Here is a 114,340-nt window from a genome sequence, read left to right on the forward strand (position 1 = left end):
CCGGGTCACCGATGCGCCCTTCGGCGCGGAGCCGCTGCGCCGGCACGAGGTGCTGGCCTGGCCGAAGCCGTTGGACCTGGCGGCGCTGAACGCCGCCGCGGCCGGGCTGGTGGGCGAGCACGACTTCGCCGCGTACTGCCGGCGCAAGGAGAACGCGACCACGTTGCGCGAGGTGACCCGGCTGGACTGGCGCCGTGATCCGGACGGCATCCTGGTCGCCACCGTGCAGGCCGACGCGTTCTGCCAGGCGATGGTGCGCAGCCTGGTGGGGGCGATGCTGGTGGCCGGGGACGGTCGCCGCCCGGTCGAGTGGCCGGGCAATCTGCTCACCCGTCAGGACCGCTCCAGCGAGGTGACTGTGGCTCCCGCGCGTGGGCTGACCCTGGTCGCCGTCGGCTACCCCGCCGATCCGTCCGAGTACGCCCGCCGGGCCGACCTCACCCGCCGACTGCGGGTCCCGGTCGAGGGCTGACCGCCGAGGGGTGGCGGGCCTCACTCCCCGGGCAGCTCGCCGTCGGCGCTGCCGGCGGTGGATTCCGGTGTCGGCTGGGCGGCGGTGCCACCGTCGGCCCGCTGTTGCAGGACGCCCCGGCTGAGGTGCAGCTCGATCATGTCGAACAGGATCTCGCGCACCGTGGTGTCGCCCGCCTTGATCGCTGCCCCGTCCGCGCGGACGACAAGCGCGTATGCCAGGTAGTGGCCGCGTACCTGCCAGCCGACCCGGGCGGGGGCGCTGGTCAGCACGTCGGTGCCGTCACCGTCGCCGGCGGTGAGGCCACGGAACCGGCCCTTCCGCTCGTCGAGGAGTGGGCGGATCCGGTCCCGGGCCCGTTCCGCGCTGACCTTGTCGGTGAGGTTGAACAGCCCGGCGGTGACCAGGTGGTCGCCGTCGGGCGTCCGCAGTGTGGCCCGGACGACCTGGTTGCAGCCGAGGAGGGCCAGCAGGTCGGCGACCTCACCGGTGGCGGCGACGGCGCAGCTTCCGCTGGACTGCGTCTTGAGCACCTGGTAACTCGGCTGGCCGTCGGTGAGTGTCAGCTCCTTGCCGGGGAAGAGTTCCTTGGCGGTGAGCGGGGCCTGATCGGATTCCCGGGAGTCGAGTGCCGGTCGTTCCGGTCCGGCGGTTGCCGGGACGTAGTTCGGCTGGTTCGTCGGGTTGGCCGCCGGTTCCCCGTCGCGCTCGTCGAGCAGCGCGGCGGCGCCGAGGCCGCAGAGTGCGAGCAGCACCAGGACGGCCGCACCGCCGATCAGCACCTGCCACAGCCGGCCATTCCCGCGCCCGGCTCCGGGCTGCGCGGCGGTGGCGGAGGTGTAGACCTGGCTGCGGGGCTCCTCGGGCGCGATGTGGGCACGGGCCGGCGCCGGCTGCGTCGACGGCAGTGCGAGCTGGTTCGCGCGGGGGAGCGACGGAGTGGGGAAGCGGGACGGAGAGGGCCCTGCCGGCGGGGGCGGACCGGCGCCGAACACCGACAGGTCGGACCCGGGCTCCGGGTACTCCTCGAAAGCGTCCTCATCGGACTCGTACCGATACACCATGTCGCCCAGAGTAGGAGCGATTGTCCCTTTAGGGGGTAATATCGGGTAAATGTGTGCGTGGGTCGCGTCATGGCCGGCCCGGACCGGTGCGAGAATTGCCGGCGTGACCGGCGACCACTACTTCAGCGCTCAGCCCGCCAGCGACGCTCCGCCGCGCGAGGTCGAGTTCTCCGTCGCCGACCGCGACTACCGGCTCGCCTCGGCCGGCGGCGTCTTCTCCGCCAGCCGCCTCGACCCGGGCACGGCCGTACTCCTGCGCAAGGCCGAGCTGCCCGCGGCCGACACCGCCGGCGACCTGCTCGACCTCGGCTGCGGTTTCGGCCCGATCGCGTGCGTGCTGGCCGACCTGGCACCGGCGAGCACGGTCTGGGCTGTCGACGTCAACGCCCGCGCCCGCGAGCTGACCGCCGCCAACGCGGCCCGGATCGGAGCCGCCGACCGGGTCCGGGTCCACGCCCCGGAAGACGTGCCGGCCGACACCCGGTTCGCCCAGATCTGGTCCAACCCACCCATTCGGATCGGCAAGGACGAGCTGCACGAGCTGCTGCTGCGCTGGCTGCCCCGACTCGCACCGGACGGCGTCGGCTGGCTGGTCGTCGCCCGTCACCTCGGTGGCGACTCGCTGCAACGCTGGCTCACCGAGCAGAGCTGGCAGGTCGAGCGGTACGCCAGCCAGAAGGGCTTCCGGGTGCTGCGGCTCACCCGGTAATTGGATGTCCCTCCCGCCCTCGCTGGGGCAGGATCCCGGCGTGGGATACGTGGATGTGGCAGCGGTCGGGCACGTTCTGCCCGACGGTCGGGAACTCTTCGCCGACGTGTCGTTCCGGGTGGGTGAGGGCAGCAAGGTCGCCCTGGTCGGGCCGAACGGCGCGGGGAAGACGACCCTGTTGCGGATGGTCGCCGGTGACCTGCCGGTGCGCAGCGGCGCCGTCGCGCGGGCCGGTGGCCTGGGCGTGATGCGGCAGTTCATCGGCATGATCGGCGACGAGTCGACGCTCGCCGACCTGGCATTGTCCCTGGCCCCGCCGTCGTTGCGCGACGCCGGCCGCCGACTCGCCGAGACCGAGGCGGCCATGCGGGCGGCCGAGGCCCACGGCAAGTTCAGCAACGCCGCGGGCAAGGCCCAGTTGGCGTACGCCGGCGCGCTCGGCGCCTGGGGCGAGGCCGGCGGGTACGACGCCGAGGTGCTCTTCGACACCGTCGCGACGATCGTGCTCGGCCAGCCCTGGGACGCAGTCCGGGACCGACCGGTGCGCACCCTCTCCGGGGGCCAGCAGAAGCGGTTCGCGTTGGAGCTGCTGCTGCGCGGCCCGGACGAGGTCCTGCTGCTCGACGAACCGGACAACTTCCTCGACGTACCCGGCAAACGCTGGCTGGAGGCGCGACTGCGCGAGTCGACGAAGTCGGTGCTCTACGTCTCGCACGACCGCGAGCTGCTGGCCCAGAGCGCCGATCGGGTGGTGGCCGTCGAGGGTGGCAGCGCCTGGGTGCACCCGAGCGGCTTCGCGAGCTGGTACGAGGCTCGGGTGGCTCGACACGCCCGCCTCGACGAGCTGCGTCGACGCTGGGACGAGGAGCACCAGAAGCTGCGCGAGCTGATGCTGATGTACAAGCAGAAGGCCGCGTACAACGACGGGTTGGCTTCGCGCTACCAGGCCGCGCAGACCCGGCTGCGCAAGTTCGAGGAGGCCGGGCCGCCGCCCGTACCCCCGAAGGACCAGGACATCCGGATGCGGCTGAGCGGCGGGCGGACCGGCAAGCGCGCGGTCGTCTGCGAGCAGCTGGAGCTCGACGGCCTGACCTTCCCCTTCGACCTGGAGATCTGGTACGGCGACCGGCTGGCGGTGCTCGGTGCCAACGGCACCGGCAAGTCGCACTTCCTGCGGCTGCTGGCCCGGGGCGGCACCGACCCCGACCCGGCCAACGGGCCGGTCGACGGGGCGGGCGCGCTCGCGCCGGTGGCACACGACGGTACGGCCCGCCTGGGCGCCCGGGTCCGCCCCGGGCACTTCTCCCAGACCCACGACCGACCGGAGTTGATGTCGAAGACGCTCGTCGAGATCCTCTGGCGGGGCGACGAGCACCGCACCGGGATGGATCGGCAGGCGGCGATGGGGGTGCTCAGCCGCTACGAGTTGGCCGCCCAGGGCGACCAGCGCTTCGGCACGCTCTCCGGTGGTCAACAGGCCCGGTTCCTGGTGCTGCTGCTGGAACTGTCCGGAGCGACGCTGCTGCTGCTCGACGAGCCCACCGACAACCTCGACCTGGCCAGCGCGGAGGCCCTCGAAGCAGGCCTGAACGCGTTCGAGGGGACGGTGATCGCGGTCACCCACGACCGCTGGTTCACCCGCTCCTTCGACAGGTTCGTGCTGTTCCGAGGCGACAGCGAGGTGGTGGAGACCCCGGAGCCGGTCTGGGACGTGGGCTGAGCGGTCCGTGGGTCCGCCGCGGCCGACCGGCATAGGGTGGATCACGTGACTGACATGACCTATCGCCGGCTGGGCGACTCCGGGCTCGTTGTGTCCGTGGTCGGCATCGGCTGCAACAACTTCGGCCGCAAGCTCGACCTCGACGGCACCCGCGCGGTGGTGGACGCCGCCCTGGACGCCGGGATCACCCTGTTCGACACCGCCGACATCTACGGCGAGCCGCAGGGCAGTTCCGAGGAGTTGCTCGGGCAGGCGCTCAAGGGCCGCCGGGACGACGTGGTGGTGGCCACCAAGTTCGGCATGGACATGAACGGCCTGAACGGGCCGGACTTCGGCGCCCGGGGTGCCCGGCGCTACATCGCCCGTGCCGTCGAGGCGTCGCTGCGCCGGCTCGGCACCGACCACATCGACCTCTACCAGATGCACGAGCCCGACCCGGGCACCCCGATCGACGAGACCCTCGCCGCCCTGGACGACCTGGTCCGCGACGGCAAGGTGCGCTACCTGGGCAACTCCAACTTCGCCGGCTGGCAGATCGCCGACGCGGACTGGGTGGCCTCGTCCAACGGCCGGTCCCGCTTCATCAGCGCGCAGAACCACTACAGCCTGCTGGAGCGCTCGGTCGAGACCGAGATCATCCCGGCCTGTGAGCGGTTCGGCCTCGGCATGCTGCCGTTCTTCCCGCTCGCCAACGGGCTGCTCACCGGCAAGTACAAGCGCTCGGGTCAGCCGCCGGCCGGCAGCCGGCTCTCCGGCGGAGGCCGGTACGCGGAGCGGCTCGCCGCGGCCGACTGGGACACCATCGAGGCGATCGAGGCGTACGCGGCCGAGCGGGGTGTGAGCATGCTCCAGGTGGCGATCGGTGGGCTGGCCGCCCAGCCGGCGGTGACCTCGGTGATCGCCGGTGCCACCACGCCGGAGCAGGTACGCGCCAACGCCGCCGCCGGCACCTGGGAGCCCAGCGACGAGGACCTGGCGGCACTGCGCGCCATCCTCTGAGCCTCCTCCTGATCAGACGCAACCGGGCCGGGCCGCTCGTCGCGGCCCGGCCCGGTTGGTGAAACGCCTGTCGGTCAGTCGCTCGGCGTGTCGGTGCGGCGGCGGCCGAACAGCATGGCCACCCCCATCGCGCCGGCGACGAGGACCAGGCCGGCCGCCGCGTACAGCCACCAGCCGGCACCCGCCCCGCCGCCGCCGTCAGTCGGCTCGTTGACCGCCACCGGCTTGGGCGCCGGCGGAGACTGCGCGGCACGGGCCTGCACCGTCGCGGTGGCCTTGGCCGGCAGGGGAGCCGGCGAGTTCACCGTCACCTTCCACGTGCCGGCGCTGAGCACCTTTCCGCTGCTGTAGAAGCCCTGCCCCTCGGGCTGCGGCTCCAACTGCACCGGGCCGACCTTCTGCCCGTCCGGGCCGGTGGCGGTGAGCACCAACCGCACCACCCGGTCCAGCCGTCGGCCATCGGCGTAGGTGGCCTGGATGGTGACTCCCTCGGCCCCGTCGCCGGCCACCGTCAGCTTGAGTGTGTCGGCCCGGGCGGCCGCCGGGGCAGCGGACAACAGGGTCAGGGCCAGCCCGGCGAACACGGCGGCCAACACCTTGCGGATAACCGTCACGGACATCTCCTCGACTACGAATGAGGGAGGCCCCTCCCCGACGCCGAAGCGTCGGGGAGGGGCCTCGTCGGATCAGAGCTGGCGACCGGGTGCCAACCGGGTGGCATCGCCACCGAGCCGCCCGGTGCCCTTGACCGGTTCGCCGTCGTTCGCCTTGACGCCGGCCTTGCTGGCCGCGCCGCCGAGACGAACGATCATCGCGTCGGTGTCCCGCACCAGGACATCCCTGACCTCCGCCTCAGCCACCAGGGTGGCGTCGGCGGCGAGCGTGCGGAACGCGGTCAACTGCTTGATCGCCTTGTTGTCGTTGCCGGCAGCCTCGGCCTGACGGGCCGCGTCGAGCTTCGCCGTCAACTGCTTGTGCGCCTTGGCCGAGAGCCGACCCGTCGCCTTGAACCGGTCCAGCAGGTTCTGCATGTCCCGGAACGAGGTGGTGACGAAGAAACGGACCGCCGAGGTGGTCTCATTGCCCGCCTTGTCGGTCGCGGTCACCGTCAGCTCGTGCAGGCCGAGCGGCAGCTCGTACATGGCCTGCAGGGTGCCGCTGGTGTACGCCTGACCGTCCAACGTGCCGACCACCGCGGCGATGCCCGAGGTCGGGTCGACAGCCTGCCAGGACACCCGAACGTCCTGGCTGTCTCCGTAGAGCTGGCCGTCGGCGATCCCGGACACCAGCAGCGTCGGCTTGGTGCCGTCGATGCGCACCACCGCCGACTTGAGCGTCTCGACGTTGCCGGCCTTGTCGGTCGAACGGAACAGCAGCTCGTGCTGCCCGTCACCGGTCACCTCGACCGGCGCCGTGTACGGCGTCCACGCGCCACCGTCCAGCGACCACTCCACCGTCTTCACGCCGGAACCGGCGTCGGTCGAGGTCAGCACGACGGGGATCGTCCCGTCGTGCCAGCCGGCGTCGTTCGCCGGAGCGAACGTCGCCGAGGTCACCGGCGCGGTGGCGTCGATCTTGGCGGAGACCGTCTTCGTCTCCTCCACGTTGCCGGCCTTGTCGGTCGAGCGGAACCGAAGCTCGTGCTCGCCGTCGCCGGTGATGGCCACCGGTGCGGTGTACGCCGTCCAGGTGGTGGCCCCGTCCAGCTGGTACTCGGTGGTGGCGAGACCGCTACCGCCGGCCTCGTCGGCACCGGTGAGCGTGACCGTCACCGGCCCGGTGTACCACCCGTCGGTCGGGGTGCCGGAAACCGCAGCCGTCGTGACCGGAGCGGTCTCGTCGGCCACCTTCGTGCTCAGCCGGAAGTAGTCGAACGAGGCGGTCTTCGACGCCGTCTGGTTGGCGCCGAGGGTGAACAGACCGACCTTCGGGGTGGCCCCCACCGCGCTGTTGGTCAGTGCCTCCAACGCGGTCCAGGTCGTCCCGTCCGCCGAGTACGACGCGGTGAACGTGTTGCCCGTGCGGGCCAGCCGCAGGTGCCACACGGCCGAGGTGAGGCTTGTCGCCTCCGGCTGCGGGGTCTGCACCACCCCGGCGATCTCGCTGCGGAACTCGATCCGCCGCGTCACCGCCTGGCCGGCCTGGTTGTCCGCGATGAAGTCGAACTTGACGTAGTTGTCGTCGTCCGCCTGCACGAGCAGACCGGCCTGCTGGTACTGCTCGTTCAGCAGGCTGCCGTCGACCTTCGTCTCCAGGGTCCAGTCGCCGGTCGGCGCGGTCTGGAGGATGAAGTTCTTCGGCCCGGTGTTGTCGGTGCCGTAGATGTCACCGTTGGGCACGTCGATCCGCAGCGCGCCTCCGGAGACCCGGTAACCAGCGGGGTCTTCCCGCGTGACGGCGTCCCACCGGCACTTGTCCAGCGAGCTGCCGGTGAACTCGTCCGACGGCTCGACCGGGCCGGCCGGAGCGTCCGGCGTGACCACGAACGAGTCGAAGGCCGCGTCCACAACAGGTGCCTCGGTGCCACCGTTGAGGGCGAAGACCCCGATCCGCGGGTTGGTGATGCCGGCGAGCGCGGCCGAACGGCCAACCGGGGTGAAGGTCTGCCCGTCGCCCGAGGCGGACGCGGTCAGGTTCGTCCCGTCGCTGGTGATCCGCAGGTACACGGTGTCACCCGCCGGTGCGTTGGTGGCGTCGGCGGCCTCGTTGCGTGGCGTGGCGGCCGTCTCCCGGATGAACTCCACCCGGCGGCTGCCGTTGTACAGCAGGTCCACCTTGGCGTAGTTGTCGTCGTCGCCGTACACCAGCAGGCCGGCCTGCTGGTAGTTGGCCGTGACCGGCAGGGTGACCTTGGTGGTCATCTCCCAGGCGCCGGTCGGAGCCGCCTGGAGCACCAGGTTCGTGGCGTCGTTGCGAGCCCCGTAGAGGTCACCCACCCCGGTGGGCAGCCGCAGCGCGCCCCCACTGAGCGAGTAGAGCTGGTTCTCCCGAACCACGCTGGTCCAGCGGGCCTTGTCGAGGCTGTTGCCGTTGAAGTCGTCCGAACGCGCCCCGAAGCAGGACGTGTCCGGAGCGTCCACCCGCACCGGCACCGTGGCGTACGCCTTGGCGCCCTTGCTGTCGGTCACCGTGAGGGTGGCCGTGAAGGTGCCCGGGTTGGTGTAGGTGTGGCTGGCGTCCAGGGTGGTCGCCGAGCCGCCGTCACCGAAGTCCCAGGCGTACGTCAACGGGGTGTTGCCCTCGGCGTCGGTGGCCGTGCCGTCGAAGGCGACGGTGACCGGCGCGGTGCCGGTGGCCGGGGTGGCCGTGGCACTGACCGCAGGCGGCGCGTTCTCGGTGACACCGCGGCCGACGAAGTCCATCCAGTTGACGTTGAACAGCGAACCCGTTCCGCCGTTCGGGTCGCGGGCCACGAAGTACAGCGAACCGCTCGCGGCACCGGTGACCGGCGCGCTCACGTCCGTGTACGTCTGCCACGCTCCGGTCGACGGCACGACGGCCGTGGCGACCACCGGTCCGTCAACCGCACCGGCGCGGACCTCGATCCGACCGCCAGCGGCGGCCGAGGCGGCCCGGAACCGGATCTCGGTGATGTTGGTCAGGTCCGCCGGAGCGACCGACCACCAGTCACCGTCCTCGATGAACGCGATGCTCTGGCCGCCACCCGCGGTGTCGGCCCCGGCCTCCCGCTGCACGCCGGCGTCTCCGCCGCCGGTGCTCACCGGCGTCCGCCCGGTGGCGGTGAAGTACTCGGCCTGCTTCTGCTTGGGCTGCAGGATCTCGATCTGCCGACCGGTGAGCGCACCGGCGCCGCCGGCACCACCCTCGTCGGTGTAGGTGGCCTCGAAGACCGCGAAGACGTTCGCCTCGGCGCCGTGCCCGGAGGCGAGCGACGTCTGGACGGTGCCGGTGCAGCCGGTGTGCTGCTCCAGCGGGTGGGCGTGCTCGTCGTGACCGAGCAGCACCTGGAGGTTCACCTTGGCGCAGTCGATCTGCCCGTCCTCGGGGTCGGTCACCTTGATCGTGTACTTGACCTGGTCACCCCAGTTGAAGAAACCACCGTCCGGCGGGAACTCGATGGTGACCGTCGGTGCGGTGTTGCCCACGGTGACCGGCACGTTGGCCACCGCCGTACGGCCCTTCGGGTTGGTCACGGTGAGCTGGGCGGTGTAGTTGCCCGCCGTCGCGTAGGTGTGCGTCGGGTTCGCCTCGGTGGAGGTCTGCCCGTCGCCGAAGGCCCAGGCGTAGGTGAGCGCCCCACCGTCCGGGTCCCGGGAGCCGGCGCTGGAGAACGTGACGGTCAACGGCGCCGGACCCGAGGTGGGGTTGGCGGACGCCGCCGCGATCGGCGCGCGGTCACCGGCGGTGTAGTCGATCCGGTAGATGCCGGAGTTGTCGTTGTTGCCGCCGAAGCCGCTGCCCCACTCGATCAGGTACAACGCGCCGTCCGGGCCGAACTCGAAGTCCATCGGCCGGATCATGCTCATGCCGGTCAGCAACTGGTTGATGTCCACCAACGACTTGCCGTCGGCGGTCACCTGCATCGTGTACATCTTGTTCTGGTTCCACTCGCCGAGCAGCGCCTTGCCGTCGTAGTAGGCCGGCCACTTGCGGGTGGAGTTGAGGTTGGGGTCGTACCGGTAGGCCGGGCCGCCCATCGGCGCGCCACCGCCACCGATCTCCGGGTACCGCGCGTCACCGGCGTAGCCGTAGTCGACGGTGGCCGGGACGACCGGTGGGAGGTTGGTCAGGCCGGTGTTGTTCGGCGAGTTGTTCACCGGCGCCGCGCAGTCGAACTTGTCGCCGCTCGGACCGGACGGGAACGTGTAGTCGTTGTAGGCCTCGTTCGTCCCCGTGCAGTACGGCCAGCCGTAGTTGCCGGGGGTGACGATGTTCCACTCGACCAGACCGCGGGGGCCACGGGTCGGGTTGTTCGCGTTGGCGTCCGGTCCGTAGTCACCGACGTAGAGCGTGTCGGTCTTCGGGTCGGTGCCGATCCGGAACGGGTTGCGGAAGCCCATCGCGTAGATCTCGGGACGGGTCTTCTCGGTGCCCGGTGCGAAGAGGTTGCCCGTCGGAACGGTGTACGTCCCGTCGTCCTCCGGGTGGATCCGGATCACCTTGCCGCGCAGGTCGTTGGTGTTCGCCGACGTGCGCTGCGAGTCGTAGTCCTGGCGGCCCGGCCGCTCGTCGAGCGGCGAGTACGCGTTCGACTCGAACGGGTTGGTGTTGTCACCGGTGGCCAGGTAGAGGTTGCCGGCGCTGTCGAAGGTCATGCTGCCGCCCGCGTGGCAGCAGGTGTTGCGCTGCGTGTCGACCCGCAGCACCTGCTTCTCGCTCGCCAGGTCGATGGTGTCGCCGGTCACCGTGAACCGGGACAGCAGGTTGCGGGTGACGTTGTCGTTCGGGGCGTAGTAGAGGTACACCCACTTGTTGGTGGCGAAGTCCGGGTCGAGCCGGATGCCGATCAGGCCGTCCTCGTTGCCGGTGAAGACGTCCAGGTCGACGGCGGTGACGGTGTTGCCGGTGTCCGGCTTGATGACCTGCACCCGGCCGTCGCGCTCGATGTAGAAGACCCGCCCGTCGGGGGCGATGTCCAGCTCCATCGGGTTGCTGGTGTTGCTGTCCAGGGCGATCTTCTCGAAGTTCGAGGTCTTCGTGGCGCCGCAGTCGGCGTCCTCGACACCGGCTGCGGTGCGGATGCCGCCGAGCAGGTGGGACAGGAACTCGGGCTCGGCGAACGACTCCCGGGTGTGTCCGCCACCGGTGTACCAGGAGCGACCGCCGTCGAAGTCCTGACACCAGGAGGTCGGGTGGTCGGCGCCCATCGCGCCCGCGCCCGGGGTGTAGCTCTTCTCGTCCAGGCTGGCCAGCACGTGCACATCCGGCCGCGGGTTGGTCTGGAAGTTGTACCACTCGTCGAACCGGGACCAGCGGTCCGGCAGCTCGGCCGTGGACGGGTGGGCGTGGTCCTCCACCTTGACCGTGGCCTGCTGGTTCTGCGGGTGGTTGGCGAAGTACGCGCCGACCAGGTCGCCGTACCAGGCCCAGCTGTACTCGGTGTCCGAGGCGGCGTGGATGCCGACGTAACCGCCGCCGGCCTTCACGTAGCGCTCGAACGCCGCCTGCTGCTCGGCGTTGAGGACGTCACCGGTGGTGGAGAGCCAGATCACGGCCTTGTACTTCGCGAGGTTGGCGTCGCTGAACGCGGCACCGTCCTCGGAGGCGTCCACGGTGAAGCCGTTGGTGGCGCCGAGCTGTTGGATGGCGGCGACACCGGTGGGGATGGAGTCGTGCCGGAAGCCGGCGGTCTTGGAGAAGACCAGGACCGAGAAGGGATCGTCGGCGGCCTTCTGGGGCGCCTTGGGCGCCACCTGGGTGACCGGGGTTCCGGCCGCTGCCTCCCGTGGGGGGACCTGTGCGGCGGCCGGCGCGGCCTGCGCGGGCGTGCCGAACAGGCTCGTCGAGGCGAGAGCAAGGGAGATGAGGGTTGCGGTGATTGGTACGCGGGCACGACGAGAACGGGACACGCCGCCTCCTGTGTCGTAGTGACGGAGATCGCGGGAGTCGGCACGCCGAAGGCCGTCCCTGATGGAGCCGGTGGTCACACCGTGCCAAGGTGCCCCCACCGACATTTTGTCGAATCGCTAAACAAATTAATTCGACTGGCTCGATGTCCGGCAAGATGCCGGCGGGTAACGGTTCTGCAACGGCAGGCGACATTCCGAACAGGACCGCATGAACCGCCACACAGATCTAGCTCGATTCGGTGCGTTCCGGCCCACCGGCCGCCGCCGAACCTCGCCTTGGCAGACCGACGGATCTGTCGTACGGTGACACGCAAGTAACCCACGGGAGCCCGGTGTACCGGGCTGAGAGGGGGGCTGACAGCCCCCGACCGTCGAACCTGATCCGGATAATGCCGGCGCAGGGAGGAGAGTTGCCGTGCCGTCCCTGGGGCGACTGCATCTGATCACCGACACCCGACCCGGTCGGGACCCGCTCACCGTGGTCCGGGCCGCCCTCACGGTGGCCCGCGCCGACCTGGTCGTGCAGGTCCGGGTCGAGGACTCCGCCACCGACCGCGAGGCGTACGAGCTGGCCCGGCGGGTGCTGGCGCTCTGCCTGTCGTACGAGGCGACTTGCCTGGTCAACGACCGGCTGCACGTGGCGCTGGCGGTGGGCGCGGCCGGCGGACACATCGGAGCGGACGACCTCCCGGTGGCCGCCGCCCGTCGGGTGCTCGGCCCCACCGGTGTGCTGGGAGCCACTGCCCGCGCGCCGGAGACGGCAACCGAGGCCGTCGCGGCGGGCGCCACCTACCTGGGTGTCGGCCCGTGCCACCCCACCAGCACCAAGTCCGGCCTGCCGGACCCGATCGGGCCGACCGGGGTCCGCGCCGTGGCCGACGCCGTCGACGTGCCGGTCATCGCGATCGGTGGCGTGACCGCCGCGCGGGTGCCGGAGCTGCGGGCCGCCGGGGCGTACGGGGTGGCCGTGGTCGGTGCGGTGTCCGCCGCCGCCGACCCGGCGCGGGCGACCGCCACGCTGATCGAGGCCCTGACGTGCTGACCGGCCGGTTCCCGTCGGCGCCGTCGATCGACCGGACCCGGCCGGACGTGGCGGTGGTCGGGGCGGGGCCGATCGGGCTGGCGATCGCCTGGCGCTGCGCCGCCCGTGGGCTACGGGTGGTGGTGCACGATCCGGCACCCGGCTCGGGGGCGTCGGCGGTGGCCGCCGGCATGCTCGCGCCGGTCGCCGAGGCGTACTTCGGTGAGCGGCAACTGACCGAGCTGCTGCTGGCGTCCGCCGCCCGCTGGCCCACCTTCACCGAGGAGTTGGCCGAAGCGACAGGCACCGACATCGGCTATCGCACCGAGGGCACCCTGCTGGTCGGGTTGACCGGAGACGACCTGGCCGAGGCGCGCCGGCTGTGGGCGTACCAGCAGGGGTTGGGCCTGCCGGTGACCCCACTGCGCCCCAGCGAGCTGCGCGACCGCGAACCGGCGCTCGCCCCCCGGGTGCGCGGCGGCGCGCTCGCGCCCACCGACCACCAGGTCGACCCCCGGCTGCTGGTGCCGGCGCTGCGCACGGCCGCGCAGCGGGCCGGCGCGGCGCTGGTGCCGCACGGAGTTCGACACCTGTCCGACGTGGACGCGGGCGTCACGGTTGTCGCCGCCGGCTGCGGGTCCGCCGCACTCACCGGCCTGCCCGTGCGGCAGGTGAAGGGCCAGATCCTCCGGCTCCGCGCGCCCGGCGGCGTCGCGCCGGGCTTCCGGCACGTGATCCGGGGGTACGCCGACGGCGAGCACGTCTACCTGGTGCCCCGCGCCGACGGTGAGGTCGTCCTCGGCGCGACGGTCGAGGAACGGTCGGACACCACGGTCACCGCCGGCGCCGTGCAGCGGCTCCTCCGCGCCGGGGTGGACCTGCTGCCCGAACTGGCCGAGTACGACCTGGTCGAGGCGGTCGCCGGGCTGCGCCCAGGAACCCCGGACAACGCGCCGATCCTCGGGCCCCTGCCCGGCCGACCGGACGTGCTGGCCGCCACCGGTCACCACCGGCACGGCATCGTGCTCACCCCGATCACCGCCGACCTGATCGCGGACCTGTTGCTCACCGGCGTACCCGATCCGCTGCTCGCGCCCTTCCGGCCGGACCGGTTCGCCGGCGCGGCGGCGGACGGTGGACCCGAACCGACGATGAAGGGGGACCTGTGGAGTTGACGGTGAACGGGGCCGGACGAAGCGTCCCGGCTGAGATGTCCGTGGCTGACCTGGTCGGTGTCGTCGCCCCGCAACCCCGGGGGGTGGCCGTCGCGGTGAACGGCGAGGTGGTGCCCCGGGCAGGCTGGGCGACCACGGCGCTGCGCGACGGCGACCGCGTCGAGGTGCTCACCGCGGCGCAGGGCGGGTGACGGGCGTGTCGTTCGAGCTGGGTGGGGAGACGTTCACCTCACGGCTGATCCTCGGCACCGGTGGTGCCGCCAACCTGCACGTGCTGGAGCAGGCCATCCGGGCGTCCGGCACCGAGCTGGTCACCCTGGCCCTGCGCCGGGTGGACACTGCCCCGGGCACCGCTGGCGGGCTGCTGGACCTGCTGGACCGCTGCGGGGTACGGCTGCTGCCCAACACCGCCGGCTGTTATACGGCGACCGAGGCGGTGAAGGTGGCCCGGCTGGCCCGGGACGCGTTCGACACCGACTGGGTGAAGCTGGAGGTGATCGGCGACGAGCGGACGCTGCTGCCCGACGGGATCGAGTTGCTCCGCGCCGCCGAGGAACTGGTCGCCGACGGCTTCACCGTGCTGCCGTACACGAGCGACGACCCGGTGCTCGCCCGCCGTCTCGCCGACGTGGGCTGTGCCGCGGTGATGCCGGCCGGCTCGCCGATCGGCTCGGGGCTGGGCATCGGCAACCCGCACCACATCCGGCTCATCCGCCAGGGTGTCGACGTGCCGGTGATCCTCGACGCCGGCATCGGCACCGCCTCCGACGCGGCCCTGGCCATGGAGTTGGGCTGCGACGGGGTGCTGCTGGCCAGCGCGGTGACCCGGGCCGCGGACCCGGTGGCGATGGCCACCGCGATGCGGTACGCGGTCGAGGCGGGCCGGCTCGCGGCCGGCGCCGGCCGGATCGAGCGCCGCTTCCACGCGCTCGCCTCCACCCCCGACGAGGGAAGACCCGACCTGTGACCGGCCCGCCGCCACCCGCAGGCCCACTGCCGCCGGGAGGCCCGCTGCCACCCGCAGGCCCACTGCCGCCCGCAGGCGCGCTGCCGCCGGGAGATCTTGGAAGCAAAGTGCCCCTGGAGGGGCCGATTCCTTCCAAGATCTCGTTGGGGACCGTGCCGTCGGGGGTTGTCGTTCTGACCGATCGTCGGCTGGTTGCTCGCGGTGGGATTGAGCGGGTTGTTGCGGGTGCGGTGGCCGGGGGAGTGCGTTGGGTGGTGCTGCGCGAGATGGACCTGCCCCGCGTCGAGCGCGCCGCCCTCGCCGCCGGCCTGCGCGCGATCCTGGCCGACGTCGGCGGGACCCTCGTCGTGGCCGGCCCCGACCCGCTCGGCGGCGACGCCGTCCACCTGCCCGCCGCCGGCCCGTACCCGCCGCCGACCCACCGCCTGGTCGGCCGCTCCTGCCACGACGAAACCGAGCTGAACCGCCTGACCACCGAAAAATACGCCACCATCTCCCCGATCTGGCCCACCAAGACCAAACCGGGTTACGGCCCACCCCTGGGACCGGACGGCCTACGGAAGCTGACCAGGATCAGCCCCGTCCCGGTACTGGCGCTGGGCGGCCTCGAAACCCCAGAACAGGTAACCGCCTGCGTAGAGGCAGGAGCCGCAGGGGTGGCAGTGCTGGGCGCGATCATGCGCGCAAGAGACCCAGCCGAAACAGCCACCGCCCTGACCAGCGCCTATGTCGAGGCGGTCACCCCAAAGCTGACCCAAACCCGGCGCGGGGTCACCCAGGTCTCCACGTCAGGGCTGCGGCTGACCGTGCCCACGCAGGGATCAAGCCTGACCGCCCGGAGTGGGCACGGTCGGCCGCAGCCCCCAACCGCAACCAGCAACGGTCCGCCGCAGCCCGCAACCGCAACCAAGAACGGCCAGCCCCCAACCGCAACCAAGGAGGAGAAGTGACCCCAACCACCATCCTCACCATCGCCGGCTCAGACTCCGGCGGCGGCGCGGGCATCCAGGCCGACCTCAAGGTCTTCGCGGCGCTGGGCGCGTACGGCACGAGCGTCCTCACCGCGGTCACCGCGCAGAACACCCGTGGTGTCGACGCCGTGCTGCCGCTGCCGCCGCGCACTGTCGTCGAGCAACTGGAGAGCGTACTCACGGATTTCACCGTGCGCGCGGTCAAGACGGGGATGCTCGGCACCCCGGCGGTCGCCGACGCGGTGGCCGAGGCTGCCCGGGACGGTCGGCTGCCTCAGCTCGTCGTCGATCCGGTGCTGGTCGCCACCAGTGGACACCGGCTCGGTGTGGTGGGTGCGGTGGAGCGGCTGCTGCCGTACGCGAGGGTGGCGACGCCGAACTGCGCGGAGGCCGCGGCCATCACCGGACGCCCGGTGGACGACGTGGCCGGGATGGTCGTGGCCGCCGAGGCTCTGGTGGCCGGCGGCCCGGAGTACGTCGTGGTCACCGGCGGTGACCTGGACGGCGGCGAGGCGGTCGACGTGCTGCACGGCGGCGGGGTGACGACGCTGCTGCGCGCCCCCCGGGTGGACACCCGGCACACGCACGGCACCGGGTGTTCGTTCTCGGCGGCGATCGCCGTGCGGCTCGCGCTGGGCGATCCGGTGCCGGCGGCGGTAGAGGCCGCGAAAAAGTACGTGCTCCGTGCGCTGACCGGCGCACGGAGTTGGGAGCTGGGCGCGGGGCGTGGACCGCTGGACCACTTCGGCTGGTCCGCTTGATCACCAGGGAGGCTGTCATGCAGGCACGAGGCAAGGTGTACGTCGAGGGTTCACGGCCGGATGTCCGGGTGCCGTTCGCGGAGGTGGGGCTGACCGGGGATCTTCCGCCGGTGCGGCTCTACGACACGTCCGGTCCCGGGTCGGACCCGGAGGTGGGGTTGCCCGCGTTGCGCGGCCCGTGGATCGCCGAGCGGGGTGACGTGGCCCCGGTCCGGGGCGCGGGCACGCCGCTCGCCGGCGCGGACGGTCGCCGTCCCACCCAGCTCGCGTACGCGCGGGCCGGGGTGGTGACGCCGGAGATGGAGTTCGTGGCGATCCGGGAGAACGTCGACCCGGAACTGGTCCGGGCCGAGATCGCCGCCGGCCGGGCGGTGCTGCCGCTCAACGTGAACCACCCGGAGTGCGAGCCGGCGATCATCGGCAAGGCGTTCCTGGTCAAGGTGAACGCCAACATCGGCACCTCGGCGGTCAGCTCGTCGGTCGCCGAGGAGGTGGAGAAGCTCACCTGGGCCACCCGCTGGGGCGCGGACACCGTGATGGACCTGTCCACCGGGAAGCGGATCCACGAGACCCGCGAGGCGATCGTGCGGAACTCGCCGGTGCCGATCGGGACGGTGCCGATCTACCAGGCGTTGGAGAAGGTCGGCGGCGACCCGGTGAAGTTGAGCTGGGAGGTGTTCCGGGAGACCGTGATCGAGCAGGCCGAGCAGGGCGTGGACTACATGACGGTGCACGCCGGGGTGCTGCTGCCGTACGTGCCGCTGGCCGTGGACCGGGTCACCGGGATCGTCTCCCGGGGCGGCTCGATCATGGCGGCGTGGTGCCTGGCGCACCACGAGGAGAACTTCCTCTACACCAACTTCGCGGAGCTGTCCGCGCTGCTCGCGCGCTACGACGTGACGTTCTCGCTCGGCGACGGGCTGCGTCCCGGTTCGATCGCGGACGCCAACGACGAGGCGCAGTTCGCCGAGCTGCGCACGCTCGGCGAGCTGACCAAGATCGCCTGGGAGCACGACGTGCAGGTGATGATCGAGGGACCCGGTCACGTGCCCATGCACAAGATCAAGGAGAACGTGGACCTTCAGCAGGAGTGGTGCCACGAGGCGCCCTTCTACACGCTCGGCCCGCTGACCACCGACATCGCGCCCGCGTACGACCACATCACCTCGGCGATCGGCGCCGCGATGATCGGCATGTTCGGCACCGCGATGCTCTGCTACGTCACGCCGAAGGAGCACCTCGGCCTGCCGGACCGGGACGACGTGAAGGCGGGCGTGATCGCGTACAAGATCGCGGCCCACGCGGCAGACCTGGCCAAGGGGCACCCCGGCGCGCAGGACTGGGACGACGCGTTGTCGAAGGCCCGGTTCGAGTTCCGCTGGGAGGACCAGTTCAACCTCTCGTTGGACCCGGAGACGGCGCGTTCGTACCACGACGCGACGCTGCCGGCCGAGCCGGCGAAGACGGCACACTTCTGCTCGATGTGCGGCCCGAAGTTCTGCTCCATGAAGATCACGCAAGAGCTCAAGGAGTACGCGGCACGCGGCATGCAGGGCAAGTCGGAGGAGTTCCTCTCCGGCGGAGGCAAGGTCTACCTGCCGCTGGCCTGACCTGCGCCGGGCCGAGCGCGGCGAACCCGCCGTCCCCGAGGTGATCCACTCGGGTTCACTGGTATTGCGGTATCCGGGCGGCTAGGACAGCCCGAGACCAATGAACCCGAGTGGATCAGGCGCAACCGATCGGGGTTCCGACCCCCCCGGCCGGCGGCCGGTCGCGGTGCCGGCCGGTGGGTCAGTCGCGGTGGTGCCGGCCGGTCGAGCGCAGCGAGCGTCGGCCGCTCTCCTGCTCGGGCTCGTTGTCCGACACCGGCTTGCCCAAACCGGCGACCCAGTCGACGAACTCCTCGTCCTGGCTCGGCAGGGCCTCCGTCGCGTCTGACGCCTCGGCGCCCTTCTCGTCGCTCCGGGACCTGTTGCGGCGGAACAGACCGCCGAGCCGTCCGCGCCGGGAGGGTTGCTCGGCCACCTTCGCGTCGGTGCTCGCCGGGTCGTCGGTGCTCACCGGATCGCTGGTGTCGGCGATGCTCGCCCGGTCGCCGGTGGTGGCCGGGCCGCTGGTGCTTACCCGGTCGCCGGTGGGCGCGCCAGCCCAGCCCGGTACGACCGGAGATTCCGCCGGGACCGGATGTCTGGTCGGAGCGGCCAACTCGCTGGCCACGGTCGGCACGGTCGTCGCCGGCCGGGCCGTCGAGCTGTCCGACGACCCCGTCGGGGCGGCGCGGCGGGTGGTGTCGAACGCGTTCCAGGTGCCGGCCTGGCTCAGATCCGGCAGCGGTACCCGGTGCCGGGGCTTCGGCGCCGGCCCGGTCGGCTCGTCCGGCCCGGTCGGCGGCTCCGCTGCGGTGGCGCCCGACTCGGACGCCTGTGGTGGCACCGCTGCCGTGGCTCCCGACTCGGACGCCTGTGGTGGCACCGTCCAGGCCGGGGTGACCGACCAGGACGACGAGGTCGGCGTCCAGAGGACCGTGTCCGGGCCGCTGGCGACGGGACCGTCTTCGGCGGGCCGCGCGCTGGTGGTCTCGCCCGCCCCGGCGGCGGCCGACCCTCCGGCCGGTTCGGCCGCTCGCGCCGTGGGACCGGTGCCGACGACGTCCGGGGTACGCGGCGGATCGACCGCCTCTGCCCTGGTGCCGGCCGGGGTAGCCGGTGCCCCGGCCGGACCGCTGGTGGTCGGGATGGGGGCGAACGCCGGACCGGTGGTGGTCGGGACGGGGGTCTTCGTCGGACCGGTGGTGGTCGGGACCGGTGTGGCGGTCGGACCGGTGGTGGTCGGGACGGGTGTTCTCATCGGACCAGTGGCGGTCCGGGTCACGGGGGTTCTCGTCCGACCGGTTCTGGTCGCCGGGGCCGCTGCTTCCGTGGAGGTCGCGGCGGTCGGGGTGGCCTCGGCGGTCGGGGTAGACGTGGTGTCCCGGCCCTCTCTGTCCGGCACGGCAGTGCCGGCACCCGGCTCGTCGGAGGTCGTCGACCCCGGCGTGCTGTCGGCGGGCTTGGTGGTGGCGTCGAGCGGGCCGGCCTTCGGCTTGCGGGCACGACGCGGCTTGACCGTCAACGGTGCGTCGGCCGTGCCAGGCTCGACTCCGCCCGTGCCGGTGGTTGCCGTGGTGGCCGCGCCCGTGTCGGTGGTCCCGGCGCTGCCCCTGGTCGCGTCGGTGGTTGCGGTGCTGGCCTTGTTCGCGTCGGCAGCGGTCGCGCTGGCAGCGCTCGTGCTGGGCGTGCCCGTGCTGGCGGTGCCGGCGCTGGGCGTGCTCGTGCTGGGCGTGGCCGTGTTGGGCGCGCTCGTGCTGGGCGTGGCCGTGCCGGGCGTGGCCGTGCTGGCGTTGCCGAGGGTGGGCGTGCTCGCACCGGCCGTTCCGATGCTGGCGGTGCCGGCGCTCGGCGCGCTCGCCCCGGCCGTTCCGGTGCCGGCGCTCGGCGCGCTCGCCCCGGCCGTTCCGGTGCCGGCGCTCGGCGCGCTCGTGCTGGGCGTGGCCATGCTGGCGGTGCCGGCGCTGGGCGTACCCGTGCTGGCGGTGCCGTCCGTGCTGGTTCGGGCCGTGCTGGTCGGGGCGGAGGTGGTGGTGTCCCTGCGGGTGCTGCGTCCACCGCTCGTGCCCGTCGCGGTGGGGGCGGTCGGCGCGTCGGCTGCGGGACCATCTGTCGGGGTCGCGCGCCCGGCCGTGGTGCTGGTCGGGCTGCTGGCGGCGGGGGAGATCGGTGCGGACATCGCGGCGGTCTCCGCCGGAGAGGTGACGTCGTCCCGGCTCGCCGTGGGCGTCGGCCTCCCGGCGGTGAACTCACCTGTCGGATCGGTCCGCCAGGTCGCCGAGGTCGCCGGAGCGGCAGGCGTCGCACCGTGCTGGCCGCTCGCGGTGGTCGTCGGCCAGTCCCAGTGGGCCGGCACGGTGCGGACGCCGTCGGAGCCGTCCGCGGCACGCGGACCTGGGGTGGTGTCGGCAACCTTTCCGCCTACCAGTACCCCGCCGGCTGGCGACCCGCCGGCCGAGGGCGCGTCGGTCCGCTCGGCGGCGTCCGGGTCGTGCTCCCGACTCGGCGACGCGGCGTTGGGCAGGGCCGGGCCGGTGGGGAGCGGGCGCAGGATGGCGCTGGGTTCGATCGCCTGCGAATCCGGGGTGCGAGCGCGTGTCGGCCAGCGCAGCAGCGCGGCGGCGGCTGCGCCGAGCGCGCCGGCGAGGATCGCGATCAGCGAGCCGTAGTAGGGATTCACCTGGTAGCGGTCGACGGAGTCGCCGGGGCCGGCGGTCAGGTAGGCGAACGCCACCAGCACCGGACCGGCCACCCCGGTCGCCCCGCTGATCAGGGGCTCCTGCCCCCGCCAGCGAGCCAGCCCGGCGGTCGCGGCCCCGGCCAGCAGCGCCACGATGGGCAGCAGGAGCAGCGCCAGCCGCTGGGCGGCAGAGTCGCTCAGCCAGCTTGGCTCGAGCACACCGAGCCGGACGGTCGGCAGCGGGCCGGCCGTGCCGAGCGACGGCAGGACGGAGATCAGTGCCAGCAGCCAGACCACGCCGGCCACCGCCGTCATGTTCCAGCCCAGCTCGGGCCGGAGCAGCACCGCGATCGCGGCGCCCGCCCCGATCACCGCGCCCAGTACGGCGCAGATGCCCACCGCCCAGACCGGGTCGACGGAGATCAACTCCGCGGCGCGGGCGGGCTGCATGCAGAGCGGGGCGATGACGGTGGCGCCGAGCGCCGCCGCGCCGCCGATCGCCAACTGTCGGCCGGTGCTGGCCGCGGGTGCATCGCTGCGCGCGAGGCGTCCGGTCAGGACAGCACCGACGACGGCGGCGTTCGCGGCGAACCAGCCCACCCAGACGAGCTGGGCGGGCCACTGGTTGACGGTCGTACCGGTGAAGGCGCCGGTCAGCCGGACGATGCCGAAACCGTACGCGACGCCGAGCTGGCCGGCCCCGGCCAGCACGCTCACCCCGAGCGCCGTGAGCAGCAGTCTGCCCCAGGTCCGAAAGGCCATGTCCGGCACGTTACGCACCCCGTACACCCGACCGCCACCGGCGCGCCGCGCGGCGCGTCGGCTCGCCGCTCGGCGGGTCTACTTGAGTTCGACCAGTCGGGCCAGGTAAGTCGTGTCTCCGACATTGGTGAGCATGTGTACGGCTCCGGGGTCGCGGTAGACGACTCCACCGGTGGGCTCGTCGGCGTCGATGCGCGTGCCGTCGATGGTCTGCACGACGTTCTTCGCGCCCTCGATCGCCACCACCAGGTACGGGTGGTCATGCCTGTGCAGCGGTTGGCGCTCACCCGGCTCGAGCCGGATGTGCCAGACCCGGACCCGGTCGTTCTCGTACACGATCTCCTGGCCCACCGGCCCGAGTTCGGTTCCGTCGATCACGTCGGTCATCGTTCTCCGTCCAGTTGGGGGAGCACCTCGGCGGCGATCAGCTCAAGGTGGTCGAGGTCTGCGAAGTCGATCAGGCGCAGGTGGACGCGGGTGGCGCCGATCGCGGCGAACTCGCCGATCCGCTGCGCGAGTTGCGCGGGGGAGCCGACCACCGGGTCCTCCGGCGGCAGCGCGCTCTTCTCGTGCAGAGGCGCGGCCCGACGCTGGGCCTCGGCGTCGGTGCGGCCGATGGCCACGACGAGCCCGGCGGAGAGCACCAGCGGCGGACGACCGGACTCCGTCCGACCGGTGCGCTCGCACGCCTCACGTACCCGGTCGAACGCGGTGGCGGTGTCCGCCACGGACTTGAACGGCATGTTGAACTCGTCGGCGTACCGGGCGGCCAGCTCGGGGGTGCGCTTCGGGCCGCGTCCGCCCACGATGATCGGCGGTCCGGGCACCTGCACCGGCTTGGGTAGGGCCGGCGCGTCCACCAGGCGGTAGTGGTCGCCGCTGAAGCTGTAGGTCTCCCCGGCCGGGGTCTGCCACAGCCCGGTGATCACCTCAAGTTGCTCGGCCAGCCGGTCGAAGCGCTCGCCGACCGGCGGGAACGGGATGCCGTACGAGGTGTGCTCGCGTTCGTACCAGCCGGCGCCGATGCCCAGGTCGACCCGGCCGCCGCTCATCTGGTCGACCTGCGCGACCATCACCGCGAGCGGGCCGGGCAGGCGGAAGGTGGCCGACGTCACCAGGGTGCCGAGCCGGATCCGCTCGGTCTCCCGGGCCAGCGCGGCGAGGGTCAGCCAGGCGTCCGTCGGGCCGGGCAGTCCCGGGTCGGCGCCCATCGACTGGTAGTGGTCGGCGCGGAGGAAGCCCTCGTACCCGCAGGCCTCGACCAGTCGGGCGAACCGGAGCTGCGTGTCGTAGCTGGCGCCACGGTTCGGCTCGGTGAAGACCGACACCCGCATGGTCATCGTCCTTCCGCGCCGGCCGTGGCCGGCTGGTCGCGTTCCATCAGCAGCTCGTGGAGGTCGGCGCTGACGCGTGCGACATCGGCCAGGTGGGAGTTGCGGCCCAGGGTGCGCGGCCGGGGGATGGTGACGTCCACCACCTTGCGGATCCGGCCGGGGCGGGGGCTCAGCACGACCACCCGGTCGGCGAGCAGCACCGCCTCGTCGATCGAGTGGGTGACGAAGACGATCGTCGGCTTGTTCTCCATGTGGACCCGCTGGAGTTCGCCGGAGAGTTCCTCGCGGGTGAGCGCGTCCAGCGCGGAGAACGGCTCGTCCATCAGCATCACCCGGGGCTCGCCGATCAACGACCGGCACAGCGACACCCGCTGCTGCATGCCGCCGGAGAGTTCGTGCGGCAGCCGCTTCTCGAACCCGGCCAGCCCGGCCACGTCGAGCAGTTGCCGGGCGCGCTCGCGGTGCTTGGCGCGGCTCCAGCCGAAGATCTCCACCGGCAGCATGACGTTGTCCAGCACGGTGCGCCAGGGCAGCAGCGCCGGCTTCTGGAACAGCATGGCGATGTCCTGGCGGGGACGGGAGATCGGCGTGCCGGCCACGGTGATCTCACCGGCGGTCAGCGGGAGCAGCCCGGCGATCAGGCGCAGCAGAGTGGACTTACCGCAGCCGGAGCGGCCGAGCACGGCGACGAACTCACCCTCGGCGACGTCGAGGTCGATGCCACGCAGCGCTTCGACCCGGCCTGATCGGCCTTCGAAGGTACGGGACACCCCCGCCAGTTGGATCATCTCCGGCGTACCTCCGCTGAGTGGACGGTCAGGAATCCGGCAAAGGCTAGCTGGCCTGCCCTCGTATCGCACTGTCCGGGGTGGTCATGAGGTTGTTTCCGTTCCGCAACCCGATACGCCTGGCGTCGCAACTGTGGCTTTCTCGTACGCTGTGCCCGCGAAGAGTCCCCCCACGACGGCGGCGCCCGGCTTCCACCCCTCCCGCCGGCCCGTCATGACAACCCCCTCCGGCGGCCTGTCGGCCCCGGCTGGAAAGGACATGGTGCTACTGATGAGAAGGCTGACCCGTACGGTCGCGACGGCCGCGCTGGCCACTGCCCTCGCTCTCGTTTCCGCCTGCAGCAGCGGGTCGGACTCGTCTGACGCCAAGGGCGGCAAGGGCGGGGGACTGGAGAAGGTGACCTACCTCACCTCCTTCGGCAACTTCGGCCGTGACTCCTACGCCTGGGTGGCGAAGGAGAAGGGCTTCTTCAAGGACGCCGGCTTCGAGGTCGAGATCAAGCCTGGTCAGGGCACCGGCGGCGTGATCCAGACCATCGTCGGTGGCCAGGCCGACTTCGGCCCGGTCGACCTCACCGGCAGCCTGCTCCAGGTCGGCAACGGCCAGGCGAAGGACTTCACCGTGGTGGCCGCGATCCAGCAGCGCACCATGGCCGGCATCGCCTCGGTCGAGGGCAAGAGCATCGCCACGCCGAAGGACCTGGAGGGCAAGAAGCTCGCCGATACGCCTGGGTCCGTGGTCCGCAACCTCTTCCCGACGTACGCCCGGCTCGCCGGTGTGGACGCGAGCAAGGTGACCTGGGTCAACGGTGAGGCGCAGGCCCTGATCGGCACGCTCGCCTCCGGCGCGGTGGACGGCATCGGCCAGTTCGTCGTCGGCCAGCCGACCATCGAGGTGGTGGCCAAGAAGAAGGCAGTCATGCTGCCGTACAGCAACGTGATGCAGGACCTCTACGGCAACGTGCTGATCACCTCCTCCAAGATCGCCAAGGAGAAGCCCGAGATGGTGAAGAAGTTCACCGCGGCGCTGCTCAAGGGTCTGGATTACAGCCTGGCCAACTCCAAGGAGGCCGGCGAGATCCTGAAGAAGAACGTCGACGCCGCCAACCCGGTCGCCGCCGCCGCCGAGCTGGAGCTGATGGCCGCGTACGTCCGCTCCGGCAACACCGGTACCGCGATCGGCACCCTGGACAGCGGTCGGGTCGCCAAGAGCATCGCCATCCTGCAGGGCGCGGGCGCGCTCAAGCAGAACATCACCCCCGAGCAGATCATCGACTTCAGCCTCGCGCCGAAGGCCTGATCGTCCGGTCGTCACCAGGGGGTGCGTCCCGCCGGTCTCCGGTGGGGCGTACCCCCGTCGCTCGTCGGCCCCCGGGGGGCCGTGGGACTTCGAGGAGGACAAGATGACCGACGTCCGGTCGGTGGACCCGGCGGTGGCGACATCCCCACCCATGGGTGTCGGACCCGAGGCGGGGCGGGCGGGTCGAGGTGCCGGTCTCCGCGCCGGGGCCGGGGCGGCGCTGCTGCCCGCGGCCGGCCTCCTGGTCGCCCTGGCGGCGTGGTGGCTGATCGCCCGGCTGGAACTGGTCCATCCGGCGGCGCTGCCACCGCCTGGCGATGTGCTCACCGCGTTCGTCGACAAGCCCGCCCAGATGCTGGAGCACACCTGGGACACCCTGCTGGAGATCCTGATCGGCTTCGCGCTCTCGGCGGCGGCCGGCATCCTGATCGGACTATCCCTGGCCAGTTCCGGCACGGTGGAGCGGATGTTCACTCCGCTGCTGGTCGCGGTGAACGCGGTGCCGAAGATCACGTTGGGCCCGTTGCTGGTGGTGGCGCTCGGTTGGGGTCAGAAGCCGATCCTGACCATGGTGTTCCTGCTCTGCTTCTTTCCGATCGTGCTCTCGACCGCGACCGGGCTGACCACCACGCCCGCTGATCTGGCCGAACTGGTGCGTTCCTGGAACGCCTCCCGCTGGCAGGCGTTCCGCAAGGTGCGCTTCCCGGCCGCGCTGCCGCAGATCTTCGTGGGGCTCAAGGTGGCCATGCCGCTGGCCGCGATCGGCGCGGTGATCGGTGAGTTCCAGGCCGGCGAGAGTGGCCTCGGCTACGTCATCACGCAGTACGCCGGCGTCGGCGACACCGCCACCGCGTGGGCGGCGATCATGTTGGTGGCGTTGGTGAGCATTCTGCTCTACTCGGCGCTTCTGTTGATCGAACGGTTCGCGCTGCCCTGGGTGCGCGAAACCACGAGCAGCCGCTGACCCAGGCGACAAGATCAAGATTGGCAATGCGCAGGGCCGGCCTCCCGTCGGGGAGGCCGGCCCTTTTTGGTGGTCGACTCGGTTAGAGCGAGATTGATGACGCCGAGTTGATCATGCGTCAACCGGTGGCCCGGCGGTCGTCACCCGGCCAGGCGCCAACGGCCGTTACGGGCGACGAGCGTGGTGAGCGCCTGCGGCATCAGCCCGCTGTGGTTGTCCGGCGTCATTCGGATCGGGCCCGACAGGCCGTCCATCTGGGACGTTTCGAGCACGTTCCGAATGCCGTCACGGTCCACCTTCCCGATGTCACCACCGGCCCGAAGTTCCGCGTCGGCGATCAACTGGACGGCGTCCGCCGCAAAGGACGAGGACCCGTTGTAGCCACCGAAGCGCGCGGTGTAGTCCTGGAACCACTGCCGCCGCGCCGCCTTGGCCGGTGTGGTCGCGATGACGTCGTCGATCACCATCGTCTGGGTGTAGATCAGCGTGGCCCGTTCGGTCGCCCTGGCCGCCGCCCCGAGGAAGAGGTCGCCAGCGGCACCCGCGTCGAAGTAGAGCGACCCGCGGAAGGTGGTCTGGGAAGCGCTGGTGGCAGCCAGTGTCGCCTGCTCCGGCGGGGTCCAGAAGATCAGCGCGTCGGGCTTGCCCGTGGCGAGCTCTCGGATCTGCTGGCTGACGTCCGTGTCGGTGGTCTTGACCCGCTGTTCACGGAACGTGATGTTGGCCTTGTCCAACTCGCTCTTGAGCGCGGTCGCGCCCTCCTGGCCGTAGGCGTTGTCGCTGACGAGCACGCCCACCTTGCGCATGTTGTTGCGACGCAGTTCGGTGGTCAGTGCGGCCGCGCTGTCCGGGGCGTTGGGGCCGAGCTTGAACATGTAACGCCGTTCCGCGACCGGGCTGGTTATGGCGCCGGAAGCGGCGAGCGCAATGGTGGGAATCCTCTTCTCGTTGATGGTTCCGACCGCACCGACGGCGCATTCGTTGCAGCCACCCATGATGATGGCGCTGACCTTGGAATCGCTGCTGGCGTCGACGATGTTGCGAAGTGACTCGGCCGAGTCGGAACGGTTGTCCATCACTCGCAGTACGATCTTCCGGTTGTTCAGTGCTCCGGAAGAGTTCAACTGGTCCCTCTTGAGTTCCAGTGCGCGCTTGTACGCCTGCCCGACGGGGGCGGCGGCGCCGGAGAGTTCGAGGTCGGCGGCGATCACGATCGGACTCGTGTCCTGCTCCGCCCCGCCGAACTGGCAGCCGGTGAGCGTGGTGGCCACTACGGCCGATGCGAGCGCCGCGATGGTCGCGGAGCGGATGGGGCTCAACTCAGTCCTCCAGGTGCGGGCGCGGGCGCTGCCCGGTCACCGCCGCTAATCCGTCCTCAGTGGAAGACGGGATCTCCTCTGCCGTACGGTGTGCGCGAAGCCTGCAAAACCTTGCCAATGGCCGGCGCTGTGGTCAAGCGCGGACCCCGGTAGCATTTTCGGGACGGTCATCCCACATGCTGGGGTAACGCAATGTTTGCAAAAGCTCACTTTGCATACACGCGTGACCACTCAGGAGTTACATGCCCTGTTCAGGGGCTTGCGGAAATGAAGGTATCAGTTGCCCGGATCACGGGATGCGCTCCATCCGACCGTTTCCTACCTCACTGCGGCTTCCCAAACCCGATCTTCTCTGATGAAATCGCGGCCGTGCCGCGCGTGGTCCCCTCCGCTTACGGCATGGCTCGGTGGGTCAGGCGGGGAAGAAACGACGGAGGCGATGTCGTGAGCACCGGACCGACGACCCTGCCCGCGCTCGGTGACAGCGCTGGGCGTACGCCCCGGCGAGTGCCGAGGCTGCGGGACACCCGGATCCGGTCCAAACTGGCGATGATCCTGGTCGTCCCGGTGGCGGCCGTGATCGCGCTGGCCACGGTCCGGTTGGTCTCCGTCGGCGAGGGTGCCTTCGACGCCACCCGCGCCCGGGCACTGACGGCCCTCGCCGTCGACGTCAGCGCGCTGACCCAGGACCTCCAGGCCGAGCGAATGGCCGCGGCGGCCTACCTGGCCAATCCGCAGCAGCCGGCCGACGCGTACAACCTGCGGGTCCGCCAGACGCAGCAGCAGGTGGACGAGTACCGCGCCGAGCGGGGCCGGGTCGGCGGAGTGCCGGCGGCCCTGCGGGACCGGCTGACCGCCATCGACGACCACCTGACCACTCTGGACGTCACCCGGCAGAAGGTGCTGGACCGTCGGCAGATGGCGGTGGCCGAGGCCGTCCTCCGCTACGGCGTCATCCTCACCGACCTGGTCGGCTACGGCGACGGGCTGGCCCAGCTGCCCGGTGACGAGAGTCTGGCGGACAGCCGCCGCGCGGTCGCCGCCTTCGCCCGCGCCAAGGCTTCCGTCGCCGAGGAGGAGGCGGTCGCGTTCACCGCGCTGACGGCGGGCCAACTCGACTCGGAGCAGTTCTCCTCCTTCGTGGCCACGCTGACCAGCCAGCAGGAGGCCCTGGTCTCCTTCTCGCTGGCCGCCGACCCGGTGCAGCGTGCCCTGGTCGACAGCACCGTCTCCGGTGACGCGGTCGGCCTGGCCGACCGGGTCGCCAACGACATCACCCGGTCGGTCGGACAGCGCCCGCTGGTCACCGCACAGGACGCCACCGCCGCCATCGGCGCCGTGAACGACCTGATGCGCTGGGCCGAGATCCAACTGCAGGACCGACTGCTCCAGGAGGCCGACGAGGCGCAGTCGGATGTCATCCGCCAGGCCGTGATCGAGTCGATCCTGGTGCTGCTGACCCTGATCATCGCCGTGTCGCTGGCCGTGGTGCTGGCCCGCTCGCTCAACCATTCGCTGCGCCGGCTGCGTGAGGGCGCCCTCTCGGTGGCCAACCACGACCTGCCCGACGCGGTGCGGCGGCTGCAGAACATGGGCAGCGTGGGCGACGGCGGGGTGGACGAGATCGTCCGCCAGGTTCGGGACCCGATCCAGCTCAACAGCCGCGACGAGGTCGGCCAGGTGGCGTTGGCCTTCAACGTCGTCCACCGGGAGGCGGTGCGCGTCGCCGCCGAGCAGGCCGCGCTGCGTACCAGCGTCTCGGCGATGTTCCTCAACCTGGCCCGCCGCAGTCAGACCCTGGTCGACCGGATGATCGGCGAGCTGGACGCGATCGAGCGCGGCGAGGAGGACCCGAAGCGGCTCGCGCAGCTCTTCGAGCTCGACCACCTGGCCACCCGAATGCGCCGCAACGACGAGAACCTGCTGGTCCTGGCCGGCGCCGACTCCGCCGTGCCGCGTCGCGACGACGCGCTGGTCGTGGACGTGCTGCGCGCCGCCCAGTCCGAGGTGGAGCTGTACAACCGCATCGAGTTCGGGACGGTGGACACCGACATCTCGGTCGCCGCCCACGCCGTCAACGACGTGGTCCGTCTCGTCGCCGAACTGCTCGACAACGCCACCCGCTTCTCACCGCCGAACACCACGGTGGTCGCCGACGGCCGCCGGATCCGCGACTACGTCCTGATCCAGATCGAGGACCGCGGGCTCGGCCTCACCGACGAGCAGCTCGACTCGCTCAACCGTCGGCTGGCCGCCCCGCCGAGCGTCGACGTCGCCGCGTTCCGGCTGATGGGTCTGGCCGTGGTCAGTCGGCTCGCCTCCCGCTACGGCATCCGGGTGGAGCTGCGCCGCAACGTCGAGGGTGGCACCGTCGCCCAGGTGACGTTGCCCGCCGCCACCGTGGTGCTGCCCAGCAACCGAGGCCGCGAGCAGGTGCTCACCCGGCCGCGTCAGCCCATGGCCGTGGAACAGACGCCGCTCACCCCGGCCGGTCACACCGAACAGTTCGCCGGTGCCGCGACCTCGGCGGCGACGCTGCCCGACCAGTGGCGCACCAGCACGCCGGCCCCCGCCCAGTGGCAGTCGCCGCTGGAGTCGCGGGACACCACCCCGGCCGTACAGGCGGGCGGCTACGGCGCTGCCCGCCCGACGGCGCCGCCCGCGCCCGCCCCGGCACCTGTCACCCCGGTCCCACCGGCGCGACCCGCGTACAGCACGAGCGCGGCCGCCTCGTCGGGCGGCCCGACGGTGGCCTACCCGACGATCGACCCGCTGCCCCGGCGCGGCTCGACCGCGGACGCCGCCGACGGCCGCAACGCACCGGGTCTGCCGGTCGGGCCGGTTGCCGGCGCCGGCGCGGTGGCACCGCCTCCCGCGCCGTCGGTGCCCGCCGCACCGGTCAGCACCCGGCCCGAGTTCCCCGCCGAGGCGCCGATCTTCCGGGAGATGGAGGCGGTCTGGTTCCGGTCGCACGGCGACGACGCCACCGCGATCTTCACCCGGCCCACGTTCGACGAGCCGCCACCGCCCGCCACCGCGCCTCCGGCCGACGCGGGACCGCGCGCTCAGCCGAGCGCCGCCCCCGCGCCGACCAGGGCACCGGCCCGACCGCCCCTGCCGACCCGCACGCCGGGCAGCTCCAACACCGACAGCGCCACCGCGCCGGGCTCCTCGGGCCGGGGTGGCGCGACCACCGGTGTGCCGGCGACGCCGCCGTCGTACACCTCGCCGCCGGCCGCCCGGCCGGCCCCTCCCGCACCTCCCGTCGCACCCGCCGCTCCGCCCGTGGACCCGAACGCCTGGCGGACGGCCGCGGACGAGGGCTGGTCCCGGGCCAGCCGGGCCGCCGAGCCGGCTCCGGCCGGGACCACCCGCTCGGGCCTGCCCAAGCGGGTGCCGCAGGCGCAGCTCGTGCCGGGTGGCATCGAACAAAAGAGCGGACGGGACCGCAGCCGGCGGACCCCCGATGAAGTACGCGGTCTGTTGTCGGCCTACCACCGCGGTGTACAACGTGGTCGGACGGCCGGAACGGACCTGAACAGCACCTCGACCAAGGAGAGCCGATGAACAGGCCAGCTGCCATGCAGGACATGGGTTGGCTGCTCACCAACTTCGCCGACAGCGTGGCGGGCATCGCCCACGTGGTGGCGGTGTCCGCCGACGGGCTCCTGCTCGCGTCCTCCCGGGATCTGCCGGGGGACCGGGCCGACCAGCTCGCCGCGATCACCTCCGGTGTGGTGAGCCTGACCGAGGGCGCTGCCCGGATGTTCAGCGCGGGTGGGGTGTTGCAGACAGTCATCGAGATGGACAGCGGGTACCTCTTCCTGATGTCGATCAGCGACGGTTCGTCGATGGCCGTGCTGGCCGCTCGCAGTTGCGACGTGGGCCAGGTCGGTTACGAGATGGCGCTGCTGGTCGAGCGGGTGGGTGCCGCGCTGGTGCCGCTGCCGCGGGACGCAGTCCGCTCGTAGCACCACGGGGCGGCGCTCGGACCAGGCGCCGAGTCAGGGACGGGAGGCGGCACACACCGGCTCCACCGGTAACGAGGAGGTGATCAGGGATGGACCAACGACGCGCTGACCCGCGCGGCGCACTGGTGCGTCCGTACGCGGTCACCCGTGGTCGGACCGAACCTCGTCAGGACATCGCCCTCGAGGCAGTCCTCACCGCGTCTCTCACTCAGGTCGCCGAGTCCCGCTTCGCCGGGCACGACAAGCACCGCATCGCCACGGTCTGTGAGGGCCGAGCACAGTCGCTGGCGGAGATCGCCGCGTACACCCGGATGCCGCTTGGCGTCGCCCGGGTGTTGGTCGCCGACATGGTGGCCGAGAGCCTGCTGACGTTACACACTGCTGCTCCCGCCGAGGGGTTCGAGGAGCGGATGGAACTGCTTGGAAGGGTGCTAAGTGGACTTCGCAGGCTATGACCCCGCTGGGGGGCGGCCAGGCCGGGGAATCGTCTCCGCGAAGATCGTCGTCGCGGGCGGCTTCGGCGTCGGCAAGACGACACTGGTCGGGGCGATCTCCGAGATCACACCGCTGACCACCGAGGCGTTGATGACCGCGGCAGGTGTCGGCATCGACGATCCGTCCAAGGTCCCGGGCAAGGAGACCACCACGGTCGCCATGGACTTCGGCCGGATCACGATGGCCCAGGACCTGATCCTGTACCTCTTCGGTACACCCGGTCAGACCCGGTTCTGGTTCATGTGGGACGAGATCATCCGAGGTGCGGTCGGTGCCGCCGTGCTCGTGGACACGCGCCGGATCACCGACGCGTTCGCCCCACTCGACTACTTCGAGAACCGCAACCTGCCGTACGTGGTGGCGCTGAACCGGTTCGACGGCGCTCCCCAGTACGAGCTGGAGGAGGTCCGCGAGGCGCTGGCCATCTCACCGCAGGTGCCGTTGGTGATGACCGACGCCCGGCACCGGGACTCGGTCAAGCAGGTGCTGGTGACGGTCGTCGAGCACGCGATGCTGCGGCTCCAGTCCGAGCACGGGCGGGGCTTCCCCACGCCGGTCGGCTGATGCGTCGCGTCACGGCCGGCGCACACCGGCCGGCCGTGACACACGCCCTAGTCGACCCGGAGCCGGTAGCCGCGCTTCACGATGGTCTGCACCACGCGCGGCGCGCGTAGGCCGGCCCGGAGGCGGGCCACCGCCATCTCCACCGCGTGCTCGTCCGCGCCCCGGGGCAGCGTCCGCAGCAGTGCCGTGCGGGACAGCACCCGGCCGGGAGACTGGGCGAGTGCCCGTAACACCGCCATCGGGGCGGGGGCGAGCGGCCGCAACTCGCCGTCGATCACGGCGGCGTGCCCGCGCAGGGTGAGCAGGTGCCCACCGGCCTTGAACGTCATGGTCCTGCGGGGCAGCTCGTCGACGATGGTCCGCACCAGCGCGCCCAGCCGGGCCCGGGCCGGCGCGCTCACCGGCACTCCGTGGCGCAGCAGCGGCTCGGCGGTCACCGCGCCGACGCAACTGGCCAGGACGTCACCGCGCAACGCGGACAACACCGCGTCGCTACGGTCCCCGGCCGCCCGGAGGAGGGCCTCCACCGCGGGTGCCGAGGTGAAGGTCACCGCGTCCACCAACCGGCCGGTGATCAGGTCGATCAACCGGTGCAGCGGCGCCGGGTCGGTCGGCGGCGCCCACCGGTAGACCGGCACCTCGATCACCGTGGCGCCGGCCGCCTCCAACGCGAGCGTGCAGTCGGGCTGCCGCTCACCGTGCAGCTGCATGGCGATCACCTGCCCGGCCACGCCGCGCCGGCGCAGGTGGTCGACGACCTCGTCGCAGCTCTCCGAGACCGGCGACCACTGGTCGTGGAGCCCGGCCGCACGAATCGCACCGCGTGCCTTCGGGCCGCGGGCCACCACGTACGAGCTGGCCAGCACCGAGCGCAGCGGCTCGGCCAGCCCCCAGCCCTCGGCCGCCTCCAGCCACCCGCGCATGCCGATGCCGGTGTTGGCCATCAGGATGTCCGGCGGCTGGTTGAGGCAGGCGCGGGTCGCCTCGCGCAGCTCGGTGTCGTCGGACAGCGGAACGATCCGCAGCGCGGGGGCGAGCACCACCCGGGCGCCCCGCCGCTCGAGCAGCGCCGCCAACTCGTCGCGCCGCCGGTCGGCGGTCACCCCGATGGTGAAGCCCGCCAATTCTTCCCGCATCAACCCTCCTGTCGCAGCCGCACCTCGACCAGCCCGTCGCGGCAGCGCACGTCGTGCCGCCGCACGGTCACCTCCGGCAGGTCGAGACAGTCGCCGCTGCGCAGGTCGTACACCTGCTTGTGCAGGGGCGAGGCGACCGTCGGCACCCCGCCGCGGCTGCCCACGATGCCCCGCGACAGCACGTACGCCCCGGAGACCGGATCGCGGTTGTCGATCGCGAACAGCCCGTCCGTGGTTCGGAACAGGGCGACCTGCACCCCGTCGACCAGGGCGGCGACGCCCCGGTCCGGTTCCAACCGGTCGAGGAGACAGACGGGGGTCCAGGTCAGCGTGATGGTCTGGGTCATCGCCGTACCTCCGGTAGGCCGAGGGTGACCGGTTGCCGACGGCGACCGTTTGTCGGCTCGGATCCGGTCGGGGTTTGGTCGCGTACGGGCACCGGCTGGCCGCGTTCGCGACCGAAGGTGATCGACGGGTCGGGCACGTCGGGGGCGTTGACGAAGGAGGTGTAGCGGCGCAGCCGATCCGGGTCGTCGAGCACGTCGCGCCACTCGTCGGAGTACGTCGCCACGTGTCGGGCCATCGTCGCGTCCAGCTCGGCGCAGAGCCCCAGCGAGTCGTCCACGATCACCGCGCGCAGGTGGTCCAGGCCGCCGTCCATCGCCTCGATCCAGCCGGCGGTGCGTTGCAGTCGGTCGGCGGTGCGGATGTAGTAGATGAGGAACCTGTCGATCAGCGTGATCAGGGTTTCTGTCGACAGATCGGTGGCGAACAGGTCGGCGTGCCGGGGCCGGAAGCCGCCGTTGCCGCCGACGTAGAGGTTCCAGCCGGTCTCGGTGGCGATGATGCCGAAGTCCTTGCTGCGGGCCTCAGCGCACTCGCGGGCACAACCGGAGACCGCTGACTTGATCTTGTGGGGCGCGCGCAGCCCGCGATAGCGCAACTCCAGCGCCACGGCCAACCCCACCGAGTCCTGCACCCCGTACCGGCACCAGGTCTCGCCCACGCAGGACTTCACGGTTCGCAGCGCCTTGCCGTACGCGTGGCCGGACTCGAAGCCCGCGTCCACCAGCCGCTGCCAGATCTGCGGCAACTGCTCCACCCGCGCCCCGAACAGGTCGATCCGCTGCCCACCGGTGATCTTGGTGTAGAGCCGGAAGTCCCGGGCCACCTCACCGATCACGATCAGCTTCTCCGGGGTGATCTCACCGCCCGGAATCCGGGGCACCACCGAGTAGCTGCCGTCGCGTTGCAGGTTGGCCAGGAAGTGGTCGTTGGTGTCCTGCAACGACGCCTGCTCACCGTCGAGCACGTGCCCGCTGCCCAGCGACGCGAGGATCGACGCCACCACCGGCTTGCAGATGTCGCAGCCGCGCCCCCGGCCGTGCTCGGCGATGAGCTGGGAGAAGGTGCGGATGCCGCGTACGCGGACGATCTCGAACAGCTCTCGCCGGCTGACGTCGAAGTGCTCGCAGAGCGCAGTGGACTGCACCACCCCGGCCGCGTCCAGGAGCTGCTTGAGCATCGGCACGCAGGAGCCGCAACTGGTGCCGGCCCTGGTGCACGCCTTCAACGCCGGCACGTCCGCGCAGCCGTCGGCGATGGCGGCGTCCACGTCGCCCCGCGTCACCGCGTTGCAGGAGCAGACCTGGGCGGTGGCGGGCAACGCGCCGGCGTCCGCGCCGCCGCCCTCCGGCGCGAGCAACGCCAGGGGCGCGGCCGGCAGTGGACCACCCACGCTGGCCCGCAGCGTCGGGTACGCGCTGGCATCGCCGACCAGCACCCCGCCGAGCAGGGTGTGCGCGTCGTCGGAGAGGACCAGCTTCGCGTAGACGCGGGTGGCCGGGTCGGTGAACGTGACGTCCAGGCAGCCCGGGGTCGTGCCGTGCGCGTCACCGAACGAGGCCACGTCGACGCCGAGCAGCTTGAGTTTCGTGGCGGTGTCCGCGCCCGGGAACGTCGCCGCGCCGCCGACCAGCCGGTCGGCCACCACCTCGGCCGTCGCGTACCCGGGTGCGACCAGGCCGTGGCAGGTGCCGTCGACAGCCGCGCACTCACCGACCGCCCAGATCCGCTCGTCGGCGCTGCGGCACGTCTCGTCGACAAGCACCCCACCGCGCGGACCCACCGGCAGACCGGCCGTCCGGGCGAGCTCGTCGCGTGGCCGGATGCCGGCGGCCACCACCACCAGCTCGGCGTCGACCGCGTTGCCGTCGGACAGTTCCAGCGCGGCGACCGCGCCGTCCGGGCCGGACCGGATCGCCGTGGTGGCCACCCCGAGATGGGTACGGACGCCGAGGTCGTCGACGTAGCGGCGGAGCATCGCACCGCCGGCCTGGTCCACCTGCACCGGCATCAGCCGGGGCGCGAACTCGACCACGTCGGTGCTCAGGCCGAGCAGCCGCAGGGCGTTCGCCGCCTCCAGGCCGAGCAGCCCGCCGCCGATCACCGCGCCGACCCGCCGGCCCCGCGCGTACTCCCGGATCGCCGCCAGATCGTCCAGGGTGCGGTAGACGAAGACGCCGGGCAGGTCGGCGCCGGGCACCGGCGGCACGAACGGGTACGACCCGGTGGCCAGCACCAGCGCGTCGTAGTGGTACTCGCCCACGGCGGTGGTCACCACCTGCCGCTCCCGGTCGAGGGCGGTGACCGGCTCACCGAGGCGCAGCCGCACCCCCTCGTGTGGGGTGTGCACGTTGAGCTCGTCCTCGCTCACCCCGTCGAAGTACGCCGAGAGCCGCACCCGGTCGTACGCCGGACGCCCCTCCTCGGCCAGCACGGTCACCCGCCAGCACCCCTGCGGGTCGCGGGCGCGCAGCGCGTCGACGAAACGCTGCCCGACCATGCCGTTGCCGATGACGACCAGTTCGCCGCCGTTCATCGCGTCACCTCCACCGATTCCGCTTGGCTCAGCCAATCGACGATGCCGCCCACCGCGTCGCGGCAACCGCCACAACCGGTGCCGGCCCGGGTCGCGGCCACCACCGCGTCGACCGTTCGGGCCCCGGAGCGCCAACTGCGCACCAGCGCGCCCTTGCTCACCGAGTTGCACTGACAGACCGTGACCCCGTCCGGCATCAGTGCCGGTGACGCGGCCGGTGCCGCGGCAACCGTGCCGAGTGCCCGGCCCAGCAGGAGCGCCCGCCGGTCGGTGGGCACCGGGTGGCCGCGGTCGAAGAGCTGGATCACCGTGCCGACGGCCGGGTTGTCGCCGAGCAGGATCGCGCCGACCAGTCGCTCATCCTTGATCCGCAGCCGGGCGTACGTGCCCCGGCTCGGATCGGTGAAGGTCAGCTCCTCACCCGGCCCGCCGCCCACCGGGTCGCCCATCGAGGCCAGGTCGATCCCGGCGGCCTTGAGCCGGGTCACCACCGGCCGGGGCCGGTACCGGGCCAGCGGGTCCGTCCCGGTCAGCACGTCGGCGAGCACCCGGGCCTGGGCCCAGGCGGGGGCGACCAGCCCGGTGAGCACACCGTCGTGTTCGGCGCAGTCGCCGATCGCCGAGATGGCCCGGTCGCTGGTGCGGAGCCGGTCGTCCACGATCACGCCACGGCCGATGCTCAGCCCGGCCGCCTGCGCGAGGGCGGTGTCCGGGCGTACACCGCAGGAGAGCACCAGCAGGTCGGCGTGCAGCGTCTGGCCGTCGGCCAGGTCGAGGCGTACGCCGGTGGCATCGGTGGCCACGCCGACCGCCGGCACCGCCAGGTGGCTGGTGACGCCGAGACCGGCGAGCGTGCCGGCGAGCACCGCACCGGCCGCCGGGTCGAGCTGCCGTTCCATCAGGTGCCCGCGTGGGTGCACCACGGTGGTGCTGAGCCCTCGGGTGGCCAGGCCGCGGGCGGCCTCCAACCCGAGCAGGCCACCGCCGAGCACCAGCGCGCTGCGCGCGCCGTCCGCCGCGGCGAGGATCCGTCGGCAGTCGTCCAGGGTCCGGAAGGGGACCACCCGCTCCGGCAGGTCGGCCGGGTCGAGGCCGGGCAGTGGCGGCACCACCGCCCGCGCCCCGGTGGCCAGCACCAGGTGGTCGTAGCCGATGCGTTCGCCGTCGGCGGTGTGGACCTCCCGGGCGGACCGGTCGACCCCGGTCACCGGTACGCCGGTGCGCAGGTCGATACCGTGCCCGGCGGCCTCGGTCAGCTCCACGTCCGGCTCGTCGACCCGGCCGGCCAGCAGGGTGGAGAGCATGATCCGGTTGTACGCCCGGTGCGGTTCCGCCCCGAGCACGGTGACCTTCCGGTCGCCCTCCCGGGCGTGCAGCTCGCCGGCGAGGCGAGCACCCGCCATCCCGTTGCCGACGATGACCACCCGGGCGGTCATGCCTTCTCCACCCGGACCGCGCAGATCTTGAACTCGGGCATCCCGGAGATCGGGTCCACCGCGTCGTTCGTCACCGAGTTGGCCCGCCCGGCCCCGGCGTAGTGGAACGGGGCGAACACCGTGTCCGGTCGGATCCCGGCGCTGAGCCGGGCCGGGGCGCACAACTCACCCCGGCGCGAGGTGACCCGCACCGGGTCTCCGTCATCCACGCCGAGCCGGGCGGCCAGGTCGGGGTGCAGCTCGACGAATGCCTCACCGGCAGCGCGGCGTAGCGCGGCCACCCGGCGGGTCTGGGTGCCGGACTGGTACTGAGCCAGCACCCGGCCGGTGGTGAAGTGCAGCGGGTACGCGGCGCTGACCTCCTCGGCGGCCGGCCGGTGGTCGACGGGGTGGAACCGGGCTCGGCCGTCCGGGGTGGCGAACCGGTCGGCGAAGAGCCGTGGGGTGTCCGGCCCGTCCTCGGTCGGGCAGGGCCAGTAGACGCCGTCGGCGGCGTCGATCCGGGCCCAGCTGATGCCGGCGTAGTCGGCGGCCCCGCCTGCCGAGGCGCGGCGCAACTCGGCGAACACGGCGGCCGGGTCGGCCGGGAATCGCGCCGCCGCACGGGCACTCGGTAGCGAGGTGTCCGGCTCGACTCCCGCTGGTTCGGTGCCGAACGCGCCGGTGGCGGCGACGGCGGCGGTGACGGGTGCCTCGGCGGCGGCCAGCCTCGCCGCGAGGGCGGAGATGATGGCCAGGTCGGTCCGGACGTCCGCCGGGGGCGGGCGGAGCGCGCGCCGGCGCAGCACCCGACCCTCCAGGTTGGTCATGGTGCCGTCCTCCTCGGCCCACTGCGCCGTGGGCAGCACCACGTCCGCCAGCGCGGCCGTCTCGGAGAGCAGCAGGTCGGCGACGACCAGCAGGTCGAGGTCGCGCAGCCGGCTCTCGATCCGCGCCGCCCGGGGAGCGGAGATCACCGGGTTCGAACCGAACACCAGCAGGGCGCGGGGGCCGTCCGGTGTGCCGAGCGAGTCGAGCAGTTGGTAGGCCGGCACACCCGGGCCGGGCAACTCGTCGGCCGGCACCCCCCAGACACCGGCCACGTGTTCGCGGGCCACCGGGTCGTCGATCTTGCGATAGCCGGGGAGTTGGTCGGCCTTCTGCCCGTGCTCCCGACCGCCCTGGCCGTTGCCCTGGCCGGTGAGGCAGCCGTACCCCGAACCGTCGCGGCCGGGCAGGCCCAGGGCGAGGGCGAGATTGACGTACGCGGTGACCGTGTCCACTCCCTTGGCGTGCTGCTCGGCGCCACGAGCGGTAAGGATGATCACCCGGCCGCCGGTGCCGAGCGCGCGGGCGGTCGCCTCCAGGTCGGCCACCGGCACTCCGGAGAGCTGCTCCGCGCGGGCCGGCCACCAGGCGGCGACGCTGCGGCGGACCGCCTCGAAGCCGGAGGTGCGGTCGGCCACGTACGCGCGGTCGACCCAACCCTCGGTGAGCGCGATGTGCAGCAGTGCGTTGGCCACCGCGAGGTCGGTGCCGGGCAGTGGTTGCAGGTGCAGGTCGGCCTGACGGGCGGTGGCGGTGACCCGGGGGTCGACGACGATCAGTTGGCCTCCGTTGCCGCGTTGCTCGGTGAGCCAGCGGACCAGCGGCGGCATGGTCTCCGCCGGGTTCGCGCCGACCAGCAGCAGCGTGTCGGCCCGGCCCAGGTCGGAGAGGGGGAACGGCAGCCCTCGGTCGATGCCGAAGGCACGCATCCCGGCGGCGGCCGCCGAGGACATGCAGAACCGTCCGTTGTAGTCGATGTGTCGGGTGCGCAGCCCGATCCGGGCGAACTTCCCCAGCGCGTACGCCTTCTCGTTGGTCAGACCGCCGCCACCGAAGACGGCGACCGCGTCCGGGCCTGCGTCGTCCTGGACGGCGCGGATGCCGTCGACGATCCGATCGAGGGCGACGTCCCAGCTCGCCGGGCGCAGCGCACCGGTGGCGGGGTCGCGCACCAGGGGAGTGGTCAGCCGCTCCGGGTGGTCGAGCAGTTCGGCGGCGGTCCAACCCTTCTGGCAGAGCCCGCCTCGGTTCGTGGGGAACTGGCGGGGGTGGACCGTCACCCCGGAGTCGTCCTCGCGTAGCACCATGCCGCACTGAAGCGCGCAGTACGGACAGTGCGTCGCCACCTGCCGGGGTGTGCGCCCCGGTCGAGTCGCCGACCATGCACCGTCTGTCATGTCGGCAAAGCGTGCCGCCGGGCAGTTTCCAGTCCGGGTCCCTTCTGTTTCGGTCCTGTCAAGTGGGGCTCACACCGCACGGGGGCAGTGGACGTGGCGGATGGGTGGTGTCGGCGCGGCGGTGGCGGCCTTCACCTCACGGTCAGCGCACGTTGGCGCGGTGTGGTCGGCGGGTCAGGGACAGCCAGCCCAGGAACCGGGCGTGAAGTGCTCCTGGGTCAGGACGAACGCCGAGGGAGTACAGGTCGTCGACCGCGTCATGCATGTTCGCTGCCAGATAGAACGCCAGGGCGATCGAATGGCCGTAGAACTCGGTCGCGAGGTGAAGCTGAGCCGGTGCGCACGGCCAGGGGGCGGCGCAGTTACGGCAGAGCCACGCCGGACGCATCGGATGGTGTGGGCGAGGGCGGCGGGTCATCCGACCCTCACCGAACCGCCCTTCACGCGCGTGCGCGTGGTTGGCCGACGACCGGCTGCCGGGGCGGGCGGGTCCGGCCAGATCAGGCCCGCGAGCATCACGAACAGGGACCGGCGTGCGACCGCGTCGCCGTTCGCGGCCAGCTCGTAACCGTCAATCCACAACCAGGCGTCGTACGTCGGCCAGTCGAGGACCCGAATCACGCGGACGAAGATCGGGCGCAGGAACTGAACACTCGCGGCGCGGGTCAGGTGCAGGACGTCACCCGGGTGCGGCTTCCGCAGGTGGGGCGTCGACTGGGGTTTCCGATCGGGCAGCTCGTCCGGCACGGCGCTCTCTCCTCGTCGTCACGTGGGAAGGGACCGCCCCATGCGTGCTCGCTCGTGGAGATCTTGGACAGTTTCCGTTCTCGCGTAACGGAAACTGTCCAAGATCTGTGGCAGGCCAAGGGCGGCCCCGATACGAACGCGTCCGCCGGGTTCCGTGCTCCCTACCGGCCGCGCCGTCTACAGCGCAGCCTCTCTCAGGGTTGTGGGACGCATACACTCCGTAGCAGCATTCCTCTGGGACGTTCGGGACGTCGAGGAGGGATTAGGAGTGAATCAGGTACTCATCGCGGCTATGGCCGAGGTCGGGGAGACCGCTGAAAGTCTCGCTGGTCAGATCGGGGTCGATCCGAAGACTGCCGCGCGGTGGGCTAATCCAGGACGCATCCCGCGCAGCCGGCATCGCGTCGAGGTCGCCAGGCTGCTCGGCCGGGAGGTGGGCGACCTCTGGCCGGACGTCCTCACCCGACGGGAACCAGCATGGTTCCGGCCGTGGATCGACATCGAGCGCGAGGCGGTCGCGTTGCGGTGGTTCGAGCTGGCATGGGTGCCCGGCCTCCTTCAGACCGAGGCGTACGCGCGGGCGACGCTCGCCATGGAATCGCTGACCTCCGAAGAGATCGAGGACCGGGTGTCCGCGCGGATGCTGCGACACGCGATCCTGCACCGCCCTCGCCCGCCGCTGGTCGTCGCCGTGCTCGACGAGGCAGTGCTACGGCGACGGGCCGGGCGCAGCGCCGCGCTGATGCGCGAGCAGTGCGAACACATCGCGACGTGCGCCGCATTGCCGCATGTGCAGGTGCACGTCGTACCGGCTGACACGCCGATGTATCTCGGCCTCGGCGGGCCGTTCACCATGGCCGAGATGCCTGACGGCGCGCAGGTTGCGCATGTGGACGGCCAGGTCAGAGCTCAGATCATCGACGAAACGACGGAAATTGCTACCCTTGGACGAAGGTGGGCGCGCATAGTTGGCGATGCCCTACCCAGGGCGCAGTCTCTCGATCTCGTCAGGAAAGCGGCGGCAGCATGGACATGACCGGCGTGCAGTGGCGCAAGAGCACCCGCAGCGGCAGCAACGGCGGTAACTGCGTCGAGGTTGCCGGCAACCTCCCCGGCGTCGTGCTCGTCCGTGACACCAAAGACCGCGACGGCGGGACGCTGACCTTCGGACCGGCGGCATGGGCTGGCTTCGTCGACCTGGCGAAGGCGATCGGCCCCGTCGGCTAACCAACGCAGCACGAACGGCCCCCGGCTCCTGGAATCCAAGGAAATCGCCGGGGGCCTCTCGCGTGTCCGCGGTCGACCACCCCGCCAGGCAGCGCAGGCGTAGCCAGACCGACCACATGGACCGCTCACGGCGGCGCCGGTTCCACCGCTGCGGAAGCCGCGGTGGCTTCGCGTGCGGCGGGAGGTGTGAGCCGAAGCCTTGGGAGCTGGATCGCTGACGGCATCAGTGTCGCTGCCTGGTGTGGTGCGCCTATAATATGGGATGCCTGTCTCAAAGTTTGGGAGCTAGCGATGAGCGTGACGGACGTCTTCGACGCTGTGGCCGGCACCTACGACGAGGAGCGTCGGCGGCTGATCCCCTGCTTCGACGCCTTCTACGGCACCGCCGTGCAGGTGGCCACACCGCCGCTGCGCGCGGCGCTGGCGGCCGGTCGTACTCCCGAGGTGTTGGATCTCGGGGCGGGCACCGGCCTGCTCTCGCTGCTGTTGGCCACGGCGGTGCCCGGAGTCCGGCTGACCCTTGTCGACGGGGCGCCGGCGATGCTCGCGCGCGCCACCGAGCAACTGCGCGACCGGTCCGTGCCGCACCGGTCGGTGCGGGCCGACCTGTCCGACGAGCTGCCGCCCGGCCGGTACGACGCGGTGGTCAGCGCACTGGCCATCCACCACCTGGACGACGCCGGCAAGCGGGCGCTCTACCGGCGGGCCGCCGCCGCGCTGGCGCCGGGCGGGGTGTTCGTCAACGCCGAGCAGGTCGCCGGGCCGACCCCGGAGCTGGAGCGGCGCTATGACGAGGTGTGGATGGAGCGGATCACCGAGCTGGGCGCGTCCCCCGAGGAGATCGCCGGCTCCCGGGGCCGGATGCGGCACGACCGGCCGGCGACCGTGGCCGACCAGTGTCGCTGGCTCGCCGAGGCCGGCCTGGTCGACGTCGACTGTTACTTCAAGGAGTGGCGCTTCGCGGTGTTCGGTGGTCGGGTTCGGTGACAGTCGCCGGAATGGGCGTTTCGACGCCGGTACGCGAGCCGGTCGCCGCCGGGATGACTGGTGGTCATACCGCCGGGTAGTCTCAGCGGCATGACTGCCAAGGTGACTCTGTCGTTTACCGACGAGACGATCGAGGAGGCGCGGCGGTTCGCCAAGCGCGAGGGGTTGTCGCTCTCCGCGTGGATGGACCAGGCCGCCCGCGAGAAGGCGCTGCGCGAGGTCTTCACCGCGCACGCCGCCGCCGTGGGCCGCGCCGGCCTGGACCTGGAGTCCGCCGCTCTCGCCGACGCCCGCGAGGTGGGCATGGTCAACGACCTGCTCTCCGGCGGACGACCGCGTGCTGCGTAGGGGAGAGGTCTGGCGCATTGAGGGCGCCCGGGAACGCCTCGGTCTGGTGGTCAGCTCGGACGTCTACAACTCCACCGACGTGCCCATCGTGATCGTGGTCGAGGTTGTCGAGGAGTCACTGCTGCGCGACTCGCCGCTCGCCGTGTCGATGGGCCGGTACGTGGTGATGCCCGACCGCATCTCCTCGCCGATGAAGAAGTGGTTCACCGGCTGCGTGGACGTCGCCGACACCGACACGATGCTCCGGGTCGGCCGCGCGCTGCGCATCCTGCAACAGCTCTGAGCACCGACCTCACCACCGCCGCCGGCCCGTGGTGCGATCCCCGTTTCCCGGCCGACCCAGGACGGGCACTGCCAGGTAATCAGGCGTTCCTAGCGTTTCTCCTCGTCACACCGACGAGAAGGAGCCGCCGTGAGCACGCTCACCAGCACCGCAGTCACCGCCGCGAAGCCGGCCGCCACCGCGCGTGGGCGCCGGCTCGACGACTGGCGTCCCGAGGACCCCGACTTCTGGGAGGCGACGGGCGCGCCGATCGCCCGGCGCAACCTCTGGGTCTCGATCTTCGCCGAGCACGTCGGCTTCTCGGTGTGGAGCCTCTGGTCGGTGACCGTGCTCTTCCTCGGCCCCGCGTACGGCATCGACCCGGCCGGGAAGTTCCTGCTCACCGCCGTACCGGCGGCGCTGGGAGCGGTCCTGCGGCTGCCGTACACGCTGGCGGTGGCCCGGTTCGGCGGGCGACGCTGGACGATCATCAGCGCCCTGCTGCTGCTGGTGCCCACGGTGCCGATGACGGTGTTGCTGGAACCCGGGGTCTCCTACTCCACCCTGATGGTGCTCGCCTGCCTCACCGGCGTCGGTGGCGGCAACTTCGCCTCCTCGATGGCGAACATCAACCTGTTCTACCCGCAGCGGCTCAAGGGACGGGCCCTCGGGCTCAACGCCGGCGGCGGCAACCTCGGCGTACCCGCGGTGCAGCTGGTCGGGCTGGCGGTCCTCGCCACCGCCGGTGCCGCGTACCCCCGGTTGGTCCCGGCGGTCTACCTGCCGCTGATCGTGCTGGCCGCGCTGGCCGCGGCCCGCTGGTTGGACACCGTGCCCGGGGCGCGCAACGAGCCGGGAGCGCTGCGTGAGGCGGCCCGCGACCCGCACACCTGGGTCATGTCGCTGCTCTACATCGGCACCTTCGGGTCGTTCATCGGGTTCGGGTTCGCCTTCGGTCAGGTGCTCCAACTCCAGTTCGCCGAGCGGTTCCCCACCCCGGTCGATGCCGCCTGGCTGACCTTCCTCGGCCCGCTTGTCGGCTCGCTGATCCGGCCGCTGGGCGGGCACCTCGCCGACCGGCTGGGCGGATCCCGGGTGACCTTCTGGAACTTCGTCGCGATGGCGGCCGGCGCGGGCATCGTGCTGTACGCGGCCCGGGAGCGCTCGTTCGGGCTCTACCTGGCCGGGTTCATCGCCCTCTTCGTGTTCTCCGGCATCGGCAACGGCTCCACGTACAAGATGATCCCGGCGATCTTCCGGGCCCGGGCGGCGGACGCGGTGGCCGACGGTCGCCGCGATCCGGAGGCCGCCGCCCGCTGGGCGCGGCGGATGACCGGCGCGTTGATCGGCATCGCGGGCGCGATCGGCGCCTCCGGTGGGGTGCTGGTCAACGTCGCGTTCCGCCAGTCGTTCCTCAGCTCCGGTAACGCCGACGCCGCCTACCTGGCCTTCATCGGCTGGTACGCCCTCTGCTTCGCGGTCACCTGGGTGGTCTACCGCCGTCCGGGCGCCGCCGATCGGCTCGCCGGCGTGTGAGCTGGGCCACCCCCGGCGCGTCGCCGTGCGGAACGGCACCCCCGTTTTGACCTGCGGACACCGCGCCGGGTATCGTTGCCTGCTGTTGTACGACATCCAGAGGCGTGCCCTATCAGGTACGCTTGGTCGTTCGTGCGCGCTGGTCCGGCCTGCTAGATCTGGTCACCTCGGCGCGCGACCCCAGACCGACGACGAGACAAGGTAGACCTGTGCGTACGTACAGCCCGAAGCCGGGTGAGATCGAGCGTCAGTGGCACGTCATCGACGCCTCTGATGTCGTGCTGGGCCGCCTGGCCACCCACGCCGCCACGTTGCTGCGTGGTAAGCACAAGCCGACTTTCGCGCCGCACGTCGACACGGGCGACTTTGTCGTCATCGTGAACGCGGGCAAGGTTGCGTTGACCGGCAACAAGCGTCAGACCAAGGTTGCTTACCGCCACTCCGGATACCCGGGTGGTCTGAAGCAGATCGGCTATGACGAGCTGCTGACCAAGCGCCCCGAGCGGGCCATCGAGCTGGCTGTGAAGGGGATGCTCCCGCACAACAAGCTCGGCCGTCAGCTGATCAAGAAGCTGAAGGTGTACGCCGGTGCCGAGCACCCGCACCTCGCGCAGCAGCCGGTGCCGTTCGAGATCAAGCAGATCGCGCAGTGAGCGCGGGCGAAGGAAGCAGCATGACCGACATCATCGAGACCGAGGTCGCCGTCGCCCCGGAAACCCCCGAGGCCACCGAGGCACCGGCGCCCGTCGCCCGCGCGCCTCGTGGTGACCGGCCGATCCAGACCGTGGGCCGCCGCAAGGAGGCCATCGTCCGGGTCCGCATCGTCCCGGGCACCGGCAAGATCACCTGCAACGGCCAGGACCTCGAGGCGTACTTCCCGAGCAAGGTGCACCAGCAGCTCATCAAGGACCCGCTGGTCACCGCCGAGAAGCTTGAGGCGTTCGACGTCATCGCCAACCTGCGTGGCGGCGGCACCACCGGCCAGGCCGGTGCGCTCCGGCTGGGCATCGCCCGCGCGTTGATCATCAACGAGCCGGACGACCGCCCGGCCCTGAAGAAGGCCGGCTTCCTCACCCGGGACGCCCGGGTCAAGGAGAGCAAGAAGTACGGCCTCAAGAAGGCCCGTAAGGCTCCCCAGTACTCGAAGCGCTGATCTTTTCCAGCGCGTTGTACTTCTGACGGACGGCCGGTTCGCCTCCCCCGACTCGGGGGAGGCGGCCGGCCGTTTCGCTTTCTCCACATCGGCAGCGCACCACGGAGGTTGGCGGGTATGGGTCGGTTGTTCGGCACGGACGGCGTACGCGGGCGGGCAAACGCGGATCTCACCCCGGAACTGGCACTGGCGCTCGCGGTGGCCGCCGCGCACACGCTCGCCGAGACGGACCGCAGCCACCCGCCGCTGGCCGTCGTCGGCCGGGACACCCGGGCCAGTGGCGAGATGCTGGAGGCCGCCGTGGTCGCCGGCCTGACCAGCGCCGGTGCCAACGTGGTGCGGGTCGGCGTGCTGCCCACCCCCGCGGTGGCGTTCCTCACCGCCGAGGCCAAGGCCGACCTCGGCGTGGTGCTCTCCGCGTCGCACAACCCGATGCCCGACAACGGCATCAAGCTCTTCGCCGCCGGCGGGCACAAGCTGCCCGACGAGATCGAGATGAAGATCGAGGCCGCCGTGGAGGCCAACGCCACCACCGCCTGGGACCGGCCGACCGGCGCCGGCATCGGCCGGGTGCACGACCTGCTCGACGGTGCCGACCACTACGTCCAGCACCTGGTCGGAGCCGTGCCGCACCGGCTGGACGGGATCAAGGTCGTGGTCGACTGCGCCAACGGCGCTGCCGCCGAGGTCGCCCCGGTCGCCTACCGGGAAGCCGGCGCGGAGGTCGTCGCGATCCACGCCGAACCGAACGGCCTGAACATCAACGACGAGTGCGGCTCCAACCACATCGAGGCGCTGCGCGAGGCCGTGGTCCAGCACGGCGCCCACCTGGGCATCGCCCACGACGGCGACGCCGACCGGATCGTGGCGGTCAGCGCCGACGGCGACGAGGTCGACGGCGACCAGGTGATGGCGATCCTCGCGCTGGCCATGAGGGATGCCGGCACGCTCACCCAGGACACCCTGGTCGCGACCGTGATGAGCAACCTCGGCCTACGGTTGGCCATGTCCGCACAGGGCATCCGGCTGATCGAGACCAAGGTCGGCGACCGGTACGTCCTGGAGGCCCTGCGCGCCTCCGGGCTGGCGCTCGGCGGTGAGCAGAGCGGTCACATCGTCATGCCGGCGCATGCCACCACCGGCGACGGAGTGCTCACCGGCCTGCACCTGATGGCCCGGATGGCCGCCACCGGCCAGTCCCTCGCCGAGCTGGCCTCGGTGGTCACCAAACTGCCCCAGGTGCTGATCAACGTGCCGGTCGGCGACCGGACCGTCGGCGCCGCCGCACCGGCCGTCCGCGCCGAGGTCGAGCGGGCCGAGGCGGAGCTGGGTGAGACCGGGCGGGTGCTGCTGCGCCCGTCGGGCACCGAGCCGCTGGTCCGGGTGATGGTCGAGGCCGCCACCGAGCAGACCGCGCGCGACGTCGCCGAGCGGATCGCCGAACTGGTCCGCACCGCCAGCCCCGCCGCGTCGTAGGTCAGTCGGACGCTGTGGAGCTGAATCGTTCACGACAGCAGTTCCACAGCCTCCGGCACAGCCGGGGCCGCCGGATCAGCGCAGAGCGCGCAGCCGGTTGACCGCCTCGGTCAGCACCTCGGGGCGCTTGCAGAACGCGAACCGGACCAACCGTCGGCCCGCCTCGACGTCGTCGTAGAAGACCTGCGTCGGCACGGCCACCACGCCGCAACGCTCCGGCAGCGAGCGGCAGAACTCCACCCCGTCGGAGCCGCCGAGGGCGGTGATGTCGGCGGTGACGAAGTATGTCCCCTCCGAGTCGAGCACCTCGAACCCGGCGTCGGTGAGACCGCCGACGAGCTGGTCCCGCCGCTGCTGGAGGCCGTCCCGGAAGCCGGTGTAGTAGTCGTCCGGCAGGGCCAGCGCCACGGCGACCGCCGGTTGCAGCGGGGCCGCGTTGACGTAGGTGAGGAACTGCTTCACCCGCAGCACCGCCGAGACCAGCGCCGCCGGGCCGCTCGCCCAGCCGATCTTCCAACCCGTGCAGGAGAACGTCTTGCCGGCCGACGAGATGCGCAGCGTCCGCTCCCACATCCCGGGCAGGGTGGCCAGTGGCACGTGCGGATTCGCCGCGTCGGTGAAGACCAGGTGCTCGTACACCTCGTCGGTGACCGCGTACGTGTCGTACTCCTGGCACAGCTCGGCGATCAGCGCCAGTTCGGCCGGGGTGAAGACCTTGCCGGTCGGGTTGTGCGGCGAGTTGAGCAGCACCAGCCGGGTCCGTGGGCCGAACGCCGCGCGGAGCGCCGTCGGGTCGAAGGCGTACCGGCCCTCGGCCGCGGGGCGCAGCGTCACCGGCCGCCGGACCGCGCCGGCAAGCGCGATCGAGGCGGCGTACGAGTCGTAGTACGGCTCGAAGCAGACCACCTCGTCGCCCGGTTCGCAGAGGGCGAGGATGCTCGCCGCGACCGCCTCCGTCGCGCCGGCGGTGATGACGATCTCGCCGTCCGGGTCGTACGTCAGGTCGTGGAACCGCAGTTGGTGGGCCGCGACCGCCGCGCGCAGAGCGGGAATCCCCGGGCCGGGCGGGTACTGGTTCTGCCCCCCGCGAAGCGCCTCGGCGGCGGCGGCCAGCATCTCCGGAGGGCCGTCGGTGTCGGGGAAGCCCTGGCCGAGGTTGACCGCGCCGGTCCGCACGGCGAGGGCGGACATCTCGGCGAAGATCGTCGTGCCGAACGGCCGCATCCGGGCCACCAGCGGGTCGATATCGGTGCTCGTCACCTGCGCCAGCCTACGGGTGCCGGTGGCTGAACCCCAGCCTCACGTGAGCGCACCGTGCTCCATGATCAAACCAGGCAGGTCACTCGGGAGTGGGTGGTCCGGCGGTGGGTGCGGTCCAGTCGTCGTCGGGATTGACGTACGGGCCCTCGACCGCTGGGTCGGAACCGTTCGTGTCGACCAGCAGACCAGCCACGCAGAGGCAGCCACAGACGAGCAGGAACAGCGCCACGACGACAGCGACGGCGATCCCGATGACCCGGCCGTTGTTCCTCGGTGAGCTACCGCCGGCCGGTGGATAGCCGGGGTAGGCGTACGGCGGCGGATACCCCGGCGGCGGCCAGCCCGGGTACTGCGGCTGGCCCGGCTGCTGGGGCCACCCCGCTGGCGGCGATCCGGCCGGCGTGGGCCACCCCGGCGGCGGTGATCCGGCCGGCGGCGCGCCGGAGGCGTCGGCCGGAGCCGGCGACCAGGGGGACGTCTGTGCGTCGGGCGTCCACGGCGCCGCGGGCGGCTGGGGCGTCCACTGGGTGTCGGGCGTCCACGGCGCCGCGGGCGGCTGGGGCGTCCACTGGGTGTCGGGCGGGGTCGGCGCCCAGGGCTCGGTCGGCGGAGATGGCGACCACGGCGACGGTGTCCATGGGGCCTGGGGCGCCCACGGCTGAACCGGAGCCAGCGGGTCGGGGGCCGGGATCGGCGCCGAGGAGGGCGACGCCGTCGGCTCGGGCGGGGGCGCGGAGGGGGTCGGCTCCGGTGCGGGTGAGGGCGACGGGTCGGGCGAGGGCGCGTCGGTCATGGCTGCTCCGGGCGGGAGTGGGTAGGACGTACGGGCCGTGGACGGGAGCGCCAAACCCGTCGAGAGACTTTCGCACCCGCTGGCGCGCCGCAACCCTGCCCTCCGGGGTGGGGCACGAACGGCCTGCGACGCTCGTCCCGTTGTGGCCGCCCAGACCCCGATCGCTCAGATTCCGTGATTGATAACCCGACTTTCGAGCACCCATCATGAGTGAAACTGGGTTAGGCTGCGGGCCATGTGTGGAATCGTGGGATACGCGGGCGCGCGCCCCGCTCTCGGCATCGTCCTCGACGGGCTGCGGCGGCTGGAATACCGCGGCTACGACTCGGCGGGCGTGGCAATCGTCTGCGACGACCAACTGCTGACCGAGAAGAAGGCCGGCAAGCTGGCCAACCTGGAGAAGATGCTCTCCGAGCGGGCCGCCGAGGACCCGGCCTCCTGCGCGGCCAGCCCGATCGGGATCGGTGACGGCACCACCGGCATCGGGCACACGCGGTGGGCCACCCACGGTGGCCCGACCGACCGCAACGCCCACCCGCACGTCGCCGGCGACGGACGGGTCGCGGTCATCCACAACGGCATCATCGAAAACTTCGCCAGGCTCCGCGCCGAGCTGGAGGCCGACGGCGTCCAGTTCGCCAGCGACACCGACACCGAGTGCGCCGCGCACCTGCTCGCCGCCGCGCTTGCCGACCTGCGTGCCGCCGGCCAGCCGGACGGCCCGCAGTTGCTCGCCGCCGGCATGCGCGTCGTCTGCCAGCGGCTGGAAGGCGCCTTCACGCTGCTCGCCGTCGACGCCTCGGTGCCCGGCGCGGTCGTCGGCGCCCGGCGCAACTCGCCGCTCGTCGTCGGCCGGGGCGACGGCGAGAACTACCTGGCCAGCGACGTGGCCGCGTTCATCGAGCACACCCGGGAAGCAGTCGAGCTGGGCCAGGACCAGATCGTGCTGATCACCGCCGACAGCATCGAGATCACCGACTTCGACGGTCAGCCCGCCACCGGCAAGGACTTCCACATCGACTGGGACTCCTCGTCGGCCGAGAAGGGCGGCTACGACTGGTTCATGCTCAAGGAGATCGAGGAGCAGCCGCAGGCCATCGCCGACACGCTGCTCGGCCGGCTCACCGAGACCGGTGAGATCGCCCTCGACGAGGTCCGCCTCAGCGACCAGGACCTGCGCGACGTCGACAAGATCTTCATCGTGGCCTGCGGCACGGCGTACCACGCCGGCATGGTCGCCAAGTACGCCATCGAGCACTGGACGCGGATCCCCTGCGAGGTGGAGCTGGCCAGCGAGTTCCGCTATCGCGACCCGGTGCTCGACCGGTCCACGCTGATCGTGGTGATCTCCCAGTCCGGCGAGACGATGGACACCCTGATGGCGCTGCGCCACGCCAAGGAGCAGAAGGCCCGGGTGCTGGCGATCTGCAACACCAACGGCTCGACGATCCCCCGCGAGTCGGACGCGGTGCTCTACACCCATGGCGGGCCGGAGATCGCCGTCGCGTCCACCAAGGCGTTCCTCACCCAGGTCGTCGCCTGCTACCTGATCGGCCTGCACCTGGCCCAGGTGCGCGGGATCAAGTTCGCCGACGAGGTGGGCGCGGTGGTCGCGCAGTTGCAGGAGATCCCGGGCAAGTTGCGGGAGCTGCTCGACCGGATCGAGCCCGTCCGTGAGCTGGCCCGGGAGTTGAAGTCCGAGCCAACCGTGCTGTTCATCGGCCGGCACGTGGGCTACCCGGTGGCCCTGGAGGGCGCGCTGAAGCTCAAGGAGTTGGCGTACATGCACGCCGAGGGCTTCGCGGCCGGCGAGCTGAAGCACGGCCCGATCGCCCTGATCGACAAGGGCACACCGGTGATCTGCGTGGTGCCCTCGCCGGTCGGCCGGGGCATGCTGCACGACAAGGTCGTCTCCAACATCCAGGAGGTCCGGGCCCGTGGCGCGCGGACCATTGTGATCGCCGAAGAGGGCGACGAGGCCGTCGTCCGGTACGCCGACCACCTGATCTACGTGCCGCGTACGCCGACGCTGCTGGCCCCGCTCGTCACCACGGTGCCGTTGCAGGTGCTCGCCGCCGAGATCGCCGACGCCCGTGGGCACGACGTGGACCAGCCCCGCAACCTGGCCAAGTCGGTCACCGTCGAATAGGCCTCAACGCCCCAGCACGACCCGGGCCATCCCGTCCAGCGCGGGATTGCCCGGGTCCCAGTAACCGGTGTGCCCGCCTCGCCCGCTGCCGAAGACCCGACCGCCGAACCCCGGATCCGACGGGTCGTGACCGAACCACAGCTCGTGCCCGCTCCGGTCGGGCCAGCCCAGCACCGCGGCCAGTGAAGCCGGGCCGAGCAGGGCGCGCCGGGCGAACTCGTCAACCGGGCGGGCGACGCGGATCACGTCGTCCGGGGCGCGGCTGGCCCAGACCTCACCGGGTGGCACGCCCAGCTCGGCGGCGTGCGACGCGCCGACCCCGGGCGAACCGACGAAGACCAGCGCGTCGGCGGCCAGCCCGTGCTCCCGCGCGGCCGTCCCCACCACCAGTGACCCGTAGCTGTGCCCGAGCACGGTCTGCCGGGCCGGTGGCCCCTCGTGGCTGGCCCGCAGCCCCTCCTGGAAGCGGTGCAGCGCCGGGCCGGCGTCGTTTGCCTGGCCCGCCGACGCCGCTGCGGTCACGAAGTCCGGAGCGTCGTAGTCCAACCAGAGCACGGCCGCGCTGCGCTCACCCGGGGCGAGGGTGGCGCACCGGTCCAGCACCCGCGCCGCCCTGCCCAACTCACCGGGAGCGTCGTCCAGCCCGGAACCCATCCCCGGCACGTAGGTGAGCACCCGGTCGGCCTGGTCCGGGTTGCCGAGCGTCAGCACCACCCGGCCCTCACCGGCCGTGTCCAGCCGCAGCAGGTACGCCCGCGGCTCCCCGTCCGCCGCCAGCCGCCCGGCCAACGCGTCCAGGCCGGCCAACCGCCCGGCCACCCCGTGCAGGCGGAGCGTCGTGAGCGGCCCCGGCGGCACCCGGGTCAGCAACCGCTGCCGTTCAGCCAGCAACTCCGCGCGCCAGACCCCGAGCCGCAGCCGGTTGGCCTGGTCCCGGGCGGCGACCGGCACCCCGTCCAAACGGCCGACCAGCGCACTCTCGTGCCCGATCAGCCACCGTCGCTGCGTCGGGGTCAACCCTGCCCACCAGGCGCGCACAAGCGTTGGTGCGGCACCGGCCGCCGGCCGACCCGGCGGTGGCGGGGACGCCCACCCCGAGCCGGCGGCCCGGGTCAGCTCGTCCAGCCGGTCCGCGGCGACCCGATCCGCCGCCCCGGCTCCGTCGAGCGCGTCGCGCAGGGCCGCCGCCACCGAAGCGGCCACGACGCTGGTCCGTTCGGTGGGCCGAACCCGGGTGGGATCGACGTGCACCCCGCCCGCGCGGTCCACCACCAGCCCGGCCGCGTCCGCCCGGTTGACCGCCTCCGCGAGCCGGGCCTTCGCGACCGTCAGCCGGCCCGCCAGCTCGGCCAGCACCTGGTCGACCTCGATCAGTGCGGGTGTGACCGAGGCCAGCTCGGCACCGAGACCGGCGAGCCGGGCATCCGCCGCGGTGGCTGCCGCACCGGACCAACCGCTGCGCAGGCGCGTGCCGGCCGCCCCCAACTCGCCGACCTGTCGGTCGACCGGCCCGGTCAGCCCGGCCCAGGCCACCCCGGCGGTCCGCCAGCCGCCCGGATCGGCCGCCCACAGCTGCCGGTAGCCGACGCCGCTCACCGGGGGAGCGCGGCGAACCGGCCGGCGGCCCGGTCGTCGACCGTCTCGTACGCCTCGGCCGCCGCCCGGACTCCACCGGAGGTCGCCGCGACCCGAGCACCCAGCCGGCAGAACCAGGCGTGCCCGGCCGCCTCCAGCCCGGCCAGAGCCGCGCCGGCCCTCCACTCGGGCGCGACCACCAGCAGCTCCGGCACCCTTGCGAGGCCCAACGCCAGCCGGTACGCCTCGTCGTCGAGCGTGCCGGCGACCGCCCGCAGCTCCTCGGGCCGGACGGCGAACAGCTCATCGGTCATGACCACACCCCCGTGGACGATCGGCATCGACGCGCTGACGCTAGGCGGGCGTGGAGGGCACCGGAGTGCCCTGTGGACAGCGGGCGGTGGGTCGTACCCCGGCCTGTCCACAGGCGTTGCCCACCGTGGCCCCGACGGCTAATCTCCGGCCCCGGCCGCCGGTAGGGTGTGATCGTGATCGTCGCTGTCGGCATCGACGTGGTCCTGGTCGACCGGTTCGCCCGGGCCCTGGCACGGACGCCGCTGCTCGCCGACCGACTCTTCACCAGCGCCGAGCGGCACACCCGCTCCGGCGGCCCGCGCCCGCCGGAGTCGCTCGCCGCCCGGTTCGCCGCCAAGGAGGCCGTGGCCAAGGCGCTCGGCGCCCCGGCCGGGCTGAGCTGGCACGACTGCGAGATCAGGGCCGACCCGGACGGCCGTCCCTGGCTGGCTGTCGCCGGCACCGTCGCGGCGGCGGCCGAGGCGCGCGGGGTCAACCACTGGCATCTCTCGTTGTCGCACGACGGGGGGATCGCGTCGGCGATGGTGGTCGCGGAACGGTGACGTCGACCGGGCGGGCCGGTCGGGTCCACCCGTGAACTGATGGGGAGACGGTGGCATGAGAGCGGTGTGGCGGGTGGCCGACGTGCGGGCGGCCGAGGCGGGGCTGATGGGCACGCTGCCGGAGGGGACGCTCATGCAGCGCGCCGCCGCCGGGCTGTCCCGCCGGGCCGCACTGCTGCTCGCCGAGCGCGGCGGCGTATACGGCGGCCGGGTGCTGCTGCTCGTCGGTTCCGGCGACAACGGCGGCGACGCGTTGTACGCGGGGGAGCGACTGGCCCGCCGGGGTGTCCAGGTGTCCGTCCTGCTCCTCACTCCCGGGCGTGCGCACGAGGCGGGACTGGCCGCGCTGCGAGCGGCCGGCGGTCGGCTGGTCGACCAGCCCACCGGCCCGGTCGACCTGGTACTCGACGGCATCGTCGGCATCGGTGGCACCGGGGGGCTGCGGGCCGGCGCGGACGCGATGGCGCAACGGCTCGGTGAGCTGCGCGGACGTGACGGTGACCGGGCCACAGTGCTGGCGGTGGACGTGCCGAGCGGCGTCGCGGTGGACACCGGGGACGTGCCGCTGGCCTCGTCCGGCCGACCGAACGCGGTGCACGCCGACGTGACGGTGGCGTTCGGCGCGTTGAAGCCCGCCCTGGTGGTCGGGCCGGCCGCTGCCCTGGCCGGCCAGGTGGAGCTCGTCGACATCGGGCTGCGGCCCTGGTTGCGGGGCACCCCGGCGCTGCGGGTCACCGAGTGGTCCGACGTCATCGACTGGTGGCCGGAGCTGGGTCCGGCATCGGAGAAGTACACGCGGGGTGTGGTGGGGGTGGCGACCGGCTCGGCGACCTACCCGGGTGCGGCGGTGCTCTCGGTGGGCGGTGCGCTGGCCGGGCCGACCGGCCTGGTCCGCTACGCCGGCAGCGCCCGCGCCGAGGTGTTGCACCAGCACCCCTCGGTGATCGCCAGTGGGCGGGTCGCCGACGCGGGTCGGGTGCAGGCCTGGGTCTGTGGCTCCGGGCTGGGCACCGGTGCCGACGCGGCGGCCGAGCTGCGCGCCGTGCTGGCCGCCCCGGTGCCCGTGGTGCTCGACGCCGACGCGTTGACCCTGCTGGTGGACGGGTCGCTCGCCGACCAGCTCCGCGGTCGGGACGCGCCGATCGTGGTCACCCCGCACGACCGCGAGTTCACCCGACTCTGCGGTGAGGACCCCGGCGCCGACCGGGTCGGCGCCGCGCTGCGGCTGGCCGCCTGGATGAAGGCGGTGGTGCTGCTCAAGGGCGACCGCACGGTGATCGGCACACCTGACGGTCGGGCGTACGTCAACCCGACCGGCTCCCCGGCACTGGCCACCGGCGGCACCGGCGATGTGCTGGCCGGGCTGCTGGGCTCACTCCTGGCGGCCGGTGTGCCCGCCGATCGGGCCGCGGCCGCGGCCGCGTACCTGCACGGGCTCGCCGGCCGGGAGGCGGCCCGGAGCGGGCCGGTGACCGCGCCCGACGTGGTGACCGCGCTGCGCCCGGTCGTCGCCCGCCTGGGCTGATCGGGTCGGTTCCGGGCGGAACGACCGGATCGGCCGTGCGGGCCGTGCGTCGCCGCCCGCGCTGATCTCCACGGAAAGTAGGCTGGGCGCATGTGGCAGGCCGAGGTACGCGTCGATCTTGACGCGATCCGCGAGAACGTGAGCAGGCTCCGCTCCGGCACCACCGCCGAGTTGATGGCGGTGGTCAAGGGCGACGGGTACGGCCACGGGATGCTCCCCGCCGCTCGCGCGGCGCTCGACGCCGGCGCGGACTGGCTCGGTGTCTGCACCCTCGACGAGGCGCTCACCCTGCGGCGGGCCGGAGTGACCGAGCCGGTGCTGGCCTGGCTGCTCGCGCCCGGCCTACCGCTGCACGAGGGGGTCGGCGCCGGGGTGGACCTGAGCGCGGCCAGCCTGTCCCAACTGGACGAGATGATCGAGGCGAGCCGGCTCGCCGGACGCCCCGTCCGCCTGCACCTGAAGATCGACACTGGGTTGTCCCGGGGCGGGGCGACCGTCGCCGACTGGCCGGCGCTGCTGGACGCCGCCGCGAAGGCGCAGGCCGACGGCCTGGTCGAGGTGGTCGGCGTGTGGAGCCACTTCGTGTACGCGGACCTGCCCGGCCACCCCACCATCGACCGTCAACTGGCCGTCTTCCACGAGGGGCTGGCCATGGTCGAGCGGGCCGGGCTGCGACCGCGCTGGCGGCACCTCGCCAACTCGGCGGCCACCCTGACCCGCCCGGACACCCACTTCGACCTGGTCCGCCCCGGTCTGGCCATCTACGGGCTCTCCCCGGTGGCCGGCGAGACGTACGGTCTGCGACCGGCGATGACCGCGCGCGCCCGGGTGATGCTCACCAAGCGGGTTCCCGCCGGCACCGGAGTCTCCTACGGGCACACCTACACCACGGAATCCGACGCGAATCTCGCCGTGGTCCCACTCGGGTACGCCGACGGGGTTCCCCGGCACGCCTCCAACGCCGGTCCGGTGCAGCTCGGTGGCGTCCGGCGGACGATCTCGGGGCGGGTCTGCATGGACCAGTTCGTGCTCGACTGCGGCGACGACCGGGTGGCGGACGGCGACGTGGCGACGCTCTTCGGCAGCGGCGCGGACGGCGAGCCGACAGCCGACGACTGGGCCGAGGCCGCCGGCACGATCAACTACGAGATCGTGACCCGGTTCGGCAGCACGCGGGTGCCGCGGGTCTACGACGGCGAGCGGCCGTGAGCGCGAGGAGTGAGCCGGGGTTGCGAGCCCCGCAGTCGCGAACCGAGGTGACGCCGTGAGCTACCGCATTCCGCGTCCGCGGACCGCGGTGGGCCGGGTCGCGGGGATCGTCGGCGCCGCGGTGGGCGTTGCCGCCGCGGGCCTGGCGGCCGGGGTCGCGACCGAGCGCACCCTGGTCCGCCGGCTCAAGGCCGACCCGGCCGACCGCTACGCGCACGAGATGTTCGGCGAGCAACGGTACGACGAGGCGTTCCGCCTGGAGTTGCCGGACGGCACCGACATCCACGTCGAGGTGGTCGAGCCGACCAGGCCGGTGCCGGGGCACCCCACGGTGGTGCTGGTGCACGGCTTCTGCCTGGACATGGGTACGTTCCACTTCCAGCGCCAGATGCTCGCCGCCCGCGGTGACTACCGCGTCGTCGCGTACGACCAACCCGGGCACGGTCGGTCCGGCCGGCTGGAGACCGGCGAGTACGACCTCACGGTGCTCGGCCGGACGTTGCGCCAGGTGATCGACCGCACCGCCCCGGACGGGCCACTGGTGCTGGTCGGCCACTCGATGGGCGGCATGACCATCATGGCGTTCGCCGAACTGTTTCCGGAGCTGTTCGGTGACCGGGTGGTGGGCACCGTCCTGATGGCCACCTCGGGCGGGCTCGTCGCGGAGACCAAGCTGGTCGCGCCCGCGCTGCTCGGCCGGGTTGGCGGCCCGGTGCTCTACATGGTCAGCAACGCCACCCGCTACGGCGGGCCGGTGATCGACAAGGCCCGCAAGTCGACGTCGAACGTGGCCTGGCTGCTGACCCGCAAGTACGGCTTCGGCACCCGCAAGCCCAGCCCCACTCTGGTCTCGTACGTCGAGATGATGAACTCCCGGACGTCGGCCGACACGGTGACCCGCTACCTGCGGACCCTGGCCACGCACTCCCGCTTCCCGGCCCTCGCGGCGTTGGCCGCGACGCCGGTGCTGGTGGTGGTCGGCGACAAGGACATGATCACCCCGGTGGTCCATTCCGAGGAGATCGTCCGGCGGCTGCCACACGCCGAGTTCGTCAAGATCAAGGACAGCGGTCACGTGGTGATGTTGGAGCATGCTGACGAGGTCAACGCCGCGCTCGCGCGGTTCCTCGAATCACTTGGAAAGTCGGAGGAACGGTGAGTCACGTCGTCAAGCTGCCGACCGTCGAGGACACCCGGGAGTTCGGCCGGCGCCTGGCCGGGCTGCTGCGGGCCGGTGACCTGGTGCTGTTGACCGGTCCGCTGGGCGCCGGTAAGACCGCGCTCACGCAGGGCGTCGGCGCCGGGCTCGGTGTGGTCGGCGACATCACCTCGCCGACCTTCGTGATCGCCCGGGTGCACCGCCCCGATCCGGCCCGAGGTGGCCGGGTCGCCCTGGTGCACGCGGACGCGTACCGGTTGGGTGACGCCACCGATCCGCGCGCCGAGATCGACGACCTGGACCTCGACGCCTCGGTGGACGACTCGGTGACGGTGGTGGAGTGGGGCGAGGGACTGGTGGAGCAGTTGGTCGACGCGCACCTACGGGTCCGCATCGACCGCCGCGACGACGACACCCGGATCGTCGAGCTGGACCCGATCGGTGGCGACTGGGCCCGGCGGCTCGCCGACCTGGGTTAGGCCGGCCGCTGTCGTACCGGATGCCTAGAGTGCGGGGGACCGACCCGAGCTGTGAGAGGTTCCTGATGCCCGACGATGCCCCCGCCCTTGACCTGCTGGCCCTGTTGCCGGAGCAGTGGCGTGCCGTGCTCACCCCGCACCTGGACGCGGCCCGCACCGCCGCGTTGGCCGAGTTCGTCGCCCGGGAATACGCCACGCAGACCGTCTTCCCGCCTCTCGAGGACCTGTTCTCGGCGTACCGGCTCTGCCCGCCGCAGGGCACCCGGGTGCTGATCCTCGGGCAGGACCCGTACCACCGGGCCGGGCAGGCACACGGGTTGAGCTTCAGCGTCCGGGACGGGGTGACAGTGCCCCCGTCGTTGCGCAACGTCTTCAAGGAGTTGGGCGAGGACGTCGGCGTCCCCAAGCCGCGCAGCGGCAACCTCGACGGGTGGGCCGCCCAGGGTGTGCTGCTGCTCAACGCGGTGCTGACCGTCCGCCAGGCCACCCCGGGCTCGCACGCCAACGCCGGCTGGGAGGAGTTCACCGACGCGACCATCCGGGCGCTGGACGCCTCGCCGGACCGGGTGGTCTTCCTGCTCTGGGGTGGTTACGCCCGCAAGAAGGCGGCGCTGGTCACCAATCCGCAGCACGTGGTGCTGGAGGCCGGCCACCCCAGCCCGATGAACCCGCGTGGCTTCCTCGGCAGCCGTCCGTTCAGCGCGGCCAACAAGGCGCTCGCCGACGCCGGCCTGCCCACCATCGACTGGGAGCGCACCGCAGGCTGAGCTGGCACCAGGCCGCGCGCGCTGCCCGCAGGTCGGCCGGCGGTTGGTTCAGCCGCCGCTGGCCGATTGCCGGTCCCGGTAACGGCGTAGCAGATCGGCGGCGCGCGGCTCGGTCAGCTCCAGCTCGACAAGCGGCACCACCTGGTAACTCCGGTCGCCGTGGCGCACCTCGATCGTCTCGGGGAGCTCGTCGCACATCGTGGCCCTGATCTCCCCGTACCGGGTCGACCAGCGGTGTTCGCCGGGCTCCTCGGGCTCCAACCACACCCCGCCGAACTCGCCCCAGCGGGCGTTCCACCGCTGGCTGTAGTTCCTCTCCAGCCAGCGGGTCAACACCTTCGAGTCCTGCCATCGCACGGCGATCTCCAGCGCCTCCACCGGCACCGGCGCGCCCTGCAACAGCGCAGCCGTACTCCCGGTGAGTACCTGGGGTAGATCGCTGAGCCGGTCCAGCAACCGATCCAGGTCCAGCTCGTCGATCCGCTCCGCGATCGGCTGAGCAGCCAGGGCGTCCATCCGGGCGTCAAGGTGCGCGTCCAGCGGCTCCACCCCGACGGTCAGCTGCACATCCATCGCAGCGAGCATCCGTTCCAGCACCGGGATGGTCGGCGCACGCTCGCCACGTTCGATCCTGGCCACCGCAGCCTGGCTGACCCCGGCCAGCGCGGCCAACTGACGCTGGCTCAGCTCGCGCAGGTGTCGTTGCTGCCGCACGGTAGCGCCGAGAAGGGTGACAAGGCGAGTGGATGGCATCCCGGCATGGTGGACCAAGGCCGAATGCCGGCGATACCTCTGCGGCATATTGACGACTCGCCGCTGATCCGGCCGAGGACCGCCCCGGTCGATGACCTGGCGGCGGGCCTCATCCCAGCGAGCGTGATGCCTGTGAGTCATCAAGATGACTCACAGGCATCACGCTCAAAAGGAGATGTGGCGTCGGCCCTCCCGGCCGCTTCGCTCCCCGGCCGCTTCCGCTTCGCTCCCCGGCCGCTTCCGCTTCGCTCCCCGGCCGCTTCCGCTTCGCTCCCCGGCCGCTTCGCCGCCCGGCGGGGCCGCGGGGTGCGGGTGGGCGGGGCGTCCCGAGGACCGTGGCGGGGCGGGGCGTGACCGGGGGCGGTGGCGGGGCGGCTAGGCTGGCTTACCGTGCTCGTACTCGTGGTGGACAGCTCGACCCCCGCGGTGACCGCGGCGCTGGTGGAGGTCTCGGCGGATGGCGTGGCGTCGCGGGCGTACCGGTGCACGGTCGACGCCCGCGCGCACGGCGAACTGCTCGCGCCCCAGGTGGACGCGGTCCTCGCCGATGTCGACGCGCGCCCGCGTGACCTGGCCGCCATCGTTGCCGGGCTCGGCCCGGGGCCGTTCACCGGGTTGCGGGTCGGCCTCGTCACGGCCGCGACGATGGGCCAGGTGCTCGGCATCCCCACGTACGGCGTGTGCTCACTCGACGGCATCGGCTACCCGGCGGCATCCGGTGAGCCGGTGTTGGCCGCCAGCGACGCCCGGCGCAAGGAGCTGTACTGGGCCGTCTACGACGGTGCCGGGGAGCGGATCGTCGGCCCCGAGGTGTCCAGGCCGGCGGTCGCCGCCGCGCGCGCTCGGGAGTTGGGCGCGACGATCGCGGTGGGCGATGGGGCGCACCGGTACGCCGAGGCCCTGGAGCTGCCCGTCCGGGTCGAGCCGCGGTACCCGGACGCCACCGTGCTGGCGCTGCTCGCCGCCGAACGGATCCGAGCGGGTGCCGCCAGTGAGCGGCTCACCCCGCTCTACCTGCGCCGGCCCGACGCGGTGGTGGCGACCGGCCGCAAACCGGTCCTGCCATGACGGCGGTACGACTCGAACCGTTCCGTTGGTGGCACATCGACGACGTGCTACCGATCGAGGCTGACCTCTTCGGCGCCGAGCAGTGGTCGCCGGCCATGTTCTGGAACGAGTTGGCAAACGGGCACCACTACCGGGTCGCCGTCGACGCGGACGGCGCGGTGCTCGGTTACGCCGGGCTCGCCGGTGTGCCGCCGGGTGAGGTGTGGGTCCAGAACATCGCCGTCCGCCGGGACGCCCAGCGGCGCGGTGTGGGCCGCGCCCTGCTGGAGGAACTGCTCGCCGAGGCGGCCCGACGTGACGCCCGCAGCACCCTGTTGGAGGTCGCCGTGGACAACGCCGCAGCCCAGCGGCTCTACGCGACGTACGGGTTCGAGCCGGTCGGGGTGCGGCGCGGCTACTACCAACCGAGCAACACCGACGCGCTGGTGATGCGGCGCGACGCCGAGCCGACCGGGGACGGACCACACCACCATGGCTGACGAACCGCTGATCCTGGGAATCGAGACCTCCTGCGACGAGACCGGCGTCGGCATCGTGCGGGGGCACACCCTGCTGGCCGACGCGCTCGCCTCCAGCGTCGAGGAGCACGCCCGGTTCGGGGGTGTGGTACCCGAGGTGGCCAGTCGGGCACACCTGGAGGCCATCGTGCCGACCATGGACCGGGCCCTGACCGAGGCCGGCGTGACCCTTGCCGACATCGACGCGATCGCGGTCACCTCCGGGCCGGGGCTGGCCGGCGCGCTCCTGGTCGGTGTCGCCGCCGCGAAGGGGTACGCGCTCGCCGCCGAGAAGCCCGTGTACGGCGTGAACCATCTCGCCGCCCACGTCGCGGTGGACACCCTCGAACACGGTCCGCTGCCCGAACCCGCCATCGCGCTGCTGGTGTCCGGCGGACACTCGTCCCTGCTGCTCGTCGACGACCTGGCCCGGGGTGTCACCCCGCTGGGCGCCACCATCGACGACGCGGCCGGCGAGGCGTTCGACAAGGTCGCCCGGCTGCTCGGGCTGCCGTTTCCGGGCGGCCCACCGATCGACCGGGAGGCTCGGGCCGGCGACGCCGCCGCGATCGCGTTCCCGCGCGGCCTGACCGCCGCGAAGGATCTCGCCGCCCACCGGTACGACTTCTCGTTCTCCGGGCTGAAGACGGCGGTGGCCCGGTGGGTCGAGGCGCGCGAGCGGGCCGGCGAGCCGGTGCCGGTGGCCGACGTGTCCGCGTCCTTCCAGGAGGCGGTCTGCGACGTCCTGACCAGCAAGGCGCTCGCCGCCTGCCGCGCGCAGGGCATCGACACGTTGGTGATCGGCGGGGGAGTGGCGGCCAATTCGCGGCTGCGGGCGATGGCCGAGCAGCGAGCCGAGAAGTACGGCATCCAGGTCCGGGTGCCCCGGCCGAAGTTGTGCACCGACAACGGGGCGATGGTGGCGGCGCTCGGGTCGCACCTGGTGGCCGCCGGGGTCGCGCCCAGCCGACTGGATCTGCCGGCCGACTCGGCACTGCCGTTGACCACGGTCAGCGTGTGACGGGAGCGCCGGACATGATCGTACGGATGTGGGAGGCGCGCGCCGAGGCGTACGGCGTCGCCGACCTGATCACCTGGGTGTGCGAGACCGCACTGCCCGAGTTGGAGCACGACCCGCTCCACGTCTCCAGCGAGGTCTTCTCCTCCACCGACCACCGGGTGGTGGTCATCTCCAAGTGGCGCAGTACCCCGCGCCCGCTGCCCGATCCGCCCGCCCTGCTGGTGGCCCGCGCTCCGCACTCCTGGGACTTCACCCAGGTCGACCGCTGACGCGAGCCACCAACGAGCGGTGCTCAGCTGCGGCGCAGCATCCGGTACGTGGCGATTCCGCCGGTGCCCAGCGCGGCGAGGAACACCAGCCAGACGACGGTGCTGCTGACCCCGACCTGCGGGCCGGCGTTCGCGGCGGCGGCAGCCAACAGTCCGTCCTCACCGGGGGCGGGCAGCGCGGCCGGCGGCAGCTCCGGCCAGCGGACCAGCCCGGTGCTCTCCAACATCTGCATGTGGTGCTGGACGAACGTGTTGGCGTCCTCGCAGAGCTTGCGGACGGTGGCGTCCCGGGTGCTGGCCCGGACCGCGCCGATCACCGGGAAGATCTTGCCGTGGGCGACCCGGAGCCGGGTGACGAAGATCTGGTCGAAGCGGGCGCCGGAGGCCTTCTGCATCTCGGCCAGCCAGCCCTTCTGCTCGGCTGTCGGCTCGCTGGGGATGCTCGCGCCCAACTTGTTCGCCGCGTCCACCGTGAGCTGGTCGAGCCGCTGGTGCTCGCTGGCGATGCCGGCGCCGATCTCCCGGACCTTTGCCGACTGGCCCTTCTCGGCGGCCATCTGGCCGGCGGGCATCTCCCACAGCCCGGCCAACCGGACCCCGTTGAGCAGTGTCATGTCGGCGGCGTTGAGCTGCTGACCACCGGCGGGCGCGGCAATGGCCACGCCGGGCAGGACACCGACCGCCGCGACGATCGCGATGAGCAGCAGCGCCGCTCGGTGGGTCCGGTTGCCCAGTCGGCGATGGGCGGATCTCAGCGGTGCCATGTCTGTGGGGCCTCCTCGGTCCGGACCGAAACGCGTCTGGACCGGGCAGCCAGATCCTGCCGGCTGCCCGTCCGACCACTGGTACGGACTGATCACGCGATCAGTTCATCGGAGGGCGAGGCGGATCAGCGGGAAGCGGGTCAGGCGGATCCGCGGGTGACGGCGAGGAAGCCGCCGAGCAGCAGCAGGGTGAGAGCGGCGGCGGCGAAGAGCATCAGCAGCTCCCGACGCCCCTGCCCGACGGGCTCGCTGTCGACTGTCGGGTCGGGCAGGACCGGCAGGTCGCGGGTCAGGGCGGCCAGGTCACCGAGGGTGCGCGCCGTCCACACCGCACCGCAGCGATCGGAGAACTCGTCGAGGGTCAGCCGGCCCGCCGCGGTGTGCCGGTGCAGCTCGGCGACCACCCGGTTGCGGTCGTCGTCGGAAGCGCGCAGCTCGACATCCACGCTGGACAGCGTACGCGGATCAGCCCACGTCGAGGGGATCGGCGAGGAGTCGTTCGAAGGCCAACTCGGCGGCCCCGATCAGGGGGGCGTCCTCGCCCAACTTCGGCGTACGCAACCGGACGTGCTCCAGGCAGGCGGCGAGCGCGTTGGAGTTGAGCCGGCTGCGAACCTGGGCCGCCGACGCGAGGTAGAGGTCGCGCATGGTGCCGCCGAAGATGACCATCTCCGGGTTGAAGACGTTCACCAGGTTGGCCAGCCCGAAGCCGAGCCAGTCACCGGCCTGGCGGACCGCGGTCTGGGCGCGGGCGTCACCGCGGTCGGCGGCGTCGAACACGGCCAGCAGCGCGTCGTGACCTCGGGCGTCGGAGCGTCCCGCGGCACGGAGCAGACCGTGCTCGCCGATCTCGGTCTCCCAGCAGCCCCGGGAGCCACACTCACAGGGCCTGCCGTCGAGGACCACCTTCATGTGGCCGACCTCGCCGCCGTACCCACCGTGCCCGGTCAGCCGCCGGCCACCGGCGATGATGCCGGCGCCCACGCCGACGTCGCCGTACAGATAGAGGACGTTGTCGCAGCCGGCCGCCACCCCGCGCGCGTGCTCGGCGAACGCCGCGACGTCCGCCACGTTGCCCACCGTGACCGGCACCTCGATGCCCAGCTCGGCGGCGAGCGCCGCGCCGATCGGCTCGTCCACCCAGCCGGTGGTCGGGCCGAGCCGCACCAGGCCGTCGTTGCGGCGGACCATGCCGCAGACCGCGACGCCGGCACCGACGCAGATCGCGTCGCGCGGCACCGTCTGCTGCATCTCCTTGAGCGCGCCGGCCAGCAGCGGCGCGGCCTCCGCGGCCAGCAGGCCGCGGGGCCGGTCCAGCTCCCGGCGGTCCAGGACCGCGCCACCCAGCCCGATCCGGGCCGCGCGCAACCGGTCCACCTCCACGGAGTACGCGTACGCGTACACCCGGGCCGACGCGGGCCGGACGACAAGTGACGGTCGGCCGGCCCGGCCGGTTTCCTTTGGCGCTCCCTCGCTGACCAGTCCCACTGCGGACAGGTCGGCGGTGAGCGCGCCGATGGTGCTGCGGTTGAGGCCCAGCGTGGTGGTCAGTTCGGCGCGCGTCGTCGGCCCGTGGACGTGTACGTGTCGCAGCAGGGCACCGAGGTTCTGCCGTCGCACGTCGTCCTGACTCGGTCCTGGGCGCATCGTGGTGCTACCTCCCGCGCGGTCAGCGGGTGCCGGTGGCTGCCGCGCGGCGGCGGGAGAGCGCGTCGACACTGGCGGCGAGGAGCAGCACGACGCCGGTCACCACGTACTTGACTCCCGCGCTGTAACCCATCAGGCCCATTCCGTTTTCGATGACCGCGACCACCGCGCCGCCGAGTACGGCGTCGAGGACACGGCCCTTGCCACCGAAGAGGCTGGTGCCTCCGATCACCGCCGCGCCGACCGCGTAGAGCAGTACGTTACTGCCCCCGGTGTTCGGGTCGACGGAGTTGGCCCGGCTGGCCGCCACGATGCCACCGATGGCGGCCATGGAGGAGCAGATCACGAAGACCGAGATCCGGATCCGGTCGACGCCGATACCGGCCCTGCGAGCCGCTTCCCGGTTGCCGCCCACGGCGTAGATGTGCCGGCCGTAGCTGGTGCGTTGCAGCACGAAGGTCCAGATGACCAGCAGCACCGCGATGATCGGCACCACGATCGGCACACCCTTGAGCGAGACGATCAGCACGTTGCGGCTGCGCTCGAGGTTGAGGACGTACATCGCCGTGCCGAGGATGACGGCGAGCCCGCCGATCCGCAACGCGACCACCGCGATCGGGTCGGTGGTCAGACCACGGGCCGCGCGGTTGCGGTAACGCAGCAGTTGCACCGCCGCGTAGCCGACGACCGCGAGAGCGGTGAGCGCCCAGCCCAGCGCGGGAGCGAGGTTACGGTTGGCGATGGCGACCAGCACCTCGTCGCGGACGGAGATGTTGGTGCCCTCCTGCACGAGCAGCAGCACGACGCCCTGGAAGGCGAGGAAGCCGGCGAGAGTGACCACGAAGGACGGAATGCCGATCTTCGCGACCAGCAACCCGAGCGTGGTGCCGATGACCACGCCGGTGGCGACCGCGGCGAGCACGGCGACCCACCAGGGGTAGCCGAGCACGGTGACCACGTTGGCCAGTACCGCCGCGCAGACGCCGCTGGCGAAGCCGGCGGAGAGGTCGATCTCGCCGAGCAGCAGTACGAAGACCAGGCCCATCGCGATGAGCGTGACCGCCGCGCCCTGGGTGAAGAGGTTGGCGAAGTTGCCGGCCGACAGGAACGACGACGGCCGCATGATCGCGAAGACGGTGCAGAGCACGATCAGGCCGAGCACGGCCGGTAGTGCGCCGACGTCGCCACCGCGTACCCGACTCAGGTAGTTGCGGACGTGGCCCCCGACGGTCGGCGGCGGTGTGACGGCCGCGGGGCCGTCCTTCCGCACGGCGGTGGTGGTCATCGGGCGCCTCCTGAGATCGAGTCGGCCGGCTGCGGGCCGTCGCCGTTGCTGCCCGGGTCGGTGGCGAGGCCGAGCCCGCCCGAGCGCCCGGCGGTGATCAGCTCGACCACCTGGGCATGCGTGATGTCGGTGGTCTTCACCTGGGCGACCATCTGGCCGAGGTACAGCGCGGCGATCCGGTCGGAGACGGCGAAGACGTCGTTCATGTTGTGCGAGATGAGCACCACGGCCAGGCCGTTGTCGGCGAGGCGGCGGACCAGTTCGAGCACCTGGGCGGTCTGTGCCACGCCCAGTGCGGCGGTCGGCTCGTCCAGGATGACCAGCTTGCTGTTCCACAGCACCGCCTTGGCGATGGCCACGGTCTGGCGCTGGCCGCCGGAGAGGCTCGACACGTGCTGGCGCAGTGAGGTGACGGTGCGGATGGAGAGCCCGGCCAGGGTTTCGGCGGCGAGCTGTTCCATCGTCGGCTCGTCCAGGACGATGCCGCTGCGCCGCTCGCGGCCGAGGAACATGTTCTGCACGATGTCCAGGTTGTCGCAGAGCGCGAGGTCCTGGTAGACGACCTCGATGCCGAGCGTGGCGGCGTCGCGGGGGCTGCCGATGTGCACCGGTTCACCGTTGAACAGGAACTCACCGGCGTCGGTGGGGTGGATGCCGCTGATGCACTTCACCAGGGTTGACTTGCCGGCGCCGTTGTCGCCGACCAGAGCTGTCACTTCACCCGGGTGGACGGTCAGGGCGACGTCGCGGAGCACCTGGACGGGACCGAAGCTCTTGTCGATCCCGCGGAGTTCCAGCAGGGGGGTCGCGGACACGGGGGTCTCCTTAGGGGAGGGTCGGGGCCCGTCCGGCGGGCGCCGCCCGGCACGGGAGGGTGCTCCCGTGCCGGGCGGCGATTGTCGTCCCGGCGGGTACTGCGGCGTCCGTCAGCTGATGCCGGCGTCGGCGCAGAGCGCGGCGTACGTCCCGGTGCAGAGCTGCTCCTTGGTCACGTAGCCGTCGGCGACGACGTCCTTGACGTTGTCCTTGTAGATGGCCTTCGGGGTGAGCAGCACCGAGGGGACGTCCCGGTCACCGTCCTTCACCGACTGGCCGGTGTCCTTCTTCTCGCCCTTGGCCAGTGCGATGGCCAGGTCCGCGGCGGCCTTGGCCTCTTCCCGGACGGCCTTGTAGACGGTCATGCACTGGTCACCGGCGAGGATGTTCTGCAGGCCCTCGACGCTGGCGTCCTGGCCGGTCACCGGCACCTTGCCGTTGATCTTGTTCTTCTTCAGGATCGAGATGGCGGCGTTGCCGAGAGTGTCGTTGGCGGCCAGCACGCCGTCGATCTTGCCCTTGGTCGCGGTGAGCTGCTGCTCGAAGATGGTCGCGGCGGTGGGGCCGTCCCAGCCCGGCACGGCGTCGTCCGGGCCCTTGGTGTATTCCTTCGAGTCGAACTTCGGCTTGAGCACCGAGTCGTAGCCGGCCTTGAACAGGGTGGCGTTGTTGTCGGTGGGGGAGCCGTTCAGGTACGCCACGACCGGGTTCTTGGCACCCTTGTCGGTCAGGCACTTCGCCAGGCCCTCGCCCTGGAGCTTGCCGACGGTCTCGTTGTCGAAGCTGACGTAGTACTGGGCGGAGCCGCCGAGGGTGAGCCGGTCGTAGTCGATGGTGGCGACGCCCTGCGACTTGGCCTTGTCGAGCACGGCCTTGCCGGTGCCGGAGTCTAGGTTGACGATCATGAGGGCGGTGACGCCACTGGTGATCATCTGGTCGGCGATGGTCTGGAAGGCGGCCTTGTCGTTCTGGGCGTTTTGAATGTCGTACTGGACGCCGGCGGTCTTGAACGCCTCTTCCAGGAATCGACGGTCCGCAGTCTCCCACCGTGGCGAGGACTTGCTGTCCGGGAGGATCACGCCGATCTTGGGAGTCTTTGCGGAGGCGGCCTTGTCGCCGGAGTCGTCGCCACAGGCGGTCAAGCCGCCGGTCGTGAGCAGGCCCACGGCGGCGATGGTGAGGATCCCCTTACGCATGTGCAGGGTCCTTTCGGGGGTGGGGGAGGTGTTGTTTTTGTTGTGTCCGGCAACGTATTGCGCGTCACACCGCCTCCACAAGACCGCGCAGGTACCCAGTTTGTTGGCAGCGATAACAATTCAGCAACGCGACTGTTACTCCACGGGTATCCCACGGTGGAGTCGACGTAACGAGAGTCGTCAGCGGGTCTGCAACGGCGCGGTGCGGGCGTCGGTGAGCGCCACCAGATCCGGCGCGGCCAGTTCGAGTTGCAGGCCGCGCCGACCAGCCGAGACGTAGATCGTCGGAAGGTCCAACGCGGATTCGTCGAGCACGGTGGGCAGTCGCTTGCGCTGCCCGAGCGGACTGATCCCACCGCGTACGTAGCCGGTGGCCCGCTCGGCGACCGCCCGGTCGGCAAGCGCCGCCCGCTTGCCACCGACCGCCGCCGCGAGCGCCTTCAGATCCAACTCGCCGGTGACCGGTACGACCGCCACGGTGAGCGCGCCGTCGACCTCGGTCACCAACGACTTGAAGACCCGCTCCGGTGCCACGCCCAGCGCCGCCGCCACCAGCGCACCGTAGTTGGGGGCGTCCGGCGACACCCGGTACGGGTGCGTGCGATGCGCGACCCCGCGCCTGACCAACAGTGCCGTCGCCGGCGTGCCCTGTCCTGCCACACCGGCGACGCTAGTCCACCGGCCGACCGATCAGCACGGTCGGCGCCCCGGCGACCCGGGTGAGTACCAGGCTCGCCGCGACGTCGCCGGTCAGCCGCAGATCCCGCCGGAGTTGCTCCGGGGTGAGCGCCGAACCCCGCTTGAGGATCTCCACCCGACCCACCCGGCGCTCGCGTAGCAGTGCCCGCAGCCGCTTGAGCGAGAACGGCAGCACGTCGGTGATCTCCAGGCAGCGCGCGTACGGGGTGCGGGTCGGGCGGTCGGCGTAGAGGTAGGCGATGCTCGGGTCGCCGAGGGTGGCATCCAGTTCGCCGGCCAGTTCGGCGACGAGGTGCGCGCGGACCACCGCCGGGTCCGGGTCGTACAGGAAGCGCCGGGGCGGCCCGACCGGCGCCTCGTCGGCACCCGAGCCGGTCAGCTGGTGGCGGCGAGCCTCGACGCCCTGCTGCCGGTAGAGCGTGGCGCGGCGGGGCACCTCCGCCAGCTCACCGCACCAGAGCGCGGCCTCGACCAGGTCGCCGTCCACGCCGACCCACTCCGCCTCCGCCCCGGCCGGGATGAGCGCGTGGTCCAGCCCCGGCGCCACCTTGACCACGGTGCGCGGCACCCGCTCGGCCAGCCCGGTCACGAAATCCCAGGGTGGCGAGTAGGCGCGCGGGTCGAAGATCCGTCGTCCGGTGCCGCTGGTGCGGCGGGCCGGGTCGCAGAAGACCCCGTCGACGCGGGAGACGTCGAACGCGGTGGCGTCACCGCACTCGACGGTGAACAGGTCATCCAGCCCGGCCGCCGCGGCGTTGGCGGCGGCCATCGCGGCGGTCACCGGGTCGGCCTCCACGCCGTACACCCGGATGCCGGCGCGGGCGGCGGCCAGCGCGTCCGCGCCGAGGCCGCAGCCCAGGTCGGCCAGGGTGCGGACGCCGGCCGCGTGCAGCCGTGCGGCCCGGCGATCGGCGACCACCCGGCGGGTGGCCTGCTCCAGCCCGGGGCGGGTGAGGAACATCCCGGCGGCGTCCGGACCGAACTTGCCGACCGCCCGGTGACGCAGCTCGGCCTGGGTGAGCGCCGCCGCGGCCAGCGTCGGCGGCACCCCGGCCGCGCGCAGGGCCGACGCCGCGGCCAGCGGATCACCGCCGGCCAGCCCGGCCGCCGCCGTGAGCGCGGCCGACCCCTCGGGGGTACGCAGCGCCGCCAGCTGATCGAGATCCACCCCGTCATTGTCCGGGTGGACCCGGAAATCGGGCTGGCGGGGCGCGACTCGCTGGCACTCTCCTTGACGGAGTGCTAGCCACGGAATAACCTGCGATTAGCACTCTCACCCTGAGGGTGCCAGCTTCCGGGTCTCACGACCCGGGTGCGCACGCCAGGCGGACCGGCACCCGCGACGACGGCCCCGCCCGGTGGCATGAGGCAGATTGACGCTGGTTGGCCCCGCCGACCAGCAACGAAACCAGTACCCCAGGAGGGTATGCCCGTGACTACCGCGACCAAGGTTGCGATCAAGCCGCTCGAGGACCGCATCGTGGTCCAGGCGAACGAGGCTGAGACCACCACGGCGTCGGGCATCGTGATCCCCGACACCGCCAAGGAGAAGCCGCAGGAGGGCACTGTCCTCGCTGTGGGTCCGGGGCGCGTCGACGACAACGGCAACCGGGTTCCGGTTGACGTGCAGGTCGGCGACACCGTCCTCTACTCGAAGTACGGCGGCACCGAGGTCAAGTACGCCGGCGAGGAGTACCTGGTGCTCTCCGCCCGCGACGTCCTCGCGGTCATCGAGAAGTAAGCAACCGATCAGTGCCACTGCCCCGGTCCGGCTCGCCGGGCCGGGGCAATGGCGCTTCGAAGGGACATTTATGGCGAAGATCCTGAGCTTCTCGGACGACGCCCGGCACCTGCTGGAGCACGGTGTCAACGCCCTCGCGGACGCGGTCAAGGTCACCCTCGGCCCGCGCGGGCGCAACGTCGTCCTGGACAAGAAATTCGGTGCGCCGACGATCACCAACGATGGTGTGACCATCGCCAAGGAGATCGAGCTCACCAACCCGTACGAGAACCTTGGCGCGCAGCTCGTCAAGGAGGTGGCGACCAAGACCAACGACGTCGCCGGTGACGGCACCACCACCGCGACCGTGCTCGCCCAGGCGATGGTTCGCGAGGGTCTGCGCAACGTGACCGCCGGCACCAACCCGGCCGGCCTCAAGCGGGGCATCGACGCGGCGGCCACCAAGGTCTCCGAGGCGCTGCTCGGCCGTGCCGCAGAGGTCACCAGCAAGGAGTCGATCGCGAACGTGGCGACGATCTCCGCGCAGGACGCCACGATCGGCGACCTGATCGCCGAGGCGATGGAGCGGGTCGGCCGCGACGGTGTCATCACCGTCGAGGAAGGCTCCATGCTCACCACCGAGCTGGACGTGACCGAGGGTCTCCAGTTCGACAAGGGCTTCATCTCGCCGAACTTCGTCACCGACCTGGAGAGCCAGGAGTCCGTCCTCGAGGACGCGTACATCCTGGTCACCACCCAGAAGATCTCGGCGATCGAGGAGCTTCTGCCGCTGCTGGAGAAGGTCCTGCAGAACAGCAAGCCCCTGCTGATCATCGCCGAGGACGTGGACGGCCAGGCGCTCTCCACCCTGGTGGTCAACTCGCTGCGCAAGACCCTCAAGGTCTGCGCGGTCAAGGCCCCGGGCTTCGGTGACCGGCGCAAGGCGATGCTCCAGGACATCGCGATCTCCACGGGCGCCGAGCTGGTCGCCCCGGAGCTGGGCTACAAGATCGACCAGGTCGGCCTGGAGGTGCTCGGCACCGCCCGGCGCGTCGTGGTCGACAAGGAGAACACCACGATCGTCGACGGCGGTGGCCAGAAGGCCGACGTCGCCGACCGGGTCTCCCAGATCCGCAAGGAGATCGAGGCCTCCGACTCCGACTGGGACCGGGAGAAGCTGGCCGAGCGGCTGGCCAAGCTCTCCGGTGGCATCGCCGTCATCAAGGCTGGCGCCGCCACCGAGGTCGAGATGAAGGAGCGCAAGCACCGCATCGAGGACGCCATCGCGGCGACCAAGGCTGCGGTCGAGGAGGGCACCGTGCCCGGCGGCGGCGCCGCCCTGGTGCAGATCCGCTCGGTCCTCGACGACGACCTGGGCTTCACCGGTGACGAGAAGGTCGGTGTCTCGGTCGTGCGCAAGGCGCTCGTCGAGCCGCTGCGCTGGATCGCCCAGAACGCCGGTCACGACGGTTACGTCGTGACGCAGAAGGTCGCCGACCTGGACTGGGGCAACGGCCTCGACGCCGCCAAGGGCGAGTACGTCGACCTGGTCAAGGCCGGCATCATCGACCCGGTGAAGGTGACCCGCAACGCGGTCACCAACGCCGCCTCGATCGCCGGTCTGCTGCTCACCACGGAGAGCCTCGTGGTGGAGAAGCCGGAGCAGGCCGAGCCGGCCGCCGGCGGCGGCCACGGCCACGGTCACGGCCACCAGCACGGCCCGGGCTTCTGACCCGGTAGCGACACCTGTCGCGGGGCGCACCGTCGTACGGCGGTGCGCCCCGTTCGTCTGCTCAGGTCATTACCGAACGCTGACGTTGCTGGCTACCGGGCCGGATGATCACGCACACTGGGCCGATGAGCACCACGTCGCGGCGTTACGCCGCGCTGGCCGGAGTAACCGCCGCCGCCGTCGCGATCGGAATCGCCGAACCGGTGGCAGTGCTGACCGGCCCCCGGTCGGCGCCCCTGGTCGCGGTCGGCGGGGTGGTCGTCGACGCCGTCCCCGAGTCGCTGAAGCAACTCGCCATCGACCTCTTCGGCACCGCTGACAAGATCGCACTGCTGGTCGGCACCGGCCTGCTGCTCGCAGCGTTCGCCGCACTGTTCGGCATGCTGGCGATCCGGCGACTGGCATTCGGACTTGCCGGCATCGCCGCGTTCGGTGTCATCGGCGTGGCCGCCGCCGTGACCCGCTCCGGTGCCGACGCGGCCGATGCGCTGCCGTCGCTTGTCGGTGCCGGGCTCGGCGCCCTGGTGCTCTGGTTGTTCATCGCCGGCCCGTTCGAGCTGGACCCCTGGCCCTGGTCACCACCCACACCGACCGTGCCGCCTGCCGCGCCGGTGTCGCCCGCCGCGCCGGTGCCTCCGGGCGGGCAATCCGTATCGGCGAAGGAGCCGGTCGGGCCTGCCGACGTGGACCCGGACTCGCGGCGACGGTTCCTCGCCGGGAGCGGGGCGCTGCTCGGCACGGCCGTGGTGGCCGGTCTCGGTGGGCGCTGGCTTGCCGGGCGGCGCGGGGTGTCCGCCGCCCGGGAGGCGATCCGACTGCCCGCGCCCGTGGCCCCCGCACCGGCCGTGCCGGCCGGCGCGGACCTCGCACTGACACAACTCGCGCCGTACGTCACCTCGAACTTCGAGTTCTACCGGATCGACACCGCACTGGTGGTGCCCCAGGTGGATCCGGACACCTGGCGGCTGCGTATCCACGGGCGGGTCGGCACCGAGCGGACCTACAGCTACGCGGATCTGCTGGCCCGTCCACTGGTCGAGCGGTACGTCACGCTGGCCTGCGTCTCCAACGAGGTGGGCGGGGACCTGATCGGCAACGCCCGCTGGCTCGGCGTACCCCTTCGGGAGTTGCTGGACGAGGTCGACCCGGACGACGATGCCGACCAGGTCGTCGGCCGGTCGGTCGACGGCTGGACCTGCGGCACCCCCACCGCCGCCTTGCGCGACGGGCGGGACGCGCTGTTGGCGGTCGGCATGAACGGTGAGCCACTGCCGGTCGAGCACGGCTTCCCGGTCCGGATGGTGGTGCCCGGCCTCTACGGTTACGTGTCAGCCTGCAAATGGGTGACCGAGCTGGAACTGACCCGGTTCGCCGACTTCGACGCGTACTGGGTGCCGCGCGGCTGGTCCGCCCAGGGGCCGATCAAGACCCAGTCGCGGATCGACGCGCCCCGGAGTCGTAACCGGCTGACCACCGGCCCGATCACCGTCGCCGGTGTGGCCTGGGCGCAGCACCGGGGCATCAGCCGAGTCGAGGTACGCGTCGACGGCGGCGACTGGCAGCAGGCGGAGTTGGCCCCGACGGTGTCGGTGGACACCTGGGTGCAGTGGTCCTGGCGTTGGGACGCCACGCCGGGCGAGCACCGGCTCCAGGTCCGTGCGACGGACGCGACAGGCGAAACCCAGACCGAGCGTACGCAGGGCGTCGTCCCGGACGGCGCCACCGGCTGGCACACCGTCACCGTCAACGTCCGCTGACCGGCCGTCGCGGCAACCGTCCACGATCCGTGACCGGCGTACGCAGCCTGCCGTATCCCCGATGACGCCACCGGGCGGACGCGGACCGGACCGTGTCGGGACAGGGTGAAGCCATGACTGTTACCGCACGAACGTTCACCATCGCCGGCCTCGTCGTGGGTGCCACGGGCATCGGCGTGCTGTGGGCGGCCGGGGTCGATTTCCCCATCGCCGTACCGCCCGGGATGATCATCCTGTTGGCCGGTGCCCTGTTCGTCGCGCTCGCGCCCTGGCGCTGGTCACCTGTGGTGGGCGCGCTGTTGGGTCTGTTCGTGGCCGTCGGGTTCCTGATCAGCCCGACCGGGGTGGACAACCTGCTCGGGCGACACGGGGCCGACGTGGCGACCGGACAGGCGATCCAACTGGTCGGGGTGCTGACCGCGCTCGTCGCCGGGGCGCTCGCCACCCGCGCCGCCCGTCGGGTGCCGCAGCGTCACCGGTCCGAGCGGCTCGGGGTCCCTCGCTGAGGTCATCGGTGCGGAGATCCCTGGGCGGGGCATCGTGGGCGGGTCGACGACCTTCGGCGGCCCCGTTGCCTCCTCCCTGCCGGCGCCCTGCCGGCGGCGAGATCTTGGACAGTTTTCGTTCGCGCGTAACGGAAACTGTCCAAGATCTCCGAGTATCCGCCCTCTGGCGGGCAGTCGCGCACCGGGCAGCGCGTCGCGTCGTGACCCCCACACGCCGGCCAGACCCAGAAACGCCGCTGGCCGGCACCCGGGTTGCGGGTGCCGGCCAGCGGTCAGTGTCATGCGGTGGTGCGGTGGTGTCAGCTGTTCCAGTGCTGGGCGACGAGGTCGGTGGCCTGCTGCTCCCACTGGGCGTAGGCGTCGGGATAGGCGGAGACCTGGACGGTCTGCGCGGCCTCGGTCAGCGGCATGTCCTGCCACCCGTCGACCTGCTTGAGGCCCTTGAGGAACGCCGTCGTCGAGTAGGCCGGGTCGGTGATCTGCTCCGGCGTACCCCAACCACTGGACGGGCGCTGCTGGAACAGGCCCAGCGAGTCGTGGTCGTTCATGTCACCCAGGTGGCCCAGGTTGTCCAGCTTCGACTCCTGCAGGCTCGTCGCGATCGAGATCACCGCAGCCCGCTCGGGCAGGCCGGCCTTCTTCGTGGCGGCGATGATCGCCTTGACGTTGGCGGTCTTCTCCTCGTTGAGGTCGATGTGCGACTGCTCGCCCTGCGGCTTCGGCGCGGTCGTCTGCACGGCCGCCGCGACGGGCTTGCCCTCAACCGGGGTGGCGGCGTGGGCGGCGATCGGACCGGCGAACACACCACCGGCGAACGCCAGACCAGCAACGGACAGGACACTCTTACGCATGATCGTGTTCATGGGGGTAGCTCCTTCGGGGGTAGGACACCCCGCCCGCCAACGGGGGACAGGCGGCAGGGTGTGAGCACCTCGTCCGGCGCTGCACGTTCACAAGGGGGAAACTCTTGGGGAGTTCGGCGACGGCGGGCCGGGGTGGCTCCGTGGCACCGGGTCGGCAGCCTGCGAGCGGAGGCTCGTGGCGCCGGGTCCAGATGTAACGACCGGGGGGCCAGGGTCATTCCGGGGGCGGCCCATCCATCGGCACCCACGTGGAGGCGGTGCCTGCGGTCGCTCGTGGGAACTGTAACGACCGGGCTCGGGTCGGCATTCCAACCTTCGGTACCGGCATCCCAACCTCGTAGGTCAAGCGCGGGGCAGGTCGTGCTGCGATCGTCAGGGTGTGTAACGACCCCGGCCGGGCCATGATTCCGGCCCACGGGTGCGACCGGTCACCGGACAAACCTCGCATGTCACGCAGAGGCTACCGACGCGTGAGCGCCGAGAACCCCAGAACGGACAATCACCCCAGGTTCCCATCGCCGCTTGCCTCTCGGGTCGCCCAGTCGGCTTGATCCACTCGACATCATTGACCTCGGGGTGTCCGGCTGAGCGGGATGCCCCGATGTCCTTGACCCCGAGTCGATCACGACGGTGTTGGCGTCGAACGCGACGTGGCCGGCGGTCGATCAGCACGGTGCCGGCGGTCGATCACGACGGTGCCGGCGGTCGATCACGACGGCGGTGGCAGTGGCGGCTGACCCGTCGACACGAAACCGCGCCCCCGGGGCGGAGGCGCGGTTCGGGATCGTGTGAGGTCAGGCGACGTGGCGTTGGGCCGGGACCGTCGACTTGTGTGGGCGACCCAGGCGGGCCTCCAGTCGGGCGACGTCGACCCGGGCGTGCCGGCGGTCGGCCAGGTCCTCCCAACCGACGGCGAGCAGTCGGAGTCGTTCGGACTCGCTGAAACCGCCCCAGACGCCGTAGGGCTCGCGGACTGACAGGGCGTGCGCGGCGCACTCGGCCCGGACCGGGCAGGCGCGGCAGACTGCCTTGGCGGAGGACTCGCGCCGCAGTCGGGAGGAGCCTCGCTCGCCGTCGGGGTGGAAGAACTGGGCACTGTCCCGGCCCCGGCAGGCACCGAGTCGCTGCCAGTCCCAGAGATCGACGATGGGTCCGGGCAGTCTACGTACGTTCGACATCAGCACCCCTCCTCCCGCGCGGCTCCGCGAGAATCCATATGGCCGGCATCCGGGCGGCGGGCCGCGCAGGCGCACCGTTCCCGGCCTGGCCCTCCCGGTACCCGGACTCTCGCCGACTCACACGTCTGTGATCGAAAACGTCCTAGAAATTGCGGCTTTTGCCCTAACTGTCGGAAAAGTTCGAAGGATTGCGGGGAACCCCCTCCCCAGCCGACCCCGTCATGGTCTGCTCGTTGGCGGAGAGGAGACCACAGTGCGTACCGTTCTTGTGTGCGTTCGGACACCACTCGCGGCCCAGCACCTTACTTCTGCTGCCGCGCGGCTGGGGTTGTCCGCGATCGTTCGTACCGCCGTCTCTGATCCTGAGGTGATGCTGCGGCTCGCCGAGCGACCGGCTGACGTGGTGCTGGCTGATACGGCCCTGACCCGGCCGGACAGCGCCGGCTTCGTCCGCCGGGTGCTGGCCCGCGCGCCGCAGGCCGCGGTGCTGTTGCTCGGCACCGAGGAGTCCGAGGCCGCGGCGGCCACCATCAGCGCCGGTGCCCGGGGTCTCATCCAGAATGTCGACCACGACCTGACCAGCGCGGTGGCGAAGGCGCTGCTGCTGCTCACCGCCCCCGGACGGGCGTCACGCCAGCGGATCACCGATCCCGCCCGGGACGCCGCGGCAGTGGGTGGTTCGGGCCGCTCGGGGCCGTCACCGCGTGGCTCCGGCGATCCCGGCTGGGCGGCCACGCCCGGCGAGGGGCAGGCGGGTGTGCCGTCGGTGCCGGTGCAGCGGGGTGACGACGAGGCCGAGTCGGCGACCGGCGAGTCGTCGGCGGATCAGGCCGATCCGGCCCGGCCCGCCCCGAACGCCCGGCCCAGCCGGGCGTCGATCGGGCTGACCGAGCGCGAGCTTCAGGTGCTGCTCGGCATGGCCGAGGGCAAGAGCAACGCGGAGATCGGTCGGGAGTTGTTCGTGTCGGAGGACACCGTCAAGACGCACGCCCGCCGGTTGTTCCGCAAGCTTGGCGCTCGGGACCGGGCACACGCGGTGGCAGCGGGCTTCCGGGCCGGCCTGGTCGCCTGAGGCGGGCCGCCGTCACTCGGTGACGGTCGGAGTGCCCGGCTCGTCCTCGGTGCCCTCGGTCAGGGTGTCGTGCACCCCGTCGGCGTACCCCCGGGCGTAGTCCCAGGTCACGTAGTGGTCCGGGTCGGGGTCGTAGGCGGGCTCGTGCACCCGGGGCCGACCGGAGTTGAGCAGGTGCCGAAGGTTGCCGCGGAGCAGGTCCCAGTCGAAGTAGTGCGGCTCCCGGCAGTCCTCGCATTCGATCACCAGCCCGCGGACCCCGATCGGGGCCAGCAGAGCCTGGTAGATCTCCAGGTCGGCGAGGTCTTCCAGCACATCCTGCCGCTCGACGTCGGTCAGCGGATCCGGCGTCGCGTCGTCGCCCGGATCATCCAGGCCCGCGGTCGGATCGGCCGGGTCGCCGTTGAACGGGTCGATGGGCTCGTCGTGCACCCCCTCACCGTAGACCCAACGCGGCGCGAACGTCCGCCCCCCGGCCTTGCACCGGGCCGGCCTGCCACGGACGGGTCGCCCAGCTCACTGGGTACGATGAGGCGACGTGCCGGCACCGTGGCGTGCTCCGGTGCCCGCACGCGCCACCTCGCTGAAGCCCATTCGAGCAGCTCAGGGGAGCAATCGTGGAAAATTCGCCCAGCACCGACTTTGCGGCCGGCGCCGAGTACGCCGACCTGGGCGGCCACCTGCCCGAGCTGCCGGCCGGCTCTGCCCGGGTGGTACCGCTCGGTCTCACCTTCGATGACGTGCTGTTGCAGCCGGGCGAGTCGGACGTCGCCCCCAGCGAGGTGGACACCCGCACCCGGCTGACCCGGGAGATCGAGATCGCCATCCCGCTGGTCTCCAGCGCGATGGACACGGTCACCGAGGCGCGGATGGCGATCGCGATGGCCCGTAACGGCGGCATCGGCGTCCTGCACCGCAACCTCTCGATGGAGGACCAGGCCCAGCAGGTCGACCTGGTGAAGCGTTCGGAGTCGGGCATGATCACCAATCCGGTGACCTGCTCGCCGGAGGACACGGTGCGCGACGTGGACCGGCTCTGTGCGAAGTTCCGGATCTCCGGCCTGCCGGTCACCGACGCCGGCGGCGCACTGGTGGGAATCATCACCAACCGGGACATGCGGTTCGTCTCTGATCCGTCCACCCCGGTCCACGAGGTCATGACCAAGACGCCGTTGATCACCGCGCCGGTCGGGGTCACCAAGGCCGACGCGCTCGACCTGCTGCGCAAGCACAAGGTCGAGAAGCTGCCGCTGATCGACGAGGGCGGCCGGTTGCGCGGTCTGATCACCGTCAAGGACTTCACCAAGAGCGAGCAGTTCCCGCTGGCGACGAAGGACTCCTCGGGCCGGCTGCGGGTCGCCGCCGCGATCGGCTTCGGTGAGGAGTCGTACAAGCGGGCTCGGACCCTCGTCGACGCCGGGGTGGACGTGGTCGTGGTGGACGTGGCGCACGGCCACAGTCGGGCCATCGTCGAGATGATCCAGCGCCTCAAGCGGGAGACCGACGTCCAGGTGATCGGTGGCAACTCGGCCACCTACGCCGGTGCCCGCGCGTTGGCCGAGGCCGGCGCGGACGCCGTCAAGGTCGGGGTCGGCCCGGGGTCGATCTGCACCACCCGGGTCGTCGCCGGGGTCGGTGTACCGCAGATCACCGCGATCATGGAGGCGGCCCGTGCCTGCCGGCCGCTGGGTGTGCCGGTGATCGGCGACGGTGGCATGCAGTATTCCGGTGACATCGCCAAGGCCCTCGTGGCCGGCGCCGACTCGGTGATGCTCGGCAGCCTGCTCGCGGGCTGCGAGGAGAGCCCCGGCGAGCTGATCTTCATCAACGGCAAGCAGTACAAGTCCTACCGGGGGATGGGCTCGCTCGGTGCCATGCAGAGCCGGGGTGTGCAGAAGTCCTACTCCAAGGACCGCTACTTCCAGGACGACGTGATCTCCGACGAGAAGCTGATCCCGGAGGGGATCGAGGGGCAGGTCCCCTACCGTGGCCCGCTCGCCACCGTCGCCCACCAGCTTGTCGGTGGCCTGCGGCAGGGCATGTTCTACAGTGGCGCCCCGACCATCCCCGAGCTGCACCGGCGTGGCCAGCTGATCCGGATCACCGCGGCCGGGCTGAAGGAGAGCCACCCGCACGACGTGCAGATGACCGTCGAGGCGCCCAACTACCACTCCCGCTGACCCATCACCCCCAACCACCTGGAGTCCCCCATGCGTGACGTGGTCGAGATCGGGCTGGGCAAGACCGCGCAGCGCGGCTACCACCTGGACGACATCGCCATCGTGCCGAGCCGGCGTACCCGGGACGTCGACGACGTGTCGACCTCCTGGCAGCTCGACGCGTACCCGTTCGGCATCCCGTGCGTCGGCCACCCCTCCGACGCCACCATGAGCCCGGCCTCGGCGGTCCGGCTCGGTCAGCTCGGCGGTCTCGGCGTGCTCAACGTCGAGGGCCTGTGGACCCGTTACGAGAACCCGACGAAGGTGCTCGACGAGCTGGCCAGCCTCGACGAGGAGGCCCGCGCCACCAAGCGGCTCCAGGAGGTGTACGCCGAGCCGATCCGTCCGGACCTGATCGCCGAACGGGTGCGCGAGCTGCGTGCCGGTGGCGGCACGGTGGCGGTACGGGTCTCTCCGCAGCACACCCTGGCGCTGGCCCCGGTGATCCTGGACGCCGGGGTGGACATCCTGGTCATCCAGGGCACCATCGTCTCGGCCGAGCACGTGTCGACCACCGACGAGCCGTTGAACCTCAAGGAGTTCATCGCCGACCTCGACCTGCCGGTGATCGTCGGCGGCTGCACGGACTACAAGACGGCGCTGCACCTGATGCGTACCGGTGCGGCCGGTGTGATCGTGGGCATCGGTGGCGACGAGTGGTCGACGACCGAGTCGGTGCTGGGCATCCGGGTGCCGATGGCCTCCGCGATTGCCGACGCCGCGGCGGCCCGTCGCGACTATCTCGACGAGACCGGCGGCCGGTACGTGCACCTGATCGCCGACGGTGACATCCAGACGTCGGGTGACATCGCCAAGGCGCTCGGCTGCGGCGCGGACGCGGTGATGCTCGGTGAGCCGCTGTCGCTCTGCGACGAGGCGCCCGCCGGTGGCGCCTGGTGGCACTCGGCGGCGAGCCACCCGTCGCTGCCCCGGGGCGCGTTCGAGGTGGCCGGTGAGCCGCTCGGGTCGATGGAGGAGCTGCTCTTCGGGCCGGCGGACGAGGCGGACGGCCAGCTCAACCTGTTCGGTGGGCTGCGTCGGGCGATGGCCAAGTGCGGTTACCGCGACCTGAAGGAGTTCCAGAAGGTCGGCCTGGTCCTGGACCGCTGATTTTTCACAGACGCTGGAAGGCCGGCCCCGCGCGAGGCGGGGTCGGCCTTCGTCGCGCTACGCCCCGAATCCAACAAAAGGCCGATACCGGTCGCACGGTCGGCGCCGCTGGCTACGCTCGTCCTGACCCGGGGATCCCGCGCGGGAGGAGTCAGCATGGTCCGGAGCGGACGGACGCCCGCCGGCACCCGGCTGCTCGCCGCGCTGGCCTGCGTCGTCGGGCTGGTGTTGGCCGGGTGTACGGGCGAGCACCGCGACGGGTTCCGGCCCGGTGCGGCCGACGCCGGTGACCCGTACGTGCCGGGGCGCGGTAACGGCGGCTACGACGTCAGCCACTACGGCCTGGACGTCCGCTACGACCCGTCGACCGACCGGCTGACCGGTCGAGCCGTCATCACCGCCACGGCCACGCAGGACCTGTCCCGGTTCAACCTGGACCTGGCCGGCCTCGCCGTCGACGCCGTCCGGGTGGGCGACGCGCGGGCCGACCACCGCCGCGACGACGGCGAGTTGGTGATCACCCCACGTGCCGGTCTCCCGCGTGGCCAGCAGTTCACCGTGACCGTCGACTACGCGGGCGTGCCCACCGCCGCTGTGGACGGATCGTTGGGCAGCGGCGGCTTCCTGCACACCGCCGACGGCGCGATCGCGCTCGGCCAACCCGACTCCGCCGCCACCTGGTTCCCGGTCAACGACCACCCGTCGGACAAGGCCCGCTACGACCTGGCGGTGACCGTGCCGGACGGCCTGGCGGCGCTGAGCAACGGAGTGCCCGGGCCGAAGAGCAGCGCCGACGGCTGGACCACCTGGCACTGGTCGGAGCGCACCCCGATGGCCAGCTACCTGACCACGCTGGTGATCGGCGACTACCGGGTGGTGACCGGCACGCACGCCGGCCGACCGATGGTCACCGCGGTGGCGGCGAGCCTGCCATCGGCCGGCGGCGCGGCCACCTCACTGGCCCGCACCGGCGCGATCGCCGACTTCCTGGCCAGCCGCTTCGGCCCGTATCCGTTCGACTCGTACGGTGGGATCGTCGTCGCCGACGACCGGGTCGGGTACGCGCTGGAAACCCAGTCCCGCCCGGTCTACGGTCCCGCGTTCTTCACCGACGACCGGCCCAACCCGAGCGTCGTGGCGCACGAGCTGGCGCACCAGTGGTTCGGCGACAGCGTGTCGGTGGGCAGGTGGAGCGACATCTGGCTGAACGAGGGCTTCGCCAGCTACGCCGAGTGGCTGTGGGAGGAACACGACGGCGGCCGGACCGCGCAACGCAACTTCGAGCTCCAGTACGCGACCACCGACTGGTCGCAGCCGTCGGTCGAGCCGGGCCGGGAGCGGATGTTCGGTACGGCCGTCTACAAGCGCGGGGCGTTGGCCGTGCACGCGTTGCGTCGGACTGTCGGTGACGAGGTGTTCTTCCGGATCCTGCGGACCTGGACCACCGAGCGGGCGGCGGCCAACGCGACCACCGCGGACCTCGTCGCGCTGGCCGAGCGGGTGGCGGGTCGGCAGCTCCGACCGCTCTTGGACGCCTGGTTGGTGGGTGGCTCAGCGCCCACACTGCCGTGACGGCGCCGTGCTGCCCTGTCGATATGCTGCCGTCCGGGGCGGCGGGGACAAGCCCGTGCGCGGGGAGCGGCCCAGGCCGTCACGGGGAGGGTGTGGGATGCGGGTGCGGCGACGCGGACTGCGGATGGGCTCGGCTCTGCTGGTGACCGGGGCACTCGTCCTGTCCGGATGCGACTCGACGGGCTCGAGGCCCGCGCCGTCGCCGAGCGTGTCGCCCACTCCGTCGCGGACGTTCACCGCGGGCGCGCCGGGGGCCGGCGACGCCTACTTCCCGAGCTACGGCAACGGCGGCTACGACGTCCGACGGTACGTGGTCAAGGTGCGCTACGACCCCGCGAAGGACAGACTGACCGGTACGACCACCGTGCAGGCCACCGCGACGGCCGACCTGTCGACGTTCAACCTCGACCTGGCCGGTCTCACCGTCACCGCGGTCAGCGTGGACGGTGCGCCGGCGACGCACCGCCGCGAGCGGAACGAGCTGGTGATCACGCCAGCTTCCGGTCTGGTCAACGGCAACGGGTTCGTCGCCGAGATCGCCTACGAGGGCGTGCCGAAGCCGCTGAAGAACGAGACCCTCGGTGACGGTGGATTCCTGCACACCCCCGACGGTGCCATCGCGCTGGGGCAGCCCGAGTCGGCCAGCACCTGGTTCCCGGTCAACGACCACCCGTCCGACAAGGCCACGTACGACTTCGAGATCACGGTTCCGGACGGTCTCACCGCGGTCAGCAACGGCGTTCCCGGCGGCAAGGCCAGCACGGGCGGGTGGACCACCTGGAAGTGGTCGGAGAAGTCGCCGATGGCCAGCTACCTGAGCACGATGGTGATCGGCGAGTTCCGGATCACCACCTCCACGCACCGGGGGAAGCCGGTCTACAGCGCGGTCGCGATCGCGGCAAACGGTTCCGCGGATTCGGCGATCGCCGAGACCACAAAGGTCGCCGACTACCTGGAGACCGTGTTCGGGCCGTACCCGTTCGACGCGTACGGCGGTGTGGTGGTCTCGGACAGCCGGATCTCCTACGCGCTGGAGACGCAGAGCCGTCCGGTCTACTCGGCAGGCTTCTTCCGGCAGGGCCCGAACACCGCGGTGGTCGCCCACGAGCTGGCCCACCAGTGGTTCGGCGACAGCGTCTCCCTGGGCACCTGGGAGGACATCTGGCTCAACGAGGGCTTCGCGACGTACGGGGAGTGGCTCTGGGCGGAGCACACCAGGGATTCCACGGCCAAGGAGGCGTTCGACAACCGGTACGCCAGGGCACCCGAGAAGGTGTGGAAGACGCCGCCGGGCAAGCCGGGGGCGAAGGAGCTGTTCAGCGAGTCGGTCTACCAGCGCGGTGCGATGACGCTGCACGCCCTGCGGGTGTCCGTCGGCGACAAGGCGTTCTTCGAGATCGTCAAGACCTGGGCGGCGGAGAAGCGGAACGGCACCGCCACCACCGCCGAGTTCGTGGCGCTCGCCGAACGCATCTCCGGCAAGCAACTCGACCAGGTCTTCGACGCCTGGCTCTACGGCACCAAGAAGCCGGCCCTGCCCAAGCGGCTCTGACCGGGGTCAGTTCCTGACGACCAGGCTGGGGTTGGCGGCGAGGTAGGCGTCGGCGCGGCCGGCACGGAGTTCGCTGATGAACTTCCGGCCGACACTGGTGAGCTGCTCGCCGCGGTAGGCGCTGCCCTTGCCGACGCCGGAACCGGGCAGGCCGACGAGCGTGAAGCGGTTCGCCGGCACCCCACCCAGGGCGTACGCGAAGTCGACGATCCGCGGCCCGCCCGCGTACACGAGGGTGTCGCCGAGGGCGCTGACCACCTGGTCGACCCGCTCGGGTTGCCGGGCCAGGCCCTCATCCAGGATCTTGCGGGTCAGCGCCTTGACGAGTTGCTGCTGGTGCCGCTGCCGGGCGTAGTCGCCACCGGTGATGTAGCGCTGCCGCGCGTAGTCCAGTGCCTGCCAGCCGTTGAGGTGCTGGTTGCCCTTCTCGTAGACCTGCTGCGGCCCGGTGTATCCGCCGGGCGCGGTCTGCCGGTACTTGCCGTTCGGCTGCCGGTGGCGCGACTCGACCCGCTGGTCGACGTAGATGTCCACTCCGCCCAGCGTGTCGACCAGCCGGTCGAACCCGTTGAACGTGAGCACCGCGCCGGCGTCGATGCGCAGCCCGGTGTATCCGCTGACCGTGCTGCGCAGCAGCTCGTACCCCTGGGCGGTGCTTGGTTGTTTGGGTTTGCCCGGCACCCGGCTGCCGAAGCTCATGGCGTGGGTGAGCTTGGTCTTGCCGCCCTTGTAGTCGGCCTTCGGGAAAGCCGGGATGTCGACCAGCAGGTCGCGGGGGAGGGAGAAGAGGTATGCCTGACCCAACCCCTGGGGTACGTGCAGCACCAGCACCGCGTCCGCGTGCGGCTCCCAGCCGGGCACGCTGACCCGGGTGTCCACACCGACCAGCAGCAGGTTGAGCGGGCCGGTGATGCCCGCGCCCGGTGGCGGGCCGCTGGGACTCGGGGTGGGTGTCCCGGCCGGTGACGGCGTCGGCGAGCCGGTCGCCGGAGCGCCGCTCGGCTTGCTGTCGCCGGTCAGCCGGGTGATCACCACCGTGGCGGCCGCGATCAGCGCGACGGCGGCGAGGGCCGTCAACCCCAGCAGCAACCACCGTCGGCGCGGCGCCATCGACCCGAGGATCATCTTGGATTCCTTCCACCCGTCTGGTGAACAACGCTCCGACGGGTGCTCCGGGTTGCGGCCGGAATGCGTCGGGTCGGTCGGCCGGAGCATGATCGCGCGAAAACTGGCGCTGGCGCGAGCGCTACTCGCGAGTAATGATGCGTCCATGCGGTACGACGTGGTCGTCATCGGATCCGGCTTCGGCGGCAGTGTCACCGCGCTCCGGCTGGCCGAGAAGGGCTACTCCGTCGCCGTGCTGGAAGCTGGCCGGCGCTTCACCGACGACGAGTTCCCGCAGACGTCCTGGCGGGCCCGCCGCTTCCTCTGGGCGCCGAAGCTGGGCTGCTACGGCATCCAGCGGCTCACCCTGCTCCGCCCGGCCGACCGGCGGTCCGGCGGAGGGGTGCTGGTGCTGTCCGGCGCCGGGGTGGGTGGCGGCTCACTCGTCTACGCGAACACCCTCTACGAGCCGCTGCCGGCCTTCTACGCCGACCCGCAGTGGCGGGACATCACCGACTGGCGTGCCGAGCTGGCCGGCCACTTCGACCAGGCGAAGCGGATGCTCGGCGTCACCACGTACCCCCTGGAGACCGGCGCGGACCGCGCCATGCGGGCGGTGGCCGAGCGGATGGGGGTGGGGCACACCTTCCACGCCACGCCTGTCGGTGTGCACATCGGTCGTCCCGGCCAGCGGGTCGCCGACCCGTACTTCGGTGGTGCCGGCCCGGAGCGCACCGGCTGCCTGCACTGCGGCTCGTGCATGACCGGCTGCCGGCACGGGGCGAAGAACACGCTTGTCAAGAACTACCTCTGGCTGGCCGAACAGCAGGGCGTCACGGTGCATCCGCTGACCACGGTGACCGCCGTCCGACCGGCGGCGGGCGGCGGGTACGAGGTGCGTACCGAGCGCACCGGTGCCTGGCTGCGCAGGCGGCGGCAGGTGGTCCACGCCGACCAGGTGGTGTTCGCCGCCGGGGCGCTCGGCACCCAGCGGCTGCTGCACGCCATGAAGGCCGACGACGTGCTGCCCGGGCTCTCGCCCCGCCTCGGCGAGCTGACCCGGACCAACTCCGAGGCGATCCTGGCCGCCTCGGTGTCCCGCCGACGGGCCCGGTCCGAGCGTCTGGACTACACCGAGGGGGTGGCCATCACCAGCTCGTTCCACCCCGACCCGCAGACCCACGTCGAGCCGGTCCGCTACGGGCGGGGCTCCAATGCGATGGGGCTGCTCCAGTCGCTGCTTGTCGACGGCGGTCCGCACCGGGTGCGGCGCTGGCTGGGCAGCATGCTGCGGCAACCGGGGCTGGTCGCCCGGATGCTGCCCGTGCGCGGCTGGTCGGAACGGACGGTGATCGCCCTGGTGATGCAGTCGGTGGACAACTCGCTGACCACCCGGTGGCGGCGCGGCGCGCTCGGCCGTCGGCTGGTCACCGGGCCGGGGCATGGCACCCCGAGCCCGACCTGGATCCCGGCCGGCAACACCGCCGCCCGACTGCTCGCCGACGAGATCGGCGGCACTCCCGGCGGCCCGCTCACCGAGCCGTTCGACATCCCGATGACCGCGCACATCCTGGGCGGCGCGGTGATCGGGGCGACGCCGGCCGACGGGGTGATCGATCCCTGGCACCGGGTGTACGGGCACCCGGGGCTGCACGTGGTCGACGGCGCGGCGGTCTCGGCCAACCTCGGCGTGAACCCCTCGTTGACGATCACCGCCCAGGCGGAACGGGCGATGGCCTTCTGGCCCAACAGGGGCGAGGAGGACCCCCGCCCGACGCTCGGCTCCCCGTACCGCCGGCTCGCGCCCGTACCCCCGCGCCACCCGGCGGTGCCGGCGGACGCCCCGGGAGCGCTGCGGCTCTAGGACAGCGGCTTGCGGAGGATGTGGTTGAGCCCGAAGTCGGTCTCGCTGACCCGGACGTCGTGGTAGCCCAGTCGGTGGTAGAAGCCGTGCCCCGTGATGCTGGCGCCGGTCTCCATGTGGTCGTGGCCGTCAGCGCCGGCCAACCGCTCGATGTGGCGCATGAGCCGGCGGCCGACACCCTGGCCGGCGCGGTCCGGGTCGACGAACATCGTGTAGACCTTGTTGCCGTCCCGGGACACGGTGCCGACCACCCGCCCGCCCTGCTCCGCGACGAACACCTCCCGGACGGTGGCGAGTTCACGAAAGCGGGCGGCGTCGAAGTGCGCGCACATCCGCTCGATCAGGTCGGCCGCGTAGTCACGGCTGTTGACCTCCCGAAGGCACCTGGCGACGAGTACGGCAAGCAGCTCGGCGTCGGTGTCCCGGAAGGGCCGTACGGTCACCTCGGTCACACCTGTCCTCCGTCCGGCCGTCATCGCCCCGCGTCGATCTTAGGACGCCCTCCGACCGGCCGCCGCACCCGCAGCCGCCGCCGCGGCACGCCGGAGTGCCGGCCCGTGCCCGACGCGGCCGTGACTGTCGGTAGGCTTTGCGCACATGAGCCTGCCTCGCCCCGTCCTCGTGGTGGACTTCGGAGCCCAGTACGCCCAGCTCATCGCGCGCCGGGTTCGCGAGGCGAAGGTCTACTCCGAGATCGTGCCGCACTCGATGCCGATCGCCGAGATGCTGGCGAAGAGCCCCGCCGCGATCATCCTCTCCGGGGGCCCGGCCAGCGTCTACGCGCCGGACGCGCCGCAGATCGACGCGGGCGTGTTCACCGCCGACGTGCCGGTCTTCGGCATCTGCTACGGCTTCCAGGCGATGGCCCAGGCGCTCGGCGGCACGGTCGCGCGGACCGGCAACCGGGAGTACGGCGGCACGCCGCTGCGCCCCCGCCTGCTCGACCCGGGTGTGCTGCTGCGCGACCTGCCGGCGGACCTGCCGGTCTGGATGAGCCACGGCGACGCCGTGACCGAGGCGCCCACGGGATTCACGGTGACCGCCGAGTCGGCGGGCGCTCCGGTCGCCGCCTTCGAGGACCTGGCCGGGCGGCGGGCCGGCGTGCAGTTCCACCCGGAGGTCGGGCACACCGCGCACGGCCAGGAGATGCTGACGCGCTTCCTGTACGACATCGCCGGCATCGAGCCGACCTGGACGCCCGAGAACATCATCGACGAGCAGGTTGCCCGGATCCGCGCCCAGGTCGGCGACAAGGAGGTCATCTGCGGCCTGTCCGGCGGGGTGGATTCCGCGGTCGCCGCCGCGCTCGTGCACAAGGCCGTCGGTGACCAGCTCACCTGCGTCTTCGTCGACCACGGTCTGTTGCGCGCGGGCGAGGCCGAGCAGGTGGAGAAGGACTACGTCGCCGCCACCGGCATCAAGCTGAAGGTGGTCGACGCCACCGACCGGTTCCTCGGCGCGCTGGCCGACGTGACCGACCCGGAGCAGAAGCGCAAGATCATTGGTCGGGAGTTCATCCGGGTCTTCGAGGCCGCCGCCCGCGAGATCGCCTCGCACGGTGACGTGGAGTTCCTGGTCCAGGGCACCCTCTACCCCGACGTGGTGGAGTCCGGCGGCGGCACCGGCACCGCCAACATCAAGAGCCACCACAACGTGGGCGGTCTGCCGGAGGACCTGAAGTTCGCGCTCGTCGAGCCGCTGCGCACCCTGTTCAAGGACGAGGTCCGCGCGCTCGGCCTCCAGCTCGGCCTGCCCGAGTCGATGGTCTGGCGGCACCCGTTCCCGGGTCCCGGCCTGGCCATCCGGATCATCGGCGCGGTCAACCAGGAGCGCCTCGACCTGCTCCGCGAGGCCGACCTGATCGCCCGCGAGGAGTTGACCGCCGCCGGCCTGGACCGGGGCGTCTGGCAGTTCCCCGTGGTGCTGCTCGCCGACGTGCGCAGCGTCGGTGTGCAGGGAGACGGGCGCAGCTACGGGCACCCCGTGGTGCTGCGCCCCGTCTCCAGCGAGGACGCCATGACCGCCGACTGGTCACGGCTGCCCTACGAGGTCGTGGCCCGGATCTCCACCCGGATCACCAACGAGGTGGCCGAGGTCAACCGGGTCGTGCTGGACGTGACCAGCAAGCCACCGGGCACCATCGAGTGGGAGTGAGCGCCGCTCACGCGACCGGCGGCGGGCTGCTGTCGTGCGGGTTGTGCGCCGGGCTCGGCGGCGCGTCGAACGGGGTCGTCGGCGGGTAGGGCGGCGTCGGGGCGTACCCCGGCATCGGCCCGCCCGGCGCAGGCCCGGCGGTCGGCGGCGGACCCGACTGCGGCGCGACGCCCGCCGCGTGCGGCCAGGCCGGCGCGCCGGTGGGCTCCTCGGGCATCAGGAACCACATGATCGGGTACGCGAGCAGCGCGAGCCCGCCGGTGAGCAGGCCGGTGACCGCGAAGGCCACCCGGACCAGTGTGGGGTCGACGGCGAAGTAGCGGCCGACGCCGCTCGCGACCCCGGCCACCATGCGGTCGGTGGTGGGTCGACGGAGCTGCTTGTACGGGGCGTGGGGAGCGGTGGTCGATGTCATGCCTCCACGGTCCGCGCCGGTGCCCGCCCCGCCCTCGGTGACCGCCCGGATCCTTACCCTGACCAATCCCTGATCGGGGCCAGACAGTCAGGAATCCGACTCTTTTCCGTTCCGGTAACCCGGCGCGGGGAGAATTTGCTTCCGTGACCACCTTGCTGGAGCCGCTCCGCAGGATCGCGGCATACGCAGTCTGTGCTGATTCGACAGGCCGAGTCCTGCTGGTTCGCGCCTCGGAGCGCTCCGGCACCCCCGGCACGTGGTCCCTGCCCGGCGGGGCGGTCGACCACGGCGAGGACCCCAACCACACGGTGGTCCGCGAGACCGCCGCCGAGACCGGCCTGTCGGTCGCCGTCTCGGGCCTGGCCGACGTGCTCGCCGACATGCGGGCGCTGCCGGAGCGCGGCATCACCATCCACACCGACCGGCTGATCTACCAGGTGGCGGTCCGTGGCGGCACCCTCGCCGACCGGGTCGGTGAGCGTCCCACCGACCTGGCCCGCTGGTACACCCTCGACGAGGCGCGCGAGTTGCCGCTGCGCTCGTTCACCGCGCGTGCGCTCGGGTTGCCCACGTCCTCCGCCGACGTGGTGCCCGACGAGGCGCCCGAGTTCCCCTCCTTCTACGCGGTGCCCGGTCCGGACGGGCTGCACCGGGCGCAGCGCTTCGCCGCGTACGCGGTGTGCACCGACCCGGCCGGTCGCGTGCTGCTCACCAGGGTTTCCGACGGCTACCCGGGCGCTGGCTGCTGGCACCTGCCCGGCGGCGGCACCGACTACGGCGAGCAGCCCGGTGCCGCGCTCATCCGCGAGCTGGTCGAGGAGACCGGGCAGACCGGCCGTCTGGTCGAGTTGCTCGGCGTGGCCAGCCACCGGGACGCCGCGTCGCTCGGCCCGGAGGGCTACCCGATCGACTGGCACGGGGTACGTGCCTTCTACCGGGTCGTGGTCGACCAGCCCAACCCGCTGACCGTGACCGACGTGGGTGGCTCCACCTGCGAGGCCCGCTGGTTCGCCCGCGAAGAGCTCGGCGCTCTCCCCACCCACCACCTCACCGAGGTGACCGCCGAAGCGGTCCAGGCCGCCCAGCTCACCTGACCCGCCGGCCCCGTTCCACCTGAAACGGGCAGACGGCCGCGATCCCTCGGCCGGTGGGGTGGTGCGTGCTTTGCGGGCGCTTGACCGGTGGCGCGTTGCGGGCGGGCTTGGACGGTGGTCGTGCGTGCTGGGGCGGGCGCTCGGCCGGTGGCGCGTCGCCGGCGTTGGTGTGTCTGGTGGTGGGCGTGCTGGCGGGTAGGTCTCCGCCGGTAATGCTCGCCGACAGCAGCGCATCTGGGCCGGGTGCCGAGTGCCGAGCGTTGGATGGTTCGGCGGCTGTCCGGACCTCCGAGAGATGCGGCTCGCGAGAAAGTCCCAACGGGCGGTACGGACCGGATGACCAGCTCCGCTTCGCTGATGTCGGGGTGTCCCAAGCTCCCGAATACCCCGACATCAATAAACCCGAGTCGATCATCGCTAACCGAGCCTCCCGGGGTGCGCCGCGCTGCCTGCCGAGCGCACCTAACGCCCAAAACGGACTGCGCTAGCGCGAATCCTCGGACTCCGAGCGTCGATCATGAAGTTATTGTCAGGACACGCCCCGAGACGGACGGCAATAACCTCATGATCGACGGGCTGGGCGGCTAGGCGGCTAGGCGGCTGGGCGGGGGAGCGGAGTTGGCGGGGATGGACTTTCTGCGGCGGGTTGGCGTTTTCGGAATTCTGTGGGATTCGGACCGGGTCCTGGTGGTCCGGGACGGGGTCGGGGGTGAGTTCCCGGGGATCTGGCGGCTGCCCGGTGATGCGGTGGCGCATGCCGAGCACCCGGAGCGCGCCATGGTCCGTGCGGTAGCCGAGCAGGCCGGGTTGGCCGTGGTGGTCGGCCGGCTCCGCACGGTGGTCGCCGACGTGGTCACCTATCCGGAGGACGACGTCGCGCTGCACACCGACCGGCTGCTGTTCGAGCTTGCTGCGCCTCACGGCGCGCTGCGTGACGGCGTCCTGCGTGACGGTGCACCGGGCGACGGCGTACTGCGCGGCGGCGCATCGGGCGACGCTCCTTCCGGCGACGGCGTGATGGGCGACGTCGGTGGTGGCGCGGTGGACCGGGTGTGCTGGCTCACCCTGGCCGAGGCGGCGCGGGTGCCGCTGACGCCGTTCACCGCCGGAGTGCTCGGTCTGCCGGTGACCCCACTGGCGCCCGGGGCGCATCGGGCGCGTGTGCCGCTTTCGCCGCCGCATCCCGACCGCAGGCTGCGCTTCGGGGCGTACGGGCTGGTCACCGACCCGGCTGGGCGGATCCTGCTGACCGAGATCGCGGCCGGTTATCCGGGGGCTGGCCTGTGGCACCTCCCGGGCGGGGGGACCGACCATGGCGAGCAGCCAGCCACCGGTCTGCTCCGGGAGTTGGTCGAGGAGGGTGGCCAGCAGGGCCGCGTGGAGGAGATCCTCGGTGTGAACAACCTGCACAACCCTGCCGCGCTCGGCCCGGAGGGTCGGCCTCTGGACTGGCACGGCGTACGGGTGACCTATCGGGTGCTGGTGGACACACCCAGCGATGCGGTGGTCACCGAATCGGCCGGAGGTTCGACGGCGCGGGCTGGATGGTTCACTCGCGAGCAGGCCCTCGACCTGCCGTTGAGCGACATCGCTGCCTCGGCAATCGGACAGGGTGGCCGATAGCACTCCGCTCGCTGAGCCGACTTGGTGACCCTCCGGTACAGTCAATGGCGGGAATGATGGAGGAAACGGGCGATGAAGCCCGGGATGGGAATAAGCGAGCGGTTCGAGCGGTTTAGACCAGTTACAAGCACCGCCGGCAGCTATCGCCAAGCCATGTCCCCCTATGCGATGGTGTACTCCGCGCAAAACGGCTGCCGGGCCACGCACGGTCCGGCACGAGACAGCCGGACACCCGCCCCGCGGCGGTCAGCCGATCCGGTGATGGAGGAAACGTGCCGAGAGCCCCATGGCGCCGGCGTCGTACTACTGACAGTCCGCGCCCCGCAGGGCGTCGCTGGGCGGGCCCGTTGCGCCGCAGCAGCACATTCGCCCGCCAGGTGCTGTTGGTCCGGGTCGGTCGCCGTGACGGTGACCTGCACGTGACCGACCTGACCCCGACCGAGCACCGGTACGCCGACCGGCAGCGCCGCCGCTACGGCCTGGACCGGCTCAGCCGTCCGGCGTCCGGCGTCGGTCGAGCCGAGATCGAGGCCATCATGCCGGTCAGTCCGGCGATGCCGCCCCTGGCACACGCCGACGAGGCTTCGTCACACTCGATCCCGCTGCTCCCCGGCGACCGCACCATTGCCCGCCGGATGAAGTTCGGCCTGGTCAACGCCTGCACGCTGGCCAGCCTGATGCTCGGCATGCTGGCGATCTTCCTGGCCATGCAGGGTGAGGTGCGCATCGCCGCGCTCTGCCTGATCGCCTGCGTCGCCTTCGATGGTCTGGACGGTGCACTGGCCCGACGGCTGGGCGTCGCCAGCCCGTTCGGCGCGCAGATGGACTCCCTGGCCGACATGTGCTCGTTCGGCCTCGCCGCGCCCGTGGTGGTCTACGCCTCACTCGCCGGTTCCGTCTCCACCGCAGCGGCGGCAGTGGCGTGTGCCCTGGTCGCGGCGTGCGCCGCGATTCGACTGGCCCGCTTCAACGTCTCGCCGAAGGACGGCAGGTTCTTCTGCGGCGTGCCCACCACGATGGCGGCCGCCGTGCTCGCCGTGACGGTGGCGATCGGCCTGCCCGTGCCCGGTGCTGTGCTGGTCGCGGGGGTCGCGCTGCTCGCCTTCGCGATGGTGTCGAGCTTCCCGTACGCCAAGCTCGCCCGCCTGGTGAAGCTGCCGCCGTGGCTGTGGCTGGCCCCGGTGATCGGCGCACTCATCGACATCCGGCTCACGTTCGCGCTGATCGTGGTGGGTTACCTGGTCAGCGGGCCGGTGCTCTGGCTGCGGCAACGTCGTACCGCCTGATTTTCCCCCAAACGAGAACGGGGCGCCGCGGTCAGCGGCGCCCCGTTTCCACGTGCGTGGGTCAGCGCCAGCGGGCGATGACCGTGGACCCGCCCATAACCTTGTCGCCCGGCCCGACCAGCGGGTCGGCGGCGTCGGCCGGGAGGTAGACGTCGGTCCGTGAGCCGAAACGGATCAGCCCGAAGCGCTCACCCTTGGCCAGCAGCGCGCCGATCGGTGCGCGCTGCACGATCCGACGGGCGATCAACCCGGTGCGCTGCGCGACCACCACCGTGCCACGTGCGGTGTCCAACACGGTGTACGCGGCGACGTTGTGCTCGGCGTCCGGCTTCATCGCGTTGACGAAGCCGCCGTCGGCGACGAAGTAGTCCACCACCTTGCCGGCGACCGGGGCACGGTTGACGTGCACGTCCAGCACCGACAGGAAAACCGCGACCCGCAGCCACTCGCCGTCGCCGAAACGCTCGTCGTGCAGTCGCTGCACCGACAGAACCTTGCCGTCCGCGCTGGCGACGACCGCGGTCGGGTCCTCCGGTACGTCGCGCTCCGGGTCCCGGAAGAACGCGGCCACCGGCCCGGCGGCCAGCGCCGGCAGTAGCCAGAGCTTCGACGACGGGCGCGCCACCCGGGCCAGCGCCGCGAGGCCCAGCGTGATGCCGGCAGCGGCAACGCCGTTGGAGTCGATGTGCATGCCGCGGGTCAGCGGCACGCTCGACGGCCGGTGCGCGGGGGCGAGCCTCTCGGCCGTGGCAGGGCTGGCCGGGGTGAAGCGCAGTCGGTAGACCCGTACCGGCGGTGAGTTGCGCACCACCAGGTCGGCACCGACGCCGTAGAGGGCGTCCTGGCGGGCCAGCTCGGCGGCGGCCCCGGTGGTCCGGCCGGGTGTGGCGGTGGTGGCCACGCTCAGGACCGCACCGTCGGACAGGAACTTGGCCAGGCCCTCGATGCCGCTGCGGGTCTCCTCGGCGGTGCCGCTGAACACCTCGCCGGCGATGACGACCGTGGCGGCTTCGGCCTCCGCCAGGGAGTCGACGACCCCCACCCGGTCGGCGACCCAACGGCCCTGGGCGTTGACGTGCTCGCGGAGCGCGGCAGCGCCGAGCGGCTCGGCGGGCACCACGGTGAGCCGGTCACCGGGGAGCAGCGCCTCGATCGCCGCGGCCAGCACCGCGGATTCCGGGCGGACCCCGACCAGCAGGGCGGCCTTGGGATCGTTGATCCGGGCCAGCTCGGCGACGAGCGTGCGGGCGGCTCGCTCGCCGATGCGGACCGGACCGGATCGGCCGGTCGTACGCACGGCGGGGGACTGGGTCATGTCGGGCGGGCTCCTGACGGGGGTAGAGACGGGAATCGCGGCGGGACCGCCATGGCGGGACGGGCCGGCCGGCGGAGGCGAGATCTCCACCGGCCAGCATATGCGTCCGTCCGGGCCATCGGCATCGCCGTGGCGGTGGAGCCGGCCGTGGCCGGGCTGCGCCCGAGGTCAGGCCTCTCCCCGTCGACCCTCCCGCCCGTCACCCGGCTGGTCGCCGACCGGCTCGTCCGGGTGGTCGGACCGGGTCGGCTCGTCCCCGTCCGGCGCTCGGGTGACGAGCGGGAGCGTCGGCTCGTCGGGCTGGCCGGCGATCGGGGCGGTCTCCGGCTCTGCTGGCTGGTGAGCCAACCAGGCCGGGTGGATCACCTCGGTGGACGGCGCCTCCGGTGCCCGTACCTCGGTGGTGGCCGTCTCCGGGGTCGCTGGCGGTGGGGGAGCGTCCCAGGTGGAACGGTCGGCCTCCCAGACCGGCAGTGCCGCACCGGAGGTCGGCATTCCGGAGACCGGAGCGGACGCGCCGGAGACGGGCGCGGTGGCCTCGGTGACGCCGGCCTCGGCGGTCTGCTCCGGCGGGCCCGACCGACCCGAGCGCAGTGCGCCGACCAGCCCGAAGACCCCGATCAGGATGAGGGCGCTGGCCAGGAACCAACCGACCGCCGGCAGCGCGAACCCGAGTAGTTGGGCGAGCAGCCACCAGGCCGACAGCGCCAGGAACACGAGCCCGAAGGCGAACGACACCAGATCCGTGCGGTGAGCCTTCACCGGGTCACCTCCAGGTTGCCAGCGTTGACGTGGATGTACAGGCGCAGTTTGCCGCCGCCGGCACCGTCGATTCCGAGGTCGGTGGTCTCCTGTAGGCGACCGTCCAGTCCGCCGGAACGGCTGCCGAAGATGGTGGCGTCACCAGCGTTGACGTCGGCCACCGTGGTGACGTCCACGTTCGGTGGGACGACCACTGTCGCCTTGCCGAAGTTGATCGCAACCGTCACCTGGCTGTCCCGCTTCGCGAAGTCGATCCCGCGCAGGTCGAGTACGGCGTCACCGAAGCTGTTCTCGTACCGGTCGGCCAGATCGCGGTAGTCCGTGGGTGCCCAGGTCACCGCGCCGTCGACCCCGCGGATCCGGTCGTAGGACTCGGCGACCGTGCCCGTGCCCAGCGCCGCCGCGGTCACCAGACCGAGCGCGATGAGCCAGCGGGCCCGTCCGAACCAGGTGCCGACCAGCAGTCCCAGCCCGATCGTGGCCAGCGCGGCCGCGAAGTACGCCGAGGCGCTGATGGCGAAGACGTCGAGCAGGTCGAGCAGGGCGACCACACCGAGGACCAGGAAGATCAGGGAGAAGGTCACCGCGCCGAGCGGCGAACGCTCCTTGGGGCGCTTCGGTGGCTTCGGTGGCTTCGGCGGACGGGCAGCGGCCGGGGCCGGCGTCGCGTACGGGCCGTGCGGCGCGAACGGGGGGCGGTATCCGGACGCCGGGGCGGCGGTCGGATAGCCGGACGGGTCGGCCGGTGCGCCGGTCACCGGTGCCGACGGCCACCCGGCGGTGGTCGGGGCGGTGCCCGGCCAGTCCGTGGCGGGCGCCGGCCAGCCCGCTGCGACAGTCGTCGGGTCGGCCGGTTGCCCGGACACCGGGGTCGTTCCGGAGACCGGCTGCGCCGTGGCGGTGGACTGCGCAACGCCGGTCGGTGGCAGGCCGTACGCCGGGGTGGTGACGGTGGGCGCTGTCCCCGCGGTCGCGGTGGCGAATGCCGGTGCACCGCCGGCCATCGGTGCGGTCGCCGGTGGGCCGCTGGGCGGTGCCACGCCGTACGAGGGCGCGGGCCAGGTCACCGGTGGGACCGGGCCGGGCGGGTTGCCGGAGGGTGCCGGCCCGGCCGGGGTGCCCGGCTGTGGGGTGCGGCTGTCCCGGTTGAGCAGCAGCGCGCCGGCGACCAGGATGGCCGCGCCGAGCAGCACCGCGCGGAAGGCGTCGGTGACGATGTAGCCGAAGCTGGCGGCGACCAGGATGCCCAGGATGATGACGGTCACCGGCGACATGCTGGAGCGGCCGCGGCCGAGCATGGACTCGATCGGGGACGCGGTGTCGCCCTCGTTCGGGATGATCAACCAGGCGGCGACGTACACCAGGATGCCGATGCCACCGAAGAACCCGAGCACCGCGAGCAGCACCCGCCAGAGCACCGGGTCGGTGTTGGTGGCTCGCCCGATCGCCGCGCAGACGCCGGCCAGATACCGGCCCTCGCGCGGCCGGACCAACCCGTACCGCGAGGTGAAACCGGTGCCGGCGAACGGCGGTGGCGGCGCGGACGGACCCGGACCGCCCGGTCCGGGTGGCGTGCCCGCGGCCCCGTAGCCGGTGCCGGCCGCGAACCCCGGCCCGTGGCCGCCGGTGGGCGGCGGGTAGCCGCCGGCCGGATCGGCGGGTGTGCCGCCGCTGTCCGGGCCGTAGCCGGCGGGCGGACCGAACGTGCGGGGCTCGGTCCATTCGGCGGGCGTCGTGGCTGGTGGGGGCGGTGCTGAACCACCCGGCTCCGCCGACCCCGGTCGGGGTGGCGGGGCAGCTTCCTCGGTCATGCTTCGATCCTGCTGCCAGGTGAACCCGAACGACCTCAGGACCCGACCCTGACCCCACCCTGAGATCCGGCGGCCGGAATGTCCGGGGCGTCCCCGTGGTCGTCGACGCCGCAGCGTGTGACGATCAGATCACCGACCTGCACCGACCCGCCACCGCGACCAGGGAGCCTCCGATCAGCACCGTGATTCCGCCCCCGCGCCTCTATCGTGCTCCCGAGCACCGGATGGCCGCCGGCGTCGCCGCCGGTATCGCCGACCATCTCGGCATCTCGGTGCTGCGGGTGCGCGTCGCGTTCATGGTGCTGCTCGGCCTGAGCGGGCTCGGCCTGCTGCTCTACGCGGCCTTCTGGGCGGTGGTGCCGTTGCGGCCCGGTGACACCGCGGTGCCGCCCCGACGCGACGTCGCCCAGCTCCTGCCGTTCGTGGGGATCGGGCTCGGTGTCCTGTTGATCCAGGTCATGGTCTTCGATTCGGTGGGCGCGGCCGGCACGGCCGGTTGGCTGGTGGCCATCATCGCGGTCGGTGCCGGGGTCATCTGGCACCAGTCCGCACCCGAACGGCGGCGGCAGTGGGGCAACGCGATGCCGGTGCCCTGGCTCGGCGCGGTCGTCGAGGAGAGTGACCGGCGGGCGTTCGTGCTCCGGTTCATCGGCGGTGGGGTGCTGGTCGCGGTCGGCATCATCGGTGTCGCGGCGGTCTACTCGCCGGCGCAGAACTTCGACGCGGTGATCAACGGTGTGATCTTCGCGCTGGTCGGGTTGGCGGGGGTCGGCGTGGTCGCCGCGCCCGTGCTCTGGCGGACGTACAGCCAGCTCCGCTCGGAGCGCGAGGGGCGCATCCGCGAGCAGGAGCGGGCCGAGTTGGCCGCCATGGTGCACGATCAGGTGCTGCACACGTTGGCCCTGATCCAGCGCAACGCCAGTGACGTCAAGATGGTGCAGCGGTTGGCCCGAGGGCAGGAGCGTTCGCTGCGCAACTGGCTGTACAAGCCGACCGCGTCGCCGAGCGAGCGCTTCGCCGCCGCGCTGGAGCAGGCCGCCGCCGAGGTCGAGGACACCTACGCGATCACCGTGGAGGCGGTCGTGGTGGGGGACCGGGAGACCGACGAGAAGGTCGGGGCGCTGGTCGCGGCCGCCCGGGAGGCGCTGGTGAACGCGGCCCGGCACGCCGGCGTGCAGACCGTGTCGCTCTACGCCGAGGTGGAGCCCGATCAGGTCAGCGTCTTCATCCGGGACCGGGGCAAGGGCTTCGATCCGGATACCGTGGAGGACCACCGGCACGGCGTACGCGGCTCGATCATCGGGCGGATGAAGCGGCACGGCGGACGGGCCGAGATCCGGTCCGGCCCGGGGGAGGGGACCGAGGTCCGGTTGATACTGCCGATCTCCCGGGACTCGTCCGCAGCGGAGAGGAACAGATGACCATGGCCGAGCAGCCGACCGAGCACCTCGACCCGGCGGAGCCCCGCCCCGAGCGGCTCCGGGTGTTTCTGGTGGACGACCACGCCATGTTCCGGGCCGGGGTGCGCGCGGAGTTGGGCGCCCACGTCGAGGTGGTGGGCGAGGCGAGCACCGTGGCCGAGGCGGTCACCCGGATCGCGGCTGTCGGCCCGGACGTGGTGCTGCTCGACGTGCACATGCCCGACGGCGGCGGGCGCGCGGTGCTGGAGGCGATGCGGCGTACGCACCCGCAGGTCAAGTTCCTGGCGCTGAGCGTCTCCGACGCGGCGGAGGACGTGATCGGGCTGATCCGGGCCGGTGCGCGGGGGTACGTGACCAAGACCATCTCCCCGGACGAGCTGGCCGCGGCGATCCGCCGGGTGGCGGACGGCGACGCGGTGTTCAGCCCTCGGCTGGCCGGGTTCGTGCTGGATGCCTTCGCGGCCCGGCCGGACGCCCCGGTGGCCGACCCCGAGCTGGACCAGCTCACCAACCGGGAGCGGGAGGTGCTGCGGTTGCTGGCCCGGGGGTACGCCTACAAGGAGATCGCCAAGGAGCTGTTCATCTCCATCAAGACGGTGGAGACGCACGTGTCGAACGTGCTCCGCAAGCTGCAGATGTCCAACCGCTACGAACTCTCCCGCTGGGCGGCGGACCGCCGGCTGGTGTGACCGCACGTCACCCTGGCCGAGGATCAGACAAACGATCTCCGCGCACTCGTCCACCCAGCCGGTGATCGTGCCCGTGCAGCCGTAGTCGACCTGTCCGGACGGGTCGAAATGCGAGCGGTTCTGGGCGTCCTAACGGGCAGAGGTGGGCCCGGAGGCTGAGCGCGGGCCGGGACCACTTCTGCGGGTGGCGCAACGTATTTCCTGCTCAGTGCTACCTCCGCCGACCGTTTTATGATCATTTTTCAAGTATCGGCAACGTGGCGGGCAACTAACGGCTTGATAACGGCACCTTCACGGAAGAGGCCAGTTGGTGTCACAGTGGCAGCACCTCACCATCGGTGTGTGGCACTCCGTACGGCCCATGACCATGTCCCCGCCCTTCGCGGCGGCTCGTGGCCGTGCCTTCCGCGTCGTGTCACGCCTCGTTGGCGGGGGAGCCCGGCGGATCGGAACATCAGGGGTGTCCCCAACTTCCCTGTGGTCCCGGCGACCCGCGCCCCGGGGTGGTCGGGCGGTGTCACCCCCAAAACGTGCGTGAAACCCACGACGGAACCTGGTTAGAAAGAGGAGGCCCCTCGGAATGAGAGTCTCGAAGCGGGCGACGAGCGCGATCGCGCTCAGCGCGGCTGCCGCGCTTGTCGCGAGCGGTTGCTCGAGCGGTGGCGAAGGCGAAACTGCCGCCAGCGGCGACGGCGCGATTGTCATCCACGGTGTCCAGCCGGAGAACCCGCTGGTCCCGTCGAACACCACGGAGACCGGCGGCGGCAAGATCGTCGACTGGCTGTGGACCGGCCTGGTCGAGTACCCGAACGACGGTGGGGCCCCGCGTAACGCGCTGGCGGAGTCCATCAACACCACGGACTCCAAGGTCTTCACGATCAAGATCAAGAAGGGTACGAAGTTCCACGACGGGACCGAGGTCAAGTCGAAGAACTTCGTCGACGCCTGGAACTGGGCCGCCTACTCGCCGAACGGCGCGCAGAACGGCAGCTTCTTCTCCGACATCCAGGGTTTCGAGCAGACCTACACCAGTGACCCGGATGGCGCGGACGGCCCGAAGAAGGCCCCGGCGCCGACGGCTGAGAAGCTGTCCGGCCTGAAGGTCGTCGACGAGCAGACCTTCGAGGTCACCCTGTCGGCGCCGACCGCGGTCTTCCCGACCAAGCTCGGCTACAGCGCCTTCATGCCGCTGCCGGACAAGTTCTTCACGCAGAAGCCCGAGGAGTTCGGCAAGAACCCGATCGGCAACGGCCCGGTCAAGTTCGTGTCGTGGGCCGACAACTCCCTGATCAAGCTGACGCGCTTCGACGACTACAACCTTCGCGACAAGATGAAGCTCAAGGACGTCGACGTCAAGCTGTACCAGGACGAGACGGCCGCCTACGCCGACGTGCTCTCCAACAACCTGGACTTCCTGGAGTCCCTGCCCACCTCGGCGCTCGCCGGCGACAAGTGGAAGACCGACCTCGGTGAGCGGGGCCGCAACACCGTCACGCCGACGACCGCGCTGATCGCGTTCCCGCAGTACGACAAGCGTTACCAGAACCCGAAGCTGCGTCGGGCCGTGTCGCTGTCGATCAACCGGCAGGAAATCTCGGACAAGATCTTCTTCGGCACCCGCAAGCCGGCCGACAGCTGGGCGAACCCGCTGACCCCGGGCGCCAAGCCGGGTAACTGCACCGCCTGCAAGTTCGACCCGACCACGGCGAAGCAGCTGCTGACCGAGGCCGGCGGCTTCACCGGCGAGATGGTCTTCTACTACAACTCGGACTCCAGCCACAAGGACTGGATGGACGCGGTTGCGCAGCAGGTCAAGACCAACCTCGGCATCGAGGCTCGGGCTGAGGGCGTGCCGACCTTCGCGGTCTTCCGCCAGAACGTCAACGCCCACGCGATGAAGGGCCCGTACCGCGCTGCCTGGCAGCAGGACTACCCGGACGTCGAGAACTGGATCAACCCGCTGTACGTGACGGGTGGCTCCTCGAACGACGGCCTGTACAGCAACCCCGAGGTCGACGCCCTGGCCAAGCAGGCCAGCGCCGCGCCGAGCCTGGAGGCCTCGCACGAGGCGTTCACCAAGGCCGTCGAGAAGATCGACCAGGACGTCCCGAGCATCCCGATCTACTTCTACGGCCAGCAGTCCGGCCACTCGGAGAAGATCAAGAAGCTCGAGCTGAACAACGTCGGCGAACTCGACATCACCTCGGTCGAGCTCTGATCCGTTCGGTCTGACCCCGGGTCGGGCTCGCCACATCCGGTGAGCCCGACCCGGGGCAGTTCCGCGATTGGGTGTTACAACACTCCATTCGCACGTTGTCACCACCGTGTCGGCCGTCCGACGCGCCCCCTGTCTGGAGGACCACCCCATGGGCCGTTATCTGTTGAGACGGCTGCTCCAACTCGTGCCGGTCTTCATCGGCTCGACGTTCCTCATCTATGCCCTCGTCTGGGCCGTACCGGGCGACCCCTTCGCCGGTAAGTGCGGCGAGCGCCGCTGCCCGGACCAATACGTGGCGTTCATGACCGAGAAGTACCACCTGGACCAGAACGTCTTCGTGCAGTACTTCAACTACATGAAGAACCTGCTCCAGGGTGACTTCGGTCAGACCTTCTCGCAGCGCGACATCGGCGGCATCATCGCCACGGCGTACCCCAACACGCTGAAGCTGGCCCTGGTCGCGCTCGCCATCGAGGCCGTGATCGGTCTCGGCGCCGGCGTCCTGACCGGTCTGCGCCGCAACGGTTTCCTGGACAACCTGGTCCTGGTCTCCACGCTCTTCCTGCTCGCGCTGCCGGTGTTCGTGGTCGGCTTCGTGCTGCAGTGGCTGCTGGGCGTGCAGTGGGGCATCATCAAGCCGACCGTCTCCTCCGAGATGCGGTGGTCCGAGCTGATCGTGCCGGGCTTCGTGCTCGGCAGCGCGTCGGTGGCGTACATCGCGCGGGTGGCACGAACGAGCATCGCGGAGAACCGCCGTGCCGACTACGTGCGCACCGCCATCGCCAAGGGCCTGCCGATGCGCCGGGTTGTCGGGGTGCACCTGCTGCGCAACTCGCTCATCCCGGTGGTCACCCTGCTCGGCACCGACCTCGGTGCCCTGATGGGCGGCGCGATCATCACCGAGGGGATCTTCGGCATCAACGGCATCGGCCGTGAGGTCTACCGCGCGATCATCACCAAAGAGAGCGCCACCGTGGTAGGGATCGTGGTCGTCCTGGTGCTGGTCTATCTCGTGATGAACCTGCTGGTTGACCTGCTCTACGCCGCCCTGGACCCGAGGATCCGCTATGAGTGACCCGAGTACCGCATCGATCGTCAGCACCCCTGCCGCGCACCCGACCGACTCTCCGGCCTCCGCCACCGCGGGCGCGCCGCAGAGCAACGAGAAGCCGCGTGGCCTGCTGGGTGACGCCTGGCGCGACCTCCGGCGTAAGCCGCTGTTCTGGGTCTCGGCCACGCTGATCGTGTTCTTCCTGCTGATGGCGGCCTTCCCGGCGCTGTTCGCCCCGGGTGACGCGGTCAACGGATCGCTGTCCCGCAGCCTCGACAAGCCGTCCGCCAATGGCTGGTTCGGCTACGACGTGCAGGGCCGGGACGTCTACGCCCGGGTCATCTACGGCGCGCGGGCGTCCATCATCGTGGCCATGCTCTCGGTGATCGGCACCCTGCTCGTCGGTGGAGCGATGGGCGTCATCGCCGGCTACCGCGGTGGCTGGGTGGACGGGCTGCTGAGCCGGATCGGCGACGTGTTCTTCGGTGTGCCGTTCGTGCTCGGCGCGATCGTCATCCTGACCACGTTCAACGGCTCGGGTTCCGGCAACAGCAAGGCCCAGATCATGGCCCTCGTGATCATCTCGTTGATCGTGTTGAGCTGGCCGGTCGTGATGCGGCTGATGCGCTCCTCGGTGCTCGCCACCAGGGACGCCGACTACATCATCGCGGCCCGCGCACTGGGTGCCGGCAGCGGCCGGATCATCCTCAAGCACCTGCTCCCGAACTGCCTGGCCCCGCTGCTGGTCTACGGCACGATCATGGTCGGCTCGTTCATCGGCGCCGAGGCCACCCTGTCGTTCCTGGGTGTCGGCCTGAAGTCGCCGGTGGTGTCCTGGGGCATCATGATCAGCGAGGGCAAGGATTTCATCCGGGTCGCGCCGGGGCTGGTGTTCTTCCCCGCCGCGTTCCTCGTCGCCGCAGTGCTGAGCTTCGTGATGCTCGGTGAGGCGGTCCGCGAGGCCCTCGATCCGAAACTCCGCTAGGGGAGATCCAGTGTCCGACATTCTCGTGTCCGAGCAGTCCGCGCCGGGATCCGGCGGGTCCGGACGTCCCTCTGGCCGGCTGCTCGAGGTCGACGACCTGCGGGTGGAGTTCCGCACCCGGGACGGCGTCGCAAAGGTCATCAACGGAGTCACGTACCACGTCGACGCGGGGGAGACCCTCGCCGTGCTCGGCGAGTCCGGCTCCGGCAAGAGCGTCACCGCGCAGACCATCATGGGCATCCTCGACACGCCGCCCGGCTTCGTCACCGGCGGCCAGGTTCGCTTCAACGGCAAGGACATGCTCCGCATGTCCGACGAGGAGCGTCGCCGCATCCGCGGCGAGGGCATCGCGATGATCTTCCAGGACGCGCTCTCCGCGCTGAACCCCGTCTTCACCGTCGGGTTCCAGATCGCCGAGCAGTTCCGGGTCCGGCGGGGCATGGGTCGCGCCGAGGCCAAGAAGCGCGCGATCGAGATGCTCGACCAGGTCAAGATCCCGAACGCCAAGGGCCGGTTCAACAACTACCCACACCAGTTCTCCGGTGGTATGCGGCAGCGCGCGATGATCGCGATGTCGCTGGCGCTCGACCCGGAGGTGCTGATCGCGGACGAGCCGACCACCGCGCTCGACGTGACCGTGCAGGCCCAGATCATGGACCTGCTCGCCGAGCTCCAGCGTGAGCGGCAGATGGGCATGATCCTGATCACCCACGACCTCGGCGTGGTCGCCGACGTCGCGGACCGGATCGCGGTCATGTACGCCGGCCGGATCGTCGAGGAAGCCGACGTGTACGAGCTGTACGCCAAGCCGGCGCACCCGTACACGTTGGGTCTGATCGACTCGATCCCGCGCCTCGACGAGAAGGGGCAGCAGCTCCGGACGATCAAGGGCCTCCCGCCGAACCTGATGAACATCCCGCCGGGCTGCCCGTTCAACCCGCGGTGCCCGATGGCTCAGCCGGTGTGCCGGGAGAAGGTCCCGCCGCTGCTGCAGGTCGGCCCCGCCCGGGCCAGCGCCTGCCACTTCGCCGAGGAGCTGGTGAACCGTGTCTGAGAACATCCTCGAGGTCAATGACCTGGTCAAGCACTACCCCGTCACGCAGGGTGTGGTGTTCAAGAAGACCGTCGGTCAGGTCAAGGCGGTCGACGGGGTCTCGTTCGGTCTGCGCGCTGGCGAGACGCTCGGTGTGGTCGGCGAGTCCGGTTGCGGCAAGTCGACGCTCGCCCGGGTGCTGATGAACCTGGAGAAGCCGACCGCCGGCAACGTGGTCTACAAGGGCCAGGACATCTCCAAGCTCTCCGGTGGGGCGCTGCGACGCCTGCGCCGGCAGATCCAGCTGGTGATGCAGGACCCGTACACCTCGCTGAACCCCCGGATGACCGTCGGTGACCTGCTCGGCGAGCCGTTCGAGATCCACCCGGAGGTGGCGCCGAAGGGCAGCCGCCGGGCCAAGGTCCGCGAACTGCTCGACCTGGTCGGGCTCAACCCGGAGCACATCAACAGGTACCCGCACCAGTTCTCCGGCGGGCAGCGGCAGCGCATCGGCATCGCCCGCGCGCTCGCCCTGCGGCCCGAGATCATCGTCTGTGACGAGCCGGTGTCGGCGCTGGACGTCTCCATCCAGGCTCAGGTGATGAACCTGCTGGAACGGTTGCAGGGCGAGTTTGGGCTCTCGTACATCTTCATCGCCCACGACCTGTCCGTGGTCCGCCACCTGTCGGACCGGGTCGCGGTGATGTATCTCGGCAAGATCGTCGAGATCGGCACCGAGGACGAGATCTACGAGCGGCCGACCCACCCGTACACCCAGGCTCTGCTGTCGGCGGTGCCGGTTCCGGACCCGACGCAGCGGAACAACAAGACGATCATTCGGCTCACGGGCGATGTGCCGTCGCCGATCAGCCCGCCCTCGGGCTGCCGGTTCCGGACCCGCTGCTGGAAGGCGCAGGAAGTCTGCGCCGAGCAGGTCCCGCTGCTGGAGATTCGGCGGGACTCGGACCACCCGAGCGCCTGCCACTTCGCGGAGCGGCGCGAGATCGTCGCCACCCACGAGGCCTGAGTCACCCGAGACCGCCTGCCGACGTCACCACGACGACGGCAGGCGGTTTCGTCTGTCTGTGACCCGGCCAGACCGCTTCCCGGCCGGGTCGGGCGCACCGCCCGCCATCGGGCTCAGAGGGGGCCGCGGCCGGCGCGGAGCAGCAGCAGGGCCAACTGGGTGCCGTCGGCACCGAGCGCGACGCGGAACCGTTCCAGGATCTTCCGCTCCCGGGAGAGCACCAGGCGCGTGCCGCCGGACGCCATCCGGGTCGCACCGACCTCCTGGGACAGGGCGGCCCGCTCCTGCCAGAGCGCGATCATCGCGTTGTCGATCTCGTCGATCCGCTCCCGGATCTGCACGATCCGCGCCGAGGCGGTTGGTTCCTCGGTGCCGGTCCGTGCCTCGACCGGCGTGGCGTTGTCGACCGCCGCCGACGTGGGCACTGTCGCCTCGGTCCCGTTCGGCGCGGGTTGCTCCGCCTCGGGCCGGGCCGGGCCGCCGCTCTGCTCCATCACGTCTGCCATCATCGGGTACCCCTCGCACTGTGGTGCCCGGTGCCCGGAACCCGGGACGGAAAAAGCCCCGGACTCCAGGAGCCCGGGGCTTTTTGCAGGTCTGAATCGATCAGGCGCGACCTACGGCAGCCGGACTCCCGGTGCCATAGTAAAAGTGGTAGCGCGCAGCGATCACGCTGACGAGTATGCCGGCGCCGGCCGCGGCTGCGCAAGCGTCCGGCGGCCCTTGCCCGCGCCGCGGCGCAGCGGTCGGGGGAGTGTCCGACCGGCGGCATAGACTTGTCGGGCGATGCATCCTCTCTTCGACATTCCCGCGTCCCCGCCTGCGCCGGAGTCCGCGCCGGCCCGCCCGCACCGATCCGGGCCGGCCCCCGCGCGCCTCGATCCGCAGCAGTTGCTCGCCGGGCTCAACGGGCCTCAGCGCGACGCCGTCAGCCACGCCGGCTCGCCGCTGCTGATCGTGGCCGGCGCCGGATCCGGCAAGACCCGGGTGCTCACGCACCGGATCGCCTACCTGCTCGCCGCACGGGACGTGCACCCCGGTGAGATCATCGCGATCACCTTCACCAACAAGGCCGCCGGCGAGATGAAGGAGCGCGTCGCCGCGCTCGTCGGTCCGCGGGCGCGCCTGATGTGGGTGTCGACGTTCCACTCGGCCTGCGTGCGGATCCTGCGTGCCGAGCACGAGCACGCCGGCCTCAAGTCGACGTTCTCGATCTACGACGCGGACGACTCCCGGCGGCTGATGCAGTTGGTGACCCGCGAGTTGGATCTCGACCCGAAGCGCTACCCGGCGCGGGGGCTGGCGGCCCAGGTCTCCAACCTCAAGAACGAACTGGTCGATCCGGAGCAGTTCGCGGCACGGGCCACCGGCCCCAATGAGCGGGCGCTCGCCGAGGCGTACACGCTCTACCAGCGCCGGCTGCGTGAGGCGCACGCACTGGACTTCGACGACCTGATCATGACCACGGTGCACCTGCTCCAGTCCCACCCGCACGTCGCGGAGAGCTACCGTCGGCGCTTCCGGCACGTGCTGGTGGACGAGTACCAGGACACCAACCACGCCCAGTACATCCTGATCAAGGAGCTGGTCTCCGGCACCGAGGGGGTGGAGCCGGCCGAGCTGTGCGTGGTCGGCGACGCCGACCAGTCGATCTACGCGTTCCGGGGCGCGACGATCCGCAACATCCTGGAGTTCGAGCGGGACTACACCGACGCGCGAACGATCCTGCTGGAGCAGAACTACCGCTCCACCCAGACCATCCTCAACGCGGCCAACGCGGTGATCGACCGCAACACCTCCCGCAAGCCCAAGCGGCTGTGGAGCGAGGCCGGCGCCGGTGAGCAGATCGTCGGCTACGTGGCCGACACCGAGCACGCCGAGGCCGACTGGGTGGCCCGGGAGATCGACCGACTGGTCGACGCCGACGAGACACGCCCCGGCGACGTCGCGGTCTTCTACCGCACCAACGCCCAGTCCCGCGTGTTCGAAGAGGTGTTCATCCGCATCGGCCTGCCCTACAAGGTGGTCGGCGGGGTGCGCTTCTACGAGCGCAAGGAGGTCCGCGACGCACTGGCGTACCTGCGTTCGGTGGTCAACGACGACGACACGGTGAGCCTGCGGCGGGTCCTCAACACCCCGCGCCGGGGGATCGGCGACCGCGCCGAGGCGTGTGTCGAGGCGCTCTCCAGCCGGGACCGGATCTCGTTCGGCGCGGCGTTGCGCCGGGCCCGGGAGGCGCCGGGCATCTCCAGCCGGGCGGCCAACGGCATCGCCGACTTCGTGGCGCTGCTCGACGGCGCCCGCGAGCTGTCCGAGACCGGCACCCCGGAGGAGGTGCTGGAGGCGCTGCTGACCCGCTCGGGCTACCTCACGGAGCTGGAGGAGAGCCTGGATCCGCAGGACGCCGGTCGGGTGGACAACCTCCAGGAGTTGGTGAGCGTCGCCCGGGAGTACACCGAGCGGATCGAGTCGCAGGGCGAGGAGGGGGAGCGGGCCACCCTGGCCGGCTTCCTGGAGCAGGTGGCTCTGGTCGCCGACGCCGACCAGATCCCCTCCGACGACCCCGACCACCAGGGCGTGGTCACCCTGATGACGCTGCACACCGCCAAGGGGCTGGAGTTCCCGGTCGTCTTCCTGACCGGGCTGGAGGACGGCGTCTTCCCGCACCTGCGCTCGCTGGGCGACACCCGCGAGTTGGAGGAGGAGCGCCGGCTGGCGTACGTCGGCATCACCCGCGCCCGACAGCGGCTCTACCTGTCCCGCGCGGTGACCCGCTCGGCCTGGGGGCAGCCGTCCTACAACCCGCCGTCGCGGTTCCTGGAGGAGTTGCCGACCGAGCTGGTGCACTGGGAGCGCACCGAGGGGTCGTACACCTCGTGGGCCGGCGGGGGCGGCGGCGTCGGTGGCCGCGCGGACCGCGCGCCCGGCGCGCGTGGCAACTTCACCGGGGGTACGCCGAAGGCGGCCCAGTTGGCGCAGCGGCTCGGCGTGGACGCCAGCCGGCTGACCACGGCCAGTGAGCTGCCGCAGGGGCCGAAGGTGTCGGCCGGCGACCGGGTCAATCACCAGCGGTACGGGTTGGGGCGGGTGCTCGCCGTCGAGGGGCACGGCCCAGGTGCCCGCGCGCAGATCGACTTCGGCGACCAGACGATGTGGCTGGTGCTCCGGCACGCCCCGGTCGACAAGCTCTGACCCCGGCACGCCTGGAGACTATGGTCGCCGCACGGTGCTCAGGCCGTCGCGGACGATCGTGAGCATCCGGTCTCGGGCCGCCGGGGCGGCGGTGTCGCGCTCGCGGACCGCGCAACCGACCAGGAACGCTTTCAGGTCGGCGGCGTCGACGTCGGGACGGACCGCGCCTGCGCGCTGAGCGGCGCTGAGCAGTTCGGTCAGGACATGATTGAGGTCGTGTTCGCCCTTTGCAGCCGCGGCGGCGATGTCGAACCCGGTGCCGGAGAGCGCGTCGGCCAGTGCGCGGTTTGTCGCACCCTCGGCGGCCATGCTGGTGAGAAATTCGAACAGAGCCGGGCCTGCTTCATGAGTGGCACGCAGCTCGATCGCCCTGGTGACCAGGCGTTTGGCCACGCTCTGCACGATCGCCTCGTAGAGCGATTCCTTGGTCGGGAAGTGTCGACTGACGGTGCCGGTGCCGACGCCGGCGCGGCGGGCGATCTCGTGGATCGGCACCGTCGGCCCATCCGTGGCAAACGCATCGATCGCGGCGTGCAGAACCTTCGCCCGGTTGCGTACGCCATCGGCACGCGGCTTGCGTTGCTCGGCGATTTCGGACTCCTAAACGGGATGGTCATCCCGTATGCTCAAGCGGGATGGCGGTTCCGATTATAGGTGGTGGGCGCATTGTCCAAACCTTCGCGTGCGCGACGAGACCTGGGCCGGTGGTTGATCGGGCTGTATGCGGCGTTCGTCGTCGAGCACGCCTACGGGGCGGCCCGGTACGGCACCCCGATCAGGCTCGTCGGCCTCCTGCCGCTGGGGTTGCTACTGGTGCTGGCGCTGGCGCTGCTCGCGCGACATGCCCGCACCGGCAGCCGTCTGGCGCTCTCCGCCGGCGCGATCGTGGTCGCCGTGGCGTTCGTCGGCTTGGCCGGCCTCGTTGAGGGCGGTTTCAACCACGCCCTCAAGCTCGCGTTCCACGCCGTGGGTATGCCCGACGACAGGTTGCGGCACGTGTTCGGTGGGTTGAATTTCGTGGTGCCCGACGATGTGGTCTTCGAGGGGGTCGGCACGGCAACGCTGGGCCTGGCCGGAGCGGTGGCCTGGCACCTGGCGCAACTGCTGCGCTCCGCTCGATTGCCGGACTCCAACGCGTCGGTGCGGCGCGCCGGTGTGGCCGTCCTGGTCGCGGCGGGTGCGCTGCTCGGCGCGTACGTCACCGAGCCGCTCGGCCACGCAGGCCTTGTCACTCTCGCCATCCTTGGCACCGCCCTCGGGGTCACGCTGATGGTGGTGTCCGGGGTGGTTGGACAAACGGGATGCGCGTCCCGTATCTTCCATCTAAACGGGATGCACATCCCGTTTAAATGACGAGGGGAAGCCGCGTGAAACCGTCGCTCGTTCTGAAGGCTGTCGCGGTGCTCGACATCGTCGTTCTGGGTGCGGTGTGGCTCATCGCGCCCGGGATCGGCCTTGCTGACCACCCAGATGCCCGTTCGCTGCTTGTGGCACGGGCGCTCGGCACCGATCTGGTGGTCGTCGGTGTGATGAACTGGATCATCAGTGGCCGCGACGACGCAGCCATGCGGCCGTTCCTGCTGCCGAACCTTGTGATGCACGTGGTGCCGGCGGCAATCATCGTCACCCTGATTTTCAGCGGTGCCTTCGGTGCCGCGGACTGGCTCGGCGCCGGTCTGCACATCGCACCGGTCGTGGTGCTGACCTGGTGCCTGGCATCACCGACGCAACGACGCGCGGCACGCGCCCAGGCCCACGCCTGAACGATGCGCCGGCCGCCGGCGGCGGCACCCCCGGCCAGACCAGGTGGGTGGTGCTTCGGCACTCCTTCCTAGAGGTTGCGCTAGGACCGCGCGGGGAGTTGGCGCACGTGCGGCGGGCCGCAGCGCCGAAGGTATCGGGACGTGAACCAAGGTCTATTTTCGCTCCCCGGACGTGGCCGACACCGCATCCGGGCCGGATAGTGGACAGCGTGAGCCTGGAGATCAGAGGTATCTCATACATCGCTGGCCATAGCTCCGGCGAGGCGGTGCGCCGGGACATGCGTGCCATCCGCGAGACCCTGCACTGCACGACGGTGATGGTGATCGGCACCGATACCGGCGCGCAGATGGAGGCGGCGCGGAGCGCCCTGGACGTCGGCCTCGATGTCTACATCCGGCCGTATGTCGCCGACCGCCCGCGCCGCGAGATCCTGGCCCATCTCACGGCGACGGCCACCGCGGCCGAGGAACTACGCGTCGACTACCCGGGTCGAGTCACGCTGCTGGTCGGCAGCGAGTTCTCCCTCACCTCCCCGGGGATGGTCCCGGGACCCCGTGTCTTCATCCGGCTGCAGGTGCTGGTGCGGTGGCGACGCTTCTTCGACCGCCGGATCACCCGCAAGCTCAACGCCCTGCTCGGCGCCGCCCTGCCCGTCGCCCGCGCCGCGTTCCACGGGCCGGTCACCTACGCCGCGGGCTTCTGGGAGAAGGTCGACTGGTCCGGCTTCGACCTCGTCGGCGTCAACCTCTACCGTTTCGGCCCCGACCCCGCCGCGTACCAGCAACGGCTGCGCGCCCTGCTGCACGAGGCGGACAAACCGGTGGTCATCACCGAGTTCGGGTGCGGCGCCCACCTCGGTGCCGAGCGCCGCGGGCCCGGTTCGTTCCGGATCGTGAACTGGTTCGCCCAACCGCCCCGAGTCAGGGACGGACACGTACGCGACGAGTCCACCCAGGCGGCGTACCTGGCCGAACTCATCGACCTCTACGCCGCACACGGCGTACACGGCTGCTTCGTCTTCACCTTCGTCATGCCGGACTTCCCGCACCACGCGGACCCGCGTCGCGACCTGGACATGGCCGGCTTCGGCGTGGTGCGGGTGCCCTCCGAGGACCCGTCCCAGTGGGAGCCGAAGGAGGCGTTCCACCAGGTGGCGCGGCGTTACGAGGCAGCCGAGCGTGCCGCCGCTGGCAGCGGCACGGCTGGGTGATCCTCGATTCGCTGCCTCAGCAGCCCAGGTCCACGCCGTGCGAGCGCATGAACGGGGCGGGGTCGATCTGGTTCCACATGCCCTGGTGCACCTCGAAGTGCAGGTGCGGGCCGGTGGCGTCGCCGGTCGCGCCCTCGTAGCCGATGACCTGGCCAGCCTTGACCGCCTGCCCCACGGTGACCGCGATGCGGCTCTGGTGGGCGTAGTGGGTCAGGTACCCGTTGCCGTGATCGATGAAGACGGAGTTGCCGTACCCGTCGGACGCGTCACCGGCCTGGGTCACGGTGCCGGCGGCCGCGGCGCGGATCGGCGTACCGGAGGGCAGTGCCAGGTCGATGCCGGCGTGCAGGGTGCCCCAGCGCTGCCCGTAGCAGGAGGTGACCTCGGCTCCCGGCATCGGGTTGACCCAGGCGGGCGTGGGCTTGGTGGTCTTCTTCGGCTTCGGCTTGGCCTTCGCGGTGGCCGTCTTCGCGGGTGCCGGGCTGGCGCTGGTCGCCGACGGGGTCGGCGTGGGGCTGCCCGAGGGAGTGACCGGGGTGCTCGACTCGCGAGTCGAGCGGTCGGCCCGGCTGGCGGCCTCGTTGCGGGACTGCGCGTCGAGGGAGACGGCGGCGGGTGCCGGCTGGTCGGTGCCGGTGGTGGCGACGACGACGCCACCGAGGCCGAGGGCGAGCAGAGCGGCGGCGCCGAGCACGATGAGGCGGTTGCGCCGACGGGGGAGTTCCGGCGGCCCGGTGGGAGCGGTGTCGCGGGTGTTCTCGTTCTGGACGGGGCTGTCTTCTTGCACGGCGGACCTTCACAGTCGAGGGGCACTTGACCTCGAAATACTGGTGTCGGGCCGGGTTGGAGGCGGGATGGGGACCGGGGGCCGGGCGATGGAGGGCGGCTCACCTGCCCGGATATGACCCGCTCTGCGGTGCTACGACCGGAAAAGTGATCATGCGGTGCAGTGTCGCCGCTCACAATCTCCACTGTGACCTGGGAGACATCGGCCAACGAAAAACCGCCCGGATCGACAGATCCGGGCGGTCAACGGTCGGTACGCAACGTCAGGAGCCGGCTACCTCGCTGTAAATTGCCTCGACTTGCAGCTTGATGTCCACTCCGCGGTCCTGCAGGAACGGCACCGGGTCCATCGGCTTGCCCTTGACATGGATCTCGAGGTGCAGGTGGGTGCCGTAGGCGTGACCGGTCTGGCCGACCAGGCCGAGCTGGTCGCCCGCCTTGATCTGCTGGCCTTCCTTGACGCTCACCGCGGAGGAGTGGCCGTAGATGGCCTCGCTGCCGTCGGCGTGCTGAACGATCACGGCGTTGCCGTACCCGCCGAACCAGCCGGCCTTGGTGACCAGGCCGTCGTGGATCGCCACAAAGGGCGTGCCCTCGGCGGCGACCAGGTCGACGCCGGTGTGCATCTTGCCCCAGCGCATCCCGTAGGGGGAGTTGAAGTCGTAGCCCTGAAGCGGCAGCAGCCACACCTCGGGCTCGGCGCTGTCCTTGCTGCGGCTGTCCCGCGAGGCGCGGTCGGCGTTGTCGGCGCGGGCCTTCACGTCCTGGCTGGTGACCGACGCCTGCTTGAGCTCGTCGAGCACCTTCGGGCTGACGTCCTTGGCGTCCGGCAGGGCGCTGGCGCCGAGTGCGACGATGCCGGCTCCGACGAAAGCGGTGGTGACGACAGCGGCGTAACGGCTACGCGGTGGGGTGGGCACGC

The 114,340-nt window shown here is 71.6% G+C and carries 103 protein-coding genes, 1 pseudogene and 1 riboswitch (2 of these 105 running past the window's edge); of the genes and pseudogenes, 63 read left to right on the plus strand and 41 right to left on the minus strand.

Annotated elements, in window-relative coordinates:
* Positions 1-472, plus strand: partial view of a tRNA pseudouridine(38-40) synthase TruA gene (gene truA / locus AB0O48_RS08420; RefSeq protein WP_365064045.1) — the 3' portion only. It extends 359 nt beyond the left edge of the window; only the last 472 of its 831 coding nucleotides appear in the window; the start codon falls outside the window, past its left edge; the stop codon is at positions 470-472.
* 20 nt (positions 473-492) lie between these two features.
* On the opposite strand, the gene AB0O48_RS08425 is transcribed toward truA, so the two are convergent.
* Positions 493-1,536 (minus strand): hypothetical protein, encoded by a 1,044-nt coding sequence (locus tag AB0O48_RS08425; RefSeq protein WP_365064048.1) that lies wholly within the window; start codon positions 1,534-1,536, stop codon positions 493-495.
* 103 nt (positions 1,537-1,639) lie between these two features.
* Between AB0O48_RS08425 and AB0O48_RS08430 the strand changes: the two genes are divergently transcribed.
* Genes AB0O48_RS08430 through AB0O48_RS08440 form a run of 3 tightly spaced genes read left to right on the plus strand, consistent with a single transcriptional unit; the run spans position 1,640 to position 4,964 of the window.
* Positions 1,640-2,245: a methyltransferase gene (locus AB0O48_RS08430; RefSeq protein WP_357570908.1), complete on the plus strand. Its 606-nt coding sequence runs from the start codon at positions 1,640-1,642 to the stop codon at positions 2,243-2,245.
* A 40-nt stretch (positions 2,246-2,285) separates the two neighbouring features.
* Complete coding sequence (locus tag AB0O48_RS08435; protein ID WP_357253552.1) at positions 2,286-3,965, plus strand: ATP-binding cassette domain-containing protein; 1,680 nt, start codon at positions 2,286-2,288, stop codon at positions 3,963-3,965.
* A 54-nt stretch (positions 3,966-4,019) separates the two neighbouring features.
* A complete protein-coding gene (locus AB0O48_RS08440; protein ID WP_357253705.1) occupies positions 4,020-4,964 on the plus strand; it encodes an aldo/keto reductase in 945 nt (314 codons plus the stop codon).
* A 74-nt stretch (positions 4,965-5,038) separates the two neighbouring features.
* Here the strand turns inward: AB0O48_RS08440 and AB0O48_RS08445 are convergent, their stop codons facing one another.
* Together AB0O48_RS08445 and AB0O48_RS08450 are read right to left on the minus strand one after the other, a co-directional pair.
* The gene (locus AB0O48_RS08445) at positions 5,039-5,578 is read right to left on the minus strand and encodes a hypothetical protein (protein ID WP_365064053.1); all 540 of its coding nucleotides are present in this window, start codon (positions 5,576-5,578) and stop codon (positions 5,039-5,041) included.
* Positions 5,579-5,650: 72 nt separating this feature from the next.
* Complete coding sequence (locus tag AB0O48_RS08450) at positions 5,651-11,494, minus strand: ThuA domain-containing protein (RefSeq protein ID WP_365064056.1); 5,844 nt, start codon at positions 11,492-11,494, stop codon at positions 5,651-5,653.
* 311 nt (positions 11,495-11,805) lie between these two features.
* Positions 11,806-11,915: riboswitch (TPP riboswitch) on the plus strand.
* Here AB0O48_RS08450 and thiE point away from each other — a divergent pair.
* From thiE to thiC, 7 genes are all read left to right on the plus strand, one after another.
* Positions 11,910-12,536, plus strand: a complete 627-nt coding sequence (gene thiE, locus AB0O48_RS08455) for a thiamine phosphate synthase (protein ID WP_357570911.1) — start codon at positions 11,910-11,912, stop codon at positions 12,534-12,536. Its footprint overlaps the riboswitch before it by 6 nt.
* The gene (gene thiO / locus AB0O48_RS08460) at positions 12,533-13,690 is read left to right on the plus strand and encodes a glycine oxidase ThiO (RefSeq protein WP_365064379.1); all 1,158 of its coding nucleotides are present in this window, start codon (positions 12,533-12,535) and stop codon (positions 13,688-13,690) included. The genes thiE and thiO overlap by 4 nt, the downstream gene beginning before the upstream one ends.
* A complete protein-coding gene (gene thiS / locus AB0O48_RS08465) occupies positions 13,681-13,881 on the plus strand; it encodes a sulfur carrier protein ThiS (RefSeq protein WP_357253544.1) in 201 nt (66 codons plus the stop codon). The genes thiO and thiS overlap by 10 nt, the downstream gene beginning before the upstream one ends.
* The gene (locus tag AB0O48_RS08470; RefSeq protein ID WP_357253542.1) at positions 13,878-14,657 is read left to right on the plus strand and encodes a thiazole synthase; all 780 of its coding nucleotides are present in this window, start codon (positions 13,878-13,880) and stop codon (positions 14,655-14,657) included. The genes thiS and AB0O48_RS08470 overlap by 4 nt, the downstream gene beginning before the upstream one ends.
* Before the next feature lie 143 nt (positions 14,658-14,800).
* The gene (locus AB0O48_RS08475) at positions 14,801-15,607 is read left to right on the plus strand and encodes a thiamine phosphate synthase (protein WP_365064382.1); all 807 of its coding nucleotides are present in this window, start codon (positions 14,801-14,803) and stop codon (positions 15,605-15,607) included.
* Positions 15,604-16,389: a bifunctional hydroxymethylpyrimidine kinase/phosphomethylpyrimidine kinase gene (thiD, locus tag AB0O48_RS08480; RefSeq protein WP_357570912.1), complete on the plus strand. Its 786-nt coding sequence runs from the start codon at positions 15,604-15,606 to the stop codon at positions 16,387-16,389. Before AB0O48_RS08475 ends, thiD begins: the two co-directional genes overlap by 4 nt.
* A gap of 17 nt (positions 16,390-16,406) precedes the next feature.
* Positions 16,407-17,999 (plus strand): phosphomethylpyrimidine synthase ThiC, encoded by a 1,593-nt coding sequence (thiC, locus tag AB0O48_RS08485; protein WP_357253538.1) that lies wholly within the window; start codon positions 16,407-16,409, stop codon positions 17,997-17,999.
* Between the two features lie 181 nt (positions 18,000-18,180).
* On the opposite strand, the gene AB0O48_RS08490 is transcribed toward thiC, so the two are convergent.
* The 4 genes from AB0O48_RS08490 to AB0O48_RS08505 form a co-directional block, all read right to left on the minus strand.
* The gene (locus AB0O48_RS08490) at positions 18,181-21,417 is read right to left on the minus strand and encodes a hypothetical protein (RefSeq protein ID WP_365064063.1); all 3,237 of its coding nucleotides are present in this window, start codon (positions 21,415-21,417) and stop codon (positions 18,181-18,183) included.
* Positions 21,418-21,495: 78 nt separating this feature from the next.
* Entirely contained in the window at positions 21,496-21,804 is a 309-nt protein-coding gene (locus AB0O48_RS08495) for a cupin (protein ID WP_007465195.1), read from the minus strand.
* Positions 21,801-22,751, minus strand: a complete 951-nt coding sequence (locus tag AB0O48_RS08500) for an LLM class F420-dependent oxidoreductase (protein WP_365064385.1) — start codon at positions 22,749-22,751, stop codon at positions 21,801-21,803. Before AB0O48_RS08500 ends, AB0O48_RS08495 begins: the two co-directional genes overlap by 4 nt.
* A 2-nt stretch (positions 22,752-22,753) precedes the next feature.
* Positions 22,754-23,539, minus strand: coding sequence for an ABC transporter ATP-binding protein (locus tag AB0O48_RS08505; RefSeq protein WP_365064065.1), 786 nt, complete (start codon positions 23,537-23,539; stop codon positions 22,754-22,756).
* A gap of 271 nt (positions 23,540-23,810) precedes the next feature.
* Here AB0O48_RS08505 and AB0O48_RS08510 point away from each other — a divergent pair, with 271 nt between their 5' ends.
* Entirely contained in the window at positions 23,811-24,839 is a 1,029-nt protein-coding gene (locus AB0O48_RS08510; RefSeq protein WP_357570914.1) for an ABC transporter substrate-binding protein, read from the plus strand.
* A gap of 151 nt (positions 24,840-24,990) precedes the next feature.
* Entirely contained in the window at positions 24,991-25,803 is an 813-nt protein-coding gene (locus AB0O48_RS08515; protein WP_357253701.1) for an ABC transporter permease, read from the plus strand.
* A gap of 140 nt (positions 25,804-25,943) precedes the next feature.
* Here the strand turns inward: AB0O48_RS08515 and AB0O48_RS08520 are convergent, their stop codons facing one another.
* On the minus strand, positions 25,944-27,074 hold the full coding sequence (locus tag AB0O48_RS08520; protein ID WP_357570960.1) for an ABC transporter substrate-binding protein: 1,131 nt from the start codon (positions 27,072-27,074) through the stop codon (positions 25,944-25,946).
* On the opposite strand from AB0O48_RS08520, the gene AB0O48_RS08525 reads away from it, so the two are divergent.
* From AB0O48_RS08525 to AB0O48_RS08545, 5 genes are all read left to right on the plus strand, one after another.
* Positions 27,025-27,171: a hypothetical protein gene (locus tag AB0O48_RS08525; RefSeq protein WP_357253710.1), complete on the plus strand. Its 147-nt coding sequence runs from the start codon at positions 27,025-27,027 to the stop codon at positions 27,169-27,171. The two genes, AB0O48_RS08520 and AB0O48_RS08525, sit on opposite strands and share 50 nt — an antisense overlap.
* Positions 27,172-27,566: 395 nt before the next feature.
* The gene (locus AB0O48_RS08530; RefSeq protein ID WP_357570915.1) at positions 27,567-30,689 is read left to right on the plus strand and encodes a sensor histidine kinase; all 3,123 of its coding nucleotides are present in this window, start codon (positions 27,567-27,569) and stop codon (positions 30,687-30,689) included.
* Positions 30,686-31,093 (plus strand): roadblock/LC7 domain-containing protein, encoded by a 408-nt coding sequence (locus tag AB0O48_RS08535; protein ID WP_007465177.1) that lies wholly within the window; start codon positions 30,686-30,688, stop codon positions 31,091-31,093. The genes AB0O48_RS08530 and AB0O48_RS08535 overlap by 4 nt, the downstream gene beginning before the upstream one ends.
* Positions 31,094-31,182: 89 nt before the next feature.
* Complete coding sequence (locus AB0O48_RS08540; protein ID WP_124778091.1) at positions 31,183-31,548, plus strand: DUF742 domain-containing protein; 366 nt, start codon at positions 31,183-31,185, stop codon at positions 31,546-31,548.
* Positions 31,529-32,152 (plus strand): ATP/GTP-binding protein, encoded by a 624-nt coding sequence (locus AB0O48_RS08545; RefSeq protein ID WP_357112465.1) that lies wholly within the window; start codon positions 31,529-31,531, stop codon positions 32,150-32,152. Before AB0O48_RS08540 ends, AB0O48_RS08545 begins: the two co-directional genes overlap by 20 nt.
* Positions 32,153-32,199: 47 nt before the next feature.
* Here AB0O48_RS08545 and AB0O48_RS08550 read toward each other — a convergent pair whose 3' ends face one another.
* The 6 genes from AB0O48_RS08550 to AB0O48_RS08575 all read right to left on the minus strand — a co-directional run bounded on the left by AB0O48_RS08550 (position 32,200) and on the right by AB0O48_RS08575 (position 40,511).
* Positions 32,200-33,288: a uroporphyrinogen-III synthase gene (locus AB0O48_RS08550; RefSeq protein WP_357253527.1), complete on the minus strand. Its 1,089-nt coding sequence runs from the start codon at positions 33,286-33,288 to the stop codon at positions 32,200-32,202.
* On the minus strand, positions 33,288-33,635 hold the full coding sequence (nirD, locus tag AB0O48_RS08555; protein ID WP_357253525.1) for a nitrite reductase small subunit NirD: 348 nt from the start codon (positions 33,633-33,635) through the stop codon (positions 33,288-33,290). Before nirD ends, AB0O48_RS08550 begins: the two co-directional genes overlap by 1 nt.
* A complete protein-coding gene (gene nirB / locus AB0O48_RS08560; protein WP_357253523.1) occupies positions 33,632-36,169 on the minus strand; it encodes a nitrite reductase large subunit NirB in 2,538 nt (845 codons plus the stop codon). The genes nirD and nirB overlap by 4 nt, the downstream gene beginning before the upstream one ends.
* Complete coding sequence (locus tag AB0O48_RS08565) at positions 36,166-37,605, minus strand: FAD-dependent oxidoreductase (RefSeq protein ID WP_365064071.1); 1,440 nt, start codon at positions 37,603-37,605, stop codon at positions 36,166-36,168. Before AB0O48_RS08565 ends, nirB begins: the two co-directional genes overlap by 4 nt.
* Entirely contained in the window at positions 37,602-39,809 is a 2,208-nt protein-coding gene (locus tag AB0O48_RS08570; protein ID WP_365064074.1) for a molybdopterin oxidoreductase family protein, read from the minus strand. The genes AB0O48_RS08565 and AB0O48_RS08570 overlap by 4 nt, the downstream gene beginning before the upstream one ends.
* A gap of 414 nt (positions 39,810-40,223) precedes the next feature.
* Entirely contained in the window at positions 40,224-40,511 is a 288-nt protein-coding gene (locus AB0O48_RS08575) for a hypothetical protein (RefSeq protein ID WP_365064390.1), read from the minus strand.
* A gap of 313 nt (positions 40,512-40,824) precedes the next feature.
* Between AB0O48_RS08575 and AB0O48_RS08580 the strand changes: the two genes are divergently transcribed.
* From AB0O48_RS08580 to glmM, 9 genes are all read left to right on the plus strand, one after another.
* Complete coding sequence (locus AB0O48_RS08580) at positions 40,825-41,592, plus strand: DUF5753 domain-containing protein (protein ID WP_357253514.1); 768 nt, start codon at positions 40,825-40,827, stop codon at positions 41,590-41,592.
* On the plus strand, positions 41,589-41,783 hold the full coding sequence (locus AB0O48_RS08585; protein ID WP_357253695.1) for a DUF397 domain-containing protein: 195 nt from the start codon (positions 41,589-41,591) through the stop codon (positions 41,781-41,783). The genes AB0O48_RS08580 and AB0O48_RS08585 overlap by 4 nt, the downstream gene beginning before the upstream one ends.
* Positions 41,784-42,074: 291 nt before the next feature.
* Positions 42,075-42,770, plus strand: coding sequence for a class I SAM-dependent methyltransferase (locus AB0O48_RS08590; protein WP_357253512.1), 696 nt, complete (start codon positions 42,075-42,077; stop codon positions 42,768-42,770).
* A 90-nt stretch (positions 42,771-42,860) separates the two neighbouring features.
* Positions 42,861-43,118, plus strand: a complete 258-nt coding sequence (locus AB0O48_RS08595) for a DUF6364 family protein (RefSeq protein ID WP_088950199.1) — start codon at positions 42,861-42,863, stop codon at positions 43,116-43,118.
* Positions 43,108-43,401, plus strand: coding sequence for a hypothetical protein (locus AB0O48_RS08600; RefSeq protein ID WP_357253510.1), 294 nt, complete (start codon positions 43,108-43,110; stop codon positions 43,399-43,401). Before AB0O48_RS08595 ends, AB0O48_RS08600 begins: the two co-directional genes overlap by 11 nt.
* A 129-nt stretch (positions 43,402-43,530) precedes the next feature.
* On the plus strand, positions 43,531-44,916 hold the full coding sequence (locus AB0O48_RS08605; RefSeq protein ID WP_357253508.1) for a nitrate/nitrite transporter: 1,386 nt from the start codon (positions 43,531-43,533) through the stop codon (positions 44,914-44,916).
* Positions 44,917-45,125: 209 nt separating this feature from the next.
* The gene (rplM, locus tag AB0O48_RS08610) at positions 45,126-45,569 is read left to right on the plus strand and encodes a 50S ribosomal protein L13 (RefSeq protein ID WP_053653864.1); all 444 of its coding nucleotides are present in this window, start codon (positions 45,126-45,128) and stop codon (positions 45,567-45,569) included.
* 20 nt (positions 45,570-45,589) lie between these two features.
* Positions 45,590-46,069, plus strand: a complete 480-nt coding sequence (gene rpsI / locus AB0O48_RS08615; protein WP_357253505.1) for a 30S ribosomal protein S9 — start codon at positions 45,590-45,592, stop codon at positions 46,067-46,069.
* Positions 46,070-46,186: 117 nt separating this feature from the next.
* Positions 46,187-47,545 (plus strand): phosphoglucosamine mutase, encoded by a 1,359-nt coding sequence (glmM, locus tag AB0O48_RS08620; protein WP_357253503.1) that lies wholly within the window; start codon positions 46,187-46,189, stop codon positions 47,543-47,545.
* A 75-nt stretch (positions 47,546-47,620) separates the two neighbouring features.
* On the opposite strand, the gene AB0O48_RS08625 is transcribed toward glmM, so the two are convergent.
* The 3 genes from AB0O48_RS08625 to AB0O48_RS08635 form a co-directional block, all read right to left on the minus strand.
* On the minus strand, positions 47,621-48,805 hold the full coding sequence (locus AB0O48_RS08625) for a pyridoxal phosphate-dependent aminotransferase (RefSeq protein ID WP_357570920.1): 1,185 nt from the start codon (positions 48,803-48,805) through the stop codon (positions 47,621-47,623).
* 79 nt (positions 48,806-48,884) lie between these two features.
* The gene (locus AB0O48_RS08630; protein WP_357253499.1) at positions 48,885-49,034 is read right to left on the minus strand and encodes a hypothetical protein; all 150 of its coding nucleotides are present in this window, start codon (positions 49,032-49,034) and stop codon (positions 48,885-48,887) included.
* A 49-nt stretch (positions 49,035-49,083) separates the two neighbouring features.
* Positions 49,084-49,461: a hypothetical protein gene (locus AB0O48_RS08635; RefSeq protein WP_365064084.1), complete on the minus strand. Its 378-nt coding sequence runs from the start codon at positions 49,459-49,461 to the stop codon at positions 49,084-49,086.
* 372 nt (positions 49,462-49,833) lie between these two features.
* On the opposite strand from AB0O48_RS08635, the gene glmS reads away from it, so the two are divergent.
* Positions 49,834-51,747 (plus strand): glutamine--fructose-6-phosphate transaminase (isomerizing), encoded by a 1,914-nt coding sequence (gene glmS / locus AB0O48_RS08640; RefSeq protein WP_357253495.1) that lies wholly within the window; start codon positions 49,834-49,836, stop codon positions 51,745-51,747.
* Between the two features lie 3 nt (positions 51,748-51,750).
* On the opposite strand, the gene AB0O48_RS08645 is transcribed toward glmS, so the two are convergent.
* Positions 51,751-53,343, minus strand: a complete 1,593-nt coding sequence (locus tag AB0O48_RS08645; protein WP_357253493.1) for an alpha/beta hydrolase — start codon at positions 53,341-53,343, stop codon at positions 51,751-51,753.
* On the minus strand, positions 53,340-53,636 hold the full coding sequence (locus tag AB0O48_RS08650; RefSeq protein ID WP_357253492.1) for a hypothetical protein: 297 nt from the start codon (positions 53,634-53,636) through the stop codon (positions 53,340-53,342). Before AB0O48_RS08650 ends, AB0O48_RS08645 begins: the two co-directional genes overlap by 4 nt.
* A gap of 174 nt (positions 53,637-53,810) precedes the next feature.
* Between AB0O48_RS08650 and AB0O48_RS08655 the strand changes: the two genes are divergently transcribed.
* The 6 genes from AB0O48_RS08655 (at position 53,811) to AB0O48_RS08680 (ending at position 59,318) form a co-directional block, all read left to right on the plus strand.
* Positions 53,811-54,179, plus strand: coding sequence for a holo-ACP synthase (locus AB0O48_RS08655; RefSeq protein ID WP_357253490.1), 369 nt, complete (start codon positions 53,811-53,813; stop codon positions 54,177-54,179).
* A 55-nt stretch (positions 54,180-54,234) separates the two neighbouring features.
* Positions 54,235-55,704, plus strand: a complete 1,470-nt coding sequence (locus AB0O48_RS08660; RefSeq protein ID WP_365064090.1) for an NAD(P)H-hydrate dehydratase — start codon at positions 54,235-54,237, stop codon at positions 55,702-55,704.
* Between the two features lie 90 nt (positions 55,705-55,794).
* Positions 55,795-56,913 carry an alanine racemase gene (gene alr, locus AB0O48_RS08665; RefSeq protein ID WP_357253486.1) on the plus strand — a complete coding sequence of 373 codons (1,119 nt, stop codon included), beginning with the start codon at positions 55,795-55,797 and terminating at the stop codon, positions 56,911-56,913.
* Positions 56,914-56,968: 55 nt separating this feature from the next.
* Positions 56,969-58,072 (plus strand): alpha/beta hydrolase, encoded by a 1,104-nt coding sequence (locus AB0O48_RS08670; RefSeq protein WP_357253485.1) that lies wholly within the window; start codon positions 56,969-56,971, stop codon positions 58,070-58,072.
* A complete protein-coding gene (tsaE, locus tag AB0O48_RS08675) occupies positions 58,069-58,551 on the plus strand; it encodes a tRNA (adenosine(37)-N6)-threonylcarbamoyltransferase complex ATPase subunit type 1 TsaE (protein ID WP_184178621.1) in 483 nt (160 codons plus the stop codon). Before AB0O48_RS08670 ends, tsaE begins: the two co-directional genes overlap by 4 nt.
* 65 nt (positions 58,552-58,616) lie before the next feature.
* Positions 58,617-59,318: a uracil-DNA glycosylase gene (locus AB0O48_RS08680; RefSeq protein WP_141911135.1), complete on the plus strand. Its 702-nt coding sequence runs from the start codon at positions 58,617-58,619 to the stop codon at positions 59,316-59,318.
* A gap of 48 nt (positions 59,319-59,366) precedes the next feature.
* On the opposite strand, the gene AB0O48_RS08685 is transcribed toward AB0O48_RS08680, so the two are convergent.
* The gene (locus tag AB0O48_RS08685; protein ID WP_357253481.1) at positions 59,367-60,071 is read right to left on the minus strand and encodes a helix-turn-helix transcriptional regulator; all 705 of its coding nucleotides are present in this window, start codon (positions 60,069-60,071) and stop codon (positions 59,367-59,369) included.
* 390 nt (positions 60,072-60,461) lie between these two features.
* On the opposite strand from AB0O48_RS08685, the gene tsaB reads away from it, so the two are divergent.
* The 4 genes from tsaB to AB0O48_RS08705 are packed head-to-tail and all read left to right on the plus strand — an operon-like array spanning position 60,462 to position 62,926.
* Positions 60,462-61,139: a tRNA (adenosine(37)-N6)-threonylcarbamoyltransferase complex dimerization subunit type 1 TsaB gene (tsaB, locus tag AB0O48_RS08690; protein WP_357570924.1), complete on the plus strand. Its 678-nt coding sequence runs from the start codon at positions 60,462-60,464 to the stop codon at positions 61,137-61,139.
* A complete protein-coding gene (gene rimI / locus AB0O48_RS08695; protein WP_357253478.1) occupies positions 61,136-61,618 on the plus strand; it encodes a ribosomal protein S18-alanine N-acetyltransferase in 483 nt (160 codons plus the stop codon). The genes tsaB and rimI overlap by 4 nt, the downstream gene beginning before the upstream one ends.
* On the plus strand, positions 61,611-62,657 hold the full coding sequence (tsaD, locus tag AB0O48_RS08700) for a tRNA (adenosine(37)-N6)-threonylcarbamoyltransferase complex transferase subunit TsaD (RefSeq protein WP_357253476.1): 1,047 nt from the start codon (positions 61,611-61,613) through the stop codon (positions 62,655-62,657). The genes rimI and tsaD overlap by 8 nt, the downstream gene beginning before the upstream one ends.
* Positions 62,658-62,671: 14 nt before the next feature.
* On the plus strand, positions 62,672-62,926 hold the full coding sequence (locus AB0O48_RS08705; RefSeq protein WP_357253474.1) for a hypothetical protein: 255 nt from the start codon (positions 62,672-62,674) through the stop codon (positions 62,924-62,926).
* 23 nt (positions 62,927-62,949) lie between these two features.
* On the opposite strand, the gene AB0O48_RS08710 is transcribed toward AB0O48_RS08705, so the two are convergent.
* The 8 genes from AB0O48_RS08710 to AB0O48_RS08745 all read right to left on the minus strand — a co-directional run bounded on the left by AB0O48_RS08710 (position 62,950) and on the right by AB0O48_RS08745 (position 70,501).
* A complete protein-coding gene (locus AB0O48_RS08710; RefSeq protein WP_357253472.1) occupies positions 62,950-63,690 on the minus strand; it encodes a DUF4142 domain-containing protein in 741 nt (246 codons plus the stop codon).
* Positions 63,691-63,830: 140 nt separating this feature from the next.
* Complete coding sequence (locus AB0O48_RS08715) at positions 63,831-64,136, minus strand: DUF1707 domain-containing protein (RefSeq protein ID WP_357253471.1); 306 nt, start codon at positions 64,134-64,136, stop codon at positions 63,831-63,833.
* Between the two features lie 19 nt (positions 64,137-64,155).
* The gene (locus AB0O48_RS08720; RefSeq protein WP_357253469.1) at positions 64,156-65,337 is read right to left on the minus strand and encodes an ROK family protein; all 1,182 of its coding nucleotides are present in this window, start codon (positions 65,335-65,337) and stop codon (positions 64,156-64,158) included.
* Between the two features lie 22 nt (positions 65,338-65,359).
* On the minus strand, positions 65,360-66,622 hold the full coding sequence (locus AB0O48_RS08725; protein ID WP_357253467.1) for an ABC transporter permease: 1,263 nt from the start codon (positions 66,620-66,622) through the stop codon (positions 65,360-65,362).
* Positions 66,619-67,437 carry an ATP-binding cassette domain-containing protein gene (locus AB0O48_RS08730; RefSeq protein ID WP_357112382.1) on the minus strand — a complete coding sequence of 273 codons (819 nt, stop codon included), beginning with the start codon at positions 67,435-67,437 and terminating at the stop codon, positions 66,619-66,621. Before AB0O48_RS08730 ends, AB0O48_RS08725 begins: the two co-directional genes overlap by 4 nt.
* A gap of 111 nt (positions 67,438-67,548) precedes the next feature.
* A complete protein-coding gene (locus AB0O48_RS08735; protein ID WP_357253464.1) occupies positions 67,549-68,634 on the minus strand; it encodes a substrate-binding domain-containing protein in 1,086 nt (361 codons plus the stop codon).
* A gap of 180 nt (positions 68,635-68,814) precedes the next feature.
* On the minus strand, positions 68,815-69,294 hold the full coding sequence (gene ybaK, locus AB0O48_RS08740; RefSeq protein ID WP_357253462.1) for a Cys-tRNA(Pro) deacylase: 480 nt from the start codon (positions 69,292-69,294) through the stop codon (positions 68,815-68,817).
* Positions 69,295-69,304: 10 nt separating this feature from the next.
* Positions 69,305-70,501: a methyltransferase domain-containing protein gene (locus AB0O48_RS08745; RefSeq protein ID WP_357570926.1), complete on the minus strand. Its 1,197-nt coding sequence runs from the start codon at positions 70,499-70,501 to the stop codon at positions 69,305-69,307.
* Positions 70,502-70,759: 258 nt separating this feature from the next.
* Here AB0O48_RS08745 and groES point away from each other — a divergent pair, with 258 nt between their 5' ends.
* From groES to AB0O48_RS08765, 4 genes are all read left to right on the plus strand, one after another.
* Positions 70,760-71,074 (plus strand): co-chaperone GroES, encoded by a 315-nt coding sequence (gene groES / locus AB0O48_RS08750; RefSeq protein WP_030330046.1) that lies wholly within the window; start codon positions 70,760-70,762, stop codon positions 71,072-71,074.
* A 70-nt stretch (positions 71,075-71,144) separates the two neighbouring features.
* The gene (gene groL / locus AB0O48_RS08755; RefSeq protein ID WP_357253458.1) at positions 71,145-72,785 is read left to right on the plus strand and encodes a chaperonin GroEL; all 1,641 of its coding nucleotides are present in this window, start codon (positions 71,145-71,147) and stop codon (positions 72,783-72,785) included.
* 125 nt (positions 72,786-72,910) lie between these two features.
* Complete coding sequence (locus AB0O48_RS08760) at positions 72,911-74,542, plus strand: molybdopterin-dependent oxidoreductase (RefSeq protein ID WP_357253456.1); 1,632 nt, start codon at positions 72,911-72,913, stop codon at positions 74,540-74,542.
* 113 nt (positions 74,543-74,655) lie between these two features.
* Positions 74,656-75,048, plus strand: coding sequence for a hypothetical protein (locus tag AB0O48_RS08765; protein ID WP_357253454.1), 393 nt, complete (start codon positions 74,656-74,658; stop codon positions 75,046-75,048).
* Positions 75,049-75,347: 299 nt separating this feature from the next.
* Here AB0O48_RS08765 and AB0O48_RS08770 read toward each other — a convergent pair whose 3' ends face one another.
* Both AB0O48_RS08770 and AB0O48_RS08775 read right to left on the minus strand, forming a co-directional pair.
* The gene (locus tag AB0O48_RS08770; protein ID WP_365064108.1) at positions 75,348-75,911 is read right to left on the minus strand and encodes a hypothetical protein; all 564 of its coding nucleotides are present in this window, start codon (positions 75,909-75,911) and stop codon (positions 75,348-75,350) included.
* A 794-nt stretch (positions 75,912-76,705) separates the two neighbouring features.
* A complete protein-coding gene (locus AB0O48_RS08775; protein ID WP_357247129.1) occupies positions 76,706-77,089 on the minus strand; it encodes a WhiB family transcriptional regulator in 384 nt (127 codons plus the stop codon).
* A 253-nt stretch (positions 77,090-77,342) separates the two neighbouring features.
* Here AB0O48_RS08775 and AB0O48_RS08780 point away from each other — a divergent pair, with 253 nt between their 5' ends.
* On the plus strand, positions 77,343-78,161 hold the full coding sequence (locus tag AB0O48_RS08780) for a response regulator transcription factor (protein ID WP_357247126.1): 819 nt from the start codon (positions 77,343-77,345) through the stop codon (positions 78,159-78,161).
* A 12-nt stretch (positions 78,162-78,173) separates the two neighbouring features.
* Here AB0O48_RS08780 and AB0O48_RS08785 read toward each other — a convergent pair whose 3' ends face one another.
* On the minus strand, positions 78,174-78,593 hold the full coding sequence (locus AB0O48_RS08785) for a DUF5319 domain-containing protein (RefSeq protein ID WP_355032437.1): 420 nt from the start codon (positions 78,591-78,593) through the stop codon (positions 78,174-78,176).
* A gap of 185 nt (positions 78,594-78,778) precedes the next feature.
* Here AB0O48_RS08785 and guaB point away from each other — a divergent pair, with 185 nt between their 5' ends.
* The 4 genes from guaB to AB0O48_RS08805 all read left to right on the plus strand — a co-directional run bounded on the left by guaB (position 78,779) and on the right by AB0O48_RS08805 (position 84,614).
* Positions 78,779-80,341: an IMP dehydrogenase gene (gene guaB, locus AB0O48_RS08790; protein WP_357247120.1), complete on the plus strand. Its 1,563-nt coding sequence runs from the start codon at positions 78,779-78,781 to the stop codon at positions 80,339-80,341.
* Between the two features lie 30 nt (positions 80,342-80,371).
* Entirely contained in the window at positions 80,372-81,490 is a 1,119-nt protein-coding gene (locus AB0O48_RS08795; RefSeq protein WP_357247117.1) for a GuaB3 family IMP dehydrogenase-related protein, read from the plus strand.
* Between the two features lie 156 nt (positions 81,491-81,646).
* Positions 81,647-83,062, plus strand: a complete 1,416-nt coding sequence (locus AB0O48_RS08800) for a M1 family metallopeptidase (protein WP_357570929.1) — start codon at positions 81,647-81,649, stop codon at positions 83,060-83,062.
* Positions 83,063-83,159: 97 nt separating this feature from the next.
* A complete protein-coding gene (locus AB0O48_RS08805) occupies positions 83,160-84,614 on the plus strand; it encodes a M1 family metallopeptidase (protein WP_357247111.1) in 1,455 nt (484 codons plus the stop codon).
* Between the two features lie 6 nt (positions 84,615-84,620).
* Here the strand turns inward: AB0O48_RS08805 and AB0O48_RS08810 are convergent, their stop codons facing one another.
* A complete protein-coding gene (locus AB0O48_RS08810) occupies positions 84,621-85,739 on the minus strand; it encodes an LCP family protein (RefSeq protein WP_357247107.1) in 1,119 nt (372 codons plus the stop codon).
* Between the two features lie 145 nt (positions 85,740-85,884).
* Between AB0O48_RS08810 and AB0O48_RS08815 the strand changes: the two genes are divergently transcribed.
* Positions 85,885-87,582: a GMC family oxidoreductase gene (locus AB0O48_RS08815; protein ID WP_357247104.1), complete on the plus strand. Its 1,698-nt coding sequence runs from the start codon at positions 85,885-85,887 to the stop codon at positions 87,580-87,582.
* On the opposite strand, the gene AB0O48_RS08820 is transcribed toward AB0O48_RS08815, so the two are convergent.
* Positions 87,579-88,034: a GNAT family N-acetyltransferase gene (locus AB0O48_RS08820; protein WP_357247101.1), complete on the minus strand. Its 456-nt coding sequence runs from the start codon at positions 88,032-88,034 to the stop codon at positions 87,579-87,581. The genes AB0O48_RS08815 and AB0O48_RS08820 overlap by 4 nt on opposite strands.
* A 145-nt stretch (positions 88,035-88,179) precedes the next feature.
* On the opposite strand from AB0O48_RS08820, the gene guaA reads away from it, so the two are divergent.
* A complete protein-coding gene (gene guaA / locus AB0O48_RS08825; protein WP_365064118.1) occupies positions 88,180-89,736 on the plus strand; it encodes a glutamine-hydrolyzing GMP synthase in 1,557 nt (518 codons plus the stop codon).
* A gap of 7 nt (positions 89,737-89,743) precedes the next feature.
* Here the strand turns inward: guaA and AB0O48_RS08830 are convergent, their stop codons facing one another.
* Positions 89,744-90,151: a PspC domain-containing protein gene (locus tag AB0O48_RS08830; protein ID WP_357247096.1), complete on the minus strand. Its 408-nt coding sequence runs from the start codon at positions 90,149-90,151 to the stop codon at positions 89,744-89,746.
* Between the two features lie 143 nt (positions 90,152-90,294).
* Here AB0O48_RS08830 and AB0O48_RS08835 point away from each other — a divergent pair, with 143 nt between their 5' ends.
* From AB0O48_RS08835 to AB0O48_RS08845, 3 genes are all read left to right on the plus strand, one after another.
* Positions 90,295-91,245: an NUDIX domain-containing protein gene (locus AB0O48_RS08835; RefSeq protein WP_357247094.1), complete on the plus strand. Its 951-nt coding sequence runs from the start codon at positions 90,295-90,297 to the stop codon at positions 91,243-91,245.
* A gap of 627 nt (positions 91,246-91,872) precedes the next feature.
* Positions 91,873-92,868 (plus strand): NUDIX domain-containing protein, encoded by a 996-nt coding sequence (locus AB0O48_RS08840; RefSeq protein ID WP_357570930.1) that lies wholly within the window; start codon positions 91,873-91,875, stop codon positions 92,866-92,868.
* A 347-nt stretch (positions 92,869-93,215) separates the two neighbouring features.
* Positions 93,216-94,154: a CDP-alcohol phosphatidyltransferase family protein gene (locus tag AB0O48_RS08845; protein ID WP_357247088.1), complete on the plus strand. Its 939-nt coding sequence runs from the start codon at positions 93,216-93,218 to the stop codon at positions 94,152-94,154.
* Between the two features lie 61 nt (positions 94,155-94,215).
* On the opposite strand, the gene AB0O48_RS08850 is transcribed toward AB0O48_RS08845, so the two are convergent.
* The 3 genes and pseudogenes from AB0O48_RS08850 to AB0O48_RS08860 all read right to left on the minus strand — a co-directional run bounded on the left by AB0O48_RS08850 (position 94,216) and on the right by AB0O48_RS08860 (position 98,042).
* On the minus strand, positions 94,216-95,469 hold the full coding sequence (locus AB0O48_RS08850) for a phosphatidylserine decarboxylase (protein WP_357570931.1): 1,254 nt from the start codon (positions 95,467-95,469) through the stop codon (positions 94,216-94,218).
* Positions 95,470-95,985: 516 nt separating this feature from the next.
* A pseudogene (locus AB0O48_RS08855) lies at positions 95,986-96,231 on the minus strand (hypothetical protein); the annotation flags it as partial.
* Entirely contained in the window at positions 96,228-98,042 is a 1,815-nt protein-coding gene (locus tag AB0O48_RS08860; RefSeq protein ID WP_357247082.1) for a PspC domain-containing protein, read from the minus strand. The gene AB0O48_RS08860 and the pseudogene AB0O48_RS08855, both read right to left, overlap by 4 nt.
* A gap of 182 nt (positions 98,043-98,224) precedes the next feature.
* Between AB0O48_RS08860 and AB0O48_RS08865 the strand changes: the two genes are divergently transcribed.
* The 7 genes from AB0O48_RS08865 (at position 98,225) to AB0O48_RS08895 (ending at position 106,466) form a co-directional block, all read left to right on the plus strand.
* Positions 98,225-99,463 (plus strand): PspC domain-containing protein, encoded by a 1,239-nt coding sequence (locus AB0O48_RS08865; RefSeq protein ID WP_357247080.1) that lies wholly within the window; start codon positions 98,225-98,227, stop codon positions 99,461-99,463.
* Between the two features lie 2 nt (positions 99,464-99,465).
* Positions 99,466-100,152 carry a response regulator transcription factor gene (locus AB0O48_RS08870; RefSeq protein WP_357247196.1) on the plus strand — a complete coding sequence of 229 codons (687 nt, stop codon included), beginning with the start codon at positions 99,466-99,468 and terminating at the stop codon, positions 100,150-100,152.
* 580 nt (positions 100,153-100,732) lie between these two features.
* On the plus strand, positions 100,733-102,370 hold the full coding sequence (locus tag AB0O48_RS08875; protein ID WP_357247077.1) for an ABC transporter substrate-binding protein: 1,638 nt from the start codon (positions 100,733-100,735) through the stop codon (positions 102,368-102,370).
* Positions 102,371-102,518: 148 nt separating this feature from the next.
* Positions 102,519-103,445 (plus strand): ABC transporter permease, encoded by a 927-nt coding sequence (locus AB0O48_RS08880; RefSeq protein ID WP_357247074.1) that lies wholly within the window; start codon positions 102,519-102,521, stop codon positions 103,443-103,445.
* The gene (locus AB0O48_RS08885; protein WP_357247071.1) at positions 103,438-104,406 is read left to right on the plus strand and encodes an ABC transporter permease; all 969 of its coding nucleotides are present in this window, start codon (positions 103,438-103,440) and stop codon (positions 104,404-104,406) included. Before AB0O48_RS08880 ends, AB0O48_RS08885 begins: the two co-directional genes overlap by 8 nt.
* 25 nt (positions 104,407-104,431) lie before the next feature.
* Positions 104,432-105,460: an ABC transporter ATP-binding protein gene (locus tag AB0O48_RS08890; RefSeq protein WP_357247193.1), complete on the plus strand. Its 1,029-nt coding sequence runs from the start codon at positions 104,432-104,434 to the stop codon at positions 105,458-105,460.
* The gene (locus AB0O48_RS08895) at positions 105,453-106,466 is read left to right on the plus strand and encodes a dipeptide ABC transporter ATP-binding protein (RefSeq protein ID WP_357247068.1); all 1,014 of its coding nucleotides are present in this window, start codon (positions 105,453-105,455) and stop codon (positions 106,464-106,466) included. The genes AB0O48_RS08890 and AB0O48_RS08895 overlap by 8 nt, the downstream gene beginning before the upstream one ends.
* A gap of 113 nt (positions 106,467-106,579) precedes the next feature.
* Here AB0O48_RS08895 and AB0O48_RS08900 read toward each other — a convergent pair whose 3' ends face one another.
* Positions 106,580-106,975, minus strand: coding sequence for a chorismate mutase (locus AB0O48_RS08900; RefSeq protein WP_357247065.1), 396 nt, complete (start codon positions 106,973-106,975; stop codon positions 106,580-106,582).
* Between the two features lie 277 nt (positions 106,976-107,252).
* On the opposite strand from AB0O48_RS08900, the gene pcrA reads away from it, so the two are divergent.
* Complete coding sequence (pcrA, locus tag AB0O48_RS08905) at positions 107,253-109,658, plus strand: DNA helicase PcrA (RefSeq protein ID WP_365064128.1); 2,406 nt, start codon at positions 107,253-107,255, stop codon at positions 109,656-109,658.
* Positions 109,659-109,676: 18 nt separating this feature from the next.
* Here pcrA and AB0O48_RS08910 read toward each other — a convergent pair whose 3' ends face one another.
* Positions 109,677-110,249 (minus strand): helix-turn-helix domain-containing protein, encoded by a 573-nt coding sequence (locus AB0O48_RS08910; protein WP_365064396.1) that lies wholly within the window; start codon positions 110,247-110,249, stop codon positions 109,677-109,679.
* A gap of 75 nt (positions 110,250-110,324) precedes the next feature.
* Between AB0O48_RS08910 and AB0O48_RS08915 the strand changes: the two genes are divergently transcribed.
* The 3 genes from AB0O48_RS08915 (at position 110,325) to AB0O48_RS08925 (ending at position 112,632) form a co-directional block, all read left to right on the plus strand.
* Entirely contained in the window at positions 110,325-111,011 is a 687-nt protein-coding gene (locus AB0O48_RS08915; protein WP_365064131.1) for a hypothetical protein, read from the plus strand.
* A gap of 14 nt (positions 111,012-111,025) precedes the next feature.
* Entirely contained in the window at positions 111,026-111,421 is a 396-nt protein-coding gene (locus AB0O48_RS08920; RefSeq protein ID WP_365064133.1) for a hypothetical protein, read from the plus strand.
* Between the two features lie 278 nt (positions 111,422-111,699).
* Entirely contained in the window at positions 111,700-112,632 is a 933-nt protein-coding gene (locus tag AB0O48_RS08925) for a hypothetical protein (RefSeq protein ID WP_365064136.1), read from the plus strand.
* A gap of 16 nt (positions 112,633-112,648) precedes the next feature.
* On the opposite strand, the gene AB0O48_RS08930 is transcribed toward AB0O48_RS08925, so the two are convergent.
* Together AB0O48_RS08930 and AB0O48_RS08935 are read right to left on the minus strand one after the other, a co-directional pair.
* Positions 112,649-113,419: a M23 family metallopeptidase gene (locus AB0O48_RS08930; protein ID WP_357247050.1), complete on the minus strand. Its 771-nt coding sequence runs from the start codon at positions 113,417-113,419 to the stop codon at positions 112,649-112,651.
* 262 nt (positions 113,420-113,681) lie between these two features.
* Positions 113,682-114,340, minus strand: the 3' portion of a protein-coding gene (locus tag AB0O48_RS08935) for a M23 family metallopeptidase (protein WP_357247047.1). It continues 49 nt past the right edge of the window; the window shows 659 of its 708 coding nt (coding positions 50-708); the start codon falls outside the window, past its right edge; it ends in the stop codon at positions 113,682-113,684.

Source organism: Micromonospora sp. NPDC085948, from assembly GCF_040686315.1.
In the GTDB taxonomy this organism is placed as follows: Bacteria; Actinomycetota; Actinomycetes; order Mycobacteriales; family Micromonosporaceae; genus Micromonospora.

What these genes read in the sequence shown, in the direction of transcription:
- AB0O48_RS08425 (WP_365064048.1), bottom strand. Translation starts at nt 1,536, where the DNA reads ATGGTGTATCGGTACGAGTCCGATGAGGACGCTTTCGAGGAGTACCCG.
- AB0O48_RS08440 (WP_357253705.1), top strand. Translation starts at nt 4,020, where the DNA reads ATGACCTATCGCCGGCTGGGCGACTCCGGGCTCGTTGTGTCCGTGGTC.
- thiC (WP_357253538.1), top strand. Translation starts at nt 16,407, where the DNA reads ATGCAGGCACGAGGCAAGGTGTACGTCGAGGGTTCACGGCCGGATGTC.
- AB0O48_RS08490 (WP_365064063.1), bottom strand. Translation starts at nt 21,417, where the DNA reads ATGGCCTTTCGGACCTGGGGCAGACTGCTGCTCACGGCGCTCGGGGTG.
- AB0O48_RS08495 (WP_007465195.1), bottom strand. Translation starts at nt 21,804, where the DNA reads ATGACCGACGTGATCGACGGAACCGAACTCGGGCCGGTGGGCCAGGAG.
- AB0O48_RS08500 (WP_365064385.1), bottom strand. Translation starts at nt 22,751, where the DNA reads ATGCGGGTGTCGGTCTTCACCGAGCCGAACCGTGGCGCCAGCTACGAC.
- AB0O48_RS08505 (WP_365064065.1), bottom strand. Translation starts at nt 23,539, where the DNA reads ATGATCCAACTGGCGGGGGTGTCCCGTACCTTCGAAGGCCGATCAGGC.
- AB0O48_RS08510 (WP_357570914.1), top strand. Translation starts at nt 23,811, where the DNA reads ATGAGAAGGCTGACCCGTACGGTCGCGACGGCCGCGCTGGCCACTGCC.
- AB0O48_RS08515 (WP_357253701.1), top strand. Translation starts at nt 24,991, where the DNA reads ATGGGTGTCGGACCCGAGGCGGGGCGGGCGGGTCGAGGTGCCGGTCTC.
- AB0O48_RS08535 (WP_007465177.1), top strand. Translation starts at nt 30,686, where the DNA reads ATGAACAGGCCAGCTGCCATGCAGGACATGGGTTGGCTGCTCACCAAC.
- AB0O48_RS08540 (WP_124778091.1), top strand. Translation starts at nt 31,183, where the DNA reads ATGGACCAACGACGCGCTGACCCGCGCGGCGCACTGGTGCGTCCGTAC.
- AB0O48_RS08550 (WP_357253527.1), bottom strand. Translation starts at nt 33,288, where the DNA reads ATGCGGGAAGAATTGGCGGGCTTCACCATCGGGGTGACCGCCGACCGG.
- nirD (WP_357253525.1), bottom strand. Translation starts at nt 33,635, where the DNA reads ATGACCCAGACCATCACGCTGACCTGGACCCCCGTCTGTCTCCTCGAC.
- nirB (WP_357253523.1), bottom strand. Translation starts at nt 36,169, where the DNA reads ATGAACGGCGGCGAACTGGTCGTCATCGGCAACGGCATGGTCGGGCAG.
- AB0O48_RS08565 (WP_365064071.1), bottom strand. Translation starts at nt 37,605, where the DNA reads ATGACCGCCCGGGTGGTCATCGTCGGCAACGGGATGGCGGGTGCTCGC.
- AB0O48_RS08570 (WP_365064074.1), bottom strand. Translation starts at nt 39,809, where the DNA reads ATGACAGACGGTGCATGGTCGGCGACTCGACCGGGGCGCACACCCCGG.
- AB0O48_RS08585 (WP_357253695.1), top strand. Translation starts at nt 41,589, where the DNA reads ATGACCGGCGTGCAGTGGCGCAAGAGCACCCGCAGCGGCAGCAACGGC.
- AB0O48_RS08590 (WP_357253512.1), top strand. Translation starts at nt 42,075, where the DNA reads ATGAGCGTGACGGACGTCTTCGACGCTGTGGCCGGCACCTACGACGAG.
- AB0O48_RS08595 (WP_088950199.1), top strand. Translation starts at nt 42,861, where the DNA reads ATGACTGCCAAGGTGACTCTGTCGTTTACCGACGAGACGATCGAGGAG.
- rpsI (WP_357253505.1), top strand. Translation starts at nt 45,590, where the DNA reads ATGACCGACATCATCGAGACCGAGGTCGCCGTCGCCCCGGAAACCCCC.
- glmM (WP_357253503.1), top strand. Translation starts at nt 46,187, where the DNA reads ATGGGTCGGTTGTTCGGCACGGACGGCGTACGCGGGCGGGCAAACGCG.
- glmS (WP_357253495.1), top strand. Translation starts at nt 49,834, where the DNA reads ATGTGTGGAATCGTGGGATACGCGGGCGCGCGCCCCGCTCTCGGCATC.
- AB0O48_RS08650 (WP_357253492.1), bottom strand. Translation starts at nt 53,636, where the DNA reads ATGACCGATGAGCTGTTCGCCGTCCGGCCCGAGGAGCTGCGGGCGGTC.
- AB0O48_RS08660 (WP_365064090.1), top strand. Translation starts at nt 54,235, where the DNA reads ATGAGAGCGGTGTGGCGGGTGGCCGACGTGCGGGCGGCCGAGGCGGGG.
- alr (WP_357253486.1), top strand. Translation starts at nt 55,795, where the DNA reads ATGTGGCAGGCCGAGGTACGCGTCGATCTTGACGCGATCCGCGAGAAC.
- AB0O48_RS08680 (WP_141911135.1), top strand. Translation starts at nt 58,617, where the DNA reads ATGCCCGACGATGCCCCCGCCCTTGACCTGCTGGCCCTGTTGCCGGAG.
- AB0O48_RS08685 (WP_357253481.1), bottom strand. Translation starts at nt 60,071, where the DNA reads ATGCCATCCACTCGCCTTGTCACCCTTCTCGGCGCTACCGTGCGGCAG.
- rimI (WP_357253478.1), top strand. Translation starts at nt 61,136, where the DNA reads ATGACGGCGGTACGACTCGAACCGTTCCGTTGGTGGCACATCGACGAC.
- tsaD (WP_357253476.1), top strand. Translation starts at nt 61,611, where the DNA reads ATGGCTGACGAACCGCTGATCCTGGGAATCGAGACCTCCTGCGACGAG.
- AB0O48_RS08705 (WP_357253474.1), top strand. Translation starts at nt 62,672, where the DNA reads ATGATCGTACGGATGTGGGAGGCGCGCGCCGAGGCGTACGGCGTCGCC.
- AB0O48_RS08710 (WP_357253472.1), bottom strand. Translation starts at nt 63,690, where the DNA reads ATGGCACCGCTGAGATCCGCCCATCGCCGACTGGGCAACCGGACCCAC.
- AB0O48_RS08720 (WP_357253469.1), bottom strand. Translation starts at nt 65,337, where the DNA reads ATGCGCCCAGGACCGAGTCAGGACGACGTGCGACGGCAGAACCTCGGT.
- AB0O48_RS08725 (WP_357253467.1), bottom strand. Translation starts at nt 66,622, where the DNA reads ATGACCACCACCGCCGTGCGGAAGGACGGCCCCGCGGCCGTCACACCG.
- AB0O48_RS08735 (WP_357253464.1), bottom strand. Translation starts at nt 68,634, where the DNA reads ATGCGTAAGGGGATCCTCACCATCGCCGCCGTGGGCCTGCTCACGACC.
- groES (WP_030330046.1), top strand. Translation starts at nt 70,760, where the DNA reads ATGCCCGTGACTACCGCGACCAAGGTTGCGATCAAGCCGCTCGAGGAC.
- groL (WP_357253458.1), top strand. Translation starts at nt 71,145, where the DNA reads ATGGCGAAGATCCTGAGCTTCTCGGACGACGCCCGGCACCTGCTGGAG.
- AB0O48_RS08760 (WP_357253456.1), top strand. Translation starts at nt 72,911, where the DNA reads ATGAGCACCACGTCGCGGCGTTACGCCGCGCTGGCCGGAGTAACCGCC.
- AB0O48_RS08765 (WP_357253454.1), top strand. Translation starts at nt 74,656, where the DNA reads ATGACTGTTACCGCACGAACGTTCACCATCGCCGGCCTCGTCGTGGGT.
- AB0O48_RS08770 (WP_365064108.1), bottom strand. Translation starts at nt 75,911, where the DNA reads ATGAACACGATCATGCGTAAGAGTGTCCTGTCCGTTGCTGGTCTGGCG.
- AB0O48_RS08775 (WP_357247129.1), bottom strand. Translation starts at nt 77,089, where the DNA reads ATGTCGAACGTACGTAGACTGCCCGGACCCATCGTCGATCTCTGGGAC.
- AB0O48_RS08795 (WP_357247117.1), top strand. Translation starts at nt 80,372, where the DNA reads ATGCGTGACGTGGTCGAGATCGGGCTGGGCAAGACCGCGCAGCGCGGC.
- AB0O48_RS08800 (WP_357570929.1), top strand. Translation starts at nt 81,647, where the DNA reads ATGGTCCGGAGCGGACGGACGCCCGCCGGCACCCGGCTGCTCGCCGCG.
- AB0O48_RS08805 (WP_357247111.1), top strand. Translation starts at nt 83,160, where the DNA reads ATGCGGGTGCGGCGACGCGGACTGCGGATGGGCTCGGCTCTGCTGGTG.
- AB0O48_RS08810 (WP_357247107.1), bottom strand. Translation starts at nt 85,739, where the DNA reads ATGATCCTCGGGTCGATGGCGCCGCGCCGACGGTGGTTGCTGCTGGGG.
- AB0O48_RS08815 (WP_357247104.1), top strand. Translation starts at nt 85,885, where the DNA reads ATGCGGTACGACGTGGTCGTCATCGGATCCGGCTTCGGCGGCAGTGTC.
- guaA (WP_365064118.1), top strand. Translation starts at nt 88,180, where the DNA reads ATGAGCCTGCCTCGCCCCGTCCTCGTGGTGGACTTCGGAGCCCAGTAC.
- AB0O48_RS08830 (WP_357247096.1), bottom strand. Translation starts at nt 90,151, where the DNA reads ATGACATCGACCACCGCTCCCCACGCCCCGTACAAGCAGCTCCGTCGA.
- AB0O48_RS08840 (WP_357570930.1), top strand. Translation starts at nt 91,873, where the DNA reads ATGGACTTTCTGCGGCGGGTTGGCGTTTTCGGAATTCTGTGGGATTCG.
- AB0O48_RS08850 (WP_357570931.1), bottom strand. Translation starts at nt 95,469, where the DNA reads ATGACCCAGTCCCCCGCCGTGCGTACGACCGGCCGATCCGGTCCGGTC.
- AB0O48_RS08860 (WP_357247082.1), bottom strand. Translation starts at nt 98,042, where the DNA reads ATGACCGAGGAAGCTGCCCCGCCACCCCGACCGGGGTCGGCGGAGCCG.
- AB0O48_RS08870 (WP_357247196.1), top strand. Translation starts at nt 99,466, where the DNA reads ATGGCCGAGCAGCCGACCGAGCACCTCGACCCGGCGGAGCCCCGCCCC.
- AB0O48_RS08875 (WP_357247077.1), top strand. Translation starts at nt 100,733, where the DNA reads ATGAGAGTCTCGAAGCGGGCGACGAGCGCGATCGCGCTCAGCGCGGCT.
- AB0O48_RS08880 (WP_357247074.1), top strand. Translation starts at nt 102,519, where the DNA reads ATGGGCCGTTATCTGTTGAGACGGCTGCTCCAACTCGTGCCGGTCTTC.
- AB0O48_RS08885 (WP_357247071.1), top strand. Translation starts at nt 103,438, where the DNA reads ATGAGTGACCCGAGTACCGCATCGATCGTCAGCACCCCTGCCGCGCAC.
- AB0O48_RS08900 (WP_357247065.1), bottom strand. Translation starts at nt 106,975, where the DNA reads ATGATGGCAGACGTGATGGAGCAGAGCGGCGGCCCGGCCCGGCCCGAG.
- pcrA (WP_365064128.1), top strand. Translation starts at nt 107,253, where the DNA reads ATGCATCCTCTCTTCGACATTCCCGCGTCCCCGCCTGCGCCGGAGTCC.
- AB0O48_RS08925 (WP_365064136.1), top strand. Translation starts at nt 111,700, where the DNA reads ATGCGTGCCATCCGCGAGACCCTGCACTGCACGACGGTGATGGTGATC.